The sequence below is a fragment of the Cohnella xylanilytica genome, from assembly GCF_014212175.1.
Classification (GTDB): domain Bacteria; phylum Bacillota; class Bacilli; order Paenibacillales; family Paenibacillaceae; genus Cohnella; species Cohnella xylanilytica.
Map to the genome: position 1 here is coordinate 1 of NZ_JACJVR010000073.1, position 115,343 is coordinate 115,343.

Sequence of the window (115,343 nt, forward strand, 5' to 3'; positions counted from 1 at the left end):
CGTGCCTCTGGGCACGCCGCAGAAAAAAACGGCTTGCCGACGCGTCCGGCGAGACCCGTCGGGTCCGCGCCAATCGCTGCGGCAAGCCGTTATGTGAATAATCGTCCGTTACGTCGCCGCCGTCGAAGCCGCCTTCTGCAAAGCGTGCACGCCCATGATTACGGCGACGAGCTCGTAGCTGTCCAGCTCCTCCGAGAAGTTGTCGAGCCGGAACGCGCCCGAGGAGAACCAGCCGCTCACCCGCTCGAACCGGGCGACAGAGCGTTCCCCGCTATCGAGAACGTCGTACTCCTGCGAGAAGGCCGGCGACACGAAGTCGTATTCCCCCCGCCCGTACGCCTCGTACGTGTACTTCTTCGAGAACAGCGCCATCCGCCACCGAAGCTGGCCGAGCTCCCGCCCCTCGGCGTCCGTCACGTTCCAGCGGGACGAGAAGAAGCCGAACTTGCCGCTGCAAGCAAGCTCGCCGCCCGGTCCGTAGACGTCGAGCGAAGAGCCGAAGGCGCTCTTCAGATCCAGATACCCGGCATCCCGCTCCGAAGCGTCCAGAATCTCCGTTACCCCGCTGTTGAAGAAGTTGTCTCGAAAATAGAGCTGCATCTTGCGTCACCCTCCCCTATCCGGTTAGAAGGTAATACGATGCAATGCCGCGGAATGTCGCAGCCCGAACCGTCACTCGGCTTCGGCCTTCCGCCCGACGAACGGCACGGCCGACAGCATCGAGCGAACCGGCTTCCATCTCTCGACGGCCGAAGCGGCGGCCAGCGTCAGAACGAGGCCCCCGATCGCCATCGCCGTGAACAGCGGAAGCGTCCATAATTCCGAGGGGCGCATGAAGAAAGGCACGAACGAGACCGCCATGATCGGAGGAGCGTTCCACTTCCACCTGCGGATCATCCAGAACGTGAAGAGAGCGTTGACGACGAAGAACAGCGTGCTCGGATGCAGCTGCGACAGGATCGATCCGGTGACGGAGCCGATCAGAGCGCCGAACGCGATGACGCCTTGTTCCCTCGCCGACGCCGAACGGGTGACGAACAAGTAGGCGAAGGCGCCAAGAGTCGGGAAGAATAGAGGGTGGAATCCCTCGAGGTGAGCCGATACGAAATAGACGAGACCGATGTAGAGACAGGCAGCGACCGCCCTTAGCTTCATGAACTTCCGATCCTTTGCTTTAGAGTACCCGTCCCATTTTAATTCCCCGAATTCCGCCGGGTCAAGAACCTTTTTCGGATTCCGGAAGATCGTCTCCGAGCGGCAGAAGCACCGAATGCTGCGTTATCGTATGCAAGTCGCGCCAAGTCCGGCTCAGCGGATGCTCGCGCAGCAGCGCCGTCATGCCGAGGTACGGGAACACCGCCTGCGCCCCGCCGCGGGCGACCGCGGCCGCTTCCTGGCTAAGCCGGCCGGCCTCCTGCCACAAGCCTTCCGGCAGGCCGATGCCCCCGGCTCCCGCGAACTCGGCCCACGTCCGGTCCACCGCGCCGTAGAAGCGTTCCGCCGCATCGCCGAGCCGCCGCTCCTGACGGCCGATCTCGCCGGCCAGCGCGTCCAGCCGCCGCGGATTCGCGGCTCGCCACTCCGGCGCCCGCGCCTCGGCGAACGCCCGCGCTTCCTCGAGATAATGGCGGGCGATCCCGATCGCGGCCGCCGCGAACGACGTCTGGGCGAACGGCAGGAACGGGCAGCGGTAGATCGGGTCCGGGAAGCGGGGCTCGGAGGCGATGTCGAAGGTCATCCCTTCCGGCACGAACGCGTCCTCGACCGCGATCGAGTGGCTGGCCGTGGCCCGCAGGCCCAGCGGCTCCCAGTCGCGAATAATCTCCGTCTGCTCCGGCAGGAACGCGAAGGAGCGAATCTCCGAGCCGGTCTCCCTCTCCACCAGGCAATTCGCCGTATAAAAAGAAGCGAACGTCGAGCCGCTGCAGAACTTCCAGCGCCCGCTGACGCGGTACCCGCCGTCGACCGGCTTCGCGGTCCCGGTCGGTAGCCCGCTGCCCGCCAGCACCGCCTCGCGGCCCGAGAACAGCGCCGCCGCTTCCTTCTCCGGCAGCGTCGCGGAGAAGAACCCGCCGCCCGAGCCGATCGTGACGAGCCAGCCGAGGGCGCCGTCGATCCAAGCCGCGCGCTCGAACAGCCGCAGCGCGTCCGGCAGCGCCGCCGCCAGGCCGTCGTATTCGGCCGGGACGAACAGCTTGAACAGCTTGGCGTCGTAGACGAGCTCGAGCAGCCAATCGTCGAGCTCGCCGCGCTCCTCCATCGCCGCCGACCGTTCCCGGATTCTTCTCGCGATTTCTTCATCGTATAAGAACATTTTCCACCCATCCCCCATCTTCCATCTTCCATCTTCCAAATGACACAAGCCTCAGCCCAGTATAATACAGAGCCGAGGCTTGCGTCATATCGGGGCGGCTGGAGGAGCCGCTTAGCGCCGGCCCGCGGCCCGCGCCTTCATCGATTCGTACTGCTCTGCGATGCGGAAGTGCAGAGGGTGGTGCTCGGGAATTCCCATATGGTTGCGGATGACGTCCCTCACTCCCTTCTCCCGAATAGCAGCCTGCAGCCGGATCGCCTCCGGGTCCGACTCGTTATCGAACAGCAGCGCCGCGGCGATCAGCGACACGAGATGGGGCGTCTCCATGCCCAAAGCCGCAGCCTGAAGCGCGGGCTTGACGAGACGGTCGCCCGCCGCCAGCTTCCGCAGCGGGGAACGGCCGACCCTCGCGACCTTGTCGGTCATCCGGGGATTGGCGAAGCGCTGAATCGCCTTGCGGATATAGTGGCGATGCTCCGGCTCGCTCCAATTGTACTTGTGAACGAGCAGACGGCCCGTCTCTTCCATCGCACCCGCCACCCGGCTCCTCAGCCGCTCGTCGTTCATCGCTTCCCGGATCGTCCGGTACCCTTCGAGATAACCGAAGTACGCCGCGGCGCAATGCCCGACGTTGACCGTATACAGCTTGCGCTCCGCGTACGGCTCCAGCGAGTCCACGTACTTCACGCCGGCGATCGCCTCCGGTTCGCCGCGCCCGGCCTCGACTCGCTCCACGACCCATTCGCAGAACGGCTCGACCTTCACGCCGAGCGGATCTTCCGGCGACTGCGGCGGCACGATCCGGTCGACGATGGCGTTCGGGAACGAGACCGACCTCTCGGCCCGCCGCTTCGTCTCCTCCCGAAGATGCGAGTAGACGTGCTTCTTCAGCTTCGCGCTGCCCCGGACGGCGTTCTCGCACGCGATGATCTGCAGCGGCCGCGCTTCGCCGGCGCCGAGACGTCTCTCGAGCCCTTCGGCGATCGAACGGGCGATGTGGGGCAGCGCCGCTTCGCCTACGGCCGTCGTGACGACGTCGGCTTCCGCGATGCTCTCCGTTACCGCGGGGACGTCATGTATCGGGACGGCGGTCACGTTGCGGACGACCTCCCGTTCCTCGGCTTCGCCGGCGAACGTCACCGTGTACTGCTTCCTCTGCCTCAGGAGCGAGATCTGCTTCTCGTTGCGGGCCACGAAGACGACCTCGTAGCCGGAGCGGGACAGCACGAGGCCGATGAAGCCCCTGCCGATATTGCCCGCCCCGTAATGAACGGCTTTCTTGGTTGGGTTCCGTCCCGGCATGGCGTTCTCTCCTCTCCGTTGCTCTCCGTATCCTCCACCATCCTCTACGTTTGACGACGCTAAATTTTCAATATTCTAACTATTCATCCCGTGAAAAAAACGGCTGCCATTCCCCCGATCACGAGCTCAGAGGAGTCGCGATGAGCCGCCGGAATTCCAGGTCGCCGAGCGATCCGACCCGGTGCAGGACGCCCGGGAACTCAAGCAGGCTCGTAATCTCGTTCGGAGCGAGCACGCAGTGCATCCCCGCGGCCAGCGCGGCCCGCACCCCGTTCGGGGAGTCCTCGACGGCGATCGCCTCATTCGCCAGCACGCCGAGTCCGTTCAGCGTCCGAATGTAGAGCTCGGGATCGGGCTTCACCCGCCGGACGTCGTCCGCGGTCGACAGATAGTCGAAGTAGCCGCCGATGCCGAGCTGCCCGAGGTGATCATCGATCCATTCCCGGGACGAGCTGGAGGCGAGGCCGATCTTCATCCCGTAAGCCTTCGCCGACTCCAGGTAGTCCAGCACGCCCGGACGGACCTTCTCCTGCCGCATCAGCTCCGCATGCCGCTTCCGCACCGAAGCGCGGAACCGCTCCCGGTCGATCGGGAGGCCGAGCTCCGCGATCAGGTACTCGTAGGGGTTGAACGCGTGAAGGCTCGTTCCGATGCACCGCGAATACATCTCCAGCGTCAGGTCGACTTCGTATTCCCGGTAAGCCTCCTTGAAGGCGACGTACCACGCCGTCTCCGTATCGATAATCGTCCCGTCGAAGTCGAAGATAAGGGCTCTGATCATTTTTCGCGCTCCTTTGCCGATTGGAATTTGCGCCTTCCGGCCCGGGAGGGCCGGAGAGGGAGATCAAGGGCGGCGTCGCGTCGGACCGGTCAGCGGATAAAGACAAAGAGGGACCCTTGACAGGGTCCCGGCTGAATTCGGATTCGATTCTGCGAAAAGCGCTGACCCATCTTCCGCTGACGAGGTTAGCTGACGGACTCGGGTAGATGGTACCCTACGGCCGGCGATGAAGCCGGCGGATTCGCCCCAATTGACTGGTTCCCCCGCTTTCCGACGCGAACGTCGAAAATTAAGCGTAGATTGATCATAAACGATGCAGAGAGTTTCGTCAACCTTCATTACTTCTTGTGTCATATATTAGAACAAATATCATACATCATGAAAACAAGAACTTTATTATCGATAGGCCAACGCAATTGCCATGTCAGTTAAATGGGATTTATCTTAACCGACGCTTGTTTGCCGCTGACCTGGATTCCCGTCTCTTTCTTGCCAACGCCGGATAGATCCTTCGTCAGCCTCTCGAGCAACTCCTTCGCTGCCGGCCCTTCCTTGGCGTTCGTCAGCTTGACCGTCAGCTGAACGGCATCTCCCGCCGCCAGCAGCTTGTCCGCCTGCCTCCGCTTCGTCTCGTAATCGTGCTCCTCGATGTGCGCGGTGAGCCGAATTTCCTTCACCTTAGCCGGCTGCTCCCGTTTGCGCTCCTCGCGGCGCTCCCGATTCCTCTCGTCGCGGGCCGCTCCGCGCCCCACGAGCCGGCAAGGAGGCGGACTGCTGAGCAGCGACGTGCAGACGAGATCCACCTTCAGCTTGCGGGCGAGCGCGAGAGCTTCATCCCGGGAGACGACTCCGAGGTCCTCCCCGTCCGTTCCCGTCAGCAGCACCTCGGAAGCTTTGATTTGTTCGTTCATGATCATGGGACCGCCATCCTCCAACCCGGGTTTGAACTAGAAAAAGAGATTGATTCCTTCCAGGACGACACCGATCAGAAATCCGCAGACGGCTCCGTTCACCCGGATCCACTGTAGATCGCCGCCGATCTTGTCTTCGATCATCTCGATCAGGGTAGCGTTGTCGAGCTTGTCCAGATTCTCGCGGACGAGGAGACCGATCCGGGAATGGTTCTTCTCGACGAAGTCCGAGATGCGCGCCTGCGCCCAATCGAGCAGCGGAACCAGCTCCGCCGGTTCCTCCTTGTAGCGGGCGACGAGCCCGGCGAGAGCCGGGCGGACAATCTCCCCGGCGAAGCGTTCTTCCCGCACGAAGGCGATCGCCCTCTGCCGCAGCTCCTCCGACCAGCCGAGCAGCTGCGCCTCCAGATTCAGCCGCTGCGGCAAGTCCGCCTTCGCGGAATCGAGCCCCTTGAGAACCGCCTCGTTCTCGGGCAGGTTCTCGAGAGCCTTGCGCATCTCCGCGAGAATCAGCCGGCGAAGAGGATGCTCTTCGAACACCTGCATATCGCGCAGATTGGCCAAAATGACGTTCTGCAGCGTCGCGCCCAACTTCTCTTCGCTCATGAAGCCGACGAATGCGTTGACGGCGAAGCCCATGAGCCCCTTGGCCTGAACGCTGCCGAGCGCCTGCGAGGCCATGTTGCCCAATTCGAGCTGCACCTCGTCCCTCGCAACAACTTCCTCCGCCTTGGCGAGCAGGAAGAGGAGCGCCCGCTCCTCGTAGCCGCGGGAGAGCGTCTCGTCCCGGACGATCCTTAGTGCCGCGGCGGAGTCCAGCCCCCGAATGCGTCCTTCCAGCTCTCGCGCCAGCACCGGAACTACCCGATCGAGCGGCAGACGTCGGAGAATGTAGTCGCTCAGCGCGACGACTCCGCGGGTCGCGTCGTCCAGATGGCGTTCCGCAAGCGCGACGACCCGCTCCGGCGCGAGATACTCGTTCACTTTATCTTTGATGCTCTTCTTCGTGAGGAACTCGTTCTCCATGACGGAGACGAGAGAACGAACGACCTTGTCGCGGTTGCGCGGCAGAAGCGCCGTATGCGGAATCGGCAGGCCGAGCGGCCGGCGGAACAGCGCCGTCACCGCGAACCAGTCGGCCAAGCCGCCGACCAGACCCGCCTCGAAGCCTCCGTGAAGCAGCGCCCCGGCCCCGTAGCCGACGACGGGGAACGTCGCCGCGAAGCCCGCCGCCATAATCCCCAAAGATATTGCAGCCGTATGTTTCGGTTGTTTGGCCATAGCCGGCTCCCTTCGCCCAGGTAATCTCTATAAGTCTTATTTTACCCCGGACAGGGCGTATCTATCAAAAAAGAGGCCTCTATCTCTCGCGCAAGCTCCGCCAGGCCGCGAGAACGCCGAATAGCCCGCCCCCGACCGGGCGGGCCGTTCCCTATTATTTTCGGAAGAGAACCTCCTCTTACAGCACCTTGGACAGGAACAGCTTTGTCCGTTCCTGCTTCGGGGATTCGAACAGCTCCCGCGGATGCCCTTCTTCCACGATGCTCCCTTGCTCCATGAACAGAACGCGGTCGCCCACTTCCCGGGCGAAGCCCATCTCGTGGGTGACGACGACCATCGTCATCCCCTCCGCGGCCAGCTCCTTCATGACGGCGAGCACCTCGCCGACCATCTCCGGATCGAGCGCGGACGTCGGCTCGTCGAACAGCATGATCTTCGGCTCCATCGCCAGCGCCCGCGCGATCGCCACCCGCTGCGCCTGGCCGCCGGACAGCGAGTCGGGGGACGCGTTCGCCTTGTCCTCCAGCCCCACCTTCCGCAGCAGCTCCATCGCCTTCGCCTCAGCCTCTTCCTTGGGCCGCTTCCGGACGCGCACGGGCGACAGCGTGATGTTGTCGAGAACGCTCATGTGAGGGAACAGATTGAACCGCTGGAACACCATGCCGACTTCCGCCCGCACCTCCGTAATGCGGGTCCCCTTGTCCATGAGCGACACGCCTTCGATCCGGATGTCCCCCTGATCCGGCTGCTCCAGCAAGTTCAAGCAGCGCAGCATCGTCGACTTGCCCGAGCCGGAGGGGCCGATGACGACGACGACCTCCTGCCTTCGCACCTCGAGATCGATATGGCGCAGCACCGCGTTGGTCCCGAACGATTTGCACAAGCCCGCAACCTGAATCATCGCCTGTTCCATGCCGTCACATCCTCCTCTCGATGTATTGAAGGAGCTTGCTGAGCGAATAGGTCAAAATGAAATAGATGACGGCCGCCGTCAAGTACGGCTCCCAGACACGCATATATTGGCCCTTCATCGCGTTCACCCAGTAGAACATCTCGGGAACGGCGATATAGGCCAGCATGGCCGAGTCCTTGATAAGGACGATGAACTCGTTGCCGAACGCCGGGATCATCCGCTTTATCGCCTGCGGAAGGATGACGAACCGCATCGCCTGTCCATGGGACATGCCGAGCGAATACGCGGCCTCCTTCTGCCCGGGATCGATCGATTGAATGCCCGCGCGGTAGATCTCCGCCATGTAGGCGGCGGAATTGAACGAGAGGGTAGTGATCGCCGCGGCGATGGCGTTCGTCGTCCCAAGGATGGGAGGAATGATAGCGAAGTGGAAAATCATCGCCTGAACGATAAGCGGCGTCCCCCGGAAGAAGTTAATGTACGCGCCCATCGGCCAGTTCAGCAGCCGGCTTCTCGCCATCTTGCCGAAGCCGATAGCGAGCCCGAACACGGCCCCGAGCAGAATCGAGGCCGCCGAGATGCCGATCGTCAGCCCGGTTCCCTTCAGCAGCAAAGGGGCGTAATCCCAGATGATGTCGAACCTGAAGTCCATGCTCTCTTCTCCTCTACGCCAAAAAGCATGCGCAGCGTTGCCCTACGCATGCTTCCTGCGGGAATGGGGTTACTTCGTGTTCACAAGGTCCGTCGTGTCCGGCTCGACGCCGATCCACTTTTTGTATATCTCCTTGTACTCGTCGCTCGCCCGCACCTTCTCGATCGCCGGATCCAGCTTCGCCTTGAGGTCGGACTTGCCCTTCGGGAAGATGATCCCGTAATATTCCGGCGTGAAGTTCTCCTTGTCCGCGATCGTCTTGAACTTCTTGTTCGGATTCTTCTCCACGTACGCCTGCACGACCGCGAAGTCGGCCACCACCGCGTCCACCCCGTTGTTCTCGAGCTCCAGCAGCGCCAGCGTGTTGCTGTCGAACCGCTTCAGGTTCGCGTTGGAGTCGCCCATGATGCCCTTCATCAGATCCTCGGCCGTCGTCGCCCCCTGAACGGCAACCTTCTTGCCCTTCAAGTCGAGAGCGTTCTGAACCGGACTGCCTTCCTTCACCAGAATCATGTTCTTCGATTCGAAGTACGGAATGGAGAACTCATACGACTGCTTGCGCTCGTCGGTGATCGAGACTGCCGAGATGCCGGCGTAGTACGCACTCTTGTCGCCCTTGTCCAGATCGGCGAACATCGGGTCCCACCCGGTATTGACCAACTCGTACTTCAAGCCCGCTTCCTTCATGACCGCGTCCAGGAAGTCGACGTCGAAGCCGACGATCTTGTCCTTGTCCATGCTCTCCATCGGGGCGTAGCTGGCGTCGGTCGCGACCTTGTAGACGATGTTGCTCTCTTCGCTGGCGCTCGGACTGGCGCTTGCGCTCGAACTTGCGCTCTCGCTCGGGGACGCGCTGTCGCTTGGGCTCGCTCCGCCCGCGCCGTTTTCTTCTTTCTTGCCGCATCCGGCGGCGACCAGAACGAATACCAACATAAAGGCGAGTATCGATAGTTTCTTCGAGGATTTTCTCACGGTTAGGCCCCCTGTTTGCGTCAATAAATTTAACATGATTTTAGCAGTAAATAGGTTTATAGGCAATGATATTTTAAATATTGTATACAGATTTATTATGGATGTAATGTTAATGTCATTTATTATTAATGGGATTATGGATTGACAGCGCTCCCAACGGGGAAAAGGCCGCACGAAAGCTTCCACAACCTCTGCTTTCGTGCAACCTGTTTTATGGGTGGCTTTGAACGATCCGCCGGGACGCCTCCCGGTTAGACCAAGAACATCGCCACGATCGTCGTGACGCCCAGACCGATGAGGACCGGCTTCAAATTGCGGCGCGCAAGCTCGAACGGGCTGACCCCGCAGATAGCCGCGGCCGGGATGAGCGCCCAAGGAATGAGTGTGCCGCCGCCGACCCAGATCGCGGCCACTTGGCCGAGGGCCGTCAGGGTCGCCTCTCCCGAGCCGATCGCCGAAGCGAACATGCTCGCGACCGAGCCCGCCAGCGAGATGCCCGAGAAGCCCGAGCCGTCGAGCCCGGTCACCGCCCCGGTCACGGTCAGGGTGATGGAGCCGACGACACCGTTCACCGGAACGGTATTCGCCAGCGCGACCCCGAGGTCGTTCACGATGCCGTGAGACCCTTCCGGCAGACGGTTGCCGAGCAGCTCCGTGAAGGCGGCGTCGCCCAAGTAGAAGAAGGCCGCGATCGGAATGACGGGCCCGAAGATTTTGAAGCCGAATTGGAAGCCTTCCACCATATAGGCAGTGATCTCTTCAATCCCTTGGTTGCGATGCGCGATCAAGGTCAGCGCGATCAGGATCAGGATGGCGGTGCCCCCGATCAAGGCCGTCGCGTCTCCCCCTTGCAGGTCGAGAACGAACATCGCCACGACGTCGAGAACGAAAAGAATCGGGATCAGAACGGCCGCCCATCGCTTCACCCGCGGCGGCAGAGGCACGGATCCCGCGTCGGCGGAGACCGGCGACTGGCCGGCGACGAGGCCTTCCCTCCACGTCCCGCGCTTGCGGTCCCGGTACATGGACCAGAACGCGAACGCCGTCGTCACGACGCCCATGACGATGACGAGGGGGACGCTCGCTTCCATCACCTCCGACACCGGGAGCCCGGCCGCGTCGGCCGTCAGCTTCGGCGCTCCTTGAATCACGTAGTCGCCCGACAGCGCGATGCCGTGGCCGAACAGGTTCATCGCCATCGCGGCTCCGAGCGCGGGCAGCCCGACCCGCACGGCGGCCGGCAGCAGCACCGCTCCGATAAGCGCCACGCCCGGCGACGGCCAGAAGAACCAGGAAGCGACGAGCATAATGACGCCGATCCCCCAGAACGCCAGCGCGGGCGTCCGCATGAAGCGGGTGAGCGGCGCGACCATGATCTCGTTGATGCCGGTCCGGATCAGAACCCGGCTCATGGAGACGATGATCGAGATGATGAAGATCGTGCCGAGCAATTCTTTGGTCGCGTAGATGAAGCTGTTGAAGATGCCGGAGACGGAGCCGCTCAGGCTCTCGGTGGCGATGAAGGCGAGCGCGAGGATTCCGGCGACGCAGACCATCGTCGTGTCCCGCCGCTTGATAAGCATGGCCATAATGAGAACGATGAACGCCAGGTACACCCAATGCAGGGAATTCAACTCGATGTCCATCCCAGAACCCCTACCCTCTTCTTGGAGTGGTACATTGTATGAGTCTAGGGGAGCGAGGATGATTCTCGATTCCGCGGCGATTCGACGGCGGTCGCGCTTGTGCGAAGGATGGCGATCTGGTATAGTCCAGATGCCGAAGGTTCGAACGATTTTTTTGGAGGAGAGCCGGATATCCGGAAGAAAAGGAGGGGATGGAGTTGGCGATCAACCGGAGATTGATCACCGACGCGGACTTCGAGGAAGCGAAGGCGAAGCAGGTCCGCCTGCGCGTGTTCCGCGACGACCATATCGTGGAGGCCGGCAGCGTCATCGTGCGGTTCGACGACGCCACGGTCGTGCTGCAGTCGGGCGTCGGCGACCTCGCCTACCACCCGCGCTCGGCTTGCGAGTTTTTCGAGCTGAAGCGGGGGTAAGAGGCGCTCGGGGCGGGAAGCCCGAACGCTGCGGGGCTGCAGGGCGACGGTGTTGACGGCAGCGGGGCTGCAGGGCGGCGGTGTTGACGGACGGCGGTGTTGACGGCGGTGGTGTTGACGGCGGTGGGGCTGCCGGACGACGGTGTTGACGGCGGCGGGGCTGCCGGACGGCGGTGTTGACGGCAGCGGGGCTGCCGGGCGACGGTGTTGACGGCAGCGGGGCTGCCGGACGGCGGTGTTGACGGCAGCGGGGCTGCCGGGCGATCGTAAGTCCGTTTTTTTGACTATGAGACCGCGCCTAAAAAAACTACGGCTGCCCCATTCGCATCCAGATTTGTTATCCGGGTTCGAAGTCGCTTATCTTTGCGGGATCATGCTGCGTTGAGATTCTATGTCTTGCCTGGTTCCCGTTTCGATTGGGGGAGGCGGCTAACGAATCGAGGAGACGCTATTTTGCCGAAAACAATGGATTTTCGATTCTAACGAATCGTATAGACGCTATTTCGTTCCGGAAGCCCGTTTTGGCCCCTGGTGGACCCGAATAAGATCGCTGGGGTTCGTTAGAGTGTCAAAAATGGGCTTTTGACGCTAAATAGCGTCTCCTGAGTTCGTTACAGAACGGGGGGGCAATGAACCGGACGGAAGTCTGTTAGCGAAAGGGTCTTTCGCAGAAAAAAAGCGCAAACAACCGGCCCCCTAATGGGAAGCCGGTCGTTCGTCTTGCGCGTATCGCCCGGCTCAATAGCCCGAGCCTTGGCCGCCGCTAACGATCGCGACGCTGGAGCTCGCGCCGATGCGGGTCGCTCCCGCCGCGATCATGGCGCGGCAAGCGTCCGCGTCGCGCACGCCGCCGGAAGCCTTCACGCCCATGCCGGGACCTACCGTCCGCCGCATGAGCGCGATGTCCTCGGCCGTCGCTCCGCCGGGGCCGAAGCCCGTCGACGTTTTCACGAAGTCCGCTCCCGCCGACTTGCTCAGCTCGCAACCCTTGACCTTCTCCTCGTCCGTCAGCAGCCCCGTCTCCAGAATCACCTTCACGACGGCCCGGCCGCCGCTCGCGGCGACGACGCCCGCGATGTCCTTCTCCGCTTCGTCGTACAGTCCCGACTTGAGGGCGCCGACGTTGATGACCATATCGATCTCCGTCGCCCCGTTCGCAATCGCGTCCTCCGTCTCGGCCGCCTTCGCCTTCGTCGTCGTCGCGCCGAGCGGGAAGCCGACGACCGTCGTCACGCCGACGCCGGAGCCCGCCAGCAGCTTCGCGGCCAACCCGACCCAATACGGGTTGACGCACACCGTGGCGAACCGGTACGCCTTCGCCTCCTCGCACAGCTTCTCGATGGCGTCCCGCGTGCTCTCCGGCTTCAATAGCGTATGATCGATATAGCCGGCTAATTGCTCGTTGCTAAGAGATTGTTCCCCCGCCACTCGATAATCCCCCTTCTATTCTCTCTATTCCCGTTCCACCAAATATTTGGCCGTGAACTGGTCGGTAATAAGCACGTTGTTATATTTGCCGCGCAGAGCCCCGTACATGCCGTCGACCTTCTTGGCGCCGCCGGCCACGAGGATGGACTGCTCCTTCTTCTTCAGCTCCTCCAGGTCGATGCCGATCGTCCTCTGGTTAAGCTCGTCGGCGATGATGTTGCCGTCCAGATCGATGTAGCGCGAGCAGATGTCTCCCGCGCCCTTCTCGTGGATGATCCGCAGATCCGTCTCCGTAAAATAATTCGCCTTGATCAGAACGGAGTCTTCCGTCGGAACCCCGACCGTCACGATCGCGACGTTCGATTGCTTGCCGAGCTCGAGGATGTTGCGAATGTGCCGGTCCGATTCGATCGCCTGCTTCACGACCGGATGGTCGACGATCGCCGGAAGCGGGATGAAGTAGGGAGCCGTATGGAACGCCTTGCCGAAAAGATGAACGATCTCGTGCGCGTACGTATTTGTCTCCGAATGGCTGACGCCGCCGTTCAGCTGGACGACCTTGACGTCCTTCAGCAGCTTGCCCTGCAGGTTGATCGCCACTTCGTACAGAGTCGTCCCCCAGGTCGTGGCGATGATATCGCCTTCCTTGACGATCTGGTTCAGGTAGTCCGCGGTCGCGATGCCCAGATACTTCTTCACGATGGCATCCTCGTACTGCGGCACGGAGACGATAACCGCCTTCTTCAAGCCGAACTTGCGCTCGATCTGGGCGGCCAGCGTCCAATTGCTCTCGTTCGGATCCAGGATCTTGATCTGAACGTACCCCTCATCCTTGGCCTGCTGCAGGAACCGCGACACCGTCGGACGGGAGATGCCGAACTTGTCCGCGATCTCCTGCTGGCTGTAATCCAACTGATAGTACATCTTCGCAATATCGATCATTCTCGCCAGCTTGTCGTCGGTACGATCTTCAGGCATGGCTTCCCGCCCCTCCTTCGCCTCGTCTTCTATCGAAAAAATGTAGCCTCTATATTTCACATTTGTTCGATTTATTATACCGAGGAACCGGCCGGGGAGCAATCGTCCTTAAGGGAAGAAAAGCGGGAGGAACGCCCGTCTCGATCCAAGGCTTCTCTCCCGCTTCCCCGTGCGAACCTTATCCGTTCTTCAGCAGATTATAGATGATCTGGGCCGCTTCGGCCCGGGTCGCGGCTCCTTGCGGATCGAACCGCCCGCCGTCCTTGCCCTTCACGAGTCCGAGACCGGCCGCCGCCTTCACGCTGTCGGCCGCCCAGGAAGCGACCGATGCCGCATCCCGGAAGGAGTCGAGGCCGCCGGTGCCGGGAGCGGCGTTCGCCGTCAACCGGTACGCGTTCATCAGCATGACGGCCATCTCTTCCCGGGTAATCGTCCCTTGCGGGTTGAACTCCCCGGACGGGCTACCTTTCGCGATCCCCTTCCCGTAAGCGATCGAGACCGCCTGAGCGAACCATGCGTCCGACGGCACGTCCTTGAACGGCGCGGCCGGAGCTCCCGATCCCGGAAGCTTCAGCGCCTTGACGAGCAGCGCCGCGAATTCCGCGCGCGTGATCGGGCGCGTCGGCTCGAACTTCGACGTCGATGTTCCGTCGACGACGCCTTTGACCGCCAGCTCCTGAACGACTTCGTAAGCCCAGTGCGTCAAAGGCAAGTCGTCGAGCTTGCGCGTCATTTCCAGAACCGCGTATTTGGCGAGGCGATCGATCCGGACGACCAGTTCTCCGTTCACGACCTCGCCGCCCACATACTCAAGAGCCCCGTTATCCGCCACTCGATAGAGGCCGACCCGATTCGGGCGGGCGGAATCCGCGATTTTCAGACGCAGCGTGATCGGTTGGTCCAGCTCCGTCAGGCTGGCCGACGGGCCGTTGGCCGCCGCGATCGAGAGCCCCAGGTCGTAAGCGAAGCCCGCGGGCTTCGCTTCCCACTTCGCCGCATCCGCGTTCCAGCCGATCGCCGCCTGTACTTCCGATTCGACAAGCGGGTTCAGCCCGAGTCCGATCGTGCCGTTCTTGCTCTCCTCCGCTCCCAGCTTGTCGGCCAGTTGCTTCAGCAGCGCGGAAGGAATCCGTACGGCGAGGTTATCGCCGCTTACTTCCAGATCGGAGCCGGACAGCAGCTCGGCCGCATTCGAAGGAAGCTTCACTTCGTTCGTGTCGCTTGCGACCTTGACGATCGCCGTTCCGCTTCCGCTGTCCTTCAGCGAATCGGCGGGGACGACGACCGTTCGGCCGTTGTTCGACCCAGAACCGGAACCGTTGCCGTTGCCATTTCCATTTCCCTTACCATTACCATTTCCGTTACTATTCCCATTACCATTACCATTACCATTGCTATTGCCATTTCCGTTTCCGGAACCCCCATCGCCGGAGCCCGAGCCGCTTGAAGATTTCGCCGGAATCTCGACCTTGATCTCGCCCGTGTCCGCCGTGCTTCCGTCGAATAGTCTCGTCACGGTCAGGACGACCGTTACCGTCTTCTTGGAGCCGGGCGGCTTAATCGTTCCGTCCGTCTTCAGCACGTTCGTGTCGCTCGAGCTCTTGATCGCCACGGAGAACCCGGATGGGACCGTCGGCAGCGTCAGCTTCTTCGCGTCCTTGGCCGGCGCCGGGATGCTTGCGATCGCCGCGGCCACCGATGCCGCCGTCGGCTCGCCGCTATCCTTCGGCGTCACGGTCACTTTGACCGTATCCGAGAAAGCTCCGTTGCCCGCCTTCGCCGTGATGACGGCTTCGCCTGCGCCGACAGCCGTCACGACGCCATCGGCGACCTTCGCCACCGCTTCGTCGCTCGAGCTCCAGACGACGCTCTTGTCCGTCGCGTTCTCCGGCGTCACCGTCGCCGTCAGCGTTCCGCTATCCCCTACCTTCAGGTCCAACGTCTCCTTGTCCAGCGTCACTCCGGCTACCGGAACGTCCGGTTCGGGCTCGGCCTTCGTTCCGATCAGTTCGCTCGTGCTTCTGACGCGAATGCGGTAGCCTTCGGAGAACTTGCCCGTAAGCCCGACCGCTTCCAGCGTATCGCCGGCTTCAAGCTTGGGCACCGGGATCGTGCCTTGGTTGACGATATAGCCGTCGGTGAACACGAGCGCGTCCCCGCTTCCGTCGTTGATGACGTACGAATACTCGTCGTAGATCGAGACGACCTTGCCTTTCACCCGAACGAGCTGACCCTCGTAGTCTTCCTCCGTCGCCTGCTTCGTCGTAATCGGTCGCGGCTCGACCGGCGTCGTCGATCCCGTCTTGATGACGTCGACGGCGAAGGCGTCGAATTCCAATTCCTTGTTGTTCTCGAAATACTTGATGTGGCCGTAAACCCGGACCGTATCGCCCAACGCGAGAGCTCCCGCCGGCACTTCCTTGTACACCATGATTCCGCCCGTGGAATCCTGCATGTAGAAGGCGTCGAAGAACGTTCCGGCGGCGGACGTTACCGTGCCCTCGGCGACGACCGGAGAATCGAGCGGCAGCTTGCGAGCTTCCGCGATCGGAAGGACCTTCGCTTCCCGGCTCGCCAGCCAATCGATCGAATTCAGCGCAAGGATGTTGTTGCCGTTCAACGGGTCGGCCGCGTCCAGCTGGTTGTCGTTGAACAGGTTCATGCCGGCCACGAATACCCGCCCTTGGCCGACTTGCTCCACCGCGATCGCCGGAATCGTCGAACCGTTCGTCGTCGTATCCGATGCCAGATGATAAACCCGGGACGCGCGGGACACATTGTCCTGGTACGTCGTCGCGTTGCCCCATGCCAGCACCTTGACGCTCGGGGTATCCGTGATCGCGCTGCCGTTAGGTCCGACCAGGCTCGCCCCGCTGTAATATTCGAGCGTCGAGATTCGGTCCGTGATCCTGCTGTTGTTCGGCGTAATATGCAGGCGAACCGCGAACTTGTACAGCTGGTTGCCCCAGAAGTTCCCTTCCGGACTATCGTCAAAAATGCCGTCGTGGTTCACCCGGATCCCGGAGCCGATCTCTTGGAGAAGATCGTTATTGACGGTCGGGTCGACGTTGTAGTTGCTCTTCTCGGTCAGAAGCAAGGAGCCTCCGCCCTGCACGAACGCCGCCACCGCCTGATTCTCCGAAGTGGTCAGATCCGCGTACGGATGGGAGATGACGAGAATCTGCGCTCCGCTCAGCAAGTCCGCAGTCAAGGAGCTTTTGTTCTCTTTGACGGTATAGCCTTGCTCCCTCAGCAACTGCGTGAAGATTTTAAAATTGTCCTTATAAGTCCCCGTGTCGGTCGTCGTGTTCTCGTTCTTGTGGGAGGCGTCGATCAGAACCGTGATGCCGAGCGGTTCCTTGACCGTCACCGGGAGCGAATGCCGGTTGTCGTCCGGGCTGTCTCCCTCGATCGGATCGATGACCGCGATGACGTTGTGCGATCCCGGGGTTTTCGCGTTCCAGGCGGCTTGCGCCGTTACGGTCTTGCCCGCGGCGATCGCCGGGAACGAGGCCTGGCCGATGAGATGCGCGGCGTCGACGGTATCCTCGTACATTTTCACGGTAACGTTCTGGACGTCCTGCAGCCCGTAGTTCCCGATCTCGGCTTGAACCGTCGCGTCCGTTCCCGCCACGACCGCGCCGCTCGTGATCGAGAGGCTCGTCACCTTCACGTCGACAGCGACCGCTTCCGACCAGACGGGCGCCGAATAGATCCGGTCTCCGTCCTTCTGCGTCACTTTGACGACGTACCAGGCTTGGCTGCCGACTTTGACTTCCGGTTCCCAAGTGAAGTTGATCTCGTTCCCGGAAGGCGTATAGGTCTGGATCGCCTTGCCACCGTTCGAGATGATCTCGACCTTCGCGACGTTGTCGTTCGCCGCATAAGTACTGGGCAGATAGCTGTACTCCGGAATTTTATTATTTTCCTGCACCGGGTCCTGCCCCGTGATCTTGAACTTGATCGTGCTGCCCGAGACGGTGGAGCCCATATAGGCGCCGTTCGCGAACAGGTCCAGCTGGAAGTTCGGGTCTTCGCTCATGTAGACGCGCATGTTCTTCATGGAGCTGTAGAGCGACTCCCTCGTCAGATCCTTCGCGACGACGACGGTGCGCTTCATCGTCTGTCCCCAGGTCCGGTCGTGGTTGTCCTCCCCGTATACCGGAGCAAGGTGCCAGCCCATGTCGAGCGCGCGATAGAACTTCGATTCGGTGTTCGAATACGTGTATTTGCCGGAGCCGTTGCCGACTTCAATCATAGAGAAGCCTCTGTCCGCCGCTTCGTCGTAAGGAGCGAAGTTGCCGTAAGGCGTGTTCGGCCAGTCCGGATGGTTGAAGACTCCGATGACGTCGTTGTCGTACGTTTTGATCCAATCGTAGAACTTGTTGTAGTCCGTATTGTAGTACTTGCCGCTAAGCAGGCGGTCGATGAAGTTGTCCGTTCCGAAAACGTTCGAGTGCCCCCAGATCGTCGAAGTCATCTCGAAGGAAGGAATCGCGATGAACTCGCCGTTCACCGTTCCTTCTTCTACCTGCTTCTTGATCTCCTTCCACTGCTCTCCGCCCGTTCTCTCCGGTTGGCCGCCGTGCATGACGGTGTCTTTGTCTGCCAGATCGGCATCGATATCGTGGGAGTGGTCGGTGATGGCGATCCAGTCGAAGCCGTATTTCTTGGCCGATGCGATCGCTTCCGCCGGAGTTCCCGAGCCGTCATGGGAAAATTGGGTGTGATCGTGCGTCGTGCCGCGGTAATGGTTCCCTCCCGAGAACGGCTCCGCTACGGTGAAGGTCCAGTTGACCGACGACGTGTTCCCTTTCTTGTCGATCGCGGTCACCGATACTTGGTGCGCTCCCAAGCCGAGCGCTTCGGAGGGAACGTATTCGATCCGCAGCGCCGGCAACGAGGACGAGACCGTTGTCACGGCCGCCGAGGAGGTCACGTCCGCCCCGTCGACCTTCAAGGAGATCGACTGCACCCCGCTCATGTCCTGAGCCGTCGCGCCGATGGTCGGGTTGTAGGACTCTACCGTCTCGTTATTGCCGGGGCGATAGCTTGCGATCTCCGGGCCCGCGGCGTCCGCCTGCAGCGTGACGGAGTAGGGAGCTTCGGAGCTTCCGGCGTAAGCCGTCTGCCCGCCTCCCGTCGCCGCGAGGTAATATTGGAAGCCGAACAATCCCGCCAGATCGGCGGCCGGAATGGACGCGGAATAATCGGTTCCGTTCGTCGTCGTCATGGCGAGCTCCCGGTATGCGGCAGAGCTGTCCGCGCGATAAAACGCTTTGACGGAATCGGCCGCTGTCGCGGTCGCTGCGATCGGCACGTCCGCCCCCGTATAGGCCTGCGCGATCGGAGTATGGTTCAGCGACAGGGTCGCCGCGATATCGGCGATCGAACGTGGGAAAATTTGATAGCCGCTCGTATACGGAGACGACGTATCGTATTGGCCGACGATGCCCGTGATCGTATAGGTTTTGCCTACCGCGAGGACGTTCGGCGTGTCGATGCCCGTCGCGTTCATGACGCGAATCGTGATCGACTTGCTCGTGTTGTCCGGGTCCTTCGCCGTCACGTTGTACGCCGTCGCCCCCGAAGCCGCCACCGCGCTGATCGTCGCCTTCGCCGTAACCAATTGGCCTTCGAGAGGCTCCGCAGTCGCGAAGGCGTTCAAGTCGGCGATGCTCGTCGCCTTCGGTGCGGGCAGCGCTACGCTGGCGCTGATCAGAGCGATCTCCGTCGGCACCAGCTCGATCAAGCCGTTGTAATTCGTGATCGTTCCCGTAACGCGGAGCTTGTTCCCCTTCGCGATCGTCAATCCGTGGGCGTAGCCGCCGTAAACGTTGATGCCGCCCGTGGCGTCTTGCAGGTAGAAGTTGCTGTTGCCGGAGCCGATCACGTTGTTGTCGATGGTAACGACGCCTTCTACCGCGACCGGGACGGAGCCGCCGATCACCGGGACGCCGTTGGCGTCCACCGCGCGTACCGACGCGATCGTCTGCACGGACATGTCCTGCTTCGCCGCGCTTGCCGCGGGGCTCGGCAGGCCGCGGCCGTTGTCGGTATGCAGCACTTGCGTCACGTAGACGGTATCCGGGCCCGACGTTATCTTCACCGAGAAGCCCTTATCGCTTCCGGCCGTCGCCGATCCGATCAACGTCGCCAGCGCTTCGTCCGCGTACACGGTAATTGCCGCGTTCGCGACCTCCGCCGTCCCGGTCAGCGTTCCGTTGCCGGACGAATCGAGGGTGTAGGAACCGACGGTTACTACGGGCAACGCCGTTGCCGCGTCGATTCGCAGCGCCAGGCTCTCCGGCTTGCCGGTCTCCTCGGCCGTGACGTATACCGATGCCGAATCGGCGGGCACGGCGATCGAGAAGCTGCCGTCCGCCTCCGCCGTATCCTGATCGACGAGTCGGCCGCCCGATGCGGGATCGGCGTCATAGGCGCGTACCGTCGCACCCGCAGGAGCAGCGGAAGTGAAGCCGGTCAGCACGTCGCCAGTTAATTGGATATTCTTGCCGACAGGCAGAGCGCTTGCTGGGTTCTCTCCCTGCTGGTACGGCTCTTCGACAACGGACGAATTCCGCGGAGTCGGGGCGGCGACGGCGAAGTCCGTCTTGTTGTCGTCCGTGTCCAGGCTGCTGCCGTACCCGGCGTTAATCTGGCCGTCGCCGTCCTTGCGGATCGCCGCGGTTGTGTTGGACAGCGCGCCAGTCGCCCCGGAGCCTTCGTATTCGTTCGCGGCGCCGAAGCCGACGAAGTCGACGACTTCGGGGGAAGATTTACCTGTAATGGCGGATTGCCCCGCCACAAGAGCGACCTTGCCTCCTGTGGCTGCCATCGCCAGGGTCCCGATGGCGTCCGGAGCCGGAAGAGCCGCGGCCGCGCCCGTTCCGGCGACCTCCTGTACGAGAAAGTAACCGTGCGATTTAATGACGCTTCCGTCCGGAATCGCGGTGGCCGCCCAATTCGAGTTGGTTGCGGAGGCATATTGGACGGACCACCCGCCGATCTCGATATCGGAGCCGGTCGGATTATAAAGCTCGATAAAGTCGTTCTTGTACGGCGCGCCGGAGTTGCCGCCTCCGCCGTAAACCTGGCTGATGACCACGTTCCCTCCGTCGGTCGCCGCCATCGTTCTCCCCGGCCCGACGTACGCCAGTCCTAACGCCAGCGATGCCGCCAGCGCCAAGCTAACGGTTTTTTTCGTTTTGCGTATCCATGCGTTCATGTTCAGCCCTCCAAGTTGAATTTATCGTTCTTGCTTGTCCGCCTTGCTTCACCCCCACCTCCAACATTCGTTCATTTTATGTAGAACATAATTACAGAGAACCATACATATGGGGTACTATAGCACTGGATTATTTGGTAACCGTAAAGCAGGGATTAAATATAGATTGATATTTTTGAGCGACGAAGATCCGGATACAGAAAGAGGAAACTGAGGAAAACAGGCTGAAAAACTGTTCAATGGGAAGGTGTAAATTGAAATTTTGTAATAATACCAATTTTACAAAGGTGATATATATGGGATAATATATGCCAATGCGGCGGCCTTGTAAATCCTTTTTCAGCTTTTTCTCGTTTGTAGAAAGAAATTATGTTAGATTTCATCACGCCGGGAAGAGATTGACGGCATCGATTTAGGGGAAATTTATCAAAAAAGACGCCCTCGCTTCGGAGCTTGACGACCGGGCCGAATCGCGCTATATTGAGAACAATAGTTCGCCCTGCATCGCCTTATCAGGAAGCACCTGTAAGGAAGAGCCGATTACGGCTTTTTCTTGCGGGTGCTTTTTATCGTTCTGCCACACTATTCGAAGGATGGAGGAATGGAAGGATGAGAAGCGTGAAGGGGATCGTCGCATTGTTGTTGGGGGTTATGCTGGCGGTCGGAGCGCCTGCGGCGGGGAACGCGGCGACGGTGGAGTGGCCCGTCTCGACGAAGGTCGCATGGGACAAGGCGGTTGCCGAGGCGGACGGAGACCTGGCCGCGAAGATGAAGGCGCAGTACGGCGAGCTGTTAAGCTTGCGGTCGGCGGAGAACGGGCTGGACGAGAAGATCAAGACGGTCCATTACAATAACGCCGAGGCCTTGACCGTCACGAGGAACAAGATCAAGCAGATCAACGCCGCCAAGCTGAGCTCCCTCCAGGAACAGGCGAAGAAGACGCGCGAGCGCTACCAGCCGCTGCTCGACAAGTACAAGCAGCTGAACCAGCAGATCGCCGTGGCCCGAGCTCTCGGGAACAAGGAGGTCAAGGCGGCGCTGCAAGCGTCGGCCGATCTGCTCAAGCCGGCCGTCCAAGCGGCCCGCGACGCGATCAAGAACCAGGACGAAGCCTACAAGGCGGCCAAGGACGCGACCGCGAAGACGGCGAAGATGATCCGGACGACGCTGGAGGATATCGACGCGTACAAGGTGAAGATCAGCGCGGCGAAGAGCTCGGTGACGGCCGCCAAGTCCGCCATATCTCCGTTAGCCAAGTCGTTCGCCCAGTCGATCAAGAAGGGCGAAGCCAAGTCGGCGTCGAGTTCGCTTGCCAGCATTCTGACCCTCTACCGCCAATTGACGGCGCACAAGGAGAAGATCTACGGCTACGAGCAGAATATCAGCTCGATCCTCTCGAAGGCGAAGGGGCAGTTCCCCGCTTAAAGCGAAGGAGGGGAGAGCGGGAACGGGAAGAGACCCGTTCTTCTCTCCCTCTAAGGCGGCCGGGTATCCTCTGCTTGCCAGCAATCCCCTGCCTACTTCATGGACTCTCGCATCAATTGGGAGAATGCCGTGAACGCCTTGCTTGAATACCGGTCTTTGCGTCGGACAAGACTGGTTTGAGTATAACGATATTTTTCGGGAACCGGGAAGGCGCCTAATTGCGAATAGACTCCGGTCAGGGCGGAGGCGGGCATTACTGTGGCGGCAAGGCCGGAGCGCACGCAGCCGATAAGAGTCTCCAAGGAACTGAATTCTATGAAGTTGCCGAGAGAAATTCCTTCTCCTTGCAACCACTCTTCCAGTATTCGTCTGAAAGGGCAACCTATTGGAGAGACTGCCCATCGCGTATTCGCCAAATCCGGATAGTCATCCCCGGACGACTGGGAAATCAATTTTAATTCTTCATCTTGGATATTCTCGACGATCAGATAAGGCGAGTCGAAGTTGCCGATCACGAACGCGCCGTCCAACTGATGATTCAATACTTTATCCAGGAGGTCCGGCGAATTGCCCGTCCATATGGATAAGGAGACGTCGGGGTAGCGGTGTTGATAATCGGCCAGAACGTCAATGAAGTTCAGGCAGGTTATGCTGTCCACAACCCCGATCGCCAGCGGGCCGCTTGGATAGGAGGTCTCCTTCACTCTCGTCACGGCCTCCGAGGACAAGTTCAGAATGGTATGGGCGTATTCTTTGAATATTTCTCCTTTATCGGTTAAGGTTACTCCCTTCGGCTGCCTGTAGAATAGCGGTACCCCAAGCTCGTCTTCCAGCTTGCGGATCCGCGCCGTCACGTTCGACTGTACATATCCCAGACTCTCGGCCGCGCGGGAGATGCTCCCTTCCTTGGCAATCTCCACAAATACTTTAAGATCGGATAGCTCCAAGGCTCCTCTCTCCATTCCATGGACATCAATAATTGTGATGCCTATATCAATATCAATCATTATACGCCGAGCCTCTGCGCGTTTACAATGTACCTATCCGAAGGACATCCGATCCCGAGGAGCATGTCATACTTGTGTGGAGACAAGGAGGAAGAAGCTAGATGAGCGATGTTACCGTTATCGGTTTAGGACCCATGGGGTCGGCTTTAGCTCGGGCATTTCTGCGGAACGGGTCTCGCGTAACGGTCTGGAACCGGACAAGCGAGAGAGCCGAAGCCCTCGTTCGGGAAGGAGCGATTTTCGAGCCCTCCGCGGCATCTGCGGCGAGCGCCAGCCCGATTGTCATCGTATGCGTGGCCAATTATGAAATTTCGCGCAGCATCGTGCGAACGGAAGAGGTTGCGGCGGCCCTGGCAGGCCGAATTCTAGTGGAGCTTAGTACGGGAAGCCCTCAAGATGCGAGAGAAAGCGAAGAATGGGCGGGATTGCATGGCGTCGATTATCTGGACGGGGCGATCTTGGCGACGCCTCCTCAGATAGGAATGCCCGAGACTCCCATCTTCGTATCCGGCTCGGAGGCGGCGTTCCGGCGGAGCGAGCCGACTCTCAAGATTCTGGCCGGGAACCTCTTGTATATGGGCGAGTCGGTGGGTTCGGCGTCCGCATGGGATCTGGCCGCTCTATCGACGCTATTCGGCGCGGTGTTCGGCTTCTTGCACGGCGCCCGCATTCTCGAATCGGAAGGTCATCGCGTGGATGCATTCGGATCTATGATCGCCGAGATCTCTCCGGTTCTCGGACAAATGATCAAGCACGAAGGCGAAGTGATCCAGAACGGAACCTACGGGAATCCCCAAAGCTCGGTCAAAACTTGCATGGGAACCGCGGAACTGTGGGTGAGACAAGCTCGGGAAGCCCGGATCAACTCCGACTTCCCTGATTTTACCAGACGATTGCTGGCTCAAGCGACCCAGGCCGGATACGAGAACGAGGAGCTCGCCGCGGTGATAAAGGTTCTTCGGGAAGATCGGCTTCGCTAATCATCGATATTCCGATTCAATACGCCAACCCCCGGAATCCGACGTTTCCGGGGGTGGCTCTTTTTGTCTAGTATTTTCTCTCGGCCGCAAATTTCTTGGCCGTCTGCTCGGTGAACACGCTCTCCGACGGCACGATCCTCTTGGGCAGCGTTCTTCCTTGCATCACTTCAGTGACCGCCTGCATCAAGTTCGGACCGAGCAGCGGGTTGCACTCGACGACGCAGTTGATCTTGCCCGCTATCAGCATCTCGAACGCCTTGCGGGTGCCGTCGACGGAGACGATGTAGATGTCCTTGCCCGGCCGCAGGCCGTATTCCTCGATGGCCTCGATAGCTCCCAGCGCCATGTCGTCGTTATGGGCGAACAGCACCTTGATCTCTTGGCCTTTGGCCTTGAGAATCTCCTTCATCCGCTCCTTGCCCTTGCTGACGGTGAAGTCCGCGAATTCGCTCTGGACGATCGCCAGCTCCGGGCGGGAAGCGATCGTCTCCTTGAACCCCTTGCCCCGCTCGATGGAGGGCGACGAGCCTTCCGTTCCCTTCAGCTCTGCGATGCCGATCGGGCCGGCCATGTCTCTCGTCTTGTCGAGGATATATTTGCCCGCCTTCCGGCCCTCCTCGTAGAAGTCGGCGCCGATAAACGTAACGTAGAGCGAAGAATCTTGGACGTCGATGGAGCGGTCGGAGATGATGAGGGGAATGCCGGCGGCCTTGACCTCCTTCAGAATCGGCTCCCAGCCGGACTGAACGACCGGCGCGACGGCGATGACGTCGACCTTCTGCCGGATGAAGGAGCGGATCGCTTCGAACTGCTTCTGCTGGGACTGCTCCGCGTTCTCGAACACCAGCCTGATGCCCGCTTCCTTCGCGGCGTCCTGAATCGACCGGGTGTTGGCCATCCGCCAGTCGCTCTCCGAGCCGAGCTGGGAGAAGCCGAGCACGATCGGCTTCGCGGAAGCGATCGGCTCTCCTTCCGCGTCGCTCCCCGACAAGCCGGAGACGTTCCCCGGCGCCGAAGCAGGAGCGAACGCCGTTCCCGCGGAAGGGGCGGCTCCGCCCCGGCAGCCGGCGACGGCGAGCATGCAGGCGATGGCGACCAACCACGCCGCGGCGTAACCTTTTCGTTGTCTCAAGACACTTCGCCCGCTCTCCTAGGCTATTGGATAATCTTACGATAGCCGATCCTCCGCCGGTTGGGAAGAGGCCGGCGCAGGCGCTGCGCCGCCGAACGCTGAATGCCGGATTTTTCGGTATTCGCACGCCGGCGGTGCCTCGGGAGCACTCCCAATGCCGATTTATTCGGCATTCACGCGTCGCTGAAGCCTCGCGGCCACGTTCAATGCCGAATTTTTCGGCATTCATGGGACGGCGGAGCTTTGTTCGTCCGCTGAATGCCGGTTTTTTCGGTATTGGCGCGCTGTCGAAGCTCCGCAAGCGCGTCCAATGGCGATTTTTTCGCCATCCACACGTCGCTGGAGACTCGCGAGCACACCCAATGGCGAATTTCTCGCCATTCATGCGCCGCTGGAGCCTGGCGAGCACGCTCAATGGCGAACTTCTCGCCATTCACGCGTTACCGGAGCCTCGCTCCTAACTTGCCCCTCGCGCCGAAGCTACAGCTTCCGCGCCGCGGGGCGCACGAGCAGCAGGCGTTGGAAAAGAATGAACAGGAACAGCAGCAGGCCGATGACGATCTTCGTCCACCACGAGCTGAGCGTGCCTTCGAAGCTGATGATCGTCTGGATGACACCCTGGATCAGGACGCCGAAGAACGTTCCGGCGACGTAGCCGACTCCTCCGGTGAGCAGCGTCCCGCCGATGACGACGGAGGCGATCGTGTCGAGCTCGAGGCCCATCGCGTGCAGCCCGTAGCCGGAGAGCATGTAGAACGTGAAGACGACGCCGGCCAGCGCGGAGCAGAAGCCGCTGATCGCGTACACGGCAATCTTCGTCCTCGCGACGGGCAGCCCCATGAGCAGCGCCGACTGCTCGCTGCCGCCGAGCGCGTAGACGTTGCGGCCGAGCCGCGTATAATGCGCGACGTAGACGCCCGCCGCGACGACGACCAGCGCGATCAGCACGCTGATCGACACGAAGCTGCCTCCCGGCAGGCTCACCTTCGTCTGCGCCATCTTCTGATAGAACGGATGGTCGATCGTAATCGTGTTGATGCTGATGACGTAGCAGAGGCCGCGCGCGAGGAACATGCCGGCGAGCGTGACGATGAACGGCTGGATCTTGAAGTAATGGATGACGGCCCCCATCCCCCAGCCGAACAGCGTGCCCAGGACGAGCACCAGCGGAATGACGACGGCCGGCGGCCAGCCTTGCTCCTGAACGAGGCTCGCCGAGATCATCGTCGTCAGGGCGATCATGGAGCCGACGGACAGGTCGATGCCTCCCGACACGATGACGAACGTCATGCCCACCGCGACGATGAGCAGGAACGCGTTGTCGATCAGCAGGTTAAAGAAGACCTGTAGCGAGAAAAACCCTGTGTAGCGGAACGCTCCGGCGAGGAACATGAGGGCGAACAGGAACACCGTGACCGCGATCGGCAAATATTTGCGATTAAGAAGCATGCTTGGCCGCCTCCCTCTCCGCCGGATAATGGCGGGTCTTCCACCGCCGGACGAGCGCTTGGCGGAACGCCTCCGACTGAACGAGGCACACGACCAGCACGACGAACGCCTTGACGACAAGCGTAATCTCCGGCGGCACCCCGATCATGTAGATCGTCGTCGTCAGCGTCTGGATGATCAGAGCCCCGATGACGGTGCCGGTCAGGTAGAAGCGCCCGCCGGTCAGCGAAGTGCCGCCGATGACGACGGCCAGAATGGCGTCGAGCTCGTACCAGAGGCCGGCGTTGTTGCCATCCGCGCTCGAGACATTCGAGCTGAGGATGAGCCCCGCGATGCCCGCGCACAGGCCGCAGAACAGATAGACGGCCAGAAGCACGTACCGCGAGCGGATGCCGGCGAGCCGGCTCGCGGCCGGGTTGCGGCCGACCGCTTCGATGAACAGGCCGAGCGCCGTCCGCCGCGTGAGCAGCCCCGCCGCGGCGAACACGGCCGCCACGAGGAAGATCGAGAACGGCAGGCCCGCCAGAGAGCCCGAGCCGATGTAACCGTAGGAATCGCTCGTTACGGTGATGATCTGGCCGGACGTGATCAATTGGGCGATGCCCCGGCCCGCCACCATCAGGATCAGCGTCGCGATGATCGGCTGCATGCCGACGCCCGAGACGAGCAGCCCGTTCCATAAGCCGAGCGCGAGCGACAGAACGAGCGACAGGCCGACCGCGGACAGGACGAGCCCGAGCGAGCCCTGGTCGGAGCCCTTGCTGATCGTCAGGCAAGCCATCGCCCCGGCGATGGCGACGACGGACCCGACGGACAGGTCGATGCCGCCCGTCGCGATGACGAGCGTCATGCCGATCGCCACGAGCATAAGCGGCGAACCGAAGTTCAGAATGTCGATCAAGCTGCCGTACAGATGACCGCCCCGGACCTGAAGGGAGAAGAAATCCGGCGAATAGATCAGGTTGAACAGAAGCAGGGCAGCCAGCATCGCCAGCGGCCAGAACAAATGATGCTTGCGAATCCTCATTCCGTCATCCTCCCGCGATCGCCCGCATCACTTGCTGCTGGCCGATGTCGTCTTCGATCATTTCCTTCACTACCTTGCGGTCGCGCAGCACGACGATCCGGTCGCTGACGCGAACGACCTCCTCCAGCTCCGAGGAGATGAACAGCACCGCCATCCCCTCGCCGGCCAGCTTCAGCACGAGCTTCTGAATCTCGGCCTTCGCCCCGATATCGATGCCGCGGGTCGGCTCGTCGAGGATAAGCAGCTTCGGCCGGGTCAGAAGCCAGCGGGCCAGAAGAACCTTCTGCTGGTTGCCGCCGCTCAGGTTTTTGACCAGCTGCTCGGGATTAGGTGGGTTAATATTTAACGCCTTGATATATTCGTCCGCGAGCTCCTCCTGCTTCCTCCGCGGAATCATCCGCAGCCAGCCGCGGGTCGCCTGCATCGCGAGGAGGATGTTCTCCCGCACGGACAGGTCGTCGACGATGCCTTCCGTCTTCCGGTTCTCCGGGCAGAACGCGAGCCCCTCGTCGATCGCCTGCCGCGGCGAGTGGATCGTTCCCGGCGAATCGCCGAGCCGAAGCTTGCCCTGATCGGAGCGGTCCGCGCCGAACAGAAGCCGAGCCAGCTCCGTCCGGCCCGAGCCGAGCAGTCCCGCCAGGCTGACGACCTCTCCCTTCCCGATCCGCAGGTCGAACGGCTCGATCGCCCCTTGGCGCGCCAGCCCGGAAGCCTCCAGCAGGAGCTCCCTCGGCCCCCGAGCGCTCCCGGCCGTCTTCGGCCGCTCCTCCAGCGCTTCCATCTCCTTGCCGATCATCTTCGAGACCAGCTCTATCCGGGGAAGGCTCGCCGCCTCGTACTCCCCGACAAATTCTCCGCCCCGGAGAATGGTTATTCGATCGGAAATGTCATAGACCTGGTCCAGGAAGTGCGTCACGAACAAAATCGCTAGCCCCTCCTCCTTGAGCTTCCGCATGACCGCGAACAGCTGCCCCACCTCGCCCCGGTCCAGGCTGGAGGTCGGTTCGTCCAGAATGAGCACCTTCGCGGAGATATTGAGCGCCCGCGCGATCGCGACGAGCTGCTGGACGGCCACGGAATAATCCGCCAGCGGCCGGGAGACGTCGATCTCGAGCTGCAGCCTCTCCCGAAGCAGCCGCTCGGCCCTGCGATTCATCTCCTTCCACCGAATGCGTCCGAACGCTCTCGGCTCGCGTCCGATGAAGATATTTTCCGCCACCGTCAAGTTCGGGCACAGATTGACTTCCTGATAAACCGTGCTGATGCCGGCCTCCTGCGCCTGCCGCGGGCTGTGAATGGCGACTTGGCGCCCGTCCAGCTCGACGCTTCCCCGGTCGATCGAATAGACGCCGGTCAGCACCTTGATCAAGGTCGACTTGCCCGCGCCGTTCTCTCCCATCAGGGCGTGCACCTCTCCGGGGAACAGCCGGAAGTTCACGCCGTTCAACGCCTTCACGCCGGGGAAATGCTTGTAAATCCCCGTCATGCCAAGCAAAGGCCGTACGCCCTTCTTCTCCGTCAAATCCCCTATCCAATCCCCCATCTTCTCCCCACTCTCCTTCGAAAAAGAAGCAAGCCGCCCCGGACCGCGTCGTCCGGCCGCGAGACGGCTTCTCCTATCTGCCGAGCGTCGTCTCCTGACGCCGGATCAATACTTGCGGTTCGGGAGAGCTTCCTTCGCCTGCTCGGAGGTGAACGTGCCTTCCTCCGTTACGATCCGCTTCGGGATCTCCTTGCCGGCGACGACGTCGTTCACGGCCTGCATCAATTGCGGCCCGAGCAGCGGGTTGCACTCGACGATGAAGTTGATCTTCCCTTCGCTGGCGGCGGTCATGCCGTCCTTCACCGCGTCGACGGAGATGATCTTGATGTCGACGCCCGGCTTCAGGCCGGCCGCTTCGATCGCCTGGATCGCGCCGAGCGCCATGTCGTCGTTGTGGGCGTACAGAACGTCGATTTTCTTATGGGCCTTGAGGAACGACTGCATGACTTCCTTCCCCTTGGCCCGCGTGAAGTCGCCGGTCTGGGAAGCGATGATCTTCAGATGCGGATTGGCCGCGATCTTCTCGGCGAAGCCGGCTTTGCGGTCGTTGGCCGGGGCGGAGCCCGTCGTGCCCTGAAGCTCGACGATGTTCACGTCTTCCGAAGCGTCCTTATACTGCTCGACGAGCCAGTCGCCGGCGCGGCGGCCTTCCTCGACGAAGTCGGAGCCGATGAACGTCACGTACAGCGAGTCGTCCTTGGAATCGACGGCGCGGTCGGTCAGGATGACCGGAATGCCGGCGTCCTTCGCTTCCTTCAGCACCGTGTCCCAGCCGGATTCGACGACCGGCGAGAACGCGATGACGTCGACCTTCTGCTGGATGTAGGAGCGGATCGCCTTGATCTGGTTCTCCTGCTTCTGCTGCGCGTCGGAGAACTTCAGATCGAAGCCGGCCTCCGCCGCGGAGCTCTTGATCGACTCGGTGTTGGCGGTTCTCCAGCCGCTCTCCGCGCCGACCTGGGCGAAGCCGAGCGAGATCTTCTTGCCCGCCGCCGAAGGCGATGCCGAAGCCGATTCCGACGCCGACTCGGACGGCGATACGCTGGCCGGTGCCGACGCCGAAGGAGACTTCGAAGCTTCCTGACTCGGAGACGAGCTGCTCCCGCCCTCGTTATTGCCCCCGCAAGCCGCCGATACGAGCATCATCGACGACAGAACGAGCAGAGCCCCTAACTTGCCCGATTTCTTCATCTTTCCCTTAACCTCCCCTATGGTCGCCAGCGTCGTCAGCCGTGGCGTGAGGCCATTATAAAACGCTCACACAAAGCCGGAATACGGAGTCTCGCGGGAATAGAGTGCGATCTTTTGGCCAATTGGGGGAGGGCGTTCGGCCGTCGGTTTGTTTTTTTGTGCGCGAAGTGGATTTTTCCGGCATTATCGGCATCCCTCATAGATCGCCCGGGCGTTCATTTGCTATAGTAGATAAGGACCGAGTTGAAAACGTATACAAGCAGAAAGGTCACGCCGCCGATGAAGCGAATCCGTATGCCCGGCATTCGGCTGTCCAGCATGCGAGCCAAGATGCTCGTCATGTTCGTCATCCTCACCTCGGTGCCGCTGATCGTCGTCGGGCTTCTCTCCTACCAGAAGTCGTACGACACCGTCTCCGGCCACAGCAAAGCGGCGACGATGCTGGCCGCGAGCCAGCTCGGACGGAACATCGACGTTCTGTTCGAAGACGCGGGCAAGCTGCTCGAGCTCGGGAAGAACCCGCAGGTCATCCGCTTCCTGTTCTCGCAGACGGACACCTACGAGGACGCCAAGGAGATTCTGAACGCGTTCGGCCTGTACCGGGAGACGTATAAATACGACAGCGTATTGAACATCACGATGGTCAATCTGTACGGGAGGGGCATCAGCGAGCGCAGGGGCGTGTTCCAGATGGACAAAAACCCGCTCCGCAACCCCCACTTCCAGTACCTGACGAACCATTCCGACGACATTCTGAACATCCCGCCTCCGGACGCGTCGCCGCTCGACCGGCTGGACGGCTTCGACTATCCGGAGCGGAACGTCATCTCCATCATGACGACCGTGAAGAACGGCATCACCCACGAGGTGATCGGCTTCATCGTCATCGATCTCGTCGACACGGCGCTGGAGAAGTTCCGGGACAACGTCGTCATCGGGCGGACCGGCTTCTTCTATGTCGCCGATCGCGGCGGCCGGCCGATTTTCTACCCGGACGACAAGCCCTCCGCGCTCCAGATGCTCGGCGGGACCGACTTGTCCGCGAGGCTGTCGAGCGATCAGGCCAGCTACGTCGACTCCTCCTCCGGCAAGCCGAAGTTCATCGTGTTCACCACCTCCTCCATGACCGGGTGGAAAATCGTCGGGCTCGTGCCGCTCCAGGAGATCATGGTCGAGGCCAATTCGATCCGCCAGCTGATCATCGTCAGCGTGCTGCTCAGCATTATTTTCGCGATTACGCTGCACTTCTTCATTACCGCCCGCCTCACCCGCCCCGTCCAGGTGCTCAAGAACAAGATGCGCCAGGCGGCGTCGGGTTATCTGGAGGTCAAGGTCAAGCCGACCGGGCACGACGAGATCGCCGATCTCGGCAACAGCTTCAACATCATGCTGGAGAAAATCAAAATGCTCATGGATCAGCACCTGAAGGAACAGGAGCAGATCCAGAAGGCCGAACTGCGCACGCTTCAGGCCCAGATCCACCCTCATTTTCTGTACAACACGCTCGATTCGATCGTCTGGATGGCCGAGGCCGGGAAGAACGATCAGGTCATCCTGCTCGTGCAGGCGCTCTCGCGCTTCTTCCGCAGCAGCCTCAACAAGGGGCTCGACTGGATCTCGCTCAAGGACGAACTGGAGCACGCGCGCAGCTACCTCGTCATCCAGAAGATGCGGTACCGGGACATTCTCGAGTACGAGATCGACGTCCCGCCGGAGCTGGAGAATTGCCGCATTCTGAAAATGACGCTTCAGCCGATCGTAGAAAACGCGCTCTATCACGGGATCAAGAACAAGCGGGGGCAAGGGCTCATTCGGGTGTCCTGCCGGGCGGCGAGCGAGCACGAGCTGGAGATCGTCGTCGCGGACAACGGCATCGGCATGAACGCGGAGCGGCTGGAACGGCTGCGGGAACGCCTCGAACGGCGCCATGTCCCCGAGGATAACGAGGGCGAGGGTACCGGCACAGGCTCGGGTGCGGGTACGGAGACGGCGGGCGGATTCGGGCTTCGCAACGTTCAGCAGCGGATTCGTCTCTATTACGGGGAAGCTTACAAGATTCGGGTGGACAGCGCGGACCGCGAAGGGACGACGGTCGCGATCCGAATTCCGATGCAGCGGAGGTGACGGGAATGTGGAAAGTAATGCTGGTCGACGACGAGATCGTCATTCGCGAGAATATCCGGGAATGCGTCGATTGGGAGCGGGAAGGGTTCGTCTATTGCGGGGACGCTTCGGACGGCGAGCTCGCGCTGCCTCTGATCGAGCAGACGATGCCGGATATTCTCATCACCGACATCAAGATGCCGTTCCTGGACGGCCTGGAGCTTAGCGCCATCGTGCGCAAGCGGATGCCCGACGTCAAGATCGTCATCTTGAGCGGACACGACGAATTCGAGTACGCCCGCTCCGCTCTCCGGCTCGGCGTGGAGGAATATTGCCTGAAGCCGGTCAGCGCGGCCGAGCTCGTCGCCCTGCTGCGAAGCGTCGGCGCCAAGATCGATCGCGAGCGGCGGGAGAAGGAGCGGCTGGAGCGGCTTGGGAGGGGCGAGGCCGAGAGGGCGCTTCCGACGAAGGAGAAACTGCTCGCCGACCTGTGCACCGGGATGATCACGACGGCGGAGGCGGTTCATGCGGCGGCCGGGCTGTCCCTGAGCCTGACGGCGCCTTTCTACTCCGTCGTGCTGACGGACGTCCGCTGCGGGCGGAGCCAGTCGGCGGAGATCGACGCCGGCCTCGTCGATCGGGCGGAAGCGCGGCTGCGCGAAGGCATCCTCCGATTCGGGCCCGCGGACGGAATTCTCGAATTCAAGCGCAGCCGAACGGAGAGGGCGTGGATCTTGAAGGGCGACTCGGCCGAGCGGCTTCGCGAGACGCTTGCGTACGCGCAGTCGGAGCTGAAGGCGGGCGTCGAAGCTGAGACGGGCTGCTCGCTCGGCATCGGAATCGGCGGCGTCCAGCAGCGGCTTCAGCACGTTCATTCCTCCTTCCTCGAAGCCGAGGAGGATAAGCATTGGCGGAGGCTAACCGCCCAGAGCCGCCGGACGGCCGGGGCGGCGGACGGCTCTCTCGAGCAGGCGGCCTTCCTCGACCGGCAGAGGTACGTCGACTTCCTGAAGGTCGGCTCCCCGGCCGATGCCGAGGCGTTCGTGTCGGCTCTGGCCGGCGGCTTGCGCTCGATCGATTGGCGGAGCGACCTGTACGGCTACTACTTGCTCAGCGATCTGACGATCGAAGCGTTCCAGACGGCCAAGAGCTTGTACCGGAACCTGGACGGCCTCGAGAGCGCGCTGCGGCGATTCCAGCAGGCGGTCGGCGAGATCGCCTCATGGGAGGACGCTTCCCGCTACCTGCTTTGGCTCGCCGAGCAGTTCTGGGCTTGGCGCGGCAGCGCCGCCGACCGCTACGCCGACATGCTGGAGCAGGTGAAGGCTTACATCGGAGCCCATTACGGCGAGGACCGGCTGTCCCTTCAGGACGTCGCCGACCACGTTCGCGTCAGTCCCAGCCATCTGAGCAAGGTGTTCAGCCAGGAGACGGGGCAGACGTTCATCGAGTTCCTGACGCAGACGCGCATCCGGAAGGCGATGGAGCTGCTGCTCACGACGAACGGCAAGTCGTACGAGATCGCCCATCAAGTCGGCTATGGCGATGCCCATTATTTTTCCAACCTGTTCAAGAAGGTGACGGGGATGACGACCAAGGACTTCCGCAAGCAGGGGCGCCTCGATGCCGCTTGGCCGGGATGGGAAGGAGAGAACCATGAACGGACGTCGGTTGCGGAGGCTCGGCAAGCTCGGTAAGCTCGGTAAGCGGGCCGGGGTCTGGGCTTGCTTGTTGGCGCTGGCGATGGGGGCGTGCTCCTGCTCATTCTTCCCATCGTCCTCCAAGGGGGCCGGCGGCGGCTTGCGGGAATCGGAATCGGGCGCTCCCGATGGCGGCTCCCCTCCGGAGACGGGACTCACGTTCGGCATCATCTATCCGATGGCGCATTCGTTCTACGAGATGATCACGCAGGACGCCAAGGAAGCCGCGGACGAAGCCGGCGTGAAGCTGGTCGTCAAGGCGCCGGACGAAGCGAACCTCGAGCAGCAGATCCGGATGATGGAGACGATGATCAAAATGAGGGTAGACGGCATCGCGATCGATCCGGTCGACACCGAAGCGCTCGCCCCGGTCATCGACAAGGCGGCCGAAGAGGGCATTCCCGTCATCTGCTTCGAATCGGACTCTCCCGGCAGCAAGCGCCTCGCCTTCATCGGCTCCGACAACTACCGGTCGGGCGTCCGCATGGGCGAGGCTCTCGACCGGATGCTGGAGGGCCGCGGCATGGTCATCGTCGAGACGGGAATGTCCAAGATGGGGAGCCTCGCGCAGAGGCTGGACGGACTGCTCGGCTACTTGAACCGGCAGACGGACATTCAGGTGCTGGATGTGAAGTACAACGAGGGCAAGGAAGCTCTCGCGCTGTCGAACCTGGAGGCGATGATCGAGGCGCATCCGCATTTCGACGCGTTCGTCGCGCTCGACGTCATGTCCGGCTCCGCGTCCGTGCTCGTCTGGAAGGCGAGCGGGCTGAGCCGGTACGCGCTGACGTTCGGGGTGACGCCCGAGATCGAGGAAGCGATGAAGAACGGCCAGATCACCGCCTCGATCTCGCAGAACGAGGCGGAATGGGGCCGGCGCATCGTCGACCGGCTGCTCGACGCCTCGCAGGGGCGCGGCATCCCCGCCTTCGACGACATGGGCACGACGGAGATCGCGGCGGAGGGGATGAAGTAGCTCAAAAAACTTCGAAAGACCGTTTCGCTAACAGACTTCTTGGGATAGGGAGACAGGGAAGTCTCGTTTATGGTTGCAATCGCAATCGGAATCGGAATTGGAATCCCAAGGTTCCGGTTTTCATAGGCCCCTTTTTTCTCTAACGAATCCAGGAGACGCTATTTCGCGTCAAAAGCCCATTTTGAAACTCTAACGAACTCCAGCGATCTTATTTAGGTCCATCGAGGGTAAAAACGGGCTTTCAGCACGAAATAGCGTCTATACGATTCGTAAGCACCGAAAATCCGTTGTTTTTCGCGAAATAGCGTCTCCTCGATTCGTTAGCCGCGTTAGCCGCCTCCCCTCAATCGAAACGGGAACCAGGTAACAAATAGAGAAGCTCTACGCGACGCGACCTCCACAAAGATAAGCGAAGCTGAGCCCGGATAACAAATAGGTGCGTGAATTGGGCAGCCGCAGAAAAAAACGACGACTGATCCATTCTAGAAAATAGAAAAACCTCCCACCGGAGGCTAGAATGGTAGAATAAAGTCCGTGCAATGGCCGTGCGGGCGTTTCCCTCCGCCAAGGGGGGGAGGCGAATGAAAACAAAAGATATCATCCAGCTGCTTCTGGCGTCTGGCATGTTTCTTTTGACCCTTCTGACGTTCATCGGAAACTTTCTGCGATAACCAGATCCATTTTAGACGCGCAATCGGCTGTTCGGCGTCTATCCTCACGGTAACTTCGTTCGCAACAGCAAGGAATGCCGATAAAAATACCGCGCAACACGCAAAAGCCCAAGATGAAAGCCCGCCGGAACCGGCGGGCTTCTTCTGTCGCGATTGGGGCTTAACCAAGAACGATTCGGTCGTCCGCGAGCTTGTGGCCGCTGATCTTCTCGAATTCCCCGAGCAGCTGCTCGACGGTCAAGTCCTTCTTCCGCTCTTCCGGGATGTCGAGAATGATGCGTCCCTTGTCCATCATAATCAGGCGGTTGCCGAGACGGATCGCCTGCTCCATGTTGTGAGTGACCATCAGCGTCGTCAGCTTCATCTCGCGGACGACGCGTTCGGTCAGCTTCGTGATCAGCTCGGCGCGGGCCGGGTCGAGAGCGGCCGTGTGCTCGTCCAGCAGCAAAATCTGCGGCTGCGTGAACGTCGCCATCAGCAGGCTGAGCGCCTGGCGCTCGCCGCCGGACAGAAGGCCGACCTTCGCCTTCAGCCGGTTCTCGAGGCCGATGCCGAGGCGCACCAGCTGCTCGCGGAACACCTTGCGCTTGGCGGCGGTCACGCCGAAGCTGAGCCCCCGGCTCTTGCCGCGGCGGTAAGCCATCGCCAGGTTCTCCTCGATGGTCATCGTCGGAGCGGTGCCCGCCATCGGATCCTGGAACACCCGGCCGATCCACCGGCTCCGCTCATGCTCCGACAAGGACGTGACGTTCGTCCCGTCGATCTTCACTTCCCCGAGATCGGGCTTCATGACGCCGGAGATGATGTTCATGAGCGTGGACTTGCCCGCGCCGTTGCTTCCGATCACCGTGACGAAGTCGCCCGGCTTCAGCGACAGCTTGATGTCGACGAGGGCGGTCTTCTCGTCCGGAGTACCCGGGTTGAACAGCTTGATGACGTTCTGAATGTCCAGCATTACGACCGTCCCCCCTTCCGGCCGACAGACGCGGACATGGCGAGTTCGGCAGACCGTCGGCGCGCGACGCTCTTCTGCTTGACGGCGCGGCGCACCGTCGGAATGACGAGGGCGATAATAACGATGATCGCGGTGATCAGCTTCAGGTCCGAAGCCTCCAGGTGGAGCCAGTCGGCCCGAAGCGCCAGCGCGATGACGATCCGGTAGACGACCGAACCGAGCAGCGCCGCCAGCGTCGCCTGGATGACGATCCTCGCGCCGAAGATCGCTTCGCCGATGATGACGGAAGCGAGCCCGATGACGATCATCCCGATGCCCATGTTAATGTCCGCGAACCCGGAATCCTGGGCGATAAGAGCTCCGGACAAGGCGACGAGCCCGTTCGACAGGCTGATGCCGATGATCTTCGTCCGGTCGGTGTTCGCGCCGAAGCTCCGGATCATGCGGGCGTTGTCCCCGGTCGCCCGGAGAGCCAGGCCGAGATCCGTATGCAGGAAGCCGTCCAGCAGCAGCTTGAAAACGATTGCTACGGCGAGCAGAACGACGATGTAGACGAACGTCTTCGTAGCGATGGAGGAGAACAGCGTGGACTCCCCGATCATCGAGATGTTCGGCTTGCCCATGATTCTCATATTGATCGAGTAGAGCGCGATCATCATCAGAATCCCGGACAGCAGGCCGTTGATCCGGCCCTTCGTGTGCAGCAAGCCGGTGCAGACGCCGGCCAGCATTCCCCCGAGAAGCGCGGCGACCGTGGCGAGCAGCGGATGGTAGCCGTGACTGATCATCACCGCGGCGATGGCTCCCCCGGTCGTGAAGCTGCCGTCGACGGTCAAGTCCGGAAAATCGAGAATGCGGAACGTAATGTATACCCCGAGCGCCATCAGCGCGTACATCAAGCCGAGCTGTATGGCCCCGTAAATCGAATCGAGCATGGGCTTGCCTCCTTATAAGCGACAAGCGGAGTGAACGTATGGAACGTTCACCCCCGCTTGTGGGTTGACGGACGGATGGATGAGATGGCTTATTGAATGATGTTCGTGTCCGGATCGGCGACCTTGCTCTTCATCTCGTCGGTGACGGTGATGCCTTGGGCGGCGGCGGCCTTCAGGTTCAGGATAAGGCTCAGCTTCTCCTGCATCTTGACCGGCAGGTCGCCCGGCTTCTTGCCGTTCTTCAGCACGTCGACCGCCATCTCGCCGACTTGGTAGCCGTGGTCGAAGTACTTGAAGCCGACCGTCGCGAACGCGCCCTTCTCGACCGTGTCGCGGTCGCTGGAGAAGAACGGAATCTTCTTCTCGTTGGCGACTTGGATGATCGAGTCGACGCCGCTGACGACCATGTTGTCGAGCGTAATGTAGAACGCGTCAACCTTGCCGACCAGCGATTGAGCCGCTTGCTTCACTTCGGAGGTGTTGGTGACGGCGGCCTTCACGAGCTTGATGTTGTGCGCGGCGAGAGCTTCCTCCGCCTTCTTCGTCATGACGATGGCGTTCGGCTCTCCTTCGTTGATCACGACGCCGACCGTCTTCACGTTCGGGAAGTCGGACGCGATGAAGTCCATCAGCTGCGTGATGGCTTCCGGGTTCGTGTCGGACGCGCCGGACACGTTGCCGCCCGGCTGTTCGAGATTCGTGACGATCTTCGCGTCGAGCGGATCGGTTACGGCCGCGAACAGGACCGGGGATTCCTTCACGTTCTGAACGACGGCTTGCGCGGACGGAGTCGCGATCGCGAGCACGAGATCGTACTTCTGCGAGCCCAGCTTCTGGCCGATCGAGAGGTTGTTGCTCTGGTCTCCCTGAGCGTTGTTGTAGTCGACCTTCAAGTTCTTGCCTTCTTCGAGGCCCGCGTCCTTAAGCGCCGCGAGGAAGCCTTCGCGAGTCGCGTCGAGAGACGGATGCTCGACGATCTGGGAGATCGCGATCGAGTACGTCTTCGTATCCGTGGATGCCGGCGCGCTTGCGCTCGCGCTGGCCGTGGCGCTCGGGCTGGCGCTCTCGCTCGGGCTGGCCCCGGCGTTGCCGTTATCGTTCGACTTCGCGCCGCAGGCCGTCGCGGCGAGCATGGCGACCGACATCAACAGCGGCGCCCAAATCTTTTTTCTCATATTCTCTTGCCCCTTCTCTCGTAATTGGGAGTTCGTTATCCCTAAGTTTAAAGGGCACCTCCAAGACTCGTCAATTATTAAGTCGAATTATAGAGATATATACTAGGATCCTTGCGTTAATTATTGTTTACTGTTCCATAATCCCCCTCGAATCCCGCCCTTCACCCGCCAAAAAAGGCATAAAGAAAACCCCGCGGCCTGAATAGCCGCAGGGTTCCTTGCGGAAGATACGAGCGCTTCGCCCGCCGCCGTCCGGGACGACGAATGTTAGAAGCCTTTGTATTGAGGCTCCTCTTGCTCCAGCTGTTGGACGCGGGTCTCCACCTGGCTCAGGATTTGCTGCGTTTGTTGAGCCGCGTTCGTGAACAGGGTCTTGGCTTCTTGATTTTGCGTGCTCAGAGCGAATTGCTCCAGGCTGGCCTGCGCGCTCTTCAAAGAGGCGACGCATGTCTTGACTTGGGACGCTACCGTCATGCTCCATCTCACCTCTCTGATCGGATTATATCCTTTAGGCAGGACAGGTTATAAACTGCCCCGTTCCCCGCCAATTCATAACCGCGAAAACGGCCGTGGTAAAAATCCGCCCCCCGTGGAATCCTGATACCAAATTGGCTGAGCAGGGGGAGCGAAATGGCTAACAAGAAATTGAAAAAACTGACTCCCACGCAGCGGGAATACCAACGGCTGGCGCTTAGCCGCATGCCGAAGCGCTCCGTGGCCGTCAATTCGCTGCGGGCCTATCTGACGGGAGGGCTCATCTGCGTCGTCGGGCAGGGCATCCAGGATATGCTGATCCATTGGGGAGGCATGGATAAGAAGCAAGCGGCGGCGCCGACCGTCGCCATTCTCATTATCGTCGCCGTTATCCTCACCTGCCTGGGCGTCTACGACAAGCTGGGCCAGTGGGCCGGAGCCGGCTCCGCCGTGCCCGTCACCGGCTTCGCCAATTCGATGGCTTCGACCGCCATCGAGCACCGCGCCGAAGGGCTCGTGCTGGGAGTCGGCGCCAATATGTTCAAACTGGCGGGCTCGGTCATCGTCTTCGGGACGGTCGCCGCCTTCGTCATCGCGATTATCCGCTTGATTTTCACTCAGGGAGGTTGACGGGCCGGATATGCTCAAAGGACATCAGAGCTGGCTGTTCCATCGGAAGCCGGTGATCGCGTCGACGGCCGCCGTCGTCGGCCCGTTCGAAGGACGCGGCCCCCTGGCCGAAGACTTCGACATCATCCACGGCGACAGCCTCATCGGACAGGACAGCTGGGAGAAGGCGGAGAGAACCTTGCTGGAGGAGGCGTCGAACATCGCGATCGAACGCGCCGGCCTCACCAAGGAGCAGGTCCAATTCCACATCGGCGGGGACCTGCTGAACCAGATCGCGAGCAGCAGCTACGCTTCCCGTACCCTTACCATCCCTTATCTGGGCGTGTTCGGCGCCTGCTCCACGTCGATGGAGAGCCTCGCCCTCGCTTCCTATCTGGTGGCGTCCGGCGGGGCCAAGCACGCGCTCGCGGCCACGTGCAGCCATAACTCCAGCGCGGAGAAGCAATTCCGCTACCCGACGGAGTACGGCTCGCAGAAGCCCCCCACCGCCCAATATACGGTGACGGGCGCCGGCGCGGCGGTCGTCTCCGAGACGGGGACCGGCCCCGTCGTCGCCGCGGCCACGATCGGCAGGGTCGTCGACATGGGAATCAAGGATCCGTTCAATATGGGAGCCGCCATGGCCCCGGCCGCGGTCGACACGATTACCGCGCACTTCCGCGATCTCGGAGTCGGCCCCGACCATTACGACATGATCGTCACCGGGGACCTGGCCAAGGTCGGCCACGATATCGCGAGCGAGCTGTTCGACAAGCACAACATCCCGATGCATAAGACGCGCTTCCGCGATTGCGGCATGATGATCTACGACTACGACACGCAGATGGTCCAGGCCGGAGGCAGCGGCTGCGCCTGCTCCGCGGTCGTGACGTACGGGCATCTCATCCGCAAGCTTCGCAAAGGGGAGCTTCGAAGAATCCTCGTCGTGGCGACGGGAGCGCTCCACTCCCCGATCGCCCTGCAGCAAGGGGATTCGATCCCCGGAATCGCCCACGCCGTCGCCATCGAGGCGCCTGAATCCGCAACGGGGGAGGACTGAGCCGCATGCCCGGCTGGTTGGAGATCGTCGTTCGCGCCCTGAGCGCCTTCGTCATGCTGTTCATCATCACCCGGATTCTCGGGAAGAAGCAGATCTCGCAGCTTACCTTCCTGGAGTTCATCATCGGCATCACGCTCGGCGAATTGGCCGGCTTCCTCTCGACGGACGTGGAGGCCCATTTCCTGCACGGCGTGATCGCCCTGGCCGTCTGGTTCGTCGTTCCGCTCGGGCTCGAGTTCCTGATGCTCAAGAGCAAGAAGCTGCGCCAGCTCATCGAAGGCGGCGGGCGGGTCGTCATCAAGGAAGGCAAGGTTCTGGAAGACAACATGAAGAAGGAGAGACTGTCCGCGGACGAGCTGCTCGAGCAGCTGCGGGGCAAGAACGTGTTCAACTTCGCGGACGTCGAATTCGCGGTGATGGAGACGAACGGAGAGCTGAGCGTTCTGCTGAAGAAGGACAAGCAGCCGCTGACGCCGAGCCATCTCGGCATTAAGACGGTCAACGAGGTGGAGCCTCAGACGGTCATTATGGACGGCAAGTACATGGACGAGCCGCTCGCGACGCTCGGTCTCAGCCGGGGATGGCTCCATGCGGAGCTGGAGAAAATCGGGGTGACGGTCGAGAACGTGTTTCTCGGCCAGGTAGACGCGTATCAGCAAATCTACGTCGACTTGTACGACGACAAGCTCAAGGTTCCCGCTCCGCAGGCTAAAGCTCTCCTGCTCGCCACGCTGAAGAAGTCGCAGGCCGACCTCGAGCTGTTCGCCTCCGCTACCCGCAGCCCGGAGGCGAAGGCGATGTACGAGCGCACGTCGCGCGAGCTGGCCGGCGTCATCTCTTCGCTCGATCCGATGCTGCGGGGATGAGGAGCGGCTCCCTCGATCCCCATTTCCGCGGCGGTTATCGAGCCTAATCGAACTTCGTCCTCCGGGGCGAAGTTCTTTCTTGTTGCCAGACGGACGGACAATTGTCTATAATACAGACAAAAGTTTGCGTTTGTTTTTTGGGCGCCGACTCTTACGCTTTTACCACTCTTCCCGACCCGAGGTTATCTCTATGGACCGCGAACAGCAACTACTCGCCCATATTCGCCGGAATCCGTTCATCACGCAGCAGGAGCTGGCGGATCTCGTCGGCATCTCCCGCTCCGCCGTCGCCGGGCATATCGCCTCCCTGACCCGGAAGGGCATCATTCGCGGCCGGGCGTACGTGACCGCCGAGGAAGGAGCCGTCCTCTGCATCGGAGGCGCCAATCTCGACAGCAAGGCGAAGGGCAAGCAGGCGCTGCGGCTGGCGGCTTCCAATCCGGTCGCGGTGACGGAAGCCTGCGGCGGCGTCGCGCGCAACATCGCGGCGAACTTGGCGAAGCTCGGCTGCCGCGTCTCGCTGCTGACGCTCGTCGGGGACGACAAAGCGGGGCAGTGGGTGCTCGAGGAGACGGCCAAGCTCGGGGTCGACACCGGCCCTTCCGTCATCCTCCGCGGAGAGCGAACGGGGACGTATACCGCTCTTCTGGAGCGGGACGGCGAGATGTTCATGGCGTTCGCCAACATGGACATCTACGAGAAGTTCACGCCCGCTCTTCTGCAGGAGAAGTGGCCGCACATCGCCTCCGCCAAGCTCGTCGTCGCGGACGCGAACCTTCCCGCGGAGAGCCTCGATTGGCTCGTCGAGCGGTGCCGGGCGGAGTCGCTGACGCTGCTGATCGATCCGATCTCCCCCGAGAAAACGAAGAAGCTCCCCCGTTCGCTCGAAGGCGCGACCGCGATCTTCCCGAATGTCGCGGAAGCCTGCGAGCTGGCCGGGGAGGAATTCCGCCCGGAGCCCGACGTCCCGGCTCTGGCCGCGAAGATCCGCGAGAGGGGCGTTCGCCACGTGTTCGTCACGCTCGGCAAGCGCGGCGTCTATTACTCGGGCGAAGGTGCCGACGGAACGGACGAGAGCGGCCTCTTCCCCGCCATTCCGACCGAGGTGGTCGAGGTGACGGGGGCGGGGGACGCTTTTCTCGCCGGCGTCGTCTACGGCGTTCTGCGCGAACGCTCTTACCGGGAGGCGACCCGCCTCGGCCTCGCCGCCGCCCATCTCGCGCTCCAGACGTCGGATTCGGTATCGGACCGGCTAAGCGAGGAACAATTGGCTCAAGTCATCCACCATGCGAAAGGAAGCGATCCCCATTAACCGCTATCTTCAATTCACCAAGGAAGTCGAGGAGGCGCTGAACGCCGGCAAGCCGGTCGTCGCGCTGGAGACGACGATCATCTCCCACGGCATGCCGCACCCGCAGAACATCGAGATGGCCCGCAACGTCGAGCGCATCATCCGCGAGCAAGGCGCCGTTCCGGCGACCATCGGCATCCTCGACGGCCATATCAAGATCGGCCTGAACGACGCCGAGCTCGAAGCGTTCGCGACCAGCCCCTCCGTCGAGAAGGTGAGCCGGCGCGACTTCCCGTACATTCTGTCCTCCGGCAAGATCGGCGCCACGACGGTGGCCGCCACGATGATCGGCGCGGCTCTCGCCGGCATCGAAGTGTTCGCGACCGGCGGCATCGGCGGCGTGCACCGCGAAGGCGAGACGACGATGGACGTGTCGGCCGACTTGACGGAGCTCGCGAACACGAACGTCGCCGTCGTCTGCGCCGGAGCGAAGTCGATCCTCGACATCGGCCGCACGCTCGAGTATCTCGAGACGCACGGCGTGCCCGTCGTCGGATACAAGACGGACGTGTTCCCGTCGTTCTACTCCCGCGAGAGCGACTTCGGCGTCGACTTCCGGCTCGACACGCCCGAGGCGGTCGCCGACGTGCTGCGCGCGAAGTGGGAGCTGGGCCTTCGCGGCGGCGCCGTCATCGCCAACCCGGTGCCGGAAGCGCACGCCATGAAGCACGAGGAGATCGAAGGCGTCATCCGCCAGGCGCTCCAGGAAGCGAACGACCAGCACATCGCCGGCAAAAAGGTAACCCCGTTCCTGCTCGGCCGCATCAAGCAGCTGACCGAGGGCAAGAGCCTCGCGACCAACATCCAGCTCGTCTACCACAACGCGATGGTCGCCGCCCAGATCGCCGTCGCCCTGAAGCGCAAGTAAGGCGGCGCTCTCGGCCCGGGCGCTTTGCGCTGCTTCGATGCGAGCAAGCCGGCCCTCTTCTGCCGCTCAAGCAACCAACCCCCGAACCGAATCGGTTCGGGGGTTATTATTTTCCGCTAATGCACCGCGGCATCTCAGTAGCTGAGGCAAATCGGCGGGTAAGCGGGACAACGAGCTAAGCAGCCAAGGGCACTCCCCTAGAGTCATGTAGTGAGGAGGAAAGTGTACCGGCTTTCCGCTCTTGCGGATAAACAGCTCTCTCGCCCGAGCCTCAAGGCTTCGGCGAACGGTCATGTAGCCGGCCGAGCGTTGGCCGGAACACATGAATTTTCTCCATATAAGCGCTAACGGCTCCATCAACTCATACAAAAACAAAAGGCACCCAAGGCCGCGAACGGCCCAAGTGCCTAAAAAACCATTAACGGCGGATTCCCGCTTCTTACAGTTCGATGTGGCTGGCAAGCGCCGGGCCCTTCTCGCCCGCGTGGTACACGTCGAGTCCGCCTTCGGCGCCCTTCACGACGACGTACGGGCAGCAATCGTACAGAATGAGGCCGCGAAGCTCGCCCTTCACGCGATACGATTCATGATAGCCCTTCTTCAGGTCGCCGAAGTCGTTGGCCGTGTAGACGTACACCGTATCGCCGATCTGCTTGGCGTAGTTGTGGTTCGTCCGGTTCGCGACCTTCTTCTGCGCCGTCGTGAAGATCCGGCCGCTCATGTACTCTTCCTTGTTATCGTTCTCCTTGCCCTTGGCGAATTCCGGCCAGAGATCGCTGAATACCAGATAGCCGGTCTTGTCGTTCTTGACGAGAACCATCGGAATTTGCGCCGGGCCGTAAGGGATGATGAACAGGTCCTTCAGCTCGCCGTCGTGCAGCGCGCCGTTCGTCTGGAACAGCTGCGACTTCGAGTCGTGGACGAATACCTTCTTGCCGACTTGCAGAGCCGCGAAGTCCCCTTCTACCGCCAGCTTCGTGGCGACCTGCTTGGCCGCGGCCGGAGCCGCTTCCTCGGCGCCCGCGAGAGCGGGAACCGTCAGCATCGCCGCGACCGCCGCGGCGAGCGTAAACCGTACTCGTGCCTTGCTACGTTTCATTGAATGAATGCCCCTTTGCGTCTAAGTATCATGCAATCTCGTCGCATGTTCTGAGGCCAATTATACGGGCGCAACCGGCCAACCGTTAGTTACCGCGGTCATATGAATTGTCATGATATAACCATGACCCGAAGCATAGCCCGTGTCGAAAAAAATAAGGCCCCCACCGTCTCATTCTCCGGCGGTCCCCGCATATAAATGGGAATCACTGGAGGTGTTCATTGTGCTCAAGCGTCTAAGTATCGCCATTCTGGCCGCCCTCGTCCTTCTCCTCGCTCTCCCCGCCTACGCCGACGGCGCCGCGGCCGCGGAGCAATCGACGGCATTATCCGAGAAATACGCCGGCTACTCGCACTTTATCGTCATCGATAAATCTCGCAATCGCCTGTTCTATTACCAGAAGGGGGAGCTCGTCAAATCGTTCGCGGTGGCCACCGGCAAGAAGCCTTCCTACACGCCGGAAGGACTGTTCGTCATTCGCGAGAAGATCAAGAACCGCCCCTATTACAAAGGGAAGATCAAGGGAGGAGACCCGAAGAACCCGCTCGGCGACCGCTGGCTCGGGCTCAAGGTCACGCTGAAGGACGGCACGACCTCCTACGCCTACGGAATTCACGGGACGAACAACGAGAAGTCGATCGGCAAGTACGTCTCCGAAGGGTGCATCCGGATGCATAACAAGTCGGTGCGGTGGCTGTTCGACCAGGTGGAGGTAGACACTCCGGTTCTCATTCGGAAGTAGGCGCATGTCCGAGCGGGGATCCGAATCCGCGAACGTAGGAAGACCGACCTAGAGGTCGGTCGTTTTTTTGTATATTTATGCATGAAAATGATTCTTCTCTACGCCGCCATCCGGCCTCGAACGGACTCCCCGCTCGCCCTCCAACCAGCGAAAACGCTGTCATGACGCTGGTTCCCGGGTTTCGAGAAATTCCGACAAGAATAGTTGACGAACCCCCCCACCAGGTGTAAGATTGGCTCTGTCATGCAATGCGACGGATTGACACAGAGAAGGACGCGACCCTCGTCCGACATCGGAGTGAGTCCTAGGAGGAATCATACTATGGAAGCCATGACTTTCGTTCTGTTTGGCGCCACGGGCGACCTGGCCAAACGGAAGATTTACCCTGCCCTTTATAATATGTACCTGGACGGCAAGCTTCCGAAGTCGTTCACGGTCATCGGGCTGGGCCGCAAGGAGATTCCCGACGCCGTATTCCAGGGCAACGTCGGGCAATCGCTCAAGGAATTTTCCCGCCGCCCGGCCGCGGAAGGCCCCGCGCTGGACGAGTTCCTCTCGGCGTTCCGTTACCACCCGCTGAACGTCAACCATCCGGAGGACTACGCCAAGCTGCTGAAGCTCGTGCAATCCCGCGAGACGGAGCTCGGCATCCCCGACAACCGCCTGTTCTACTTATCGGTCGCTCCGGAATTTTTCGAAGTGATCGCGTCGCATATTAAGGAGAGCGGCCTCGGCTCGACGCGCGGCTGGAAGCGCCTGATCATCGAGAAGCCGTTCGGGCACGACCTCGCCACCGCGCGCGAGCTGAACGCCAAGCTGAGCGAGGCGTTCGAGGAAGACGAGATTTTCCGCATCGACCACTACCTCGGCAAGACGATGGTGCAGAACCTGGAGACGCTCGTCCTCGCCAACCCGGTCATCCAGGCGGTATGGAACAACCGGCACATCGCCAACGTGCAGATCACCGCGAGCGAGACGGTCGGCGTCGAAGAGCGCGCCGGGTATTACGACCAGTCGGGCGCGATCCGCGACATGTTCCAGAACCACATGCTGCAGGTGCTCATGATGACGGCCCTTCGCCTCCCGAGCCGGATCACGGCCAAGGAGATCCGGGCGGAGAAGCGGAAGATCATCGAAGCGCTGCGCCCGATCGCCAAGCCGGAGGTCGCGCGGCACGTCGTCCGCGGCCAGTACGCCGCGGGGACGCTGAACGGCAAGCCGGTTCCGGGCTACGCCGACGAGCCGGGCATTCCGGCGGGCTCCCGCAACGACACGTTCGTCGCCGCCCGGCTGTGGATCGACAATCCGGAGTGGCAGGGCGTTCCGTTCTACATCCGCACCGGCAAGAGAATGTCCCAGAAGTCGACCCGCATCGTCGTCGAGTTCAAGAACCCGACCGCGGGCCTGTACTCGTCGCGCGGGGAAGAGACCGAGCCGAACCTGCTCGTCATCGAGATCAACCCGAACGAGCGCGTCTCCTTCCGCTTCAACGGCAAGAACCCTCGCAACGAAGGCAAGATCGAAGCGATCGAGATGGACTTCTCCACCGAGCAGTCGGAGCTTCCGGAAGCTTACGAGCGCCTGATCTCCGACGCGCTGCAGGGAGACTCCACGTTCTTCGCCCATTGGAAGGAAGTCGAGCTCGCTTGGCAATGGGTTCAGCCGGTTCTCGACGCGTTCGCCGACAACTCCGTGCCGCTTCATTCTTACGCCGCCGGCTCCAACGGTCCCGAAGCTTCGGACAAGCTGCTCGGGGAGGACGGCTTCCGGTGGTGGCTCGATCCGAAGGCTCTCGAGCTGGCCTTCCAGGCTTAATCGTTTTTTTCCTATATAGAGAGACCATACCCGGCTTCACCCACTACACAGAGAAGCCCCGGTTCGCCCGGGGCTCCAATTGGAGGAGATTAATCATGCAAGTAGGACTTATCGGACTGGGCAAGATGGGCTTCAACCTGGCGCAAAACCTGATGGACCACAAGCACGAAGTCGTCGCGTTCGACCTGAACGCGCAAGCGGTAGAGTCGGTTAAGGCTCTCGGCGCCAAGGGGACGACGAGCCTGAAGGAGCTGGTCGCGTCGCTGGCGTCGCCGAAGGTGCTGTGGATCATGGTTCCGCACGCCGTCGTCGACAAGGTGCTGGAGGAAGTCGCTCCTCTGCTCTCTCAAGGAGACATCGTCATCGAAGCGGGCAACTCCCACTACAAGGAGTCGATTCGCCGCTATGAATCCATGAAGGAGAAGGGCATCCACTACCTCGACGCGGGCACGTCCGGCGGCATGGAAGGCGCCCGTCACGGCGCGTGCTACATGGTCGGCGGGGATCCCGAAGCTTGGGCGATCGTCGAGCCGGTGTTCCGCGACACCGCCGTCGAGAACGGCTACCTGTACGCGGGCAAGGCGGGCAGCGGCCACTTCCTGAAGATGGTGCACAACGGCATCGAGTACGGCATGATGGCGGCGATCGGCGAAGGGTTCGAGGTACTGGAGAAAAGCGACTTCGAATTCGACTACGAGCAAGTGGCCCGCGTCTGGAACAACGGCTCCGTCATCCGTTCCTGGCTCATGGAGCTGACCGAGCGCGCGTTCTCGAAGGATTCCAACCTCGACGAGATCAAGGGCACGATGCATTCCTCCGGCGAAGGCCGCTGGACGATCGAGACCGCCCTCGACCTGCAAGCCGCGACTCCGGTTATCGCGATGTCGCTGCTCATGCGGTACCGCTCGCTCGAGACCGATACGTTCACGGGCAAGGTCGTCGCCGCCCTGCGCAACGAATTCGGCGGCCACTCGGTCGAGAAGAAGGAACTGCAGCACGTGTAAAAAAAAGGCGGCGCTTCGCTCGCCCGCGACCTAGCGGACAAGCGGTAAGCGGCATCCAAACCGAAAACTCCAACCTCGCTTCGGATTCCCGGGGCGGCGTTGGAGTTTTTTTCATTCGTGCGGGGGCGTTCCGGCTGCCGTAAGCCGACTTTGCCGGGTTACGGACGCGCGTCGTGCTATTCGCTGGCGGAGGACCAATCTTAAGGAAGTTTAAGGGGGAGTTAACCCTGTTTTAATCTCTCTCGTTTAGGATAAGTAACAGATGATCGCATCGATGAAGGAAGGTAACGATAGATGATGAATGCCAAACGAATGCTGGCGATCTGCACGATCGCCATTATGCTCACGATAGGAAGCGGGTTCCGAAGCAACGAAGCGAGCGCGAGCGAGGTTCTGTTGAAGGGGGACTTCTACGGCGATTCCGCCCCGGCCGATTCCGAAGCCGATCATACGGAAGCGGCGGCCGAGACGTCTGCCGATTCCCGTCCCGGCGATGCCCGCGCAGAGGTCGGGCCTTTCCTGAGCATGCTTGGGGCGGGCAGCGAGGAGGAGGTATGGGACGCCCTGTACAACGGCGGGTCTCTCGCCTCCATCGCGACGGCCAACGGCAAGGACGTGGGCGAGCTGATCGACAGCCAGGCGGCGGAACTGAGCGAGCAGCTTCGCCAGCGCCTGCTCGCCGGCAGCATCTCGCTCGAGCAATATAAGGCGCAGCGCGCGGAAGTCTATGCGCTTGTCGCGAGCAGCGCGTACGGCTTGCATTAAAGCGCTTGGCGAGCAAGACAAGCCTCGGCTTGCGGTTGGTTCGCTCGGGGGCGCCGCCTTCACGCTTCGACTGGCAATCCAATCATTCGCTGGGAGGGGAAAGCCGAGATCATCGGCTTACACGATCCTCCGCGACGGAAGACCTTGGCCGTTAGTCGAAAAAATCGACTAACGGGGGGTTCCGCAGCGGAAAACCTTGGCCGTTAGTCGAAAAAATCGAATAACGGGGGGCTCCGCAGCGGAGGACCTTGGCCGTTAGTCGAAAAAATCGACTTACAGCGGGCTCCGCGGCGGAAGACCTTGGCCGTTAGTCGAAAAATTCGACTAACGGGGGGTTCCGCAGCGGAGGACCTTGGCCGTTAGTCGAAAAATTCGACTAACGGGGGGGCCGCAGCGGAAGACCTTGGCCGTTAGTCGAAAAATTCGACTAACGGGGGGTTCCGCAGCGGAAAGCCTTGGCCGTTAGTCGAAAAATTCGACTAACGGGGGGCTCCGCAGCGGAAAGCCTTGGCCGTTAGTCGAAAAATTCGACTAACGGGGGGCTCCGCAGCGGAAAGCCTTGGCCGTTAGTCGAAAAATTCGACTAACGGGGGGCTCCGCAGCGGAAAACCTTGGCCGTTAGTCGAAAAAATCGACTAACGGGGGCCCCCGCAGCGGAGGACCTTGGCTGTTAGTCGAAAAAATCGACTTACAGCGGGCTCCGCGGCGGAAGACCTTAGCCGTTAGTCGAAAAATTCGACTAACGGGGGGTTCCGCAGCGGAGGACCTTGGCCGTTAGTCGAAAAAATCGACTAACGGCGGGCTCCACAGCGGAAAGCGAGGGCTGTAAGTCGATAAAATCGACTTACAGCCCCTCGATAATGTCGCCGGCGAGGAGGGATGCCTCGGAGCCGCGGGCTTCGGCCGCGCGGTCCCCCGCCCGGCCGTGGAGATAGACCCCCGCGCAGACCGCCTGCGCGGGGGTCATTCCTTGCGCGAGCAGGCTGCCGACGATGCCCGCGAGCACGTCGCCCGCGCCGCCGGTGGCCATGCCCGGGTTGCCGGTCGCGTTGACGTAGACCGCGCCGTCCGGCGCCGCCACGACGGTGCGCGCGCCTTTGAGCGCCAGCGTCACGCCGTGGCGCTCCGCGAACCGGCGCGCCAGGCCGATCCGGTCGCGCTGCGTCTCGCGCACGGAGAGGCCGCACAGCCGCGCCATCTCGCCCGGATGCGGCGTCAGCGCGACCGGCGCGCGGCGCCGCGGCCAGGCCGCGAAGGCGTCTTCGCCGCCCTCGGCCAGCATGTTCAAGGCGTCGGCGTCCAGCACGAGCGGCACGCCGTCCGTCGCCTCCCACACGGCGCGCAGCCACGCGCCGTCGCCCTCCCATCGGCCCAGCCCCGGGCCGATGACGAGAGCCTGCTTGCCGGCGGCGAGCGCGGCAAGCGATTCCGGCGGCGCGGCGCTCCAATCGCCGCGCCCTTCGTCCGGCAGCCCGGCGAGCATCGCCTCGGGCAGCCGGCCGGCGAGGGACGGCGCCAGCGACTGCGGCACCGCCCAGCTGACGAGCCCGCACCCGGCCCGCAGCGCGGCCTTGGCGGCCAGCAGCCCGGCTCCGCTCATCGCCAGCGAGCCGGCCGCCACGAGCACGTGGCCGTACGTCCCCTTATGCGTATCGGCCTTCCGCCGGAGCGGCCAGTCTAGGCCCAGCCGCTCCCGCAGCGTCCGCTCTTCGAGCGCGAACGCGTTCACGCCCAGCTCGTCCGCCGCGGCCTCCGGGATGCCGATCGCGCGGACGACGACCCGGCCCGCCCGTTCCGCGCCGGGGTACTGCACGAGCCCGCGCTTCGCCATCGCCAGCGCGACCGTCGCCGCAGCCCGGATGCACGGCTCGGCGACCTCTCCCGTGTCCGCGTCCAATCCGCTCGGAATGTCCGCGGCCACGATCGGCAGCCCGCTGGCGTTCGCCTCGCGGATAAGCGCCGCGTAAGCCCCCCGCGGCGCCCCGGCCGAGCCGGTGCCGAGCAGCGCGTCGACGACGCCGTCGTACCGGCTCCAATCGATGCGGCCAGGCTCGTACTCGGCCGCCGGAATGCCGAGCCTCGCGGCGATGTCCCGCTGGACCGCCGCCTCGCCCTTCAGCGAATCCGGCGCCGCCGCGTAGACGACGGCGGCTTCGTGCCCCATCTCGATCAGATGCCTCGCGCAGACGAGGCCGTCCCCGCCGTTGTTGCCTTTGCCCACGAGAACCAGCCATCTTCCCCGATCCCGCCCGAGCAGCCCGGCCGCCTCTTCGGCGATCGCGCGCCCCGCGTTCTCCATCAGGACGATCGCCGGAATTCCGATCGTCTCGATCGCATGCCGGTCCAGCCTTCGCATCTCCTCCGCCGTCACCACGAACATGGCGCCGCCTCCCCTTCAAGAATCGATACTTCTATTTTCCAACCGAATCGCTGCCCGGGCAACCCCGGATCCGCCCGCTAGACGCCTTCGCTCCTCATGATCCCGTGGGAATAGACGTCCCAGCCGACCCTCAGCGACTGGTCGAAAGTCTCCGGCGTCTCGTACACGAGCGTCGACACCAGGCCGTCCAACAGCGTGCAGAACGACAGCGGCCCGTCCTCGGGATCGATCCGAAGCCTCTCCTTCTCCCTTAGAAAGGCGGTCTTCAGCAGCGCCCGAAGATGCGACAGATAGAGCCGGTAAGAAGTCATGACGTGCCCGGTCAGATGCTTCGGCGGCAAGTACGACATGACGATCATGAAGTTGACGTTCGGGTTGCCGAGGAACCGTTCCTTGTAGGCGACCAGCAGCGAATAGAGCGTCTTCTTCAGTCCGGCGCTTTTATGCTCATCGAAAAAACCGTGCAAATAATCGATCTCCTCCTGGAGGACCCCCTCGATCAGTTGCCGGAACAAGTCGTCCTTGTCGCGGAAATGCGCATACACCGATTGCTTCTTGATGCCCGCCTCTTCCGCGATATGGGCGAGCTTCGCGCCTTCGTAGCCGTAGCGGTTGAAATGCCGGATCGCGATCTGCCGCAGACGTTCCGAGCCTGCCATGCCCTCGCCCCCTCCCTTCTCTCGTTATCCCCCATCCAGATATCCTCGAAGCCCCTCACCCATCGCCTGACTCAAGTAAGCTTGCTCACTTATCCGTGGGCGGCGCCCTTCAAATTCAAAATGACGACGCCCGCGATAATGAGCGCAAGGCCGGCTACCGTCGTCACGCTAGCCGTCTCCTTCCAGATCACGATGCCGATGACCGCCGTGACCGCCGTGCCGACTCCCGACCAGATCGCGTACGCGACGCCCAGCGGAATCTGGTTCAGCGCCAGCGACAAGCTGTAGAACGCGACGCCGAAGCCGACGATCGTGCCGATGCTCGGATACAGCTTGGAGAAGCCCGCGGACGCCTTGAGCATGGACGTGCCGAACAGCTCGGAGGCGATCGCGAGCGCCAGGAATAAATAAGCCTTCATACCGTCTCCCCCTGACTCGAACTCGAATATCTCCTATCCTAATTCACCTGACTTTGGTAAGTCAATTTTCACCCCCAAGAAACGGAACTCTGCCCTTCCGCGGCCCGAGCATGGTATGATGGGGGCTGACGATCAAGAGACGAACGCCTGAACGAGGAATGGATTCGAAAATGAACGACCGACTATGGCCGATCGGGGCCGCATCGACCGATATTCCCCGCTCCGCCGTCGCCGCCGCGAGAACGACCGAGCAGCTCGTCCTCCCCGATGACGCGGACGCGGATTATTTCCGGCAGCTGGAACGGGCCGGCATCCGCCTGAACGAGAACCAGCTGCTCGCGGTCCGGCACGGTGACGGACCTCTCCTGACGCTCGCCGGCGCCGGCTCGGGCAAGACCTCCGTGCTCGTCTGCCGCGCCGGCTACTTGACGGCCGTGCGCCGCGTCGATCCGCGCCGTCTGCTTCTGCTGACGTTCTCGGCCAAGGCCGCGAAGGAGATGCGCGAGCGAATCGTCCGCCTCCCCGGCATGACGGAGCGCGATGCCGCCGGCGTGCAGGCTCGCACGTTCCACTCCTTCTTCCTCCGCCTTCTGCGGCAGAACGGAGACGAGAGAGAGATTCTAGCAGACGTCGGCCGCCAGCACGTCCGGTTGAAGACGATCATGCGCGAGGAGGGGCTCGCGGATTCGTACCCGCCCGAAGTTCTTCTCTCGCTTCTCTCCCATTGCAAGATGAACAAGATCGATCCGGACGAGCTCCCGGAAGGAACGGCGGAGGAGCGCGACATCAAGAGGCTCCTCTTCCGTTACGAGCGATGGAAGCGGGAGCAAGGGCTGATCGACTTCGACGACGTTCTTCCGGAGGCGTATCGGCTGCTGACTTCCAACCCCGGTCTTCTCGGCCACCTGCGGAGCCGGTTCCATTACGTGATGATCGACGAGTTCCAGGACACGAACCCGCTTCAGTACGAGCTCGTCCGGATGCTGGCGGAGCCGCGCCGCAACCTGATGGCCGTCGGAGACGACGACCAGACGATCTACTCGTTCAACGGAGCGAGAAGCGAATTCATCCTCGACTTCGAGAAGACCTACCCCGGAGCGAAGATCGTTACGCTCGACGTCAATTACCGCTCCCCGGCTCCCGTCGTGGGGCTCGGCAACGAGATCATCCGATTTAATAAGGCGAGAAGGAAGAAAACGCTGAAGGCCGCGGAGCGAAGCGGAGAAGAGCGGAGGGAGACCGAAGCGAAGCCGCGGTACTTGAGGCCGCGAACGACCGACGACGAAGCGTCCGCCGTCGCCGATCGGATCGAGCGGGAGGTTCGGGAGAACCGCAGGAGCTACGGGGACTTCGCCGTCCTGTTCCGCTCCTCGGCGGGAGGACGGGCTATCGTGGAGCAGCTCCTGGCAAGGGGAATTCCGCACGTCGATTACGGCGACGCGCAGCTGCTGTACGAGCACGGAGCCGTCAAGCCCGTTCTCGGCTACTTGCGGCTCGCGCTGAACCGGCGGGACTTCGAGGCGATGGAGGCCGTCCTTCCTTCTATGTATCTGAACCGGGACCGGGCAATGGCCTTCATCCGCATGCGGGAAGCCGCCCAGCCGAAGCGCGGGCCTCTCGTTCATCTGCTGTCGATGCCGGAATTGAAGGAGTTCCAGACGGAGAAAATCCGTCAGCGCCTGGAGTTCATCCGCTCCCTGGGGGCTCTCAAGCCGGACGAGGCGATCGCGGGCATCCGCCGTTCGTTCTACGATTCCTATCTGGACGCGAACGACAAGCGCAATCCGACGCCGCACAAGGAGCAGCTGGCCGAGTGGCTGGACGAGCTGGAGACGTCGGCGGCCCGATTCGGCACGATAGCCGAGTTCATCGGCTACGTCGGCGATCTGCTGGAGCGCAGGAGGCCGGACGCCCTCGAGCGCCGCCGGGAGCGAGGAGACCGGGTCGCGCTGATGACCATCCACCGTTCCAAAGGACTGGAGTTCCCGTTCGTATTCCTGATCGGGGCGTCGGAGGGCAGCCTGCCCCACGCCTCCGCGCTGGAGGCGGATCGGATGAAGGAGCTCCGCCCGCGCGGAAGCGAGGCGTCCCGGGCGATGCAAGCGCTGGAGGAAGAGCGGCGCCTCGCCTATGTCGCCGTCACCCGGGCCCGCGAGGAGCTGGTCGTCAGCTCCCCGTCCCTCTGCCGGGGCAAGAAGGCGGCCGTGTCCCGGTTCCTGCTGGAGGCGTTCGGCGGGCCCGCGAATGGCGGGAACGCGACCGACAGAACCCCGGAACGCGGAGCCGCGGCCGGACGGGAAGCCGGACATCGCCAAGCCTATGCCGAGAACGGCCGCGGCGTCCGGAGAACCGAGACGGTCTCGGCTTGGCTGTGCTCGAGTCCGTCCTGCAACGTCTGGTCGCGGATCTCCTCGAAGCGCGAAGCCGATCTCCCGTCCAAGGCTTGCCCGATCTGCGGATCTCCGATGGTTAAAGGCGGCAAGACGGTGCCGGTGTGACGAGGTTCCCTTCGCTTTTCCGTGAATAAAGCCCGCGCCGAGTCGGCATTCTACAGGAGGTTGACCAAATTCAATCTCCCAGGAGGCCCGCATGTACCCATCGAACGTAAGCAATCAGTTCAATCAATTCGAGCAAATCTGCCAACAATTGATGTCCCAAACCCAGCAAGCGAGCGCGAATTACCAGCAGCTGCTTCAACAAGAGCAGCAAAACGCGATGCGCCTCGAGGAGATCGCCCAACGCGAGCACAAAGCGGCCCAGACGATCCAGAACGCTCTTCACGGCCACCAAGTCGCTATCCAACAGCTGCAGCAGCTGCAGCAGATCGCTCGCCAAGTCGAACAATCCATCCATTCGCTGCAAACCGCTCAAGCCGCTCAAGCTTCCCACTTCTCGCAGACGGGCTACCAAACGGCTAATCAGCAGCAGCAGCAGCATGGCGGATTCGGCCAACAGCCGATGTCCACGTCGTATTCCAGCTTCTCGGGCAGAAGCTTCCAATAAGATTCCCTATCGCAAGGGCGACTCGGCTTCCTTGCGATGCCCGCGTCATTCGCGGCCGCACCCCGGCTTTATCGGGGATGCGGCCTTTTTAGTTGCTCAAGCGGAATTTGCGCCTTTACCCTCATGTACATGCCGTTCCTAAGGAAGGACGGATCTCATCTAATAAAGCAAGGGAGGTGCTCAACGGATTTACTATTTCATATTCGCAGGAGCGGTCGGACAAGGCTATATCTCCGCGGTCCGTCGAATTCGCGACATCCTCCCTTTTTTGAAACCGAGAGGAGGTGCTGAAACATGCTTGAGAATGTTTTTTTCATTAGTTACTCTCAAGGCGCTGGAGTCGGACAGGGTTATTTCTCCGCGGTCAATCCGCCGGGCCCTACCGGCTTCGTTACGATCAGCAATGGTCCCGAGCCCGTTCGACTTGTTATTACCCGCTGGGGCGATGTACCCTTCACCGTCGACGTCCTCGCCAACTCGGCTTATACCGTCGGCATCGCCAATATTCAGACGATCGGCATCTTGAATTTGGGTGCCGGTACGGCTACCGGAAGCCTTGGCCTCTCCGCCGTGTTCTAACAGCGATCGGATCATCAGTTTCCCCAGCCCCCTTCTTCCTAACTCCAGAGAAAGGAGGCGTTGTTCCATGCTCGCATTGATATTCAGCACTCCTTTCTCGCAAGACGCGGGAGTCGGGCAAGGTTATTTCTCCGCGGTCAATCCTCCGGGGCCTACGGGATTCGTTCTGATCAGCAACGGGAGCCAGCCCGTTCGGTTGGTTGTCACCCGCTGGGGAGACGCGCCGTTCGCCGTCGATGTTCCTGTCGAATCGCAATATTCCGTCGGCATCGCCAACATTCAGACGATCGGCATCTTGAATCTGGGTGCCGGTACGGCTACCGGCGGACTTAGCTTTTCCGTGGTCGTCTAAGCGCCGAAGATTCCGCTTCCTAACAAGACGCTTCCCGCATTGGATCGGCAAGGCGAACTTGCCGGTTCTCTCCGTCGTTGTCCCTTCCGCAGTTTATTCAATAACTCCGGAGAAAGACCGGGCGGCCTTCCCGAGAATCGAAATCCTCGGAGACCGTCCGGTCTTATCGCGGCGGATCGAAATTCAGTAGACCGCCTTCCACTCCGCGATGTTGCTGGAGTCGAACTTGAACGGATCGCCCAGCATGATCTGCGTACCGTCGCCGTCCGCGACGACTTCCTTCTCGCCGAGCGTGCCCGCGGAGAACTTCTCGCCGGTCTTGCCGGCAAGCTCGCCGCCGACGAGAGCTTCCGCCGCATAGCCGGCCAGGTAGCCGACGTCGATCGGGTTCCACAGGTACATCCACGGGCAGACGCCGCTCTCGATGTACTCCGCCATCTCGCTCGGCAGGCCGAGGCCGGTCAGCATCACTTTGCCCTTGAGGCCTTTGTCCGTCAGCACCTTGCCCGCGGCCGCGATGCCGACCGTCGTCGGCGCGATGATGCCCTTCAGGTTCGGATACGACTTCAGCAGCGCTTCCGTCTCCGAGACGCTCTTGTCGCGCAGGTCGTCGCCGTACGCGACCTTCACCAGCTTGATTTTCGAATACTTGGCGTCCTCCAGTTCCTTCTTCATCCACTCGATCCACGTGTTCTGGTTCGTCGCCTGCGACGTCGCGCTGAGGATGGCGATCTCGCCTTCGCCGCCGATCATCTCGGAGACGCCTTGGATCAGCGTGCGCCCGATGCGCTCCGGATCGGCTTGGTTGACGTGCACGAGGCGGCTCTGCGCGTTGACGGCGGAGTCGAGCGACAGCACCTTGATGCCGGCGTTCATCGCTTTCTTCAAGGCGGGCTGAAGAGCGTCCGGGTCGTTGCCGGCGATCGCGATGGAATCGACCTTCTGCGAGATCAGCTCCTCGATCATCTGAATTTGCGCTTCGGCGGTCGGCTGGTCCGGCGCTTTCAGAATCGCTTCCCCGCCCTTCTCTTCGATCGCCTTTTTGAAGCCCTCCATCATCTTCTCGCCGTAGGGGTTGCCCGTATTTTTGAAGACGATGGCGAACTTCTTGGCTCCTCCGGAGCTCCCCGACCCGCTATCGCCAGCCGCCGCGCTGCCGGCCGGAGAGCTGCCGCTCGCTTTGCCGCCGTCGTCCGGGGAAGAGGCCGCTTTGCCGTTGCCGTTGCCTCCTCCGCCGCATCCCGCCAGCAGGGATATCGACAGGACGGCCGTCAATCCGAATGCCCACATCTTTTTCACTTTTTGTTTCCTCCCTTTTTTTGCGCGTTCGTGCGATTGGTTATACCAAACAGCGAGAGCTGTCGAGTATCGTTAGCGCCGGATAGCGCGGCCGAGCCTCAGCTTCGGAATCATAACCGCGAAGATGAGCAGCAGGCCGATGATGACGAGCATTGTCTGCGCGGACACGTTGACGAGCCCGAGACCGTAGCGCAGGTAGCCGATCAGGAAGACGGCCAGGATCGCGCCGGCCATCCTTCCCTTGCCGCCCGCGGTGCTGACGCCGCCGAGCACGACCATCGCGATGACGTCCAGCTCGTAGCCCGCGGCGATATTCGGCCGGGTGCTCCCCATCCGGGACGTCAGGAACAAGGCGGCGACCGCGGCCATGAGTCCGGCGAGAGTGAACACGACGATTTTGATGCGGTCGGTCCGAACGCCCGAGAACCGGCTCGCCGTCGGATTGCTGCCCATCGCGTACACCCGGCGGCCGAACGTCGTCCTGTGCAGCAGGTACCCGAACGCGACGGCGAAGACGGCGAAGACGATCAGGATAAACGGGACGCCGGCGACGTAATCCCACCCCAGGAAGCCGAACCATTCCGGGAACTTGCCCGCCGCCTGGTCCTTCAACAGAATGTAGGCGACGCCGCGGTAGATGATCATGGTCGAGAGAGTGACGATGACCGCGGACAACTCCTTGAACTTGACGATCAGAAGGCCGTTGATATAGCCGCACAGCGCTCCTACCGCCAGGCAGATCGCCATGGCCAGCGGCATCGGCACCCCGTGGTTGTAGAGGTCGGCCATGATGACCGAGGACAGGGCGACGATGGAGCCGACGGAGATGTCGATGTCCCCCAGGATAATAATGAACACCATCGGCAGGACGATGAAGGCTTTGTCGAGGAAGCCCATCGTGGCGTCCCGCAGGTTGTCGAAGTCCCAGTAGAATTCCGACAGATTGACGTTCATGACGTTAATCGCGACGAACAGAACGACGAGCATCCACTCCCACTGGAGGAAGAACCCGCGAAGAGAGAACTCTCTTCGGTCGGCGATGACTCTCGGTTCCATGCTCAGATCCTCCTCCTCATGAGATGGTTGCGGTCGATGCCGCGTTTGACCAGGGCGTTGACGAGGACGGCGACCAGAATGATCATGCCTTGAATCCAGTTCTGCCAGAACGGCGAGACGTCGATCATCGGCAGCGCGTTGTTCAGGATGCCGAGCAGCACGGAGCCGAGGACGATGCCCGAGATCTTGCCCGAGCCGCCCGCGATGCTGACGCCCCCGAGCACGCACGCCGCGATGACGCTGAGCTCGTAGCCGGAAGCCGTGTCGCCTTGGGCCGAAGCGAACTTCGACACCCAGAGCACGCCCGCGAGTCCGGACAGCCCTCCCATGACCGTGTAGACGAGCCCCAGAATCCGGCCGGTCCGAATGCCGCTGATCGCGGCCGATTCCGGATTGCTGCCGACCGCGTACACCTGTCTCCCGGTCCGGGTGTGATTGACGAAGAAGTAGGCGACGAGATAGATGACGACGGCGATGAGAATCAGATGGTTGACGCCGAGGAGCTTCCCGGTGGCGATCGCCTTGAAGCTGTCCGGCATCTGGTGGGCGCTGACCCACTTGCCCCCGCTCGCCTCGAAGGTAAGGCCGCGGAACACGTTCATCATCCCGAGGGTGGCGATAATCGGCAGGATACGGACCTTGGACACGAGGAAGCCGAGTACCGCTCCGCAGGCGAGACCGATGCCGACGCCGATCAGCAGCGCCAGAGCGGGATTCGCGCCCGGATATTGCTTGACCGTGAGTGCGGCGATCATCCCGGACAGCGCGAGCGTCGCCCCGATCGACAAGTCGATGCCCCGCGTGACGATGACGAGCATCATCCCGACGGCGAGAATGCTCAGGATGGCCGTGTTCGTGGCGATGTCGTTGATATTTTCCCAAGTCAGGAAGCTCGGGTTCCGAAGCTGCACGCCCGCGGACAGCAGCACGATGAAGGCGAGCAGACCCAGCTCCCGGAACTTCGCGATATTCGCGCTTGCCGACCTCTTGGGCGCCGCCGCCGAGGCTCCGCCAGCCGCTACCGTCTCCGCCGTCTCCGCCGTCTCCGAAGCGAGCGCGATTCTGCCTCTATTCTTCATGCGAGCTCCCCCCGTCGCTGTGCGTCGTTCGGCGCCTCGTCCGCCATCGAAGCTCGCAGAATCGCCTCCTGCGTCATCTCCCGGCGGTCCAGGAACGCCGCGATGCGTCCTTCCCTCATGACGGCGACGCGGTCGCATAGGCCGATGATCTCGGGCATCTCGGACGAGACGAGCAGAATGCCGTAGCCCGCGCACGCCAGCTCGCCGATAATCTCGTAGATCGCCGACTTCGCGCCGACGTCGACTCCCTTCGTCGGTTCGTCGAGGATGAGAACGTCGAGATCGGCGGTCAGCAGCTTCGCGAACACGACCTTCTGCTGGTTGCCGCCGGACAGCGAGCTCGCGAGATCGAAGACGCTTCTCGCCTTGACGCCGACCTTCTCCGCGAGCCGCTTGGCGAACTCCCGCTCCTTGCGCGTGCGGATCGTTCCCCGGGACGACAGCTTCTCCAGCGAGGAGAGCGTGATGTTGCGCCCGATCTCCCATTGCAGCACGAGCCCCTGCTTCTGCCGGTCCTCCGGCAAGTAGCCGATGCCCCGCTTCATCGCCTGCAGCGGATCGCGAATGGCGATCTCCCGGCCTTGGTACAGAATCCGCCCCTTATCGGGCGGGGCGACCCCGAAGATCGCCTGGCACACTTCGGTCCGGCCCGCTCCGACGAGGCCGGTGAGGCCGAGGATCTCCCCCTTGCGAAGAGAGAAGCTTACGTCTGCGAAGTAGCCGGTCCTGCCCAGCCCTTCGACCCGCAGCACCTCCTCCCCGATCTTCGCTTCCTTCTTCGGGAACAGCTGCGCGATCTCGCGGCCGACCATGGCGACGATCAGGTCCGCGTTCGAGATCTCGTTCACCTGCCAGGTGCCGATGTACCGAGAGTCGCGGAACACCGTCACTTGGCTGGCCAGCCGGTACATGTCCTCGAAGCGGTGGGAGATGAATATAATCGAAGTCCCCTGATCCCGAAGCCGCTCCGCGATCCGGTACAGCTCCTCGCTCTCGCTGTTCGTGAGCGCGGCGGTCGGCTCGTCCATGATGATGATCTTGGCCTGCACGGACAGCGCCTTCGCGATCTCGACGATCTGCTGCTCGGCGACGCTCAGCGCCCCCATCTGCGTCTTCGGGCTGAAGCTCGCCCCGAGCTCCCGCAGCAGCTTGCCCGCCTCCTCGTGCATCTCCCGCCAGAGCAGCCGCTTCGTCCCCTTCGCGACTCTCTCGTGCCCCATGAAAATATTCTCCGTGACGCTAAGGTCCGGATAACACGTCACGTGTTGGTAGATGGCGGCGATTCCCGCCTTCTGGGCATCCGTCGGATCGCGGAACCGGACCTTCTCCCCGCCGAGGAACATCTCCCCGCCGTCGGGGGCGTGGACGCCCGTGATGACCTTGATGAAGGTCGACTTGCCCGCTCCGTTCTCGCCCATGAGCGCGTGAATCTCGCCCGGCTTCAGCTTGAAGTAGACGTCGTCCAGCGCCTTGACGCCGGGGAACGTCTTCGTGATTCCCTTGAGCTCCAGGATGTACTCCGACATGCCCGCTCCCCCTATCGCTCCTTCTGCTCGGCCGTTCGGCCTTGCCGCTATGTCCTTAGCTTAGCGGGTTCCGCCGGGCGGCTGTAGGAGACGGAATTCGGATCGGGGGGAGAATCTTCGGGAGGTTGGCGATAGGCGGCCGCAGAGTCGCGTATCTGTCGCGACGGGAGGCGGGCGCTAACGGATCGAGGAGACGTTATTTCGTAGAAAATGAAGGATTTTCGACCCTAACGGATCGTATGGACGCTATTTCGTGCCGGAAGCCCGTTATTGCCCCGAATTTTCTTAAATAAGATCGCTGGGATTCGCAAGATTTTCAAAATGGGCTTTTGACTCCAAATAGCGTCTCCTGGATGCGTTAGAGAACGAGGCCCTATGAACCGGAGTCATGCGATTCGGATTCCGACCGCAACCCTGAACGAGACTAACGAATCCCCTATGCAGAAAAAAAATAGAACCCTCCAAGCTAATTCCGCTTGGCCGGGTTCTCTCGCGTTTCGCATCGTTAAACGTTAGCGGCGTTAAGAGGATCTATCGTTGCGGGGTCGGATTCTCTATCGTCGTCTTCTGCCGCAGCTTCTCTCCAATCGGCCAAATAGCCGTCGACTGCCGCCTCCCTTGCTCGTTGGGCCGATTCCGGAGGGGTCCAACCATCGGACCCTACGTCTTTAGACGGAGATCCGCCCCTCGCACCGATAGGTATTCGACGACTTCGGGCCTTCCGTGACATGCAGCGTTATACAGTCGCGACAGATGGTTCTCCTGGCGCTAACCTGTTTTGCAACAAAGACTTCATAGGCACTCCTCCATCCCCGGAGGCGTGTCTATTTCCCACCACCCAAGGCGGTTGTGCGTTACGAGTTATACCGGTTCTCTTCCTGATAGAATAGATTGGCAAGATCAACAAAAGAGCGAGGGTTCCTCTACACCCCCGCCCGCTCCCGGTACTTCGAGGGCGACACTCCCGCCCACTGCTTGAACAGCTTGCCGAAATACTTCACGTCCTGATAGCCGACCCGGACGGCGATGTCCTGCAGCTTCTCGGCCGGGTCCGCGAGCAGCAGCTCCCCGGCCTTCTCCATTCGCTGCCTCGTCACGTAATCGAGCACCGTCTCACCCGTCTGCAGCTTGAAGTATTCGCAGAAGTACGTCGGGTTCATGTACACGCGATCGGCCACCCGCTTGATCGTGATATCCTCTCCCAGATGCTCCCGGATCCAGGCTTTGGCCAGCTCGACCGGCTTGCGGTTGCCGTCCCGCCACGCCTCGCGGATCGCGTCCGTCGCCTCGCGCAAGCGCCGCGCCAGCTCGGCCCGCAGTTCTTGGAGGCGGGGCGCCCGGTCCAAGCTCCGCAGAGCCTCTTCGACCGACTCCGAATCGGCTCCGCTTCCCCCGCTCCCTTCCAGCGCCGCCGAATAGATCGAGAGCAGCAGATGCTGCGCGGCCTTGCGGATCGCGACAGGCGATTCCTCCCTCTCCAGCTCGGCGAAGAACAACCGCAGAAGCGCTTCCGCCTCCTCCGCCTTCGCTTGGCCGACCGCCTGCCGCATGCGTTGGGCGATCTGAGCGAGCTCCGCTTCCGGCCGATCGCCGTCCCCTCTGCCGGCCGCCCGGCCCCGCTCGCCCAGGAACACCCGGTTCCCGCCCTCGACGAGGCGGTGCCTCATGCCGGACAGCGCCTGCCGCTTCGCCTCCGGCAGCAAGTACAAGTCCTCGATCGGCTCGGCGATCGAGACGGATACCGTGAACGGCGTGTACGTATGAATCGCCGCGCGCACCCGCTCCGCCAGCGCCAGCGCCGCGTCCTCGAGCCCTTCTTCCTCCGACGGGCCGCGCAGAAGAATCCAGAAGTCGGAATTGCCGCCGCGCCAGCTCCAGCCTTGAAGCCCGCCCGAGCCGCTCATCCCGCCATGCCCGTCTCCCCGCTCTTCGCCATGCCCTACGCGCCCGCCCGGCTTCCCGCCCCCCGCGACCACTTCCGCGACGATGTTCTCCAAGGCGTACGTGTAAGCCTCCCAATCCTTGGCCGTATACGTCCTCGTCTTCACCGGCAGCGCGTCCAGGCTGACGTACAGCAGCGAATACCGTCCGAGCGGGAAATCCTCCACCCAATACCCCAGCCGCTCGATATCGATCCCGGCCGACGTGATGTAGCTGAGCGTCTGCGTCTGCCGGGCGGGCTTCAGCCGCTCCGCCCGACGCTCGGTCTCTTCCCGCCTCCGGAACTCGCTGCGTCCGGCGGCGATCTTCTCGCGGATCTCCGTCATCCGCTCGCGGAACTGGTCCCGGTCGACGGGCTTGAGCAGATAGTCGACCGCCCCTTCCCGGAGCGCCGTCCGCACATATTCGAAGTCGTCGTATCCGCTGATGAGCATCGGATAGAACCGATACTGCTTGCGGGCCTCCCGAATCAGAGTCAACCCGTCCATCTCCGGCATCTTCACGTCGGTGATGATCAGATCGACCGCCCCGCTCGTGCCGTGCAGATAGTCGAGCGCCTCCCGTCCGTCTCCCAGCGCGGCGACGACCTCCCAGCCTTCCCCGCAAGAGAGCACCAGCCGCTCGATCCCTCGGCGGATGCGCGCTTCGTCGTCCACGATCAGCGTCCGTATCGGCTGCACCTTACTCCCCCTCCTCCCGGTCGGATCTCGGCGTCTCGACCGGCCTTGCGATCGCCGGAATCCGGACGATCACTTCCGTCCCCTTGCCATCGATGCTATGAAGCTGAAGGCCGTACTCCGGGCCGTGCAGCAGAACGATCCGCGCGTTCACGTTGCCGAGGCCGAGCCCGGAATCCTTCGCCAGATGCGATTCCGAGCGAAGCTCGTGCTCCAGCTCCGCCAGCCGATCGGCCGGAATGCCGGGGCCGTCGTCGCGAATGCGGAACACGATGTCCTGCTTCCCGGAGCGGGCGCTGATCTCCTTGCCGATGCCGATATGGATTCCGAGCCTCCCGCGCCGCTCGAGCCCGTGCTTGATCGCGTTCTCCACGATCGGCTGCAGGATGAACTTCGGCGAATAGAGCGTCCGCCCTTCCAGATCGACGTTCAGCGCGATGTCGAAGGCCAGGCGCTCCTCGAAGCGGAACTTCTGGATCGTCAGATAGTCCCGGACGTGCTGAATCTCTTCCGCGAGCGGAACCGTCTTCGACTTGTTGCCGACGGAGAACCGCAGCATCCGCCCGAGCAGCGTCACCATGTCGACGACCGACTCGCTCTCGCCCTCCTCCACCGCCATCGAGATCGTCTCCAGCGTGTTGTAGATGAAGTGAGGGTTGATCTGCGACTGCAGGGCGTACAGCTCGGCTTCCTTCTGCCGGATCTCGATCCGGTAATTCGTCTGGATCAGCTCGCGCGTCGTCGTGATCATCGAGTTGAAGCTCCGCGCCAGAGACCCGACCTCGTCCCGGCTCTGCAGCGAATGGTCGACCTGGAAGCGGCCCATCTCCGCGTTCTTCATCAGGCGGCTCAGCTTCTTCAGCGGACGCGTGATGCTAAGCGAGAACAGCACGGAGAGAACCGTCGTGACGAGCACGATGCCGACAAAAACGAAAATCGTGACGTTGCGGACGAGGTCCGCGCGTTCCGTCAGATCCTTGAGCGGGATGCTGTGGACGAGCACCCAGCCGAGCTGCGCCGACTCGCTCAGGCTGACCAGCCTTGCCGATCCGCCGGCGGCGTTCGTCCGGAAGCTTCCGCTGAGGATCGGATAGCCGGCGACGTTCGGATCGAAGGTTCCGATTTTCTCCGGGTCGGTGTGGTAGACGATCTCGCCCTTCCGATTCATCACCCACAGATCGGCCCGGTCGTTCGTCTCGAAGTCCCGCAGGATGCGGTCGATGAACGTCATCTGGACGGCGATGAACATCGTCCCGAGCACCCTTCGGTTGTCCGTGTCGAGAATCTCCTTCATGACGAGGACGTAGGGAGCGTTATTCTCGAACCGAAGACCGGTCTCGCTCGGCAGAATCAGCTTGCCCTTGTCCCGCGCGTCGACGTCGTATCGGTAGGGCGCGATCGCTTCGTTCCGGCCGAACCCGGAGTACCGGAGCCTCGTGCTCTCGAACAGCCGGCTCTTGGACAGCAGGAACACGCCGAGCACGTCCGGATTGCCCCCTCCCAGATACGTCCGGGCCATGTAGCTGTTCAGCGTGAACAGATCCCGGTTCTGTTCGGCCCGGCTCTGCAAGGCCGGGTCCCGCCTCAGAATCGCGATCATGTCGTCGGAGTTGAACAGCAGGTCCGGCAGCGCCTCCAGCTCGGACACGTGCTTCTCGATGTTGGCGTTCGCCTGGTACAGGAATCGCGGCATGTATTCGCCGATCTGCTCCTCGATGGACTTCGTATACTGGACGTACGAGACGTACCCGAGCAGCGACATCGGGATGACGGTCAGCAGCAGATAGGTGACGATCAGCTTCGCGCTCAGCCGGACGTTGCGGAACCGGAGCCGCTCCCGGATTCTAGAAATCATATTGGTCCACGTTGTCTTTGGTGAAGTCCAAAGGCTCTCCCATAATGATCATATCCCCGTGCACCCGGATGTTGCCCACGTTCGCGATCGTCTGGTCGTCGTAAGGCAGCATGCCGAGCATCATGTTGCGGGCGAGAACGACCGTCAAGTACCCGAGCTTCTTCGGGCTCCACAGCGTCGCGGCCTGGGCGGAGCCTTCATGCAAGTACGAGCGCATGAGCTCCGGGGTGGACAGCCCCACGACGCGGACTTCGCCGGCCCGCTTCGCTTCCCGAACGGCTTCGGCGGCCGCCGGCGGCCCCACCGAAGAAGTGCCGATAATGCCGTCCAGCCCCGGGTACCGCTTCAGCAGGCCGACGGCCCCTTCGTACGCCTTCTTCGGGTCGTCGTCGTTCGGGACGATCTCCACCAGCTTCATGCCCGGGTAAAATTGTTCCCGCTGGACCTTGATCCAATCGATCCATTCGTTCAGATTGGCGGCGGACAGCTGGCCGGTCATAACCGCGAATTCGCCCTTCTCCCCCATGCTCCAGGCGAGCGTGTCCAGCAGGTGCCGCCCGAGCGTCTCGGGATCCGCCATGTTGACGAAGAACTCCCTCGCTTCGGGCCCGGTGTCGGCATCCCACGTTATGACGCGGATCCCTTGCTCCTTCGCCTCCCGAAGCACGGGAACGAGCTTCTTCGGATCGTTCGCGGAGACGGCGATGACGTCGACACGCTTCTCCATCAAGCCGCGAATGACCTCGATCTGTTCGTCGGGATCGGCCGTGGAAGGACCTTCGTACAGCAGGTCGACGTCCAGATCCCAAGCCGCCTCCTGGGCTCCCTGCTTGACGACGTCGAAGTAGGCGATGTCCGTCACCTTCGGGACGACGCCGATCTTGTAGCGCCGCGAATTCGCCGCTTCCGACGGGGAGGCGGTCTCGTCCGCCGCGGGGCGGTCCATCTCGTAGATCACCTTGTACGAGATCGCCCCGCGATCCCGGCAAGCGCTTACAAGGAACAGCGAAGCGAGAACCGCCAGGAGCAGGCAGAGCCTCTCGCGTCGGATTCCGATTTTCCCAGACCGCATGGCCCCGCACCTCCGTGAGCGCAACTAATATCAAGATAGCACGCCTCGCGCCGCCGTCACAACCCGATTCTCCCGCCTCCACGAATTCCCTGGCCGACGGCGGCGAACGGCGGCTCCGAAGCGGCCGCGTATGAAAAACGGCCCGAAGGAACATGTTACGGAATGGCGAGGTGAGACGAATGACAGGACGCAACAGCAAGCCGGACAACGACGGACCGATGGCGAAGCCTTCGCGGCTCGACCAGGTCGGGGACAAGCTGTCCGACAACTCGGCCCGCATTCCGAAGAAGAGAAGCCGGGGCAACAACCCTTGTTAAAACGGCCGACGCGATGCTTGAAGCGACGACAGCCATCCTCCGCGGCGCGCGGCGATGGCTGTTCGGCTTGAACTCGTTCAGGGAGCGACGTAGACTTCCGGCCGGACCCGGCGGTGCGTCTCTCCCCACTCCTTCATAAGCTGGATGAGCGGCTCCAGCGTTCTTCCGTACTCCGTCAGCGAATACTCGACCTTCGGCGGAACCTGCCGGTAGACCTCGCGATGGACGAGCCCGTCCTCTTCGAGCTCCCGAAGCTGCAAGGTGAGCATCCGCTGCGTAATGTCCGGGCAGATCCGGCGCAGCTCGCCGAACCGCTTCTTGCCGTCCATCAGGTGATACAGCAGAACTCCCTTCCACTTGCCCCCGATGATCTCCAGCGTATACTCCACCGGGCAGCCCTCGCCGCTTTGCGAGCATTCGCTGTACTTGCTTTTGCGGGTCATGGCCGACTCGACCGCCTTCCGTAGTATATTTTCCGATACTATACCACAACCATGTGCGTACTTACATAATTCGATCCTATCACATATAATCGCCTCAAGACCAGATAATCGATGGAAAGAGGATGATTCGAGTGACGAAAATGAGAGCCGTAGCCCTGGAGCGGTATTTGCCGATCGACCATGAGGATAGCTTGCTGGACGTTCTGCTGGACAAGCCGAAGCCGGAGGGCCGGGACCTGCTCGTCCGCGTGAAGGCCGTCTCCGTCAATCCGGTGGATACGAAGGTTCGCGCCCCGAAGGACCGCGTGGAGCCGAAGCCGCGCGTGCTCGGCTGGGACGTCGCCGGCATCGTCGAGGAGGTCGGGCCCGAATGCGAGCTGTTCGTGCCCGGCGACGAGGTCTACTACGCGGGCAGCATCGCCCGGCCGGGCGGCAACAGCGAGTTCCACCTCGCGGACGAGAGAATCGTCGGCCATAAGCCGCGGACGCTGGACTTCGCCGAAGCCGCCGCCATTCCGCTGACCGCGATTACCGCGTGGGAAGGGCTGTTCGACCGGCTCGGCATTCCGCCGGAGCCGGAGAAGAACGCGGGCCGGACGATTCTGATGATCGGAGCGGCCGGAGGCGTCGGCTCGATCGCGACGCAGTTGGCGGCCGCGGCCGGCCTGACCGTCATCGGGACGGCGTCCCGTCCGGAGTCGGCCGCGTGGGCGAAGGAGCACGGAGCCGCTTACACCATCGACCACTTCGAGCCGTTCGTTCCCCAGCTTCAGGCGCTCGGCTTCGCGAACGCGGACTACATCTTCTGCCTGAACGATACGAAGCGGCATTGGGAGCAGATGGCGGAGGCGATCGCGCCCCAGGGACGCATCTGCTCCATCGTCGAGACCGACAGCCCGCTGAACCTGACCTTGCTCAAGAACAAAAGCGCGACGTTCGCCTGGGAGTTCATGTTCACGAGATCCTCCTACGGCACGCCCGACATGATCGAGCAGCACCGGCTGCTGGACGAAGCGGCCCGCCGAATCGACGCCGGGGAGCTTCGCACGACGCTCGCCAAGCGGCTGTCCCCCATTAACGCCGCCACGCTGAAGGAAGCGCACGCGCTCATCGAGTCCGGCCGCGCCATCGGCAAGATCGTCGTGGAAGGCTTCTGAGGCGGCTCGCCCCCCTAACGCAACGGAGGCTGAATCTCCCGGTCCCAGCCCGAGGGATTCAGCCTCTTCGAACGTCCTAGCGGGTATCAATCCTTCCGAAGCGGAAGCCAGGCCAGGACGTCCTGGATCGTCTTGTCCCAGTAGGCCCAATCGTGCGTGCCCGGTTCTTCGTCGTATGTGAAATCCAGCGTCGACGCTTCGAAGGCGTTCTTCAGCTCCAGGTTGTGCTCGTAGAGGAAGTCGCTCGTGCCGCAAGTCTGGTAGAACTTCGGCTTCTCGCCGGCGGCTTCCGAACACTTCCGGATGAGATGGTACAGATCGTTGTCCGTTCCCTCTTGGGAAGCGGTGCCGTATACGAGCTCCAAGAAGCGGGGGCGCCGAAGCATCTCGCCGAACTTCGCCGTCGAGAAGTTCGCGGTGGAGAGCCCGGCCGCGGCGGCGAACCGGTCCGGCTGGGTTAGCGCCCACTTGAACGCCCCGTAACCGCCCATGGACAGGCCGGCCACGAAGTTGTCCTCGCGGGCGTCGGACAGCGGGAAGAACGAGCGGGCGATCCGGGGCAGCTCCTCCATCAGGAACGTTCCGTATTGGCCGCCGTGCTCCATATTCGTATAGAAGCTCAGATGCGCTTGAGGCATGACGACCGCCAAGCCGAGCTCGGACACGTAACGCTCGATGGAGGTCCGGCGCAGCCAGATCGTATCGTCGTCCGAGCCGCCGTGCAGCAGCCACAGCGTCGGATGGCGATCGCGGTTCGCGACGCCGGCCATCCCGACTTGCCCGCTCGTCCGCTGAGGAAGAATAACCGTCATCGCCGTGCTGAGGCCGAGCGTCTCGGAGAAGAAGTGACATTGAATAAGTGCCATGGATAGATTCCGCCCTTCGTATTTTTTTGACTGCCAAAGGCCATTTCGCTAATAGCTCCCTTTCTCTAACGAACCCAGGAGTCGCTATTTAGCATCAGAAGCCTATTTTTAAAAACCTAACGGACTCCAGCGATCTTATTTAAGGTCAATCGGGGGAAAACCGGGCTACCAGCACGAAATCGCATTTATACGATTCGTTAGCGATCGTTAGCCGCCCCTCCCAATCGAAGCGGGAAACCGCCCGAATAGAGAAGCTCTGCGCGACACGTCGTTGGTCGGTCATCGTGTTTTAATAAGTATCGAAAAGCACGCCGGAGTCCACGATCAGCTCGGGCTCCGTGACCGCCTGCACATCCCGAACGCCGAAGCCGCTAGCCACTTCCGCGAGCCGCAGACCGTCCGGCGTCACGTCGATGACGGCCCGCTCGGTAATGATCCGGTCGACGACCTTCCTTCCCGTCAGGGGAAGGGCGCAGCGGTTCACGATCTTGGGCGAGCCGTCCTTGCTGACATGGTCCATGACGACCACGATCCGCTTCGCTCCGTGAACGAGGTCCATCGCCCCGCCCATTCCCTTCACCATCTTGCCGGGAATCATCCAGTTCGCCAAGTCCCCTTGCGCGGACACTTCCATGCCGCCGAGAATGGCCACGTCGACGTGTCCGCCCCGGATCATCGCGAACGACTCCGCGCTGTGGAAGAAGGCGGCTCCCGGAATCGCGGTCACCGTCTCCTTGCCCGCATTGATCAGATCGGGATCGACCTCGTCCTCCCGCGGGTAAGGGCCGATGCCCAGCAGCCCGTTCTCGGAATGGAGGACGACGTTCTTGTCCGGGGAGATGTAGTTCGCGACCAGAGTCGGGATGCCGATCCCCAGATTGACATAGTGGCCGGAGGCGATCTCCTTCTCCGCCCGTCTCGCGATTCTCTCGCGCACGTCCGATCGATCCGCCGCCATTCGGACTCCCCCTTCGCTCATGCTCTTACCGTCCTTTTCTCGATGCGCTTCTGCTGGCGGCCTTCCACGATTCTCTGCACGTAGATGCCGGGCGTATGAATCTGCTCCGGCGGAATGGCTCCGATCTCGCAGACGGCTTCCGCCTCGGCGATCGCGACGGTTCCCGCCGCCGCCATGAGCGGGTTGAAGTTCTGCGCCGTCTTCGCGTAGACGAGGTTGCCCATGCGGTCCGCACGGACGGCGCGGATCAGGCTGAAGTCGGCCGTCAGCGCCTCTTCCAGCACGTAATCCTTGCCTCCGAACCGCCGCAGCTCCTTGCCTTCGGCGATCGGCGTTCCGACCCCCGCGGGCGTATAGAAGGCCGGGATGCCGGCCCCGCCCGCGCGGATCTTCTCGGCCAGCGTCCCTTGCGGAATCAGCTCGACCTCCAATTCGCCGGACAGCGCCTGCCGCTCGAACTCCTTGTTCTCGCCCACGTAGGAAGCGATCATCTTGCGGATCTGCCGGTTGCGCAGCAGAAGGCCGAGTCCCCAATCGTCGACCCCGCAATTGTTGGAGATAACCGTCAGCTCCCGTACGCCCTTCTCCGCGAGCGCCAGGATGAGATTTTCGGGGATGCCGACGAGGCCGAACCCTCCGACCATCAGCGTCGCCCCGTCCCGAATATCGCGAATCGCTTCGAGACACGAACCGAATACCGGCTTCAAACGCCCTTCCCCCCTTCTCCGCTTGCGTTCGCTCACGCTCTCTCCAGCACCATGGCCATTCCCTGCCCGCCTCCGATGCACAGCGCGGCCAATCCATAGCGGGAACCCCGCCGCGCCATCTCGTGAACGAGCGAGACGACGATTCGCGCTCCGCTCGCTCCGATCGGGTGGCCGAGCGCGATGGCGCCCCCGTTCGGGTTGACGGCGGACGGATCGAAGCGGAAGTGGCTCAGGCAGGCCAGCGCCTGCGCCGCGAACGCTTCGTTCAGCTCGACCAGGCCGATCTCCGTCTCGTTCAATCCCGCTCGCGACAGGGCTTGGCGGATCGCCGGGACGGGACCGATGCCCATGTATGCCGGGTCCACCCCCGCCGACGCGGCGGACCGGAGCTTCGCCAGGGGCTTCGCCCCGAGCGCCCGGGCCCGGGACGCGCTCATGAGCACGACGGCCGCCGCCCCGTCGTTGATGCCGGACGAGTTCCCCGCGGTCACCCGGCCGTCCTCCCGGAAGGCCGGCTTCAGCCGGAGCAGCTTCTCGAGAGTCGTATCCGGCCGCGGGTATTCGTCCGCTTCCACCGTCGCGCTCGAACCGCCCTTGGCCGGAACCTCGACCGGAATCGTCTCCTCGCGGAATCGCCCTTCCCGCGCCGCCTCCGCCGCCCTTCGCTGGCTCTCGAAGGCGAAGCGGTCGAGCTCCTCGCGCCCGATCGAATACCGCTCGCACAAATTCTCGGCCGTAATGCCCATGGGATGACGGCCGATGGCGCACCACAGCCCGTCGTGGACGAGGCTGTCGACGAACGTCCCGTGTCCCATCCGCAGGCCCGCCCTGGCGTCCGGGACGAGATAGGGAGCCTGGCTCATGCTCTCCATGCCTCCGGCGACGACGACCTCGCTCTCCCCGCAGCGGATCGCCTGCCAAGCGAGCTGAATCGCCTTCAGGCCGGAGCCGCATACCTTGTTGACCGTCCAGGCCGGAACCTCCGGCGGAAGCCCCGCGGCCAGCGCCGCCTGTCTCGCCGGATTCTGGCCCGAGCCCGCCTGCAGGACGTTGCCCATGATCGCTTCGTTCGCCGAAGCCGGGTCCGCTCCCGACCGCGCCAGCGCCTCCCGAATGACTTCGGCTCCCAACTGCGCGGCGGACTTCTCTCTCAAAGCGCCGTTCAACTTGCCGATCGGCGTTCGAACGGCGCTGACGATGACCGCCTCTTCCATGACGCGGAATCCCTCCTAATCCTTCTTGTAAGGAACGACGATGCGGGAGGGACGGTCCTTGCCCCCGTAGATCGTCTGGTTCGCGATCCTCTTCTCCGTCTGGAGCGCCCACGGCCCGCTTACGTTCCGATGCGCGTGATAGGCGGGGAAGTTGGACGAGGACACGTCCACCCGGAGCTTCGACCCGGCCTTGATCGTCCAGACGATCGGCCACAGCTCGATGTCCGCCTCCGCGACGCTGCCCGGCTCGTACGGCCGCGGCCGGGTCGCGCCTCCCCGGTAAGCCAGGCTGACGATGCCGTCCCGAATGTTGAACGCGCGACCGTCCGGCAGCACCTCCATGACGTTGGCCGCGAACGCCGTGTCCTCCGCGTCCGAGCTCGCGAAGAGATGAACCCGGATGCTTCCGGCGATGGGCAGCTCCTCGGCGAGCGGCTCGGACTCGAACGTCAGGACGTCCTCCCGTTCGCCGGGAGGCGGCTGCAGGACGCTGCCCGCCGGCGCGGCGTCGTCCGCGCCCGACAAGTAGCGGAGCAGCCCCGCTCCTCCTCTCGTGGGCACCGGCCGGTCCGGGTCGTACCGGAAGCGGGCCGCTTCCCCGGCGACGGAAGGCTCGCCATTCAGCCGCCCCCCGCCCAGATAGAACGTGCGGAAGCCGTCGGGCTCCGGCCAGCCGTCCCACCTTTTCCAGCGCCCCTCGCCGATCGCGTACGCTTCGACGCCTCCCGTCGGGTGGGGATATTCCCGCCCCTTCAGATGATGGTCGAACCATTCCAGCGCGTCCTTCAGATGGTTCCGCTCGGCCCCTGGCATCGGATAGTCGCCCGAAGCCTGCATGGAATGCACCCACGGTCCGAGGATGAACCGGCTGGCGGCCCGCGTGGCCGGAGGCAGCTTGCGGTAATCCCGCGTCATGCCGTCCAGATGCTGATCGAACCAGCCGTCGACCAGCAGGACGGGCGTTCGGACGCGTCCCGGAATGTCCCGCAGCTCCGCCCAGAACCCTTCGCGCCAATACGCGTCCTCCGGGCTGACGTTCGCGATCCATTCCCGGTACCACGGCAGCTTCCGGCCGAACAGCTCCTCGTCCATGGCGATATGCGGCACCGTCCCGATCGCCTTCGCGAACAGCCCCTCGGCCGGCACGCCGGGCACGCCCGCGTTGTCGATGGCCCATCCCGTATACACGTCGAGCCGGAACATTCCGTTCATGTACAGCTGCCGGTACCGCTCGGTCGTGAAGCCGGCCAGCGCCATCGCCTTCACTTCGGGGGGCAGAGCGTCCGCCATCGCCCATTGCGCGGCGCTGAGGTACGAAGGACCGTACGTTCCGATCCGGCGGTTCGTCCAAGGCTGCTCCAGCATCCAGCCGATCGTGTCGAGGCCGTCCCGCCGCTCGTTCTCGAACGGGATCCACTCCCCTTCCGATTCCCCGGTTCCCCGGCAATCCTGGAGCACGACCGCGTAACCGTACCGGGTCCAGACGTCAGCCGTCGCCTCCAGATAGGGCCGCATTCCCGGGTACGGATAACGAATGAGCACGGCCGGCCAACGCCCCGTTCCGGCGGGAACGTACAGCCGGGTCGCGAGATGCGCCCCGTCGCTCATTCGCACCCGATACGTCTGGACGCCGCCGGGTTCGTGCGTCGCTTCGGGCATTCCCTTCAGCAGCGAATCCAGAATCGGATCGGATGCCGCTTCCGGCCCGAGGGAGACGCTTTTCGGGTCGCTTTGCGAGTCGTTCTGCGAGTCGTTCATGGGCTCGTTCCCCCGTTCATTTTCCGGCTCGTTCATGCGCCCTCCCCTCCTTCCTCCGCCACGGGAACGTCGAGCCAAGTCTCGGCCCCCTCCCCGACGTAGACGGTCTGCCGGGCGACCTTCGTCTTCTCCTGAAGCGACCAGATTCCCGCCGAGTTCGGGTGGGCATGGTACGCCGGAAAATTGGAGGAAGAAACGTCGACGCGGAGCCGCGAGCCCCGCTTGACGGTCCAGACGATCGGCCACAACCCGATCGTCGCTGCCGCCTTCTCTCCCGGGACATAGGACAGCGGAGCCGGCGCGCCGTTCCGCAGCCTGAGGCTCGTAATGCCGTCCCGGATGTTGAAGGCGCGGCCGTCCGGCAGCACCTCCATCACCTGCACGGCGAAGGACGTGTCCTCCGCGTCCGAAGAGACGGTCAGACGCGCCGACATCGCCCCCGCGATGGGCAGATCCGCATCCAGCGGCTCCGAGAGGAACGTCAGGACGTCCGGCCTCGACCCCGGAGGAGCCTGAAGCACGCTCGCCGGCGGGGCCGCGTCCGGGTCCCCCGACAAGTAATGGAGCAGCGCCGCTCCTCCCCGGGTCGGAACGGGGCGTTCGGGGTCGTAATCGAAGCTCAGCGCCCCCGGCTCCCCGTTCTCCCCCTCCGGCGCGAGCAGGCCGGCGCAGCCCGCTTCCTTCAGGCGGCCCGCGGCGCTCAGCCGGAACCGCCTGCTAGTAGCGGGATCGAACCGGCCGTCCCGCGTTCTCCACGCGTTTTCCCCGATCGCGTAAACGTGCACCTTCCCCTTCGGCCCGCCATAATCCGCGCCCTTCAGATGACGGTCGAACCAGCGCAAGGCGGCCTCCCGCTGCCCCGGCCCGAACGCGTCGTGACCGGGGTAGTCGAGATCGCCGGACGCGTCCGACGTATGAATCCAAGGCCCGATAATCAGAACGCTGGCGGCGCGGACCTCTTCGGGGAGCTTGCCGTAGCTCGCGATCGAGGCGTCCAGATTGTGATCGAACCAGCCGGCCGTCATCAGAATCGGCACCTTCGTCCTTCGCGGAACGTCTCTGACCTCGGCCCAGAACCCTTCGTTCCAGCAAAGGCCTTCCGGACCGGGCTGGGTGACCCACTCCCGGTACCAGGGCAGCTCCCGCCCGAACAGCCGCACATCCATCTCCGCATGGGGGCGGGTCTTCAGCGCTTCCCGATACAGCTCGCCGCGCGGAACGAGCGGATCGGCTCCGGCATTGCCGACCGCCCACGACGTGTAGATGTCATGACGGAACATCCCGTTCATGTAGCTCTGTCGGTATCTCTCGATGCCCGTCACCGCGATGAACATCGTCTTGACCTCGGGAGGAAGCGCGTCCGCCATGCACCATTGCGCGACGCCGGAATAAGACGCCCCGTACGTCCCGATGTTCCCGTCCGACCACGGCTGCCGGACGATCCAGGCCAGAGAGTCGAGCCCGTCTTCCCGCTCGCGGACGAACGGCGTCCACTCTCCTTCGGAACCTCCCGTTCCGCGGCATTCCTGATAGACGAAGGCATAGCCGTGTCCGGCCCAGTACGCCGCCGTCTCGAGCCAGTGCGGCAGCATGCCCGGATAAGGCGATCGGGCGAACAGAACGGGCCAAGGCCCTTCCCCTTCCGGCAGCCTCACGTGCGTCCGAAGCCGGACGCCGTCCCGTGACCGGACGTAACGGACCGCCGAGCCGTCCTTGCCGACGCTCATGCCGGCCACCTCCTCGTTGTCCCGTTTTCGCATAGGTTTTTTTGATATAGAATAAGGAATGAAGACTCTTCCATCGACAACGCCTATTGAATTCGAAAAGGATGGTATTCGCATGCGCACGGAACAGCTGCAGCACTTCGTCGCGGTCGCCCGCTTCGGCTCCTTCTCGCAGGCCGCCGAGCACCTTCACATCGCGCAGCCGAGCGTCAGCCAATCGATCGCCAACCTGGAGAGCGACCTGAACGTCAAGCTGTTCGAACGGTCCCGCTCCGGCATTCGGCTGACGCCGATCGGCGAATCGCTGCTTCCCAAAGCCCAGAACGTGCTCAACATGGTCGAAGAGATTTACGACGAAGTCCGCGCCGAGACGGACCTGGCGAGCGGCAGCCTGAACATCGCCGCGATTCCGAGCATGTGCAACGCCTATCTGAGCGACGTCCTCTCCGCCTTCAAGAAGAGGCACCCCGCCGTCCGGATCGAGGTCCGGGAAGACGGCACGAACGAGATTACGCGGGACGTCGCGGCGAACCGGGTCGACGTCGGCCTCATCTCGCGGCTCCCCGAGGATTCGCTCGATCCCCGGATCGAATTCCATCCCTTGCTGACGGGAACCTATATGGTCTACGTCGGCCGGCACTCCTCCATGCCTCTGCGCAACCCGCTCCCCAAGGAAGAGATTCTGAAGCAGCCTCTCATTACGCTGCAGAGCGGGTACCGCCAAGAGGATTACCTGAAGCGGATGCTGGGCTCCGACGAGCTCAACGTCCTGCTCACGCTGGGGTACACGGAAGCGGCCAAGAAAATCATCTCGCAAGGAATCGCCGTCGGCTTCTATCCGGACTTCTCGGTTCGGAAGGACCCTTACGTGCAGGCCGGCGACATCATGGCCTTCGACATCGAAGGCAACGACGTCGCGCTCCGGTTCGGCTGGATACGCGCCCGCAACCAGAGATTGACGGTGGCCGCGCAGCGGTTCATCCAGGTGCTGAGAGAAGTCGTCGACGGCTCTTGAGCCCTCTGGGGGATGGCGGATGCCTCGGTTGCCTGAGTGCGCCCGGTTGCCCAGCGGCGCGCATCCCGCCTTTCCGACTTCCCGCAGCCCTTCCCGCCGTCCTGCCGTCCTTCCCGTCTTCCCCGCGCGCGGCCGCGCCCTTATTTGCCGTTGACGGCCAGGAAGGCGTCCAGCTGCTTCTGCTTCTCGGCGATGATCTTGTCGCCGCCCGCCTGCTTCAGCTTGGACACGAAGTCGGTCAGCACCTTCGGATCCAGGCTTCCCGAATCGAGTCCCGACCGGTACTGGTTCACCACGTTCGTCACCGCGGCGACCTCGGTCTTGACCGGCGTGGCGTCGAAGGAGAAGCCGAGCGCGGGGGAGTAGGTCGCCTCCTTGTTGAACTGCTTCAGCTGGTTCCAATGGTCCGGATCGGTTCCTTCCCACGTATAGGTCAGAGCGGCGTTGCCGACTTCCCATTGGTTAAACGTGTACCCGCTTTTCGTGCCGTCGGGAACCTTGATCTGCCCCTTCTCCGTCTTCACGTAATGCTTGCCTTCGATTCCGTTGTCCAGCAGGTTGATGACGTCGGCGTCGGTATACAGCAAGTTCATGAGCTGCATGGCTCGTTCCGGGTTCTTGCTGTTCTTCGGAATGGACAGCATGAAGGCGCTCGGTCCCGTCGCCCCGCCTACCGGCTTCGTCAGCCGGACCGCTTCCATCTCGTATCCGTTCAACTGGTTCTCCTGCTCCTCGAAGCCCGGCTTCATGTTGGACAAGTAGCCGAACGCCTTGCCCGCCTTGATCAGCGCGGTGTTGGTCTCCTGCGTCGTGGCGGCGTCGGGCATGAGGTACCCCGCTTGGTACCATTTGCGGGCGAGCTCGACCGCGTCCTTGTACTTCTGCGTCTCGAACAGATTGACGACCTTCGTGCTGCCTTCGCCCAGCTCCAGAACGCCCAAGCCCTCTCCCAGGCTGTCGAATTGGCTGGCGACGAGCTCGCCCGCGATGCCGTTCGTGTTCGAACGTTGAACGAGCGGGTAGATGCCCGGTTCGTTCTCTTTGATCTTCTGGAAAACGGGGCCGAGATCCTCGTACGTCTTCACCTGGCTCAGGTCGATGCCGTACTTGTCCAGCAGATCCTTCCGGGCGATGAAGCCGTAGTCGGCCGCCACCTCGCGGAAGCTGGACACGCCGTAGATTTTCCCGTTGATTCTCGTCCCCTCGAACACGATCGGCTCCAGCGTATCCTTGATGCCGGGCCCGTACTTCTCCAGCAGCTCGTCGAGAGGAAGCAGCTGCCCCTTGGCGACTTGGCTGCTGTAATTGAACAACGACGAAGTAACCAGCAGATCGAGCGGCTCGTTGCCGGCCAGAAGAAGGTTCGTCTGCTGCTGCCAGGCGGAGACGTCGATCGGCATCAGCTTCACGGTCGCGTTGATCTTCTGCTTCGTGATCTTGCTGATCTCCTCCTGCACCGCCTGAACGTCCGTCATCGTGCCGATTCCGATGAACGCCAGCGTCAGCTCGACCGGCTTCTCCTGTCCGGATGCCGATTCGGAACCGGACGGGCTTGAAGGCGACGAAGCCGAAGGGCTGCCGTCCCCGGAGCCGCTGCACCCGCCGAGGATGAGCGCGAAGCCTAACAGGATCGCCGCCGTCGCCGTCCATGCCGACTTGCGTTTGTTCTTGACCATTTTCGAGTCCCCCTTTAAATGACTTCCCTTCGATCGTGTAAGCGGATTCAATTCGCGCCGGAAAAGCGGGCCGCCGCCTCGGGCAGCAAGCCCCCCTATAGCGTTATGGCCGTCTCCCGCGCGCCTGCAGTCCGCGGCTCGGCAGCCGCTTGCCCAGCTTCGATTGGACGAACCCGGCCGCGTCGATGAGCTCCGGAAGCGAGACTCCCGTCTCGATGCCCATCTCGCTCAGCATATGGACGACGTCTTCGGTAGCGACGTTGCCCGATGCTCCCGGCGCGTAAGGGCAGCCGCCGAGCCCTCCGGTCGATGCGTCGAATCGGGCGATTCCCATCCGGAGCGCGCCGGCAATGTTCGCCAGGGCCATGCCCCGCGTATCGTGGAAGTGCAGAGCCAGCCGGTCGGCGGGGTAGCGGGCGAGCAGCTTCTCCAGCGCCTCCTCCACCTGCCGGGGAATGGCGACGCCGATCGTGTCCCCCAACGATACCTCCGAAGCTCCGTTCTCGAGCAGGAAGTCCGTCACCCGAACGACGTCGTCCAGCTTCACCTTGCCCTCGTAGGGACAGCCGAACGCGGTCGAGACGTAGCCGCGCACCGTTCGTCCGGCGGACCTCGCCGCCTCGGACACCTCGGCGACGACCGGCAGCGTCTCGGCGATGCTCTTGTTGATGTTGCTCCGGTTGTGGGTCTCGCTGGCCGACAGGAAGACGGACACTTCGTCGATCCCGGCTTCCAGAGCCCTCTCGAGGCCCCGGGCATTCGGCACGAGCGCCGCGTAGACGACGCCGGGACGGCGGCGGAGGCCGCGGGCGACCTCCATCGCGTCCGCCAATGCCGGAATCCACCGGGGACTGACGAAGGAGGTCGTCTCGATGTAGCCGAGCCCCGTGGACGACAGCCGGTCGATCCACGCGATCTTATCCTCCGTGCCGAGCGGTTCCGGCTCGTTCTGCAAGCCGTCCCGAGGTCCTACCTCCCGAATCCAAGCCCTGCCCGGCAGCTTCATGCCGTCTCGCCTCCCGTCGTTCCCGTCGGTGTCCCCGACGTCGAGCTGATAGCCGATTCCGTCATCGATCCGACAGCCGGCTCCGCCGTCGATCCGGCCGTCGGTGCCGCCGACGATCGGAGCGTCGTTCCGGCCGGAGATCCCGCCGGCGGTTCCGCCGTCGGCCGCTGCGCGCCGCGTCCGTCGCGGACGTTGACGACTCCGAATCGGACGAGCCGCTCGATCTCGGCGGCGTCGTACCCGAGCTCGCGGAGCACTTCCCGCGTATGCTCGCCCAGCAGCGGCGGAGGCCCCTGCACGGCGACCTCGCTCTCGGAGAAGCGGATCGGCGTGCGAAGGACGGGCAGGCTCCCGAACACGGAGTGCTCCACGTTCTCGATGATGCCGTGGTCGCGAATCAGGTCGCTGCCGACGAGCTGCTCCACGTCCCAGATCGGCCCGTGCAGCACGTTATGCTCCGCCAGCGCGGCGCACCATTCCTCCGTCGTCCGCTCCGCGAACACGGCGTCGAGCCGTTCGGTCAAGCGCTCCCGATGGGCGAGCCGAAGCCGGTTCGTCGCGTAATCGGGATGGTCGGCCAGCTCGGGGCGGCCGATCACCTCGCAGAAGACCCGCCATGCCCGGTCCGTCTGGGCTCCCGCCATAAGCCAGCCGTCCCGGGTTCGGAACGCCTGATACGGCACGACCTCCGCGTGCTGGCTGCCCATCGGCTCGGGAGAGCGCCCGGTCGCGACGTATTGGCCGAACCGGGTGGACAGGTTGAACGCCATCGTGTCGATCAGGTTCAGCTGAACCCGCTGCCCCTTCCCCGTCCGCTCCCGATCCAGCAGCGCCGCGCAGATCGCCCCGAACGCCATGTAGGCGGTCGAGTTGTCGGCGACCGGCACTCCGACCAGGAGCGGCTTGCCGTTCGCGCCGGCCTCCCCGGTCAAGCTCATCACCGCCCCCATCCCTTGGACGATCGGGTCCATGCCGGGCCGCCGCGCGTATTCCGGCGTATCCCCGAACGCGGAGATCGAGCAGTAGACGATGCGGGGATTGATCTCCCGGATCCGCTCGTAGCCGACTCCCAGCTTGTCGCAGGTTCCCGGCCGGTAATTCTCGACGATGACGTCGGCGCCGCGGCACAGGTCGAGGGCGATCTGAAGCCCTTCCGGCTCCTTCAGGTTCAAGGAGACGGAGCGTTTGCCGTGGTTGTAGGCCGCGAACAGGTAGCTCTCGCCGTCCTTGAAGTAGCTGCCCGAGCCGCGGACCTGGTCGCCGGTCAAGGGTTCGATCTTAACCACCTCGGCCCCCAGGTCGGACAGCATGTTCGTGCAGTACGGAGCGACGAGCCAATGCGCGATTTCGATTACTTTTATCCCTTCAAGCGGTCCCATGAAGTCATCTCCTCAGAAGGCGGTTAAGTGGAGCGCGAACCACCCTAAGGGGCGCTTCCTGATTCGATTTTATCTATAGACGATCGCGATGTGAAATACCGATATTACATATAACCATAGGAGTTGCCTATACGAAATTGCGGGGATCGTGCCGGGTAGAGAGATTCTTCGCGCCTCTTCCAGTCTCGACGGGGCGGGAGGCTCTAACGAATCGTGGAGACGCTATTTCGTTGATAACAAGCCTTTTTCAGCTCTAACGAATCGTATGGACGCTATTGCCGGAAGCCCGTTTTTCCCCCGAGTTGCCCTTAATAATAAGATCGCTGGGGTTCGTTAGAATTTCAAAATGAGCTTCTGACGCGAAACAGCGTCTCCCGAGTCCGTTAGACTCGTACCCATGATTCGGATTGGAACCAGGAACGAGACTTCCCTATCTCCATATCCGAAGAACTCGGTTAGCGAAGCGGTTTTTCGCAGAAAAAAAGCAGCCCCGCGACATCCTGCCATCGCGAGGGCTGCTTGCGCGTTATTCGATTCCATTAGAGCCGTTCAATCGATCCAGCCACGCCTCCAGCGCCTCGTCCGTGAAGGCGCCGCCGCTGAAGGCGACGATGGCGCGCAGCGGCAGGTAGCGGGCGAACGCGGCCATCATGTCGGCGGCTTCGCCGTCCGAATCTTCCGGCAGCGGGAACGGCGAATTCTTCATCAATTCCTTGACGGCGGGCCCTCCGACCGGATCCGCGAGCAGGTCGCCGACCGTGGTATTGCGGTCGAACCGCTTCGCCAGCTTCGAGGTCGAGCGCACGGTCAGCGTCTCCTTCAACCGGATATCGGCCGAGGAGGAGCCGACGAGAATCTCGAATTCGCCCGACTCGACGCGCCAGTCCTTGAGCTCGACGTCATAGAACGCGAACGCCCGCTTCTCCAGCGCGAAGACGACCTCCTTCTCTTCCCCGGGCCGAAGCTCGACCTTGGCGAAGCCCTTGAGCTCCTTCTCCGGGCGAATGACCGAGCTCTCGACGTCCCGGACGTAGAGCTGGACGATCTCCTTCCCGGTCCGGGCCCCGACGTTCCTCACCCGCACGGAGACGTTCACGGTCTCGGTGTCGTCGATGACGGAGCGGTCCATCGCCAAGCCGCCGTACTCGAAGCTCGTGTAGCTAAGGCCGTGGCCGAACGGGAACAGCGGCTCGATGCGCTTGGCGTCGTAATACCGGTAGCCGACGAACAGCCCTTCCCGGTACTCCACCCTGTCGCCTTCGCCCGGGAAGTTCAGGTAGGACGGATTGTGCTCCAGGCGGACGGGGAACGTCTCCGCCAGCTTCCCGCACGGGTTCGCCTCGCCGAAGACGAGATCCGCGATCGCCCCGCCGAGCGCCTGGCCGCCCAGATACGCCTCCAGCACCGCCGACACGCGGCCGAGCCACGGCATCTCGATCGGAGCGCCGTTGCTGAGCACGACGACGACCCGGCTCTGCGCCGCGGCGACCGCTTCGATCAGCTTCGCCTGATTGTCCGGAATGCGCAGGTGCGTCCGGTCGAACCCTTCGGACTCGTAGCGCTCCGGCAGTCCGGCGAACACGATCGCGACGTCCGCCCCGCGGGCCGCTTCCGCCGCTTCCCGGAACAGCTCGTCATGGACGGCGTCGCTGGCCAGCTCGTAGCCTTGCGCGTAGACGAAGTCGACGGCCGGTCCGGCCACGGCGGCCAGCTCCTCGCGGATTCGCTCCAACCGGGTCGGCTTCACGTGAGAGCTGCCGCCCCCTTGATAGCGCGATTGCTCGGCCAGCTCCCCGATGACCGCGATCCGGCCCGTCTTCGCCAGAGGCAGGAGCCCGCCCTCGTTCTTGAGCAGCACCATGCACTCTCTAGCCACCTCGCGAGCGAGGCGGTGATGGGCCTCCGCGTCGTAAGACGCGTCAGGCTTGCGGGCGTCGACCGCGCGGAAAATTACGGTCAGCAGCCGCTCCACCGCGGCGTCCAGCTTCTCCTCGGCCAGCTTGCCGGAACGCACCGCTTCGGCGATCTTGCGGTCGCCGGCCCCGTTGCTGGACGGCATCTCGAGCTCGAGGCCCGCGGCCAATCCGTCGACGCGCTCGTTGACCGCTCCCCAGTCGGACACGACGAAGCCTTCGTGGCCCCACTCGTCCTTGAGGATGTCCGTCAGCAGAGTCGGGTTCTCCGAGGCGAACGTTCCGTTCACTTTGTTGTAGGAGCACATGACCGTCCAAGGCTGCGCCTTCTTGACGGCGCCTTCGAAGCTGGCCAAGTAGATCTCGCGCAGCGTCCGCTCGTCGACGACGGAATCGCCGGTCATGCGGCGGTGCTCCTGGTTGTTGGCGGCGAAGTGCTTGAGCGACGTGCCGACGCCTTGGCTCTGCACGCCTTCAATGTGCGCGGCCGCCAGCTCGGAGGACAGGTAAGGGTCCTCCGAGAAATATTCGAAGTTGCGGCCGCAGAGCGGGGAGCGCTTGATGTTCGCGCCGGGCCCGAGCAGCACCGCGACGTTCTCGGCCTGGCATTCCTCGCCGAGCGCGGCGCCAACCTTACCGATCAGCTCGCGGTCCCACGAGCTGGCGAGGCCCGCGGCGGACGGGAAGCAGGTCGCCGGCACGCTGTCGAACAGCCCCAGGTGATCGGCGCTCGCCTTCTGCTTGCGCAGCCCGTGCGGCCCGTCGGTCATCATGACGGACGGAATGCCGAGCCGCTCGATCCCCTTCGTATTCCAGAAGTCGAGTCCGGAGCACAGTCCGGCTTTCTCTTCGAGAGTCATTGCCGAGATGAGCGCTTTGAGATCGCGTTCCATCGATTCCATCTCCCCATCCTAAATTTGATAGACAAACCGGTAGTCCCCGGAGCCCGCCTCGAGCCGGACTCCTTCGGCGGTCTGCTCCGCCGACGAGACGCCGTTCGCCGCCCCGAGCGCTCCTCCGTTCTCGCGCACGCCTTCCAGCGCCGCTCCCGGAAGCACGATCTCCGCCGTCGCGTTCGGCGGAACGACGACGCGGACTTCCATTCCGCCCTCCGACCGGCTCCACCGGGAGACGACCGTGCCGTACATCGTCTCGAGGCGGCCTTCCGCCCACGTCAGCCCTTCGCCCGGCCGCGGATGAATGCGGAGCCGCTTGTAGCCCGCGCCCTCCTCGGCCGTGTCGATGCCCGCGACGCACCGGTACAGCCAGTCGCCGATCGCCCCGTAAGCGTAGTGATTGAACGAATTCATCGCGTCGCTCCAGAACGTGCCGTCTTCCCGGATGCCGTCCCAATGCTCCCAGATCGTCGTCGCGCCCTTCGTCACCTGATACAGCCACGAAGGGAAGTCCTTCTGCAGCAGCAGCCTGTAAGCTTCGTCGTTATGCCCGTTCAGGCTGAGCGCGAAGTTCAGGTAAGGCGTGCCCACGAAGCCGGTCGTCAGATGATGGTCGTTCTCCTCCAGCAGCTTCGCCAGCTTGGCGGCCGCCTTCTCCTTCGCCTTGCCCTCGAGCAGCCCGAAATACAAGCCTACGACCTGAGCGGTCTGGGTCGGAACGGCGAGCCGGCCGGACGGCGTGACGTATTCGTCATGGAAGGCTCGCACGATTCCTTCGTACAGCTCCGCGTAGCGCTTCGCGTCTTCCGTCTTGCCCAGTATCTCCGCGGCCTTCCTCACGATGGACGTCGAGTAGGCGTAATAGGCCGTCGCGACGTAATGCATATCCGTCGCGCCCATGTAGGCGCCCGGCTTCGCGTCGAGAGCGAGCCAATCCGCGAAGTGGAAGCCGGTGTCCCACAGGTACTCGTTGTCCCCTTGGCGGCGGATGAATTCGACCCAGCCCTTCATGCTGTCGTACTGGTCCTCGAGAATCCGCTTGTCGCCGTAGCTCAAGTAGACCGTCCACGGCACGATCGTGGCCGCGTCGCCCCAAGCGGCGGAGTTGTACGGAGGCGGGAATCCCCCCTTGCTCGGCTTCCTCACGAGCATGTTCGGCACGACGAACGGAACGCTTCCGTCCTCCAGCTGGTCCGCCTTCAAGTCTCCCATCCACTTGGCGAAGAACGGCGCCGCGTTCGCCAGATACGTCGCCGTGCGGGCGAACACCTGGGCGTCGCCCGTCCAGCCGAGCCTCTCGTCGCGCTGCGGGCAGTCCGTCGGGACGTCGAGGAAGTTGCCCTTGAGCCCCCACAGAATGTTGTGCTGGAGCTGGTTGACGAGCGGGTCCGAGCATTCGAAGCGGCCGGTTCTCTCCATGTCGGAATGGACGACGACGCCCGCGAAGTCTTCCAGACGGACCGGCTCCGCGAAGCCGGTCAAGCGGACGTAGCGGAAGCCCTGGAACGTGAAGCGGGGCTCGAACGTCTCGGGCTCGCCGCTCCTCTTCGTATAGCGGATCGTCTGCTTCGCCTCGCGGATGTTGCCGAGATAGAAGTTGCCGTCCTTGTCGAGCACCTCGGCGTGGCGGAGCTCCACTTCCCGCCCGGCTTCGCCCCGTACGACGAAGCGAACCCAGCCGACCATGTTCTGGCCCATGTCGATGACGGTATCGCCTTCCGGCGTGCGGATCAGGCCGATCGGCCGGATCTCTTCGATCTTCCGCACCGGGACGTTCTCCTGAGCGATCAGAATGTCCTTCGGCCGCTCAAGCACCTCCACGTCCCGCCAATCGCCTCCGCCGTCCTCGCCGCCTTCCGCGCAGCCGGGCGAGCTCCAGCCGTCCCGCTCCAGCCGGGCGTCGTACGTCTCCCCGTGGTAAATCTCCGACAGGAGGATCGGCCCCGTCGCCGCCTTCCAGCTCCCGTCGGACCGGACGACGATCTCGCGCCCGTCCTCGAGCGTCGCGTGAAGCTGAAGCAGCAGAGCCGTCCGCTCTCCGTACAGCTCGTTGTGGCCGTCCCAGCCCAGGTAGCCTTTGTACCAGCCGTTGCCGAGCCAGGAGCCGACGACGTTCTCCCCTTGAACGAGGTATTCCGTCACGTCGTAGGCCTGGTATTGCAGCCTCGCGTCGTAGCTGGTCCACCCCGGCGTAAAATAATGGTCCCCGACCCGCCGGCCGTTCAGCTCCAGCTCGTACAAGCCGAGCGCCGTGGCGTAGAGGCGGGCCGACTTCACGGCTCCGTCCAGCCGGAAGGCCTTCCGCAGCATCGGGCACGCCTCTCCCGGTTCAAGCCCTTGCGGAGCCGAGATCCAGTCCGCCGTCCATTCGCCCGTCGTCAGCAGCCCCGTCTCCCAATACGTCCCCGGCGCCGACCAGCCGGAGCTCTCTCCCCGCTCGTTCCAGACCTCGACCCGGTAGTAGTACCGGGCGCGGGAGCGAAGGGCGACCCCCGTCGGCTCCACGTGAACGGAAGCGTCCCCTTCGACGCGCCCGGAATCCCAGAGGAAGGAAGCGAAGTCCCTGTCCTCCGACACCTGCAGCCGGTAAGCCGACTGCCGCGTTCCTCTCGCCTCCGACCTTAGCTTCCAGCTGAGGCGCGGAAGCCGCGCCCCGAGCCCGATCGGGTTGATCCTGTATTCGCAGCGCAAATCGTATACTTCAAGCATGTCGCCCGTCTCCTTCCCCTTCTCGGTCCGACTCGCAAGCCGGACTCTCTATCGCCATACCGCCCATCTCCAAACCGCCCATCTCCAAACCGCGCTCCCGGCCGGCCAAGCCGAACCCCGGGTCTCGTCCGCAAGGCCCGCGCCCTTTCTACGGGCGGCCAAGCCCGTTGTTCCGGGCGATCTCCCCCAGATATCTCCCGCTCTCCTTCGCCGTCCGCTCCTGCGTGGACCGGTCGACGGCGACGATGCCGAACGTCTTCGAATAGCCGAAGTTCCATTCGAAGTTGTCGAACGCCGACCAGTAGAAGTAGCCCCTCACGTCGATTCCGTCGGCCAGGCAGCCTTGCAGTCCCTCCAGCCCCCGGCGGATGAACTCCACGCGGCGGGTATCGTCGTCCGTCGCGACGCCGTGCTCCGTCACGACGATCGGGATGCTCAAATCGCGGGCGACCTGGCGCACCACGCGGCCGAGCGCTTCGGGGTCGTATTCGTACCCCATCTGCGTCAGCTCGGCGCCGGCTTCCGGAATGGCGGCGCCGTCCGGTCCGTAAACCTCGCGCGTGTAATTCTGAAGCCCAAGGAAGTCGTCTCCGGAGATAACGTCCAGATATTGCCGGAAGTAGCCGTTCCATACGTTCTCCGCTCGCTCTTCCCCGCCCGGCAACGCCTGGACGTCCGGCAGCGCGAGCGTCAGCCCGACCTGGATGTCCGGCCGAATCCGCTTCATCGCGGCGCGGGCTTTGACGTGCGCATCCTTGACGACGGCGATGGACGCTTCGTCCGAGGCCGTCAGGAACGGACGGTACTTGTCGGCGGTCGTTCCGCACAGGCGGGCCGCCTCCTCCCGCCACTCCGGAGCCGTCCACGACTCCGCCGCGATGCCGACGGGCGGCGTCTGCCCGATCGAGGCGAACAGGTCCCGGAGCATGACCGGGAGGTCGACCTCGTTCATCGTAAGCGCGTACGGAATCAAGTCGCCGAGCTCCCGGACGACCGTCTCGCAGTATGCGGCGAACCGGTCCGCCGTCGCGGGATCGGACCAGCCGCCGAAGCGCATGAGCCATCGCGGCGACGTGAAGTGATGCAGCGTGACGACGGGGGTAAGGCCGTGCTCCCGGCAAGCGATCAGGACGTCCCGGTAGTGCTCGATGGCCGACCGGGAATAATGGCCGGCTTCCGGCTCGATCCGCGCCCACTCGATGGAGAAGCGATACGCCTTCAGGCCGAGACGCGCCAGAAGCGCGATATCCTCCCGGTACAGCCGATAGTGGTCGATCGCGTCCCCGGAGCGTTCGGCGTAGGGAGATCCCTTCGCGTTCTCCTCCGCCCAGGTGTCGCTGTTCACGTTATTGCCTTCGACTTGATGCGCGGCCGTCGCCGCCCCCCACAAAAACCCTTCCGGATAACCGCTCGCCATCGCTCGTTCTCCTCCTTGAAGAAAGAAGCGCGAACCCTTCCGAAGACGGTGCCGCGCTTCCTTCATCCCGATTATTGCGCGTTGGCCGCCGCCCACGCGTCAAGCTGCTTCTGCTTCTCGGCGATAATCTTATCGAGCCCCGCCGCCTTCAGCTTGGCGTTGAATTCGGAGATCAGGGCCGGATCGAGGCTTCCCGACTCCAGGCCGAGCTTGTATTGGTTCAGCACGTTCGTGGCCGCGGCCACCTCGGTCTTCACCGGGCTCGCGTCGAACGTGAAGCCGAGCGCCTTCGAGAAGATCGCCGAATCGTTGAACTTCTTGATCTGATCCCAGATGTCGGGCGGAGTGCCTTCCCAGACGCGGGCGAGGGCGTTGTTGCCGATCTCCCACTGGTTGAATACGTAGCCGACGTCGGTCGCTCCGTCCGGAACCTTGATCGTTCCGTCCGCGTTCACGACATAGTGCTTCCCTTCGATCCCGTTGTCCAGCAGGTTGACGATATCCTTGTCGGTATACAGCAGGTTCAACAGCTGCATGGCGCGATCCGGGTACTTGCTGTTGCGCGGGATGGACATCATAAATCCGTTGGCGCTCGTCGATTGGGTGACCGGCTTCGTGAACCGGACCGCGACCATCTCGTGTCCGTCTACCTTGCTGTCCTGCTGCTCGAAGCCGGGCTTCATGTTGGAGAGGTAGCCGAACGCCTTGCCCGCCTTCACGAGGCTGTTGCCGGTCTCCTGGGTCGTCGCCGCGTCCTGCATGACATAGCCGGCTTCGTACCATTTGCGCGCGAGCGCGACGGCGTCCTTGTATTCCTGGGTGTCGAACATGTTGACGACCTTCAGGTCGTTCTTGTTGATCATCATCGCCCCGAGACCGTCTCCGAGCATGTCGATGTCCTTGTTGTACATAATGGAAGCGACCGTCTGGGACTGAGTGTTCTGCACCAGCGGAATCAAGCCCGGCTCCTTGTCTTTGATCGTCTGGAACACCGTTCCGAGATCCTCGAATGTCTTTAGCGCGCTAAGGTCGATGCCGTGCTTGTCGACGATGTCCTTGCGCATGATCATGCCGTAGTCTGCCGCCGTGTCGCGCACGCTCGGGATTCCGTAGATTTTCCCGTCGATCTTCGTGCCGTTGTAAATCTTCTCGTTCATCGTGTCCTTGATGCCGGTTCCGTATTGGGCGAGCAAGTCGTCGAGCGGAAGCAGCTGGTTCTTCGCGACTTGGCTGCTGTAGTTGTAGAACGAAGACGTGACGAGCAGATCGAGCTTCTCGTTGCCGGCGAGGAGCAGGTTCGTCTGCTGCGCCCAGGCGGATATGTCGATCGGCATCAGCTTCACTGTCGCGTTGATCTTCGCGGACGTAATCTTGTTGATCTCGTCCTGGACGGACTTAATGTCGGTGAGAGTGCCGAAATTCATGAAGGCCATCGTCAGTTCGACCGGCTTCGAGCCGTTGTCCGACGAGGACGAAGAGCCGCTCGCGGCCGGAGAAGAATTCGAGCCGTTCGAGCCGCCGCAGGCGGTGAGAGCGAGCGAGAGCGCGAGCAGCGCCGCCCCGCCCCAAGCGAGTTTGCCTTGCTTTGCAGTCATGTTGTCTTGTCCCCCAAATCCCGTAATTACGCTATTTATGCTCACCGATCCCCGGAAGGGCTATCGGATCAAGCCGGATGATGAAGCCTGGAATCAGCCCTTGACGGCCCCGATCGTCAACCCCTTGACGAAGTACTTCTGGAAGAACGGATAGATGCAGATGATCGGCAGAATCCCGATGACCGCCATCGCCATGCGCACCGAGTTCATCGGGATGGCCGCGGCCGCCTGGGACGAGTTGCCCCCGAGGCTGTTCTGCTGCAGGAACTGAATGTTGCTCAGCATCCGGTTGAGCAGGTTCTGAATGCTGAACAGCTTCGGCTCGGTGATGTAGATGAGGCCGTTGAACCAGTCGTTCCAGTACGAGATCGTCAGCATAAGCCCGATCGTGGCCAGAATCGGCAGCGAGAGCGGCAGAACGATCCGGTAGAAAATTTTAAACTCCGAAGCCCCGTCGATGTAAGCCGACTCGATGATCGCCGCCGGAATCGAGGTGCTGAAGAAGGAGCGGATCAGCAGGACGAAAAATCCGTTGGTCAGAAGGCCCGGCACGATAAGCGCCATCAGCGTGTTCTTCATGTGGAACAGCTCCGTGTAGACCAGGTAGGTCGGCACGAGGCCTCCGTTGAACAGCAGCGTGAAGAAGACGAGGAACGCGAGAATTCCGCGAAGCGGCATGTCCTTGCGGGACAGCGGGTAAGCGAGCAAGGACGAGATGAGCAGGCCGACGAAGGTGCCGACGATCGTGATCAGGACCGTAATTCCGTAGGAACGGGCCATCGTCGACGCCTGATTCCATAGGTACGAATAGGCGTCAAGGCTCAGGCGGCTCGGGAACAGCGTGTAGCCGTCCTTGACGATCGACTGCTCGTCCGTGATCGAAGCCATGAACAGCAGGAGGAACGGGAACAGGCAAGCGGCGGACAGCAGAATAAGGAAGACGTGGACCGCCGTCTGGTTCATCTGGTTGGTTTTCATCGAACGATCGCTCCCTTCCGGTTAGAATAGCGCCTGATCGCGGTCGCGGCGGGCGACGACGTAGTTCGAGATCAAGACGAGGATGAATCCGACGAGCGCTTGGTACAGGCCGGCGGCGGACGACATTCCGATGTCTCCGAGCGTCATCAGCCCGCGGTAGACGTAAGTGTCGATAACGTCGGTCGTCGATTGCAGCGGCCCCGAGTTCAGCGGAACCTGGTAGAACAATCCGAAGTCGGAGTAGAAAATGCGTCCGATGCCGAGAAGCGTCATGACCGTGATGGTCGGCGCGATCAGCGGAACGGTGATGCTGCGAATCTGCTGCCACTTGCTGGCCCCGTCGATCGTCGCCGCCTCGTAGAACTCGTGGTCGATGCCGATGATGGACGCCAGGTAGATGATGCAGAAGTAGCCGATGTTTTTCCACAAGTTCACGATCGTCAGGATGTACGGCCAATACTTCGATTCGCTGTACCAGGAGATCGGATCGACGCCGAACATCGGCAGGATGTGCTTGTTCACGAAGCCGTTCTCGACGTTCAGCAGCGAGAGCACCAGGTAGCCGACGATAACCATCGAGATCAGGTACGGCAGCAGAACGAGGCTCTGGTAAAAGCGCGAGGCCAGACGATTGCGCACTTCGTTCAGCACGATGGCGAGCCCGATGGCGACGAGCGTGTTGACGATGATGAAGCCGCCGTTGTAGAGCAGCGTGTTGCGCGTGATGACCATGGCGTCGTTCGTCTTGAACAGGTACTCGAAGTTCTTGAAGCCGATCCAGTCGCTGTAGTAGATCAGTCCGAACAGCCCTCTGTGCGAGTAGTCGATGTTTTTGAACGCGATGACGACCCCGAGCATCGGCAGGTAGTTGTTGACGGCCAGGTAGATCAATCCCGGCAGCACCATCAAGAACAGCGCCCGGTAACGCTTCAGCTTCTTGAACGCGTCGCTCCATCCGCTCTGTCTCATAGGCTGATTCCTCATTTCCTCGTTGTATAGTGCTTATTGTAAAGATTGGGGACGAGGGACGCTCACCAATATCCCGACCTTGATTTTAGATATTCCGACTTGTTGGCGGAGCCGAATGCTCTGCCTTTGTCCCATACTCATGCTGGGGTGGCGCGCAGAAGCTCGTCGGTGGTTGGATGGCGGCGGCTGAGGCGAGTTAGAGGGACTGGAGGCTAACGAACCCAGTTGACGCTATTTCGGCGAAAAGGAGGATTTTCAGGCTCTAACGAACCGTAGAAACGCTATTTCGTCCCGGAAGCCTCTATTTTGCCTTATGGATCCCAAATAAGGTCGCTGGGGTTCGTTAGAGTTCCAAAAGTGGGCTTTGGGTGCCAAATAGCGCTTCCTGTGTTCGTTAGAGGGAGTGCGGGCCCGACAAAAAAGCAAGACCCCGGTTGTCCGGGGCCTTGCCGCATGGCGAATGGTGTATGGTGCATAGCGTATGGTGCAAAGAGTATGGCGCATAGCGTATGGCGCATCGCACTTTCCAATTGCGCTCGCGAAGCTTATTCCACGCCCAGCAGTTTGAAGACGATGACGGCCGCTTCGGCGCGGGTCGCGACTCCCTTCGGAAGGAAGACGTCGGCGGATACGCCGCTGACGACGCCTTCCTCCGTCAGCAGGGCGATCGCGTCCTTGGAGTAGGAGGCGAAGTTCGCGCTGTCCTTGAACTTCTTCAGCGCGGCTTCGACGTCGGCCGCCTGCTTGCCCTTGACCAGCTTGAGAGCGTTGGCGGCCATGACCGCCATCTCTTCGCGCGTGATCGGGCGGCTCGGATCGAACTTGCCGCCGCCCGTGCCTTGAGCCAGGTTCAGCTTGACGGCGGTGGCGACGAACGGGTAGGACCACGATCCGGACGGCACGTCGGAGAACGACGCGCTAGCCTGCGAATCGAGCAGCCCGAACGCGCGGACGAGCATCGCCAGGAATTCGGCGCGGGTCACTTGCTTCGCCGGAGCGAAGCTGTCTTCGCTTACGCCGGTGACGACGCCCTTGGCGGCCAGCGACTTGATCGCGTCGACGGCCCACCGGGCTTGGCCGAGATCCTTGAAGTCCGGAACGACGGCCGGAGTCGTCGGGTCGGTCGGGCTCGTCGGCGTGGTCGGCTCGGTCGGCGCGGTCGGCGTGGTCGGTTCCGTCGGAGTCGTCGGTTCCGTCGGCGTATCGACCGTTCCGGAGCCCGGCGACGATACCGGGGGCCTCGTGCGCGGACCGTCGTCCATCGAGCCTTCGGCGGCCGGTGCGGACGCCGCGTAGACGGCTTCGGCCATAAGCCGGAATTGCGCCTGCGGATGATCCTTGTTGAACGAGTCCGAAGCGAAGATCGTCGCGTTCACGCCGTCCTTGGCGTACGTGAAGCCCGCCGTCTTGCCTTGGGCCGCCGCATGGGTCGGCCACCAGCCGGCGACGAAGAAGTCGGCCGCGTCCTTGATCGTCGCGACGACCTTGGCGCCTTCCGGCACCGCGGTAATGTAAGAGCCGGTGTTCGTGTACAGATAATCTTCCGCTTCGTAAGGCGCCGTAATCGCGCTGTCCTGGTCGAACACGGCGCGGTACAAGCCCTCGTAAGCATTCTCGGCCTTATAATCGAAGCCGGGGGCGACGCCCGCCGATTTGAACAGGCTCATGCCGGTGCGGCCGAAGCCGATGTACGGCTTCGTCTTGATCAGGTCGGCGCTGCCCGCGTTCAGCAGCACTTCGGCCGCCGCCAGGTCGTTCGTCACCTGGAAGCCGAGCTGCTTCAGGACGAATTCCGGATTGCTCTTGGCCGTCGCGCCGACGACCGCCGGCTTCAGCACCTTGCCGGTCTTGTCGCCCGCCGCCGGGAACGGCACGACCTTCAGCAAGTATTTGTCCTTTACGGTCTTCAGGTTGGAGTACGAGACGAGGAAGTCGCCCTTCTCGTAGACGCTCGTTCCCGTTCCTCCGCCGTTCGCCAGCAGGGTCACCTTCTTGCCGGCGCCGATCAGCTCGTTGACGGCTTGAACGGCCGCGTTGCCGTTATTGCGGATGACGTATTCGTACGAGCTGCCGGGAACCGTCGTTCCCGGAATCGTCATTTCGTTTTCCGACGTATAGACGTTCGTCTTGTTCTTGAACGCGCCGGCCGTGCGGATCTCGTAGCTGTCGAAGCCCCTCATCTCCGGGAAGCTCTGAATGATGTCGGAATACATCTCTTCGAAGTCGGAGACGTTGAAGCCGTCGTACAGAACGAGGTTCGCGAAGCCGCGGCTCGCTTGATGCATGTTGACGACGAAGGTGCCCTTCGGATACGTCGTGTCTCCGACCTTGACGCTCGTCTTCGTCCTCTCGACCTTGACGCCGTTATGCAGCAGGTACTTGACCATTTGGTAAGCGGCGTCCGGGTTCTTCTGCAGCGCGTTGTCGACCGGCAGCGCGTAGTATTCGGGGAAGAAGTTCTCGTTGCCGCCGCGCGGACGTCCGATCACCTCGTACTTGGCGTTCACCAGGTACTTGTCGACGGCGCGGTTGTCCTCGTTGTCCATGCCGCGCTTGTAAATCTCGAGCTGGTTCAGGAACAGGCGGTCCTTGTTGTCCGCGAGATACTTCGTCGCCGCCAGGGCGGTGTAGTACAGCGCGTTCGTCGAGTCCTGGTTCAGCTCCGGAATCTCGATCGTGTGGCCCAGCGCCCCGTGATGCATCGCGAACACGGCGGTGTACGCCGGGGATGCGTCGTCCCATCCGGTCGCGTTGGCGATCGGCTTGTAGTTCGGATCTTCGGCCGACTTCTTGGCTTCAACGTACGGAATATGGAAAACGTCGTACTTCGTGTTCGCCACGCCCGCGCGCCCCATGAGAGTCGCCTGCTCCACCATGTTGTCGATCAGAAGGTCGTATTCGAAGTTCGGATCGTGCGGCGGCGTGCACGGCTCGATCAGGAACTGGCCGACGAAGCCGTGGAAGTCGAGGAAGCTCGTCGGCATCCACTTCGCCAGCTCGCCCATGACCTGCTGGGTCTCCGGCTGCGTCTGGTAGGAGTTGTCCCGGTTCAGGTCGAAGCCGAGCGAGTTCGCGCGGGTGTTCAAGTAGCGGCCGTCCGGGTTCTCCGTGTAATTAAGCAGGAAGATGACGTTGTCCAGCGCCTTGTCGATGTCCAGCGTAATCGTCTGTTCGGCGCCCTTGTCGTCGGTCGTTTGGTAGGTGACGGTGTTCTGGGTCGCGAGCGATCGGAAAATATTGATGATGGCGTCCACGCCGGGAGCTTCGTCCGGGTGGATGTTGTTGATCCAGATCGGCACCTTGTAATCCTTAAGCGTTCCGGCTTCGATCTGCTTCTGCAGGCCTTCCGGATCGTTCATCATCGCCGGAAGCGTCTTATTCAAGTAGTCGTCGACGGCTTTCTGATCCTTGGCGACGATCGAGAACAGGATGTCGCGGTCCTGCACCGACTTGCCGATGACCTTCGTCTCGATGTAGCGGTTCTTCTTGTCCGGGCTCGCCATGATCTCGTCGAGGGCCGGCTTGATCTCGTCGTACGGATGATAGTCGTCGTAGACGTTCAGCTTGACCGGGGCTTGTCCGATGACGTTGCCGCTCTTGCCGGAGACGGCCAGGTCGTACGTTCCGAGCAGCGCGGGGTAGCGGGCGCGGTTGCCCGACAGGTTCGTCGTGTCGAACACGAGATCGAACGTCAGCTTCGCCTTCAGCTTGCCGTCTTCGACGACGGGCGTTCCTTCAAGCTTGATGAACGGATCTCCGTTGAAGCCTCCGTTCTTGAACTTCTTCCATTCGGACAGCTCCTTGCCGCCGAACGTCCACTTCAGGTCGCCGACGGCCGACGTGCTCGGCATGTCGAACTCCACGTCGATCGTGCGCTTCTCCGTGATCGACGCCTTGTTGCTGCTCAGCGTCAGCGTCTGCGGAGCCGGTTCGGCGATCTCGAGCAGGAGGGTCGAGAGCAGCGTCGAGAACGTGCTCAGATGCTCTTCGATGCGGCCGGGGTAGTTCTGCGAGATGTAGTCGAGCGTGTCCTTCGGCGTATGCCAGATCTCGCCGTCCTTCTCGGTCTGGGTGTATCCGTCCATGTCGCCGAGCGTCCAGTTGGTCGCCTCCAGGTAACCGTACGGAATGCCGGCCGCCTTGAACGGGGCGTGGTCGCTCCAGTCCCCGGTCGTGCCCGCGGGGTATTCCGGGTTCAACCCTTGCTGCGTGGTCACGTTAAGCTTCAGACGCTCCGCGATGTCGAGCCCGAGCTCGCGTACGAAGCCTTCGTAGCCCGCGCTGCCGTAGATATGCATGTTGTCGCCGGCCGCGAGGCTGTCGAGATTGATCATCGCGACAGCGTTCTTGATCTCTTCGGGCGTCATCTTGGAGACGAAGTCCTTCGAGCCTCGAAGACCCGCTTCTTCGCCTCCGAAGGCGATGAACTTGATCGTGTACGGGACGTCGGCCTTGGCGACCGTCTTGGCCGCCTCCAGCATGACGCCGACGCCGGACGCGTTGTCGTCCGTGCCTTTGCCCGCGCTGACGGAGTCGTAGTGGGCGCCGACATAGACGACCCGGGAGGATTTGCCTTGCTTGGTCGCGACGACGTTCTGCGAGTTGATCGTCGTGCCCGAGCGAGTGTAGCTGAACGGAAGCTTCGCCGTCGCCAGCCCCATGTCCTTGAAGGCGGACTCGATGTAGGCGGCGGCCTGTGCTTCCTGCTCGCTTCCTACCACTCTCGTGCCGATCGTGGAGGATAAGTAGGTCATGTATTGATAGGCCGCGTAGCCCGCCTCGCCTTCCTTCAGCGCGGCCGCGGCGGCGTCGAAGGGCTGCGGCGATTCCGCGGGCGTCTCCGTCGGAGCCGGCTCCTCCGAGGGGGCCGGGGATGCCGGCGGGGTCGGCTCGGCGGAGGGAGCGGGTTCGACGGACGGGGACGGTTCGGCGGTGGGCGTCGGTTCCGCCGATGGCGTCGGCTCCGGATCGGCCGAAGGCGATGGCGCGGGATCGGCGGACGGCGCCGGGGACTCGTCCGATACGACGACCGGGTCGCCGGTCGGCGCCTCCCTCGCCCAAGCGCTCGGCAGCGCGGCCGACAAGACAAGGGATAGAACCAGGAATAAGGATAATAGCCGTTTGTTTAATCTCTTTCTCTGCATGTTTCTCCTCCCGCTTCCGATAGGATGTTGACGATAGACCTAGCGATCTTCAAGCAGCCGAAAAACGAACTCTATCCAATCACGTCATCCGCCATCCCTCCCGGTAGGAGAATCGATTGCAGTCAGCATGTTCTGTATACAATATACATAACACAATATTTGAAATACGTAAGGAATTATAACACCATTATTCGTGTACAACAATGATATTTTACATATTTCTAACATTATTTTGGGTCGTTAATCCTTGATAACGCTAGAAAAGAGCTGAAAGTTAAGGCGGATAAGGATCTACATTTAGGGGTATGAATGTTTTATGTAATTTAATATTACATAGTTGTGGTTTGGAAGGGGGCGGAGCCGATCGAAAAGTCCATAAATATAGGCGGCCGATCCGCTAAAGGACCGGCCGCCGAATAGGATGAGTGCTTATTACAAAATTCGTTTGCCCAGCATCGAAGCCGCCAGCTCGACCGCGTGGCGCGCGGTGCGCCGGTCGTAGTCGAGAACCCCGTTCACTTCCACGATGTCCGCGGACGTGAGCAGTCCGGACTCCGCCAGCAGCTCCATCGCGAAGTGCGCCTCGCGGTAGCTCACGCCTCCCGGCACCGGAGTTCCGACCCCCGCCGCTTCGAGCGGATCGAGCGCGTCGAGGTCCAGGCTGAGATGAACGCCGTCCGTCCCTTGCCCGGCGATCGCGATCGCCCTCTCCATGACCGTCTTCATGCCCAGCTTGTCGATGTCGTGCATCGTGAAGCAGGCGATCCCCTCCGAGCGGATCAGCTCCTTCTCGCCGGGGTCGATGTCCCGCACGCCGACGAGGACCAGCCTCTCCTTGCGGATGAGCGACGCCCCCGGAATGTCCGTCAGCTTGAACCTCGCCCGGCCGAGCGCGACGGCCAGCGGGATGCCGTGGGCGTTGCCGGAAGGAGAGGTCTCCTCCGTGTTCAGGTCGGCGTGCGCGTCGAACCAGATGACGCCCAGGTTGCGGTAGTGGGCGGTGAGCCCGGCGAGCGAACCGATCGCCACGCTATGGTCGCCCCCGAGCACGAGCGGGAAGAAGCCGGATTCGACGGCGCGCGAGACGTGCTCGCTCACGAGGCGGCCCATCTCCCGCACCTCGGCGAAGTACTTGATCCGGCCGTCCGCCGTCCCTCCGGCGGGATGCTTCGTGCAATCCACCTCGCTGTCGCCGACGACCTCCACGCCGATCCCCTTGAGCTGGCTGAGCAGCCCGGCCCGCATGATGCTCTCCGGCCCGAGCTCCGTTCCCGCGCGGCCGCAGCCCAGCCAGAAAGGAACGCGAATGAGCCGAACCTTCTTGTTGACCTCCGTCTCCCACATCTCCATCGGCATCGCGGCATCCCGCATCATCGATCCCCTCCCAATACGTCTTCGATCCGTCCCATAGCCCAGTCGAGTTCTTCCTCCGAGATGATTAGCGGCGGCGCGAACCGGATCGTCGTCTCGTGCGTCTCCTTGCACAGCAGCCCCCGCTCCATCAATCGCTCGCAGAACGGTCGGGCGTCCCGGTCCAGCTCCACCCCGACGAACAATCCCCGGCCGCGCACTTCGCGAATATAGGGACTGCGAATCGCCTTCAGCCGATCGATCAGATACCGGCCCAGCCGGTCGGACCGCTCCGCCAGGTCCTCCTCCTCCAACGCTTCCAGCGCGGCGACGGCCACGGCGCACGCCAGCGGGTTGCCGCCGAACGTCGACCCGTGCGAGCCCGGCTCGAACACGCCGAGCACCTCCTCGTCCGCGGCCACCGCCGAGATCGGGAGGACGCCTCCGCCGAGCGCCTTGCCCATGACGAGCACGTCCGGCCTCACTCCTTCCCAGTCGCATGCGAAGCGGCGTCCGCTCCGGCCGAAGCCGGTCTGGATCTCGTCGGCGACGAACAGGACGTTATGCTTCGCGCACAGCTCCTTCGCGGCCGCCAGGTAGCCCGCAGGCGGAATGACGATGCCGGCCTCCCCTTGGATCGGTTCGACGAGGAAGGCGGCCGTGTTCGGCCCGATGGCGTTCTCCAGCGCCGCGAGGTCGCCGTACGGTACGATTCGGAAGCCCGGCGTGAACGGCCCGAAGTCCCGCTTGTACTCTTCCGACGAGGAAAAGGACGTGACCGTGATCGTCCGGCCGTGGAAATTGCCCGCGCAAACGATGACTTCGGCTTCGCCCGGAGCGACGCCCTTGCGGCGGTACGCCCACCGCCGGACCGCCTTGACGGCCGTCTCCACCGCTTCGGCTCCCGTGTTCATCGCCAGAATCTTCGGCTTGCCCGTATATGCCGACAGCTTCTCGTAGAACAGCCCGAGCGCTTCGGAATGGAACGCCCGGGACGCGAGCGTCACCCGGTCGGCCTGATCCTTCAGAGCCCGGATAATCTTCGGATGGCGGTGTCCGTGGTTCAGGGCCGAATAGGCGCTGAGCATGTCCATGTAGCGGTTGCCTTCGGGATCTTCCACCCAGACGCCTTCCGCCTTGGAGACGACGATCGGAAGCGGGCGGTAATTGCGCGCGCCGATCCGATCCGACACTTCGATCAACGCTTCGGAGCTCCTCATGGCAGTCGCCCTCCGTTTCAAATTTGTATACAAAATACAATATACATAAAACCGTATAAAAATGTCCTGATTCATAGCCGAGTTCGCTACGGAAGCAGGATCGATTGAAGCCGGTATGCATAATGGACGAATTCTCGTTCGGCATCTCCCTCGGCCTCGGCGGCGGCTGCAGGCAACCCATCCCGGCAAGTCCGACATGAGGAGTTAGCGGCGAAGACCTCCCGCCCTACATTCTATGCGATCGCGGCATATTTGCTGCCATCGCCGGGCGCTCGTCCAAGCCCGAAACGTAATGAAGCAAAATTTGTATACAATATACGTTTCATTTGGACCTTTATCATACCTTATAGTTGCGGGTTATTTCAACCTAATCATCGCCTGTCCTAGCTTGTCATAGCCCAAACTTGCCCAAACTTGCCCATCCATGCCCCTCTATACCCATCATTGCCCCTACTTGCCCCTGCTTGGCTCTGCTTGGCTCTGCTTGCCCCTACTTGCCCCTGCTTGGCTCTGCCTGCCTCACTTGCCCCTGCTTGGCCACGCTCGCCCATGTCACTATTTATAACGCACATAGCGCTTCCGAAGGCAACTCCTTATTGAAGGAATCCGCTGCCAATGTTAATATTATTAATGAATTTTCACTCCTCCGGCGCCAAGCATCGCTCCGGCCGCAGCATGAATCCGGCATCCGAGAGAGCCGGACATGCCGTTGCAGTTTGCGTGCCACCATGGAAGAATCGAACGGAACGAAGAGGAGGGGCGCCGTTGGAAGCACCTAGATACCAGTCTCTTAAAGACCATGTCTATAACCATATCGTTCAGAAGATCCAGGACGGGGCGCTTCTGCCCAATCAGAAGATCAACGAAGCCGAGATCTGCAAGACGCTGGACATCAGCCGCACGCCGACCCGGGAAGCGCTGTTCCAGCTGACGAACGACAATCTGCTGGAGTACATCCCGAGGCGCGGCTTCATCGTGAAGCCTCTCGACGCCAAGAAGAAGCTGGACGTCTCCCAGGTCATCGGCGCGCTGGACGCGCTCGCCGCGTCGCTGGCGATCGACCTGCTGGGCGAAGAGCATCTGCGCGAGATGAAGGACATCGCCGACAAGATCGACCGGGACATCGGCCGGCGGGACTTCTCCGAGTATTACAACGACCAATACCGGTTCCACGAGGTCTACACCCTCCGCTGCAACAACCCGACCTTGATCGATTCCATCCATCTTCTGAAGAACAGCTTCATCCGCCAATCCTATCTGAGCGAAGACAAGGAGAAGATGGGCCGGGTGCTCCAGGAGGTCAACAACGAGCACCATCAGATCATCGATTGCTTCCGGCGCAAGGACAAGGAGCGCCTGGACTCGCTGCTGAAGTACCATTGGAGAATCATCGACTCGGAGATGCTGTAACTTGCGCGGCGCCTTGATCGCCGCCGAACGAAGAGATGCCCCCGTCGCCGCGACGGAGGCATCTCTTTTCGTTTTTTGATCCCAGCGCCCGATTACTTGCCGTTGGCCGCGGCCCAAGCGTCGAGCTGCTTCTGCTTCTCGGCGATGATCTTCTCGAGACCGGCCGCCTTCAGCTTCGAGACGAACTCGGGCAGCAGCGCCGGATCGAGGCTTCCGGATTCCAGGCCGACCTTGTATTGGTTCAGCACGTTCGTCGCGGCGGCGATCTCGGTCTTGACCGGGGTGGCGTCGAAGGAGAAGCCGAGCGCCTTCGAGAACTTGGCGGACTTGTTGAATTCCTTCATCTGATCCCAGATGTCCGGATCGATGCCTTCCCAGACGAGGGCCAGCGAGTTGTTGCCGACTTCCCACTGGTTGAACACCCAGCCGCTCGTCACGCCGTCCGGCGTCTTGATCTGGCCGCTGTCGGTCTTCACGTAATGCTTGCCTTCGATGCCGTTGGACAGCAGATTGACGACGTCCTTGTCCGTATACATCAAGTTCATGAGCTGCATCGCCCGATCCGCGTCCCGGGTGTTCCTCGGGATGGACAGCATGAAGCTCGTGGCCGAAGTGGACACCGAGATCGGCGGAGTCAAGCGGGCGGCGACCATCTCGTAGCCGTCCAATCCCGATTCTTGGGTCTCGAAGCCGGGCTTCATGTTGGAGAAGTAGCCGAAGGCCTTGCCCGCCTTCACGAGAGCGTTGTTGCCCTCCTGCGTCGTCGCCGCGTCCTGCATGGTATAGCCCGCCTGGTACCACTTCCTGGCCAGCGCCAACGCGTCCTTGTATTCCGGAGTCTCGTAAATATTGACGACCTTCAGATCGTTCTTGTCGAGCGACATCACGCCCAGACCCTCGCCGAGCATATCGAACTTGCTGGCGAGCAGCTCCGATACGATCGTCAGCGTCTGCGATCTCTGCACGATCGGGTTGATGCCCGGCTCGCTCTCTTTGATTTTCTGGAAGATGGGCTCGAGATCCTCGTAGGTCTTGACCTGGCTCAGATCGATGCCGTACTTGTCCACCAGGTCCTTGCGGGCGATGAAGCCGTAGTCGGCGGCCGTATCGCGGACGCTGGGGATGCCGTAGATTTTGCCGTTGATTCTCGTGCCGTTCAGGATCGCGGGCTCCATCGTGTTCTTGATCTCGGGCGCGTGCTTCTCCATCAGCTCGTCGAGAGGCAGCAGCTGGTTCTTGGCGACTTGGGTGCTGTAATTGAACATGGCGGAGGTAACCATAAGATCCAGAGGTTCGTTGCCCGCCAGAAGCAGGTTCGTCTGCTGCGTCCAGGCGGAGACGTCGATCGGCATCAGCTTGACCGTGGCGTTGATCTTCTCTTTCGTGATTTTGCTGATCTCGTCTTGAACGGCTTGGACGTCGGTCATCGTGCCGATGCCGAGGAAGGCGACCGTCAGCTGCTCCGTCTTGCCGTTCCCCCCGGAGGAGGCGGGCGGCGAGGAAGCGGACGAACCTCCCGAACCGGAATCGCCGTTCGAATTGCCGCAAGCTCCGAGCAGGACGGACGAGACGAGCAGCGTGGACAGAGCGAGCGACGAAGCTTTGAATCTCTTGGCCATTGGTTGTTCCCCCATTGCATTGAGATGTGAGCGATCCAGCCGAATTTTCTGATTTGTAAGCGTATTCAGTTGGATGCTCTTATTGTAAGAGGGGCGGACGCCGGGCACCTACCAAAAAAACGACTTTCGGCTTTCGATATTCCGACCACCTTCCGCCTCCGATTCTCGCTCCTTCCACCCTCAATGGCTCGTCCGGCTTCGGCGGTAATCCGCCGGGGTCATCCCGACCGCCTTCTTGAAAATCGTAGAGAAATAGCTCAGGTTCGAATATCCCGACGCGACGGCGATGTCGCCGACCGGCTGGTCCGACCGCTCCAGCAGCCCCTTCGCGTATTCGATCCGCTGCTGCTGCAGGTAGTCCGAGATCGACAGGCCGGTCTCCTTCTTGAACAGGCGCGTCAAGTAATCCGGGTTCAGATAGACGTGGCTGGCGATCTCCTCCCTCGACAGCTCCTGCTCCCCCAACTGCGAGGCGATAAACCGCTTGACCCGCTCGACGATCGGCAGGTTGTCGTCGTTGCAGTACAGCCGGTTGATCGCCACTTCGATGACGTACAGCGCCCACTCCCGGAACGAACGGACGGATTGGAGCGCCTCCTGAGGCTTCTTCGACAGCAGATTGTCCGCGAACACCTCGTTCGCCTGGAGCCCCTTCAATTGAAGCACGTAATAGACCATCTGCAGGAAGTCTTGGAAAATCCGGTGAAGCCTCGCCGCGTCCAGCTCGGCCTTGCCTTCCTCGAAGCGGCCGAGATAGCGCTCGATGTCGGCCGCGAGCCGGTCGCGGGCGCCCGCCTTCATCCACTCTCCCCACTCGCGGAGCGGCGGCGGGTCGAACGGCTGCCGGCTCTTCGGGATGTCGGTCCAGACGAGGGCCCGGTTGGAGGCCGTCACGTTGTCGGCGTCCGCCTTCTGCAGCTCCTTCAGCATGCCGGCCATCTCGTGGGGCGCCGTCGCCCGGCCGATATAGCAGCACAGATCGCAGTAGAAATACTGGCTGCAGGAGTCGATATAGTCCCGGCACTTGTCCTTCATCCATAGAATCGGGTCCTCCTCCGCTCCGTCCAGCGGGACGACGGCCAACAGAGCGCCAGCGCCGGTCGGCAGGACGGCCGCCTCGGCGTCGTTGCCGGTCAGCTTCTCTTCCGCGGCGTTCCGCAGGGCGTACTCCATGATCTTCTGTTCCCGCTGGGACAGGTCCTTGTTCCAGCGGCGGACCCGGACGTACACCGGCAGGAACCGCATCCGGGACGTATACGGCAGGTTGTGCTCCGCCGCGTGCTCGTCGATCTTGGCCGGAATGGACGGCACCGTCTGCTCGACGACGTCCCGCCAGAACCGCTCCTTGCGCAGCGGTCGGTGGGATTCCCACATCCGGGCGTACTTGCGGTGGATCTCCTCGAACGACTCGCGCTCGCGGTCCCCGCGGATCTTCCCGATCGCTCTCGTCAGCACCGACTCCAGCTCCTCGTAATCGACGGGCTTCAGAAGATAATCGAAGCTGCTCAGCTTGATCGCCTGCTTGGCGTAAGAGAAGTCGGAATGGCAGGTCAGGAACACCGTCTCCGTCCGGGGGTAACGCTCCCGCACCCAGGAGAGCAGCTCGAGCCCGGAGCCCTGCGGCATCTCGATGTCGCAGACCATGAGATCGACCGCCTCCGACTCGAATACCTCCTGGGCCTGCTTCAGGCTATGGGCCGTATGAACCTCGCCGATGTCCAGGCGGTCCCAGCGGACGCCCGCCTGGAGCCCTCTCACCGAATGAACCTCGTCGTCGACCAGCAGTATGCGATACATGGTTTACTCCCCTTTCGCTTCCGTCGGGATGCGGATCTCGACGGCGGCTCCCCCTTCCGGCTCGTTGAAGAAGCGGATGTCCGCGTTCCTCTTGTACAGCAGCCGAAGCCTTCTCTTGACATTCCAGATGCCGACGTTCTCGCCTTCCTCGCTGATCGCCTCTTCGTCGCTCTGCAGCTTGGCCAGCACTTCCTCCGGGTAGCCCGATCCCGAGTCCCCGATCCGGATAATCAGCCGCCCGGCCGGACCTTCCTCCGCCGACGCCCGCACGGCGATCTCCAGCATGCCGTCGAGATTGACCGCGTACTTGATCGAATTCTCGACGATCGTCTGAATGACGAGGGGCGGAATGCCGCTGTCCAGCAGCTCTTCGGGGGCTTCGATCCGGTACGACAGGTGGCCGGGAAAACGAAGCTGTTGAATGCGCAAATAATTGCGAGTATGGGCCAACTCGTCCCGCAGGGTGACGATGTAGGAATTGCTGCGGAACATGAACCGGAAGTAGGCGACGAGGCACTTGGTCATCTCCTGGATGACCGCGTAGTCCTTGACCGTCGCCAGATTGTAGATGATGTTCAGCGAATTGAGGAAGAAGTGGGGGTTGATCTGAAGCTGAAGATGCTTCAGCTCCGCCCTCTGGTGATTCAGCTTCTCCTCGTACACGTTGATCTTCAGGTCGCGGATCTCTCCGATCATCCGGTTGAACGTGGCGTTCATCATCTCGAATTCGGTCGACGTCGAATAGGGCTTCACTTGCGCCTGCCAGTTGCCGTCCTTCAGCTTGCGCATGGCGGAGATGATCCGCTGGATCGGCAGCAGGAACACTTTTCTCATGATGAACATGAACAGGATCAGGAAGCCGCAGGCGCCGATCGTAATCGCCGACGAGATCCGCTGGAGGTAGGGCAGCTTCTGAAGAATGGCGCTCTGCGGCACGAGGGCGATCAGGTGGAACTCCCCCTTGGCCGACGCCTCCCCCATGACGAGGTACGACCGCTCCCTTCCCGCGAGCGCGAACGATTCGGGATCGTAATGAAGGTCGATCTCTTCCTCGGCGACCTTGCCGGCCAGCTGCATCGGCTCGAGCTCGTTCGTCGCCAGCAGCGCTCCCCCGTCTTCCCCGAAGTCCATCAGGTGCAGCGGAGTCATCAGCTTGTCCGCGCTTACCCAAGCCCCGACGAAGACGTTCCCCGTGCGGACGAGATGATACAGGTAATAGCCGCTTCCCGAGTTCCAGACGTGCCACTTCTCGTAGTCGATGGCCGACAGGTCGCTCGCGAGCAGCTTGCGGATCTCGTCCTGAACGGCGGCCCGCTCCTCGAAGGTGGATCCGTAGTCGGAGCTGCCGGCCAACAGCGCGTCGTCGTTGGCTGCGGAGTACAGGAAGAACATGTCGATCGTCTTGTAGTATTCGATCTCGCTTTTCAAGTCGTTGTAAAGCCTTAGCTTGGCCAAGGAATATTCGTTCGTTCCCTTGTTGCCGGGATACTCCAGCTGGAGCAGGTCGGTGTTCCTCTCCGACAGGTTGAACAGGTAGTTGTCGATGTCGATCAGATTGGAATCGATCTGGTTCATATAGAGACTCAGGAGGTTTTTGTTCGATTGGGCGACCTGGTTGCGGACGACCTGGACGGAATAGTGGTCGTTGACGAGAATGACGACGATCAGCGGAACCATGAACAGCAGAATGGTCGCGAATAATTTGAAGCGCAAGGAATTCGTCACGGATCGCAGCTGTCTCATCGCATCTCCCCCTCGTCCCCGTTGCTCCCCGTCCCTTTATGCTATCACTCCCTGGCCGAAAAGGCACTCCGGTCCTATAGGACCGGGTGCCGAGTCATGGCTTGGACAGGGTCGCTTGTGCGGCGAGTCGAGGCCGGGAATTCCCGCCGCCTTCCGCCGCTCCTCCGCCCTTATCGCCGCTTGCCGTATCTCCGCGTCCGCTCGTCTTCGATGACGCCGGACCAGTTCAAGCCGTATCCGAAGTCGTAGACATGCCCTTCCTCGTCGACGTGGCACCGCATGTCGTGCGCGACGTCCTCGAGCTGCTCCTCGACCGTCCGCATGTCCGCCGGCATCTGCATCGGCAGCAGGCCGGACGGCTCGACCGCCCCCGTCAGCACCTCCAGAATCGCCTGGTCTTGGACGCCGAAGTTCGCGACGATGGCGTCGGCCTCCGCTTCGAACTCCGCCACGACGGCCGGGTTCGACAGCAGCAGCGAGACGACGACGGGCTTGCCCGCCATTCTTCTTCTCGTCTCCAGCACCGCGTCCAGATCGCTCTCGTTATGGGTCGCGACGGTCTTGCCCTTGTAGGACCGGTTGAGAACGTCGGTCTCGCGCGGGTCGCCGGCCAGGCTCGTCTCGCGGGCGAATTCCGCCGTGTACGGCCTGTACTGGAGGCTGATCGGGACGTACCCGTTCCCGCCGTTGTCGGCGTCCTCCTGGCTGTAGCCCCAGCCCGACTTCGGGCTGTCCGCGAACACGAGGCCGAAGTCCGCCTCCTCCGGATTGTCCGTCACGTTGAAGTATTTGCGCACGACGTCCAGGTTAACCGGAACTTCCAGCTTCTCCGGAGTCGGGTTGCCGAACCAGTCCTTCCCGGCGGGCGTGAACCGCTTCGGAACGTAGACCGTCTTCCGCCCTCGGATCGGAAGAACGGCGTTTTTGTTTTTGAGCAGGACTATCGACTTGAGCTGGGCTTCGTAGCCTTCCCGCATGAATTCCGGCTTGCCGACGACCGATGCGCTCTTCTCCGGATCGAGGTAGGGATTCTCGAAGAGGCCCAAGCGGAACATGTTCCTCAGCAGCCGGACGGCGGAACGCTCGAAGCGCGCCCGCATCGCCTCTTCCCCATGCTCGGCCACGCCCATCCGGTACGCTTCCAGCACCGGCTCAATCTCGTTGTTCCCGCCGAATTGGTCGACTCCGGCGAGCAGCGCCTTATAGTGGCGCTCGGCTACAGTCAGTCCTTCGACGCCCCAGCACTTGCCGCTCAGGAACGTGTCCTTGCTCGCGGTCTCGTCCGCGGTAATGAGCCAGTCGGTGCAGACGACCCCGTCGTAGCCGTACTTCTCGCGGAGCAGGTCTCCGATCAGGTAGGCGCTGTAGGAGTTGCCGACGTTCTCGCCGTTCGCGGGATCCTGGCCTACGGAGATCGTGTAATAAGGCATGACCGCGGAAGCCTCGCCCGTCCGGCCTTCCAGGCGGAACGCCCCTTCCGTGAACGGCTTCAGGTGCTCCTCGAAGTTCCCGCCCGGATAGACGGCGTACTTCCCGCAGCCGAAGTGCGCGTCGCGGCCGCCTTCGCCCGAGCCGCCGCCCGGCCAGTGCTTCACCATCGCGTTGACGCTGTCGTAGCCCCAGCCGCCGCGAATCTCCGCCTCGCCCTCGGACGTCTGGAAGCCGTCCACGTAAGCGCGGGCCAAGTCCGTCGCCAGCCGCGAATCCTCTCCGAACGTGCCGTTGAAGCGGAACCAGCGCGGGTCGGTCGCGATATCGATCTGCGGCGACAGCGCGGTGGCGAGGCCGAGAGCGCGATACTCCTTCGAGGCGATCTCGCCGAACTTGCGGGTGATCTCGGGGTCGAACGTCGCCGCGAGGCCGAGCGTCTCCGGCCACATCGAGATCCGGCCGCCGGAGCCGGCGTTGAACTCCGAGCTGGAGTCGGAGCCGTGCCGCGGGTCGGAGCTGTTGTTGGCTGGAATGCCGAGCCCCGTGCTCTCCGCGTAGGCCTGCACGAGGTTGTTCCACCGGGCGGCGACCTCCGGGCTCTCGACCGAGGTCACCAGGACGTGGCGCAGGTGATCCTTCGCCAGGAACTCGCGCTGCTCGTCCGTCAGCTCCCACGGCTTGGCGCCGCTCTCTTCGTAGGGCTTGCCGCCGTACGTGCTGGCGAACCAGCCCCGGCTCGACGCCGGAATCGATTGGTGGCGGCTGTACAGCATAAGGCCCGCGATCTGCTCGACGCTCATTCGGGACGCGAGGTCCTTCGCCCGCTCGTCGGCGGACAGCCTCCAGTCCTCATAGGGCTGCAGCGCCCCGTCTTTGTTCAGATCCTTGAACTTCAGGCCGTCCGCCTCCAGAATGTTCACTCCCGAAGAAGCGGAATACCCCAGCGTCGGCCCGTTCGGATTGGCGACGTACCGGATGTCGTCGGTCCTCTCCCGCTCTCGTTCGGTCGTCTTCGTCTGCTCGCTCATCGCCTGCGTTCCTCCTTCTGCGCGCGGGCTCGGATGCCCGTCGCGAACTGGTTCCGTCGAACTCTATTCCTCACCCCCTCATTGTAAGCGCATTCCGAAAGGGCCGCTCACCAGGAATACGACCAATCGCTTACGTTTTTCCGACTTTCGATGGGATGCCGCGGCCGAACGGAAGGGCTTCGCGCGTCAGGACGCGGCACAGGGTCGTAGTGTCCATCCGTCCGTTGCATTTGAAAACGACGGATGTCCAAATCGCTAACGCAACCGATCCCGGGATATTTCGATTCGTACTGGCGTATGAAAAATCGTATAGAATTCGCCTTAAGAAGGGGCACGGTTTAGTTTGTGTGAAAAATCATACAGATTTTACCTTATGGCGACGTATTGCTTATGTTTTATGTGATAAATCATACAGATTCCAGCCATTTGCATTTATTTCGACGATTTTATTCGAAAAATCACACTCGTGAAACCGCCAGCCTATAGATCCGGCAGGGTCCAAGCTATGCAAAGATGCCGACCTGAACAAGAAAAACGAGGTCTGTATGTGAATGGGACAAAGAGGATGCCCCATAAGAGACAGCCCTTCGCACGGGACTGCGGGAAGGGGAAGAGAAAAGACGAACGCTCCGAATGCACGGAGCGTTCGCCTTTGTCGGCGCGTTGCGGGACCGGGTCCTCAGGCGTCGATTCGCCTCATCCCGCTCCCCATGTCGCGGATTCTCAGGCTTTGATCAGCCGGACCGCGATATATTGCCTGCCCGGCAGCTCGACGCGGAAGCTGCCTTCGAACGTGCCGTCCAGCCGGTCGACGGTCATGTTCCACGTGTCGATGACGTCGACCGTATACCGGTCGCCGGCCCGCAGGTTGAAGTCCCGGTACGCGGGTTGGTTGAACCCGAAGTAGTAGATCAAATACTCCCCGACGGCGCCCGCGACCGGAACGTCCCAATCGAACCCCGAAGCCTTGACCGGATTCCACCCTTCCGCCGGCCCTTCCTCCTGAATCCGGCGCAGGAACGCGATCCTCTCCGGGCTCGTGCCGCGAAGCTCGCCGCCTTTGGACCACCAGAGAATGTCGTCCGGGTCCACGTACGTCTCGCCGTGCCCGACGTAGCCGCCGCGAACGGCTCCTTCCCAGAAGCGCCGCGTCATCTCCTCGCCGGTGATGTTGCCCCAGCCGACGCCGATGTTGCCTTCGTACGCGCACTCGTCGATGACGACCGGCTTGTTCCACTCCTTGCGCCATTCGTCCGTATACTCGGAGGTGCGATAGACGTCCTGGCGCTGGATGCTGGAATGGGTAATCCAAGGGCGGCCATGGTCGTAGAACGGCCCGCAGTTATGGATCGAGGTCAGGTGCCCGTACGGATCGTTCCCCGTCACGAGGCTGCCGAAGCGCTCCCAATCCTCCTCTTCCTTCTGCCACATCAGATCGTACTCGTTCGCGAGCGACCACCACACGTTCCGGAATGCCGCCAGCCGCGCCGTGACGTAACGCAGATAGCGATCGTCCGCGGCGCGCCCCATCTCGGAGAAGCCCCAACGGTCGTACGCGTGGAAAAGAATCAGGTCGGCCTCGACGCCCAGACGTCCGAGGTCTTGAATGCGGCGTTCGAGGTGCCGGAAAAACGCCGGGTTGAACCGCTTGTAATCCCACCCGCTCTCGAGCGAGCCCTCGTAAGGGTAGTGCTCCGGCTCGTTCTCGTTGAACAGGTACGACTTGGGGAACACGCACATCCGCATCTTGTTGAACGGCGAAGACGCCAGCGTCTTCAAGGTCCGCTCTTCCAGCTCTTCTCCCTGATGGTTCCAGACGTAGCACGTCGTGCCGAACGGCAGGTAAGCCGTTCCGTCTTCGTAAGCGAAGTGGAACGTGTTCTTCACGCGCACCGGCCCATGGTTGCCTTCCGACGCGGCGGCGGCCGAGAACCGGCCTTCGATGCCGTCGAGCGAGCGGGCGTTGCTCTTCATCCGGTACGTCCATTCGCCTTCCGCGTCCGGCATGAACCGGATGCGATAGACGCCGTCTCCGTCATAGAAGCCCGCCGCGCGAACCGTCCGGCCCTCGCGCGAGAATTCGGCGCCCAGCTCCACGTCGACGAACGGATTGCCGTGCTTAGGGCCCTGAAGCTCGATCTCGAATACGCCCCACCGCTCCGCCTCCTGCGGCGCGCGAACGGAGGCGGACGCTCGCGGCACGGATTCGGGCTCGTACTCCGGCGACGGGGCAGGGTCCGCTTCCTCTTCGGGAAGCTCCCGAACCTGCGCCAATTCCCGGCGAAGGGAATCGCGCTTCTCGTCCGATTCCAGCGAATCGAAGAGAGCCTTCAGAGGCTGAAGCTTCCGGAATTGGATCGTAAAGTGATGATCTTGCAGCGAAGCGTCGTAGCGGCCCAGAATCGCCCTGGCTTCGGGATTCTGCAGCAGCTTGCCAAGCTTCGTCTCTTCGGCAACGTTCATGGACAGGTTCCTCCTCGTCTTCTTATAGAGTCTGCGCTTGCACTGGCTCTTCTTGCGAGCCGTCCGCCCGCGGTTCCCGGATCGACGGCCCGATGACCGAAGCCACCGCCCGCTTCCAGCCGGAATAGTGATTCTCCCTCTCCTCAAGCGCCATAACGGGCGCATAAGAGCGGTACTTGCGCCCGGTCTCGCGAACCAGCCTGTCGAGCGACGGCCAGAAGCCGGTTCCGAGTCCTCCGAGATAGGCCGACCCGAGCGCGGACAGCTCCGCCGCCTCGGACTTGTCGACGGTCCGGCCGAGCAAGTCCGCCTGGAATTGCATGAGGACCGCGTTGTCCGTGGCGCCTCCGTCAGCCCGCAGCTCCTTGAGAGCGATGCCGGATTCGGCCTCGAGCAGTTCGACGGCGTCCCTCACCTGGTAGGCGATGCTCTCGATCGCGGCCCGGACGATGTGGGCCCGTCCCGTCCCCCGGTTCATCCCGACGAGCGCCGCCCGCGCGTCCGGCCGCCAATAGGGAGCGCCGAGCCCGACGAACGCCGGCACGAGGTAAACGCCTTCATTATGCGGCGCTTCGGCGAGCAGCCGCTCCAGCTCGCCCATGTCCGCGAACAGGCCGAGATTGTCGCGCACCCACTTGATCGTATCGCCGGACGTGCGGATGATCGCCTCCAAGGCGTAGGCCGCCTTGCCGCCGAGCCCCCAGGCGATCGCCTGCACCAATCCTTCGCCGGCCGGCGCCGGGCGGTCGCCGACGTTCATGAGCACGGACGTGCCGGTGCCGTACGTCGCCTTGGCCGCTCCGGGCTCCAGGCATAAGTTGCCGAACAGCGCCGCCTGGGAATCGCCGATAACGCCGGAGATCGGCACCCTCGCGTCCCCGAACAGGTCGGGGTCCTCCGTGACGCCGTAGACGGCGTCGCTGGACAGGACGGAGGGCAGCAGCGACTCGGGAACGCCGAACCGCTCGCACAGGCCGGAATCCCACTTCAACGCATGGATATCGAACAACGAGGTCCGGCTCGCGTTGGTGTAGTCCGTGGCGTGAACCCGGCCGCCCGTCAGCTTCCAGACGAGCCAGCTGTCGATCGTGCCGGCCAGCAGCCCTCTTTCCTCCAGCTTCCGCCTTGCGCCTTCCGTATGGTCCAGCATCCAGCGCCACTTCGACGCCGAGAAGTAGGGATCGAGCAGAAGTCCCGTCCGTTCCCGGACCTCTCCCTCGAAGCCCTGCTCCCTCAGCTTCTCGCAGAAGCCGGCCGTCCGTTGGCATTGCCATACAATCGCATTATACACCGGAAGGCCGGTGGAGCGATCCCACAGGACCGCCGTCTCCCGCTGGTTGGTCACCGTCAGCGCGGCCAGGCTCCCGGGACCGATGCCCGCCGCTTCGAGCGCTAGCCGGGCCGCCTTCTTCACGTTCTCGTAGATCTCCAGCGGATCGTGCTCCACCCATCCGGCGCGCGGATAGATCTGCCGGTGCTCGAGCGAAGCGCGGGCGACGACCGCCCCCCGGCGGTCGATGACGAGCGCCTTCGTGCCCGACGTGCTCTGATCGACGGCCAGCACATAGTCCTTCGTCGCCATGTTTGAGGCTCCTCTACCGGCCGAGCAGCTCGTGCGCGATCTGCTTCAGATGCCCCGCGCTGATGCCGTAATGCTCGAACACTTCCGACGTTTTGCCCGCGATGGCCGGCTCGTCCGGGATGCCGACGATGCGCATCGGCACCGGCCGGCGCTGCACGACGACCTCCGCCACGGCCGCTCCCAGGCCGCCGTGAATGCTGTGCTCCTCGACGGTGATGAGATGCCCCGTCTCGGTCGCCGCGCGGACGATCGCTTCCTCGTCCAGCGGCTTGATCGTATGCATGTTGAGGACGCGGCAGGAGACGCCCTCTTCGGCCAGCGCTTCGGCGGCATCCAAGGCGACGCGCACCGTCTCGCCGGCCGCGACGATCGTCAGATCCGTCCCTTCGCGCATCGTGACCGCCTTGCCGATCTCGAACTCGTATTCGTCGGATTCGTACACGTCCTCGACCGGGTTGCGGCCGATCCGGACGTAGACGCCGCCTTCATAGCCGACGAGCGCTTCCGTCATCCGCTTCGTCTCGTGCCGGTCGGCGGGCAGGACGACTGCCAGCCCGGGAATGGCGCGCGCCACGGCGATGTCCTGTACCGAGTGGTGCGACATGCCGAGCGCGCCGTAGCTGATGCCGCCGCTGATGCCGACCAGCTTCACGTTCGTGCCGGAGTAGGCGACGTCGACCTTGATCTGCTCGATGCTCCGCATGCTCAGGAAGCACGCCGGCGACGTCACGAACGGCTTCTTCCCGCTGTGGGCGAGTCCCGCCGCGATGCCGACGATGTTCTGCTCCGCGATGCCGACCTCGACGAACTGCTCGGGGAATTCCTTCGCGAACGGCGCCATCGCCGCCGAGCCGCGGGAATCGCTGGCGAGCACCGTGATGGCGCGGTCCTCTCTGGCGAGCTCCGAGAGCGTCTCGCAGATGACTTGGCGGTTGGGGATCTTGTTCGCCGGCTTCTTCGTCCCCATCGGCTTCGCATTTATCGAATTCGAATCCATAGGCTTCGCGTTCATCCGTTATCGCACCTGCCCTTCCTGCTTCCAGGCCTCGGCGGCCGCGGACAGCTCCGCCAGCGCCTGGGCCAGCTCTTCGTCGTTCGGCACGTGGTGGTGCCAATGCGGGACGTTCTCGGCGAACGAGACGCCTTTGCCCTTCACCGTGTTCGCCATAACGAGCGTCGGCTTGCCCGCGGCGGCCGGAGCCTCCTCGAAGACCCGCACCAGCTCGTCAACGTCGTTGCCGTCGACGGAGACGACGTGCCAGCCGAACGCGGCCCACTTCTCCTCGAGCGGCTCCAGTCCCATGACGTCCTCGGTCGAGCCGCTGATCTGCAGCCGATTGCGGTCGATGATGCCGACGAGGTTATCCAGCTTGTAATGCGCTCCCGCCATCGCGGCTTCCCAGACGGAGCCTTCGGCTTGCTCCCCGTCTCCCATCAGGCAGAAAACGCGATAGCCCCTGCCGTCCCGCTTGGCGGCCAGCGCCATGCCGACGGAGATCGCGAGGCCGTGCCCGAGGGCGCCCGTGTTCATCTCGATGCCGGGAACCTTGTTGTTCGGGTGCCCGATGAGCCGGGTGCCGAATTGGCTGAACGTCTTCAGCTCTTCTTTCGGGAAGAAGCCGAGGTCCGCGAGGATGCACCAGAGAGACTCGACCGAATGCCCTTTGCTGGCGATGAAGCGGTCCCGATCCTCCCACTTGGGACGGGCCGGGTCGATGTTCATGACGCGATAATAGAGTGCGGTCAAAATGTCGGTGTTGCTGAGCGAACCCCCGGTATGCCCGGTCTTCGCCCCGTGAATCATCCGAAGCAGATCCATTCGGATCTGGGCTGCCTTGATTTTCAACTCGGCGCTGTTCATGAGGATTCCTCCTTCGGTCGTCGCGCTCACAGGCCCGCACCGCGAAGCCAGGCCCGAATCTCGTTCTCGGTCGGGTCGACGGGGTCCGGGGTCAGCCCCGGAATATAATTGCACGCCTCATAGATCGCGGGAATCGCGTTCGCGTGGATGCCGACGGCGTGATGCACGTACGGTCCCTTGACGAGCTTCTCCTCCCACAGAGGCCAGTCGTTCACTTCCACCCAGACGTAGGAGCCGCGGGTGTACGGACCCTGAATGCCCTTCGCTTTGCCCAGGAAAATCGAATACTCCCCATGGTCCCCGTCGAACCGGGCCAGCGTCATGTCGCCGCCGCGGATCTCGCCCTCGTGCGTGCCCGGA

The 115,343-nt window shown here is 62.4% G+C and carries 87 protein-coding genes and 1 riboswitch (1 of these 88 running past the window's edge); of the genes, 24 read left to right on the plus strand and 63 right to left on the minus strand.

The genetic code is table 11. From position 1 onward, the window contains the following. Positions 1 to 108: 108 nt before the first annotated feature. The 11 genes from H7B90_RS18665 to H7B90_RS18715 form a co-directional block, all read right to left on the minus strand. Positions 109 to 600: an LURP-one-related/scramblase family protein gene (locus H7B90_RS18665; protein WP_185137401.1), complete on the minus strand. Its 492-nt coding sequence runs from the start codon at positions 598 to 600 to the stop codon at positions 109 to 111. Between the two features lie 72 nt (positions 601 to 672). Then, positions 673 to 1,155, minus strand: coding sequence for a hypothetical protein (locus H7B90_RS18670; protein WP_185137402.1), 483 nt, complete (start codon positions 1,153 to 1,155; stop codon positions 673 to 675). Positions 1,156 to 1,216: 61 nt separating this feature from the next. Then, on the minus strand, positions 1,217 to 2,314 hold the full coding sequence (locus H7B90_RS18675) for an acyl-CoA dehydrogenase family protein (protein WP_185137403.1): 1,098 nt from the start codon (positions 2,312 to 2,314) through the stop codon (positions 1,217 to 1,219). 111 nt (positions 2,315 to 2,425) lie between these two features. After that, entirely contained in the window at positions 2,426 to 3,616 is a 1,191-nt protein-coding gene (locus H7B90_RS18680; RefSeq protein WP_185137404.1) for a mannitol-1-phosphate 5-dehydrogenase, read from the minus strand. A gap of 118 nt (positions 3,617 to 3,734) precedes the next feature. Then, the gene (locus H7B90_RS18685; RefSeq protein WP_185137405.1) at positions 3,735 to 4,397 is read right to left on the minus strand and encodes an HAD family hydrolase; all 663 of its coding nucleotides are present in this window, start codon (positions 4,395 to 4,397) and stop codon (positions 3,735 to 3,737) included. A 159-nt stretch (positions 4,398 to 4,556) separates the two neighbouring features. Further along, positions 4,557 to 4,703, minus strand: a riboswitch (cyclic di-AMP (ydaO/yuaA leader). Positions 4,704 to 4,825: 122 nt separating this feature from the next. Then, entirely contained in the window at positions 4,826 to 5,314 is a 489-nt protein-coding gene (infC, locus tag H7B90_RS18690) for a translation initiation factor IF-3 (protein WP_185137406.1), read from the minus strand. Positions 5,315 to 5,344: 30 nt separating this feature from the next. After that, on the minus strand, positions 5,345 to 6,553 hold the full coding sequence (locus tag H7B90_RS18695; protein ID WP_185137407.1) for a DUF445 domain-containing protein: 1,209 nt from the start codon (positions 6,551 to 6,553) through the stop codon (positions 5,345 to 5,347). Positions 6,554 to 6,767: 214 nt separating this feature from the next. Beyond that, positions 6,768 to 7,490, minus strand: coding sequence for an amino acid ABC transporter ATP-binding protein (locus H7B90_RS18700; protein ID WP_185137475.1), 723 nt, complete (start codon positions 7,488 to 7,490; stop codon positions 6,768 to 6,770). A 16-nt stretch (positions 7,491 to 7,506) separates the two neighbouring features. Next, positions 7,507 to 8,154 carry an amino acid ABC transporter permease gene (locus H7B90_RS18705; RefSeq protein WP_185137408.1) on the minus strand — a complete coding sequence of 216 codons (648 nt, stop codon included), beginning with the start codon at positions 8,152 to 8,154 and terminating at the stop codon, positions 7,507 to 7,509. Positions 8,155 to 8,223: 69 nt separating this feature from the next. Then, the gene (locus tag H7B90_RS18710) at positions 8,224 to 9,087 is read right to left on the minus strand and encodes a basic amino acid ABC transporter substrate-binding protein (RefSeq protein WP_185137476.1); all 864 of its coding nucleotides are present in this window, start codon (positions 9,085 to 9,087) and stop codon (positions 8,224 to 8,226) included. Between the two features lie 290 nt (positions 9,088 to 9,377). Next, positions 9,378 to 10,772 carry a hypothetical protein gene (locus tag H7B90_RS18715; RefSeq protein WP_185137409.1) on the minus strand — a complete coding sequence of 465 codons (1,395 nt, stop codon included), beginning with the start codon at positions 10,770 to 10,772 and terminating at the stop codon, positions 9,378 to 9,380. Positions 10,773 to 10,969: 197 nt separating this feature from the next. Between H7B90_RS18715 and H7B90_RS18720 the strand changes: the two genes are divergently transcribed. Next, positions 10,970 to 11,185, plus strand: a complete 216-nt coding sequence (locus tag H7B90_RS18720) for a hypothetical protein (RefSeq protein ID WP_185137410.1) — start codon at positions 10,970 to 10,972, stop codon at positions 11,183 to 11,185. 738 nt (positions 11,186 to 11,923) lie between these two features. Here H7B90_RS18720 and deoC read toward each other — a convergent pair. From deoC to H7B90_RS18735, 3 genes are all read right to left on the minus strand, one after another. After that, complete coding sequence (deoC, locus tag H7B90_RS18725; RefSeq protein ID WP_185137411.1) at positions 11,924 to 12,613, minus strand: deoxyribose-phosphate aldolase; 690 nt, start codon at positions 12,611 to 12,613, stop codon at positions 11,924 to 11,926. A 24-nt stretch (positions 12,614 to 12,637) separates the two neighbouring features. Then, a complete protein-coding gene (gene deoR, locus H7B90_RS18730) occupies positions 12,638 to 13,591 on the minus strand; it encodes a DNA-binding transcriptional repressor DeoR (protein WP_185137412.1) in 954 nt (317 codons plus the stop codon). 178 nt (positions 13,592 to 13,769) lie between these two features. Beyond that, positions 13,770 to 20,819, minus strand: coding sequence for a DUF4350 domain-containing protein (locus H7B90_RS18735; RefSeq protein WP_185137413.1), 7,050 nt, complete (start codon positions 20,817 to 20,819; stop codon positions 13,770 to 13,772). A 609-nt stretch (positions 20,820 to 21,428) separates the two neighbouring features. On the opposite strand from H7B90_RS18735, the gene H7B90_RS18740 reads away from it, so the two are divergent. Continuing rightward, a complete protein-coding gene (locus H7B90_RS18740; protein WP_185137414.1) occupies positions 21,429 to 22,244 on the plus strand; it encodes a hypothetical protein in 816 nt (271 codons plus the stop codon). A gap of 92 nt (positions 22,245 to 22,336) precedes the next feature. Here the strand turns inward: H7B90_RS18740 and H7B90_RS18745 are convergent, their stop codons facing one another. Further along, positions 22,337 to 23,251, minus strand: coding sequence for a LysR family transcriptional regulator (locus tag H7B90_RS18745; RefSeq protein ID WP_246578883.1), 915 nt, complete (start codon positions 23,249 to 23,251; stop codon positions 22,337 to 22,339). A gap of 101 nt (positions 23,252 to 23,352) precedes the next feature. Here H7B90_RS18745 and H7B90_RS18750 point away from each other — a divergent pair, with 101 nt between their 5' ends. Continuing rightward, the gene (locus H7B90_RS18750) at positions 23,353 to 24,231 is read left to right on the plus strand and encodes an NAD(P)-dependent oxidoreductase (protein WP_185137415.1); all 879 of its coding nucleotides are present in this window, start codon (positions 23,353 to 23,355) and stop codon (positions 24,229 to 24,231) included. A 67-nt stretch (positions 24,232 to 24,298) separates the two neighbouring features. Here the strand turns inward: H7B90_RS18750 and H7B90_RS18755 are convergent, their stop codons facing one another. From H7B90_RS18755 to H7B90_RS18775, 5 genes are all read right to left on the minus strand, one after another. Next, positions 24,299 to 25,363, minus strand: coding sequence for an ABC transporter substrate-binding protein (locus tag H7B90_RS18755; RefSeq protein WP_246578882.1), 1,065 nt, complete (start codon positions 25,361 to 25,363; stop codon positions 24,299 to 24,301). Between the two features lie 480 nt (positions 25,364 to 25,843). Continuing rightward, on the minus strand, positions 25,844 to 26,812 hold the full coding sequence (gene yjfF / locus H7B90_RS18760) for a galactofuranose ABC transporter, permease protein YjfF (protein ID WP_185137416.1): 969 nt from the start codon (positions 26,810 to 26,812) through the stop codon (positions 25,844 to 25,846). Beyond that, positions 26,802 to 27,839, minus strand: coding sequence for an ABC transporter permease (locus H7B90_RS18765; protein ID WP_185137417.1), 1,038 nt, complete (start codon positions 27,837 to 27,839; stop codon positions 26,802 to 26,804). Before H7B90_RS18765 ends, yjfF begins: the two co-directional genes overlap by 11 nt. A 4-nt stretch (positions 27,840 to 27,843) precedes the next feature. Beyond that, positions 27,844 to 29,382 (minus strand): sugar ABC transporter ATP-binding protein, encoded by a 1,539-nt coding sequence (locus tag H7B90_RS18770; RefSeq protein WP_185137418.1) that lies wholly within the window; start codon positions 29,380 to 29,382, stop codon positions 27,844 to 27,846. A gap of 105 nt (positions 29,383 to 29,487) precedes the next feature. Then, positions 29,488 to 30,573: an ABC transporter substrate-binding protein gene (locus H7B90_RS18775; RefSeq protein ID WP_185137419.1), complete on the minus strand. Its 1,086-nt coding sequence runs from the start codon at positions 30,571 to 30,573 to the stop codon at positions 29,488 to 29,490. Positions 30,574 to 30,852: 279 nt separating this feature from the next. On the opposite strand from H7B90_RS18775, the gene H7B90_RS18780 reads away from it, so the two are divergent. From H7B90_RS18780 to H7B90_RS33725, 4 genes are all read left to right on the plus strand, one after another. Next, complete coding sequence (locus tag H7B90_RS18780; RefSeq protein ID WP_246578881.1) at positions 30,853 to 32,697, plus strand: sensor histidine kinase; 1,845 nt, start codon at positions 30,853 to 30,855, stop codon at positions 32,695 to 32,697. 5 nt (positions 32,698 to 32,702) lie between these two features. Beyond that, positions 32,703 to 34,373 carry a response regulator transcription factor gene (locus H7B90_RS18785; protein WP_185137420.1) on the plus strand — a complete coding sequence of 557 codons (1,671 nt, stop codon included), beginning with the start codon at positions 32,703 to 32,705 and terminating at the stop codon, positions 34,371 to 34,373. Further along, on the plus strand, positions 34,333 to 35,352 hold the full coding sequence (locus H7B90_RS18790; protein ID WP_246578880.1) for a sugar ABC transporter substrate-binding protein: 1,020 nt from the start codon (positions 34,333 to 34,335) through the stop codon (positions 35,350 to 35,352). The genes H7B90_RS18785 and H7B90_RS18790 overlap by 41 nt, the downstream gene beginning before the upstream one ends. A 581-nt stretch (positions 35,353 to 35,933) precedes the next feature. Next, positions 35,934 to 36,023: a putative holin-like toxin gene (locus H7B90_RS33725; protein ID WP_221482092.1), complete on the plus strand. Its 90-nt coding sequence runs from the start codon at positions 35,934 to 35,936 to the stop codon at positions 36,021 to 36,023. A gap of 160 nt (positions 36,024 to 36,183) precedes the next feature. On the opposite strand, the gene H7B90_RS18795 is transcribed toward H7B90_RS33725, so the two are convergent. From H7B90_RS18795 to H7B90_RS18810, 4 genes are all read right to left on the minus strand, one after another. Then, a complete protein-coding gene (locus tag H7B90_RS18795) occupies positions 36,184 to 36,978 on the minus strand; it encodes an ABC transporter ATP-binding protein (RefSeq protein WP_185137421.1) in 795 nt (264 codons plus the stop codon). Then, positions 36,978 to 37,913: an ABC transporter permease gene (locus tag H7B90_RS18800; protein ID WP_185137422.1), complete on the minus strand. Its 936-nt coding sequence runs from the start codon at positions 37,911 to 37,913 to the stop codon at positions 36,978 to 36,980. The genes H7B90_RS18795 and H7B90_RS18800 overlap by 1 nt, the downstream gene beginning before the upstream one ends. 89 nt (positions 37,914 to 38,002) lie before the next feature. After that, positions 38,003 to 39,088 carry an ABC transporter substrate-binding protein gene (locus tag H7B90_RS18805; protein WP_185137423.1) on the minus strand — a complete coding sequence of 362 codons (1,086 nt, stop codon included), beginning with the start codon at positions 39,086 to 39,088 and terminating at the stop codon, positions 38,003 to 38,005. Between the two features lie 267 nt (positions 39,089 to 39,355). Next, complete coding sequence (locus tag H7B90_RS18810; RefSeq protein WP_185137424.1) at positions 39,356 to 39,562, minus strand: DUF1657 domain-containing protein; 207 nt, start codon at positions 39,560 to 39,562, stop codon at positions 39,356 to 39,358. Between the two features lie 156 nt (positions 39,563 to 39,718). Between H7B90_RS18810 and spoVAC the strand changes: the two genes are divergently transcribed. From spoVAC to H7B90_RS18835, 5 genes are all read left to right on the plus strand, one after another. Further along, positions 39,719 to 40,192, plus strand: a complete 474-nt coding sequence (gene spoVAC / locus H7B90_RS18815) for a stage V sporulation protein AC (RefSeq protein ID WP_185137425.1) — start codon at positions 39,719 to 39,721, stop codon at positions 40,190 to 40,192. Between the two features lie 10 nt (positions 40,193 to 40,202). Next, a complete protein-coding gene (gene spoVAD, locus H7B90_RS18820; RefSeq protein ID WP_185137426.1) occupies positions 40,203 to 41,231 on the plus strand; it encodes a stage V sporulation protein AD in 1,029 nt (342 codons plus the stop codon). Between the two features lie 5 nt (positions 41,232 to 41,236). Then, positions 41,237 to 42,097: a DUF421 domain-containing protein gene (locus H7B90_RS18825; RefSeq protein ID WP_185137427.1), complete on the plus strand. Its 861-nt coding sequence runs from the start codon at positions 41,237 to 41,239 to the stop codon at positions 42,095 to 42,097. Positions 42,098 to 42,287: 190 nt separating this feature from the next. Next, positions 42,288 to 43,409 (plus strand): carbohydrate kinase, encoded by a 1,122-nt coding sequence (locus H7B90_RS18830; RefSeq protein ID WP_185137428.1) that lies wholly within the window; start codon positions 42,288 to 42,290, stop codon positions 43,407 to 43,409. Next, on the plus strand, positions 43,405 to 44,316 hold the full coding sequence (locus tag H7B90_RS18835) for a pseudouridine-5'-phosphate glycosidase (protein ID WP_185137481.1): 912 nt from the start codon (positions 43,405 to 43,407) through the stop codon (positions 44,314 to 44,316). Before H7B90_RS18830 ends, H7B90_RS18835 begins: the two co-directional genes overlap by 5 nt. Positions 44,317 to 44,755: 439 nt before the next feature. Here the strand turns inward: H7B90_RS18835 and H7B90_RS18840 are convergent, their stop codons facing one another. Then, positions 44,756 to 45,415 carry a hypothetical protein gene (locus H7B90_RS18840; RefSeq protein ID WP_185137429.1) on the minus strand — a complete coding sequence of 220 codons (660 nt, stop codon included), beginning with the start codon at positions 45,413 to 45,415 and terminating at the stop codon, positions 44,756 to 44,758. Positions 45,416 to 45,638: 223 nt separating this feature from the next. On the opposite strand from H7B90_RS18840, the gene H7B90_RS18845 reads away from it, so the two are divergent. The 4 genes from H7B90_RS18845 (at position 45,639) to H7B90_RS18860 (ending at position 49,741) form a co-directional block, all read left to right on the plus strand. Beyond that, a complete protein-coding gene (locus H7B90_RS18845) occupies positions 45,639 to 46,157 on the plus strand; it encodes a L,D-transpeptidase (protein WP_281421387.1) in 519 nt (172 codons plus the stop codon). A 321-nt stretch (positions 46,158 to 46,478) separates the two neighbouring features. After that, positions 46,479 to 47,972, plus strand: a complete 1,494-nt coding sequence (gene zwf, locus H7B90_RS18850) for a glucose-6-phosphate dehydrogenase (protein ID WP_185137430.1) — start codon at positions 46,479 to 46,481, stop codon at positions 47,970 to 47,972. Positions 47,973 to 48,067: 95 nt separating this feature from the next. Further along, on the plus strand, positions 48,068 to 48,976 hold the full coding sequence (gene gnd / locus H7B90_RS18855; protein WP_185137431.1) for a phosphogluconate dehydrogenase (NAD(+)-dependent, decarboxylating): 909 nt from the start codon (positions 48,068 to 48,070) through the stop codon (positions 48,974 to 48,976). 294 nt (positions 48,977 to 49,270) lie between these two features. Continuing rightward, positions 49,271 to 49,741 carry a hypothetical protein gene (locus H7B90_RS18860; RefSeq protein ID WP_185137432.1) on the plus strand — a complete coding sequence of 157 codons (471 nt, stop codon included), beginning with the start codon at positions 49,271 to 49,273 and terminating at the stop codon, positions 49,739 to 49,741. Positions 49,742 to 50,585: 844 nt separating this feature from the next. On the opposite strand, the gene H7B90_RS18865 is transcribed toward H7B90_RS18860, so the two are convergent. From H7B90_RS18865 to H7B90_RS18875, 3 genes are all read right to left on the minus strand, one after another. Beyond that, positions 50,586 to 52,121, minus strand: coding sequence for an NAD(P)H-hydrate dehydratase (locus H7B90_RS18865; RefSeq protein WP_185137433.1), 1,536 nt, complete (start codon positions 52,119 to 52,121; stop codon positions 50,586 to 50,588). Positions 52,122 to 52,198: 77 nt separating this feature from the next. After that, the gene (locus tag H7B90_RS18870) at positions 52,199 to 52,780 is read right to left on the minus strand and encodes a TetR/AcrR family transcriptional regulator (RefSeq protein WP_185137434.1); all 582 of its coding nucleotides are present in this window, start codon (positions 52,778 to 52,780) and stop codon (positions 52,199 to 52,201) included. An 89-nt stretch (positions 52,781 to 52,869) separates the two neighbouring features. Further along, positions 52,870 to 53,199, minus strand: coding sequence for a DMT family transporter (locus tag H7B90_RS18875; protein ID WP_185137435.1), 330 nt, complete (start codon positions 53,197 to 53,199; stop codon positions 52,870 to 52,872). Positions 53,200 to 53,369: 170 nt separating this feature from the next. Here H7B90_RS18875 and H7B90_RS18880 point away from each other — a divergent pair, with 170 nt between their 5' ends. From H7B90_RS18880 to H7B90_RS18895, 4 genes are all read left to right on the plus strand, one after another. Then, positions 53,370 to 55,697 (plus strand): UvrD-helicase domain-containing protein, encoded by a 2,328-nt coding sequence (locus H7B90_RS18880; protein WP_185137436.1) that lies wholly within the window; start codon positions 53,370 to 53,372, stop codon positions 55,695 to 55,697. Between the two features lie 91 nt (positions 55,698 to 55,788). Beyond that, positions 55,789 to 56,202 (plus strand): hypothetical protein, encoded by a 414-nt coding sequence (locus H7B90_RS18885; protein WP_185137437.1) that lies wholly within the window; start codon positions 55,789 to 55,791, stop codon positions 56,200 to 56,202. A 294-nt stretch (positions 56,203 to 56,496) separates the two neighbouring features. Then, complete coding sequence (locus H7B90_RS18890) at positions 56,497 to 56,781, plus strand: hypothetical protein (protein WP_185137438.1); 285 nt, start codon at positions 56,497 to 56,499, stop codon at positions 56,779 to 56,781. 67 nt (positions 56,782 to 56,848) lie between these two features. After that, the gene (locus H7B90_RS18895) at positions 56,849 to 57,133 is read left to right on the plus strand and encodes a hypothetical protein (protein ID WP_185137439.1); all 285 of its coding nucleotides are present in this window, start codon (positions 56,849 to 56,851) and stop codon (positions 57,131 to 57,133) included. Positions 57,134 to 57,316: 183 nt separating this feature from the next. Here H7B90_RS18895 and rhaS read toward each other — a convergent pair whose 3' ends face one another. The 7 genes from rhaS to H7B90_RS18930 form a co-directional block, all read right to left on the minus strand. Beyond that, entirely contained in the window at positions 57,317 to 58,423 is a 1,107-nt protein-coding gene (rhaS, locus tag H7B90_RS18900) for a rhamnose ABC transporter substrate-binding protein (protein ID WP_185137483.1), read from the minus strand. Positions 58,424 to 58,504: 81 nt separating this feature from the next. Then, positions 58,505 to 59,488 (minus strand): ABC transporter permease, encoded by a 984-nt coding sequence (locus H7B90_RS18905; protein ID WP_185137440.1) that lies wholly within the window; start codon positions 59,486 to 59,488, stop codon positions 58,505 to 58,507. Between the two features lie 2 nt (positions 59,489 to 59,490). Further along, entirely contained in the window at positions 59,491 to 60,567 is a 1,077-nt protein-coding gene (locus H7B90_RS18910; protein WP_185137441.1) for an ABC transporter permease, read from the minus strand. Beyond that, positions 60,564 to 62,093 carry a sugar ABC transporter ATP-binding protein gene (locus tag H7B90_RS18915; RefSeq protein WP_185137442.1) on the minus strand — a complete coding sequence of 510 codons (1,530 nt, stop codon included), beginning with the start codon at positions 62,091 to 62,093 and terminating at the stop codon, positions 60,564 to 60,566. The genes H7B90_RS18910 and H7B90_RS18915 overlap by 4 nt, the downstream gene beginning before the upstream one ends. Before the next feature lie 923 nt (positions 62,094 to 63,016). Then, positions 63,017 to 64,714 (minus strand): response regulator transcription factor, encoded by a 1,698-nt coding sequence (locus H7B90_RS18920; RefSeq protein WP_185137443.1) that lies wholly within the window; start codon positions 64,712 to 64,714, stop codon positions 63,017 to 63,019. Between the two features lies 1 nt (position 64,715). Continuing rightward, positions 64,716 to 66,566 carry a cache domain-containing sensor histidine kinase gene (locus H7B90_RS18925; protein WP_185137444.1) on the minus strand — a complete coding sequence of 617 codons (1,851 nt, stop codon included), beginning with the start codon at positions 66,564 to 66,566 and terminating at the stop codon, positions 64,716 to 64,718. Continuing rightward, positions 66,556 to 67,638: an autoinducer 2 ABC transporter substrate-binding protein gene (locus H7B90_RS18930; protein ID WP_185137445.1), complete on the minus strand. Its 1,083-nt coding sequence runs from the start codon at positions 67,636 to 67,638 to the stop codon at positions 66,556 to 66,558. The genes H7B90_RS18925 and H7B90_RS18930 overlap by 11 nt, the downstream gene beginning before the upstream one ends. A 179-nt stretch (positions 67,639 to 67,817) precedes the next feature. On the opposite strand from H7B90_RS18930, the gene H7B90_RS18935 reads away from it, so the two are divergent. After that, complete coding sequence (locus H7B90_RS18935) at positions 67,818 to 67,955, plus strand: hypothetical protein (RefSeq protein ID WP_185137446.1); 138 nt, start codon at positions 67,818 to 67,820, stop codon at positions 67,953 to 67,955. Positions 67,956 to 68,032: 77 nt separating this feature from the next. On the opposite strand, the gene H7B90_RS18940 is transcribed toward H7B90_RS18935, so the two are convergent. Continuing rightward, positions 68,033 to 68,398, minus strand: coding sequence for a winged helix-turn-helix transcriptional regulator (locus H7B90_RS18940; RefSeq protein ID WP_185137447.1), 366 nt, complete (start codon positions 68,396 to 68,398; stop codon positions 68,033 to 68,035). A gap of 131 nt (positions 68,399 to 68,529) precedes the next feature. Between H7B90_RS18940 and H7B90_RS18945 the strand changes: the two genes are divergently transcribed. Then, the gene (locus tag H7B90_RS18945; RefSeq protein WP_311772758.1) at positions 68,530 to 69,555 is read left to right on the plus strand and encodes a zinc-binding alcohol dehydrogenase family protein; all 1,026 of its coding nucleotides are present in this window, start codon (positions 68,530 to 68,532) and stop codon (positions 69,553 to 69,555) included. An 86-nt stretch (positions 69,556 to 69,641) separates the two neighbouring features. Here H7B90_RS18945 and H7B90_RS18950 read toward each other — a convergent pair whose 3' ends face one another. The 6 genes from H7B90_RS18950 to H7B90_RS18975 form a co-directional block, all read right to left on the minus strand. Beyond that, positions 69,642 to 70,421, minus strand: a complete 780-nt coding sequence (locus tag H7B90_RS18950; protein ID WP_185137448.1) for an alpha/beta hydrolase — start codon at positions 70,419 to 70,421, stop codon at positions 69,642 to 69,644. Between the two features lie 289 nt (positions 70,422 to 70,710). Then, positions 70,711 to 71,379 (minus strand): CoA transferase subunit B, encoded by a 669-nt coding sequence (locus H7B90_RS18955; RefSeq protein ID WP_185137449.1) that lies wholly within the window; start codon positions 71,377 to 71,379, stop codon positions 70,711 to 70,713. A 17-nt stretch (positions 71,380 to 71,396) separates the two neighbouring features. After that, positions 71,397 to 72,086, minus strand: coding sequence for a CoA transferase subunit A (locus tag H7B90_RS18960; RefSeq protein WP_185137450.1), 690 nt, complete (start codon positions 72,084 to 72,086; stop codon positions 71,397 to 71,399). Between the two features lie 32 nt (positions 72,087 to 72,118). Then, complete coding sequence (locus tag H7B90_RS18965) at positions 72,119 to 73,300, minus strand: acetyl-CoA C-acetyltransferase (protein ID WP_185137451.1); 1,182 nt, start codon at positions 73,298 to 73,300, stop codon at positions 72,119 to 72,121. Positions 73,301 to 73,315: 15 nt separating this feature from the next. Continuing rightward, the gene (locus H7B90_RS18970) at positions 73,316 to 75,094 is read right to left on the minus strand and encodes a CocE/NonD family hydrolase (protein WP_260411112.1); all 1,779 of its coding nucleotides are present in this window, start codon (positions 75,092 to 75,094) and stop codon (positions 73,316 to 73,318) included. Then, positions 75,091 to 76,785: a CocE/NonD family hydrolase gene (locus H7B90_RS18975; protein WP_185137452.1), complete on the minus strand. Its 1,695-nt coding sequence runs from the start codon at positions 76,783 to 76,785 to the stop codon at positions 75,091 to 75,093. The genes H7B90_RS18970 and H7B90_RS18975 overlap by 4 nt, the downstream gene beginning before the upstream one ends. Before the next feature lie 112 nt (positions 76,786 to 76,897). Here H7B90_RS18975 and H7B90_RS18980 point away from each other — a divergent pair, with 112 nt between their 5' ends. Continuing rightward, on the plus strand, positions 76,898 to 77,797 hold the full coding sequence (locus H7B90_RS18980; RefSeq protein ID WP_185137453.1) for a LysR family transcriptional regulator: 900 nt from the start codon (positions 76,898 to 76,900) through the stop codon (positions 77,795 to 77,797). Positions 77,798 to 77,937: 140 nt separating this feature from the next. Here H7B90_RS18980 and H7B90_RS18985 read toward each other — a convergent pair whose 3' ends face one another. The 12 genes from H7B90_RS18985 to H7B90_RS19040 all read right to left on the minus strand — a co-directional run bounded on the left by H7B90_RS18985 (position 77,938) and on the right by H7B90_RS19040 (position 100,049). Then, positions 77,938 to 79,473 (minus strand): ABC transporter substrate-binding protein, encoded by a 1,536-nt coding sequence (locus tag H7B90_RS18985; protein WP_185137454.1) that lies wholly within the window; start codon positions 79,471 to 79,473, stop codon positions 77,938 to 77,940. A gap of 103 nt (positions 79,474 to 79,576) precedes the next feature. Next, on the minus strand, positions 79,577 to 80,479 hold the full coding sequence (locus tag H7B90_RS18990; protein WP_185137455.1) for a hydroxymethylglutaryl-CoA lyase: 903 nt from the start codon (positions 80,477 to 80,479) through the stop codon (positions 79,577 to 79,579). Continuing rightward, entirely contained in the window at positions 80,476 to 81,858 is a 1,383-nt protein-coding gene (locus H7B90_RS18995) for a CaiB/BaiF CoA transferase family protein (RefSeq protein WP_185137456.1), read from the minus strand. Before H7B90_RS18995 ends, H7B90_RS18990 begins: the two co-directional genes overlap by 4 nt. 526 nt (positions 81,859 to 82,384) lie before the next feature. Next, on the minus strand, positions 82,385 to 84,664 hold the full coding sequence (locus H7B90_RS19000) for a beta-glucosidase family protein (RefSeq protein ID WP_185137457.1): 2,280 nt from the start codon (positions 84,662 to 84,664) through the stop codon (positions 82,385 to 82,387). Positions 84,665 to 84,682: 18 nt separating this feature from the next. Beyond that, entirely contained in the window at positions 84,683 to 87,376 is a 2,694-nt protein-coding gene (locus H7B90_RS19005; RefSeq protein ID WP_185137458.1) for a family 78 glycoside hydrolase catalytic domain, read from the minus strand. Between the two features lie 148 nt (positions 87,377 to 87,524). After that, positions 87,525 to 88,793, minus strand: a complete 1,269-nt coding sequence (locus tag H7B90_RS19010) for a glycoside hydrolase family 1 protein (RefSeq protein WP_185137459.1) — start codon at positions 88,791 to 88,793, stop codon at positions 87,525 to 87,527. Positions 88,794 to 88,864: 71 nt separating this feature from the next. After that, on the minus strand, positions 88,865 to 90,388 hold the full coding sequence (locus H7B90_RS19015; protein WP_185137460.1) for an ABC transporter substrate-binding protein: 1,524 nt from the start codon (positions 90,386 to 90,388) through the stop codon (positions 88,865 to 88,867). Between the two features lie 93 nt (positions 90,389 to 90,481). After that, on the minus strand, positions 90,482 to 91,366 hold the full coding sequence (locus tag H7B90_RS19020; protein ID WP_185137461.1) for a carbohydrate ABC transporter permease: 885 nt from the start codon (positions 91,364 to 91,366) through the stop codon (positions 90,482 to 90,484). Between the two features lie 21 nt (positions 91,367 to 91,387). After that, positions 91,388 to 92,335: an ABC transporter permease gene (locus H7B90_RS19025; RefSeq protein ID WP_246578892.1), complete on the minus strand. Its 948-nt coding sequence runs from the start codon at positions 92,333 to 92,335 to the stop codon at positions 91,388 to 91,390. Between the two features lie 545 nt (positions 92,336 to 92,880). Further along, positions 92,881 to 97,479 carry a M20/M25/M40 family metallo-hydrolase gene (locus H7B90_RS19030; protein ID WP_185137462.1) on the minus strand — a complete coding sequence of 1,533 codons (4,599 nt, stop codon included), beginning with the start codon at positions 97,477 to 97,479 and terminating at the stop codon, positions 92,881 to 92,883. 432 nt (positions 97,480 to 97,911) lie between these two features. Beyond that, positions 97,912 to 98,853 (minus strand): arginase, encoded by a 942-nt coding sequence (gene rocF / locus H7B90_RS19035; RefSeq protein WP_246578893.1) that lies wholly within the window; start codon positions 98,851 to 98,853, stop codon positions 97,912 to 97,914. After that, a complete protein-coding gene (locus H7B90_RS19040; RefSeq protein WP_185137463.1) occupies positions 98,850 to 100,049 on the minus strand; it encodes an ornithine--oxo-acid transaminase in 1,200 nt (399 codons plus the stop codon). Before H7B90_RS19040 ends, rocF begins: the two co-directional genes overlap by 4 nt. 765 nt (positions 100,050 to 100,814) lie before the next feature. Here H7B90_RS19040 and H7B90_RS19045 point away from each other — a divergent pair. After that, entirely contained in the window at positions 100,815 to 101,459 is a 645-nt protein-coding gene (locus H7B90_RS19045) for a GntR family transcriptional regulator (protein ID WP_185137464.1), read from the plus strand. Between the two features lie 92 nt (positions 101,460 to 101,551). Here the strand turns inward: H7B90_RS19045 and H7B90_RS19050 are convergent, their stop codons facing one another. The 9 genes from H7B90_RS19050 to H7B90_RS19090 form a co-directional block, all read right to left on the minus strand. Beyond that, positions 101,552 to 103,078, minus strand: a complete 1,527-nt coding sequence (locus tag H7B90_RS19050) for an ABC transporter substrate-binding protein (RefSeq protein WP_185137465.1) — start codon at positions 103,076 to 103,078, stop codon at positions 101,552 to 101,554. Between the two features lie 180 nt (positions 103,079 to 103,258). After that, complete coding sequence (locus tag H7B90_RS19055; RefSeq protein WP_185137466.1) at positions 103,259 to 104,875, minus strand: response regulator transcription factor; 1,617 nt, start codon at positions 104,873 to 104,875, stop codon at positions 103,259 to 103,261. Positions 104,876 to 104,878: 3 nt separating this feature from the next. Beyond that, positions 104,879 to 106,618 carry a sensor histidine kinase gene (locus H7B90_RS19060; protein WP_185137467.1) on the minus strand — a complete coding sequence of 580 codons (1,740 nt, stop codon included), beginning with the start codon at positions 106,616 to 106,618 and terminating at the stop codon, positions 104,879 to 104,881. Between the two features lie 170 nt (positions 106,619 to 106,788). After that, a complete protein-coding gene (locus tag H7B90_RS19065; protein WP_185137468.1) occupies positions 106,789 to 109,077 on the minus strand; it encodes a glycoside hydrolase family 3 protein in 2,289 nt (762 codons plus the stop codon). Between the two features lie 723 nt (positions 109,078 to 109,800). Continuing rightward, positions 109,801 to 111,540: a DUF5605 domain-containing protein gene (locus H7B90_RS19070; RefSeq protein ID WP_185137469.1), complete on the minus strand. Its 1,740-nt coding sequence runs from the start codon at positions 111,538 to 111,540 to the stop codon at positions 109,801 to 109,803. 22 nt (positions 111,541 to 111,562) lie between these two features. After that, positions 111,563 to 113,122, minus strand: a complete 1,560-nt coding sequence (gene glpK / locus H7B90_RS19075; RefSeq protein WP_185137470.1) for a glycerol kinase GlpK — start codon at positions 113,120 to 113,122, stop codon at positions 111,563 to 111,565. A 13-nt stretch (positions 113,123 to 113,135) separates the two neighbouring features. Then, a complete protein-coding gene (locus H7B90_RS19080) occupies positions 113,136 to 114,089 on the minus strand; it encodes a transketolase family protein (protein WP_185137488.1) in 954 nt (317 codons plus the stop codon). A gap of 48 nt (positions 114,090 to 114,137) precedes the next feature. Then, positions 114,138 to 114,983 (minus strand): transketolase, encoded by an 846-nt coding sequence (locus tag H7B90_RS19085; RefSeq protein WP_185137471.1) that lies wholly within the window; start codon positions 114,981 to 114,983, stop codon positions 114,138 to 114,140. 26 nt (positions 114,984 to 115,009) lie between these two features. Further along, positions 115,010 to 115,343 carry the final stretch of an L-fucose/L-arabinose isomerase family protein gene (locus tag H7B90_RS19090; protein WP_185137472.1) on the minus strand. The gene runs 1,100 nt beyond the window's last position, so the window shows 334 of its 1,434 coding nt (coding positions 1,101–1,434); the start codon falls outside the window, past its right edge; it ends in the stop codon at positions 115,010 to 115,012.

What these genes read in the sequence shown, in the direction of transcription:
- H7B90_RS18665 (WP_185137401.1), bottom strand. Translation starts at nt 600, where the DNA reads ATGCAGCTCTATTTTCGAGACAACTTCTTCAACAGCGGGGTAACGGAG.
- H7B90_RS18670 (WP_185137402.1), bottom strand. Translation starts at nt 1,155, where the DNA reads ATGAAGCTAAGGGCGGTCGCTGCCTGTCTCTACATCGGTCTCGTCTAT.
- H7B90_RS18675 (WP_185137403.1), bottom strand. Translation starts at nt 2,314, where the DNA reads ATGTTCTTATACGATGAAGAAATCGCGAGAAGAATCCGGGAACGGTCG.
- H7B90_RS18680 (WP_185137404.1), bottom strand. Translation starts at nt 3,616, where the DNA reads ATGCCGGGACGGAACCCAACCAAGAAAGCCGTTCATTACGGGGCGGGC.
- H7B90_RS18685 (WP_185137405.1), bottom strand. Translation starts at nt 4,397, where the DNA reads ATGATCAGAGCCCTTATCTTCGACTTCGACGGGACGATTATCGATACG.
- infC (WP_185137406.1), bottom strand. Translation starts at nt 5,314, where the DNA reads ATGATCATGAACGAACAAATCAAAGCTTCCGAGGTGCTGCTGACGGGA.
- H7B90_RS18700 (WP_185137475.1), bottom strand. Translation starts at nt 7,490, where the DNA reads ATGATTCAGGTTGCGGGCTTGTGCAAATCGTTCGGGACCAACGCGGTG.
- H7B90_RS18705 (WP_185137408.1), bottom strand. Translation starts at nt 8,154, where the DNA reads ATGGACTTCAGGTTCGACATCATCTGGGATTACGCCCCTTTGCTGCTG.
- H7B90_RS18710 (WP_185137476.1), bottom strand. Translation starts at nt 9,087, where the DNA reads ATGTTGGTATTCGTTCTGGTCGCCGCCGGATGCGGCAAGAAAGAAGAA.
- H7B90_RS18715 (WP_185137409.1), bottom strand. Translation starts at nt 10,772, where the DNA reads ATGGACATCGAGTTGAATTCCCTGCATTGGGTGTACCTGGCGTTCATC.
- deoR (WP_185137412.1), bottom strand. Translation starts at nt 13,591, where the DNA reads ATGCCTGAAGATCGTACCGACGACAAGCTGGCGAGAATGATCGATATT.
- H7B90_RS18735 (WP_185137413.1), bottom strand. Translation starts at nt 20,819, where the DNA reads ATGAACGCATGGATACGCAAAACGAAAAAAACCGTTAGCTTGGCGCTG.
- H7B90_RS18740 (WP_185137414.1), top strand. Translation starts at nt 21,429, where the DNA reads ATGAGAAGCGTGAAGGGGATCGTCGCATTGTTGTTGGGGGTTATGCTG.
- H7B90_RS18745 (WP_246578883.1), bottom strand. Translation starts at nt 23,251, where the DNA reads ATGATTGATATTGATATAGGCATCACAATTATTGATGTCCATGGAATG.
- H7B90_RS18750 (WP_185137415.1), top strand. Translation starts at nt 23,353, where the DNA reads ATGAGCGATGTTACCGTTATCGGTTTAGGACCCATGGGGTCGGCTTTA.
- yjfF (WP_185137416.1), bottom strand. Translation starts at nt 26,812, where the DNA reads ATGCTTCTTAATCGCAAATATTTGCCGATCGCGGTCACGGTGTTCCTG.
- H7B90_RS18765 (WP_185137417.1), bottom strand. Translation starts at nt 27,839, where the DNA reads ATGAGGATTCGCAAGCATCATTTGTTCTGGCCGCTGGCGATGCTGGCT.
- H7B90_RS18770 (WP_185137418.1), bottom strand. Translation starts at nt 29,382, where the DNA reads ATGGGGGATTGGATAGGGGATTTGACGGAGAAGAAGGGCGTACGGCCT.
- H7B90_RS18775 (WP_185137419.1), bottom strand. Translation starts at nt 30,573, where the DNA reads ATGAAGAAATCGGGCAAGTTAGGGGCTCTGCTCGTTCTGTCGTCGATG.
- H7B90_RS18780 (WP_246578881.1), top strand. Translation starts at nt 30,853, where the DNA reads ATGAAGCGAATCCGTATGCCCGGCATTCGGCTGTCCAGCATGCGAGCC.
- H7B90_RS18785 (WP_185137420.1), top strand. Translation starts at nt 32,703, where the DNA reads ATGTGGAAAGTAATGCTGGTCGACGACGAGATCGTCATTCGCGAGAAT.
- H7B90_RS18790 (WP_246578880.1), top strand. Translation starts at nt 34,333, where the DNA reads ATGAACGGACGTCGGTTGCGGAGGCTCGGCAAGCTCGGTAAGCTCGGT.
- H7B90_RS33725 (WP_221482092.1), top strand. Translation starts at nt 35,934, where the DNA reads ATGAAAACAAAAGATATCATCCAGCTGCTTCTGGCGTCTGGCATGTTT.
- H7B90_RS18795 (WP_185137421.1), bottom strand. Translation starts at nt 36,978, where the DNA reads ATGCTGGACATTCAGAACGTCATCAAGCTGTTCAACCCGGGTACTCCG.
- H7B90_RS18800 (WP_185137422.1), bottom strand. Translation starts at nt 37,913, where the DNA reads ATGCTCGATTCGATTTACGGGGCCATACAGCTCGGCTTGATGTACGCG.
- H7B90_RS18805 (WP_185137423.1), bottom strand. Translation starts at nt 39,088, where the DNA reads ATGAGAAAAAAGATTTGGGCGCCGCTGTTGATGTCGGTCGCCATGCTC.
- H7B90_RS18810 (WP_185137424.1), bottom strand. Translation starts at nt 39,562, where the DNA reads ATGACGGTAGCGTCCCAAGTCAAGACATGCGTCGCCTCTTTGAAGAGC.
- spoVAC (WP_185137425.1), top strand. Translation starts at nt 39,719, where the DNA reads ATGGCTAACAAGAAATTGAAAAAACTGACTCCCACGCAGCGGGAATAC.
- spoVAD (WP_185137426.1), top strand. Translation starts at nt 40,203, where the DNA reads ATGCTCAAAGGACATCAGAGCTGGCTGTTCCATCGGAAGCCGGTGATC.
- H7B90_RS18825 (WP_185137427.1), top strand. Translation starts at nt 41,237, where the DNA reads ATGCCCGGCTGGTTGGAGATCGTCGTTCGCGCCCTGAGCGCCTTCGTC.
- H7B90_RS18830 (WP_185137428.1), top strand. Translation starts at nt 42,288, where the DNA reads ATGGACCGCGAACAGCAACTACTCGCCCATATTCGCCGGAATCCGTTC.
- H7B90_RS18840 (WP_185137429.1), bottom strand. Translation starts at nt 45,415, where the DNA reads ATGAAACGTAGCAAGGCACGAGTACGGTTTACGCTCGCCGCGGCGGTC.
- zwf (WP_185137430.1), top strand. Translation starts at nt 46,479, where the DNA reads ATGGAAGCCATGACTTTCGTTCTGTTTGGCGCCACGGGCGACCTGGCC.
- gnd (WP_185137431.1), top strand. Translation starts at nt 48,068, where the DNA reads ATGCAAGTAGGACTTATCGGACTGGGCAAGATGGGCTTCAACCTGGCG.
- H7B90_RS18860 (WP_185137432.1), top strand. Translation starts at nt 49,271, where the DNA reads ATGATGAATGCCAAACGAATGCTGGCGATCTGCACGATCGCCATTATG.
- H7B90_RS18865 (WP_185137433.1), bottom strand. Translation starts at nt 52,121, where the DNA reads ATGTTCGTGGTGACGGCGGAGGAGATGCGAAGGCTGGACCGGCATGCG.
- H7B90_RS18870 (WP_185137434.1), bottom strand. Translation starts at nt 52,780, where the DNA reads ATGGCAGGCTCGGAACGTCTGCGGCAGATCGCGATCCGGCATTTCAAC.
- H7B90_RS18875 (WP_185137435.1), bottom strand. Translation starts at nt 53,199, where the DNA reads ATGAAGGCTTATTTATTCCTGGCGCTCGCGATCGCCTCCGAGCTGTTC.
- H7B90_RS18880 (WP_185137436.1), top strand. Translation starts at nt 53,370, where the DNA reads ATGAACGACCGACTATGGCCGATCGGGGCCGCATCGACCGATATTCCC.
- H7B90_RS18885 (WP_185137437.1), top strand. Translation starts at nt 55,789, where the DNA reads ATGTACCCATCGAACGTAAGCAATCAGTTCAATCAATTCGAGCAAATC.
- H7B90_RS18890 (WP_185137438.1), top strand. Translation starts at nt 56,497, where the DNA reads ATGCTTGAGAATGTTTTTTTCATTAGTTACTCTCAAGGCGCTGGAGTC.
- H7B90_RS18895 (WP_185137439.1), top strand. Translation starts at nt 56,849, where the DNA reads ATGCTCGCATTGATATTCAGCACTCCTTTCTCGCAAGACGCGGGAGTC.
- rhaS (WP_185137483.1), bottom strand. Translation starts at nt 58,423, where the DNA reads ATGTGGGCATTCGGATTGACGGCCGTCCTGTCGATATCCCTGCTGGCG.
- H7B90_RS18905 (WP_185137440.1), bottom strand. Translation starts at nt 59,488, where the DNA reads ATGGAACCGAGAGTCATCGCCGACCGAAGAGAGTTCTCTCTTCGCGGG.
- H7B90_RS18910 (WP_185137441.1), bottom strand. Translation starts at nt 60,567, where the DNA reads ATGAAGAATAGAGGCAGAATCGCGCTCGCTTCGGAGACGGCGGAGACG.
- H7B90_RS18915 (WP_185137442.1), bottom strand. Translation starts at nt 62,093, where the DNA reads ATGTCGGAGTACATCCTGGAGCTCAAGGGAATCACGAAGACGTTCCCC.
- H7B90_RS18925 (WP_185137444.1), bottom strand. Translation starts at nt 66,566, where the DNA reads ATGATTTCTAGAATCCGGGAGCGGCTCCGGTTCCGCAACGTCCGGCTG.
- H7B90_RS18930 (WP_185137445.1), bottom strand. Translation starts at nt 67,638, where the DNA reads ATGCGGTCTGGGAAAATCGGAATCCGACGCGAGAGGCTCTGCCTGCTC.
- H7B90_RS18935 (WP_185137446.1), top strand. Translation starts at nt 67,818, where the DNA reads ATGACAGGACGCAACAGCAAGCCGGACAACGACGGACCGATGGCGAAG.
- H7B90_RS18940 (WP_185137447.1), bottom strand. Translation starts at nt 68,398, where the DNA reads ATGACCCGCAAAAGCAAGTACAGCGAATGCTCGCAAAGCGGCGAGGGC.
- H7B90_RS18950 (WP_185137448.1), bottom strand. Translation starts at nt 70,421, where the DNA reads ATGGCACTTATTCAATGTCACTTCTTCTCCGAGACGCTCGGCCTCAGC.
- H7B90_RS18955 (WP_185137449.1), bottom strand. Translation starts at nt 71,379, where the DNA reads ATGGCGGCGGATCGATCGGACGTGCGCGAGAGAATCGCGAGACGGGCG.
- H7B90_RS18965 (WP_185137451.1), bottom strand. Translation starts at nt 73,300, where the DNA reads ATGGAAGAGGCGGTCATCGTCAGCGCCGTTCGAACGCCGATCGGCAAG.
- H7B90_RS18970 (WP_260411112.1), bottom strand. Translation starts at nt 75,094, where the DNA reads ATGAACGAGCCGGAAAATGAACGGGGGAACGAGCCCATGAACGACTCG.
- H7B90_RS18975 (WP_185137452.1), bottom strand. Translation starts at nt 76,785, where the DNA reads ATGAGCGTCGGCAAGGACGGCTCGGCGGTCCGTTACGTCCGGTCACGG.
- H7B90_RS18980 (WP_185137453.1), top strand. Translation starts at nt 76,898, where the DNA reads ATGCGCACGGAACAGCTGCAGCACTTCGTCGCGGTCGCCCGCTTCGGC.
- H7B90_RS18985 (WP_185137454.1), bottom strand. Translation starts at nt 79,473, where the DNA reads ATGGTCAAGAACAAACGCAAGTCGGCATGGACGGCGACGGCGGCGATC.
- H7B90_RS18990 (WP_185137455.1), bottom strand. Translation starts at nt 80,479, where the DNA reads ATGAAGCTGCCGGGCAGGGCTTGGATTCGGGAGGTAGGACCTCGGGAC.
- H7B90_RS18995 (WP_185137456.1), bottom strand. Translation starts at nt 81,858, where the DNA reads ATGGGACCGCTTGAAGGGATAAAAGTAATCGAAATCGCGCATTGGCTC.
- H7B90_RS19000 (WP_185137457.1), bottom strand. Translation starts at nt 84,664, where the DNA reads ATGGAACGCGATCTCAAAGCGCTCATCTCGGCAATGACTCTCGAAGAG.
- H7B90_RS19005 (WP_185137458.1), bottom strand. Translation starts at nt 87,376, where the DNA reads ATGCTTGAAGTATACGATTTGCGCTGCGAATACAGGATCAACCCGATC.
- H7B90_RS19010 (WP_185137459.1), bottom strand. Translation starts at nt 88,793, where the DNA reads ATGGCGAGCGGTTATCCGGAAGGGTTTTTGTGGGGGGCGGCGACGGCC.
- H7B90_RS19015 (WP_185137460.1), bottom strand. Translation starts at nt 90,388, where the DNA reads ATGACTGCAAAGCAAGGCAAACTCGCTTGGGGCGGGGCGGCGCTGCTC.
- H7B90_RS19020 (WP_185137461.1), bottom strand. Translation starts at nt 91,366, where the DNA reads ATGAAAACCAACCAGATGAACCAGACGGCGGTCCACGTCTTCCTTATT.
- H7B90_RS19025 (WP_246578892.1), bottom strand. Translation starts at nt 92,335, where the DNA reads ATGAGACAGAGCGGATGGAGCGACGCGTTCAAGAAGCTGAAGCGTTAC.
- H7B90_RS19030 (WP_185137462.1), bottom strand. Translation starts at nt 97,479, where the DNA reads ATGCAGAGAAAGAGATTAAACAAACGGCTATTATCCTTATTCCTGGTT.
- rocF (WP_246578893.1), bottom strand. Translation starts at nt 98,853, where the DNA reads ATGATGCGGGATGCCGCGATGCCGATGGAGATGTGGGAGACGGAGGTC.
- H7B90_RS19040 (WP_185137463.1), bottom strand. Translation starts at nt 100,049, where the DNA reads ATGAGGAGCTCCGAAGCGTTGATCGAAGTGTCGGATCGGATCGGCGCG.
- H7B90_RS19050 (WP_185137465.1), bottom strand. Translation starts at nt 103,078, where the DNA reads ATGGCCAAGAGATTCAAAGCTTCGTCGCTCGCTCTGTCCACGCTGCTC.
- H7B90_RS19055 (WP_185137466.1), bottom strand. Translation starts at nt 104,875, where the DNA reads ATGTATCGCATACTGCTGGTCGACGACGAGGTTCATTCGGTGAGAGGG.
- H7B90_RS19060 (WP_185137467.1), bottom strand. Translation starts at nt 106,618, where the DNA reads ATGAGACAGCTGCGATCCGTGACGAATTCCTTGCGCTTCAAATTATTC.
- H7B90_RS19065 (WP_185137468.1), bottom strand. Translation starts at nt 109,077, where the DNA reads ATGAGCGAGCAGACGAAGACGACCGAACGAGAGCGGGAGAGGACCGAC.
- H7B90_RS19070 (WP_185137469.1), bottom strand. Translation starts at nt 111,540, where the DNA reads ATGAACGTTGCCGAAGAGACGAAGCTTGGCAAGCTGCTGCAGAATCCC.
- glpK (WP_185137470.1), bottom strand. Translation starts at nt 113,122, where the DNA reads ATGGCGACGAAGGACTATGTGCTGGCCGTCGATCAGAGCACGTCGGGC.
- H7B90_RS19080 (WP_185137488.1), bottom strand. Translation starts at nt 114,089, where the DNA reads ATGGGGACGAAGAAGCCGGCGAACAAGATCCCCAACCGCCAAGTCATC.
- H7B90_RS19085 (WP_185137471.1), bottom strand. Translation starts at nt 114,983, where the DNA reads ATGAACAGCGCCGAGTTGAAAATCAAGGCAGCCCAGATCCGAATGGAT.